The 115,343-nt window shown below is 70.8% G+C and carries 94 protein-coding genes, 2 tRNA genes and 1 riboswitch (1 of these 97 running past the window's edge); of the genes, 42 read left to right on the top strand and 54 right to left on the bottom strand.

Annotated features, from left to right (window positions below):
* Together GE115_RS11640 and GE115_RS11635 are read right to left on the bottom strand one after the other, a co-directional pair.
* Positions 1–496, bottom strand: partial view of a BMP family lipoprotein gene (locus tag GE115_RS11640; protein WP_153684963.1) — the 5' portion only. 575 nt of this gene lie to the left of the window's left edge; the window shows 496 of its 1,071 coding nt (coding positions 1–496); it begins with the start codon at positions 494–496; the stop codon falls past the left edge of the window.
* A 52-nt stretch (positions 497–548) separates the two neighbouring features.
* Positions 549–1,667 (bottom strand): mannose-1-phosphate guanylyltransferase, encoded by a 1,119-nt coding sequence (locus GE115_RS11635; protein ID WP_153684962.1) that lies wholly within the window; start codon positions 1,665–1,667, stop codon positions 549–551.
* 179 nt (positions 1,668–1,846) lie between these two features.
* On the opposite strand from GE115_RS11635, the gene sdhC reads away from it, so the two are divergent.
* From sdhC to GE115_RS11615, 4 genes are read left to right on the top strand one after another with little or no spacing between them, the layout of a single operon-like run.
* Positions 1,847–2,266, top strand: coding sequence for a succinate dehydrogenase, cytochrome b556 subunit (sdhC, locus tag GE115_RS11630; protein ID WP_153684961.1), 420 nt, complete (start codon positions 1,847–1,849; stop codon positions 2,264–2,266).
* A gap of 11 nt (positions 2,267–2,277) precedes the next feature.
* Positions 2,278–2,709 carry a succinate dehydrogenase hydrophobic membrane anchor subunit gene (locus GE115_RS11625; protein ID WP_153684960.1) on the top strand — a complete coding sequence of 144 codons (432 nt, stop codon included), beginning with the start codon at positions 2,278–2,280 and terminating at the stop codon, positions 2,707–2,709.
* Between the two features lie 7 nt (positions 2,710–2,716).
* On the top strand, positions 2,717–4,537 hold the full coding sequence (gene sdhA, locus GE115_RS11620) for a succinate dehydrogenase flavoprotein subunit (protein ID WP_312855103.1): 1,821 nt from the start codon (positions 2,717–2,719) through the stop codon (positions 4,535–4,537).
* A 1-nt stretch (position 4,538) separates the two neighbouring features.
* Positions 4,539–5,300 carry a succinate dehydrogenase iron-sulfur subunit gene (locus GE115_RS11615; protein WP_312855102.1) on the top strand — a complete coding sequence of 254 codons (762 nt, stop codon included), beginning with the start codon at positions 4,539–4,541 and terminating at the stop codon, positions 5,298–5,300.
* 165 nt (positions 5,301–5,465) lie between these two features.
* On the opposite strand, the gene GE115_RS11610 is transcribed toward GE115_RS11615, so the two are convergent.
* Positions 5,466–14,762, bottom strand: coding sequence for a VWA domain-containing protein (locus tag GE115_RS11610; protein WP_153684959.1), 9,297 nt, complete (start codon positions 14,760–14,762; stop codon positions 5,466–5,468).
* Positions 14,763–14,995: 233 nt separating this feature from the next.
* Here GE115_RS11610 and GE115_RS11605 point away from each other — a divergent pair, with 233 nt between their 5' ends.
* The 12 genes from GE115_RS11605 to GE115_RS11550 all read left to right on the top strand — a co-directional run bounded on the left by GE115_RS11605 (position 14,996) and on the right by GE115_RS11550 (position 26,659).
* Positions 14,996–16,261, top strand: a complete 1,266-nt coding sequence (locus tag GE115_RS11605) for a YihY/virulence factor BrkB family protein (RefSeq protein WP_312855101.1) — start codon at positions 14,996–14,998, stop codon at positions 16,259–16,261.
* 10 nt (positions 16,262–16,271) lie between these two features.
* A complete protein-coding gene (locus GE115_RS11600) occupies positions 16,272–17,108 on the top strand; it encodes an exodeoxyribonuclease III (RefSeq protein ID WP_153684957.1) in 837 nt (278 codons plus the stop codon).
* A 19-nt stretch (positions 17,109–17,127) separates the two neighbouring features.
* A complete protein-coding gene (trpS, locus tag GE115_RS11595) occupies positions 17,128–18,138 on the top strand; it encodes a tryptophan--tRNA ligase (protein ID WP_153684956.1) in 1,011 nt (336 codons plus the stop codon).
* 1 nt (position 18,139) lies between these two features.
* Positions 18,140–18,913 carry an HAD family hydrolase gene (locus GE115_RS11590; RefSeq protein WP_153684955.1) on the top strand — a complete coding sequence of 258 codons (774 nt, stop codon included), beginning with the start codon at positions 18,140–18,142 and terminating at the stop codon, positions 18,911–18,913.
* Positions 18,910–20,157: a hypothetical protein gene (locus GE115_RS11585; protein ID WP_153684954.1), complete on the top strand. Its 1,248-nt coding sequence runs from the start codon at positions 18,910–18,912 to the stop codon at positions 20,155–20,157. Before GE115_RS11590 ends, GE115_RS11585 begins: the two co-directional genes overlap by 4 nt.
* A gap of 81 nt (positions 20,158–20,238) precedes the next feature.
* A riboswitch (FMN riboswitch) is annotated at positions 20,239–20,384 on the top strand.
* Between the two features lie 70 nt (positions 20,385–20,454).
* Positions 20,455–21,525: a bifunctional diaminohydroxyphosphoribosylaminopyrimidine deaminase/5-amino-6-(5-phosphoribosylamino)uracil reductase RibD gene (gene ribD, locus GE115_RS11580; protein WP_246190727.1), complete on the top strand. Its 1,071-nt coding sequence runs from the start codon at positions 20,455–20,457 to the stop codon at positions 21,523–21,525.
* Entirely contained in the window at positions 21,526–22,167 is a 642-nt protein-coding gene (locus tag GE115_RS11575) for a riboflavin synthase (protein WP_153684953.1), read from the top strand.
* A complete protein-coding gene (ribA, locus tag GE115_RS11570; RefSeq protein ID WP_153684952.1) occupies positions 22,164–23,474 on the top strand; it encodes a GTP cyclohydrolase II in 1,311 nt (436 codons plus the stop codon). The genes GE115_RS11575 and ribA overlap by 4 nt, the downstream gene beginning before the upstream one ends.
* A complete protein-coding gene (gene ribH / locus GE115_RS11565) occupies positions 23,471–23,941 on the top strand; it encodes a 6,7-dimethyl-8-ribityllumazine synthase (protein ID WP_153684951.1) in 471 nt (156 codons plus the stop codon). Before ribA ends, ribH begins: the two co-directional genes overlap by 4 nt.
* A gap of 101 nt (positions 23,942–24,042) precedes the next feature.
* On the top strand, positions 24,043–24,396 hold the full coding sequence (locus GE115_RS11560; protein WP_153684950.1) for a Fe-S protein: 354 nt from the start codon (positions 24,043–24,045) through the stop codon (positions 24,394–24,396).
* 269 nt (positions 24,397–24,665) lie between these two features.
* Positions 24,666–26,042, top strand: coding sequence for an MFS transporter (locus tag GE115_RS11555; protein WP_153684949.1), 1,377 nt, complete (start codon positions 24,666–24,668; stop codon positions 26,040–26,042).
* 191 nt (positions 26,043–26,233) lie between these two features.
* The gene (locus tag GE115_RS11550) at positions 26,234–26,659 is read left to right on the top strand and encodes a four-helix bundle copper-binding protein (RefSeq protein WP_246190742.1); all 426 of its coding nucleotides are present in this window, start codon (positions 26,234–26,236) and stop codon (positions 26,657–26,659) included.
* Positions 26,660–26,664: 5 nt separating this feature from the next.
* On the opposite strand, the gene GE115_RS11545 is transcribed toward GE115_RS11550, so the two are convergent.
* A complete protein-coding gene (locus tag GE115_RS11545; RefSeq protein WP_246190726.1) occupies positions 26,665–27,015 on the bottom strand; it encodes a hypothetical protein in 351 nt (116 codons plus the stop codon).
* 133 nt (positions 27,016–27,148) lie between these two features.
* On the opposite strand from GE115_RS11545, the gene GE115_RS11540 reads away from it, so the two are divergent.
* From GE115_RS11540 to GE115_RS11520, 5 genes are all read left to right on the top strand, one after another.
* Positions 27,149–28,063, top strand: coding sequence for a pseudouridine-5'-phosphate glycosidase (locus GE115_RS11540; protein WP_153684948.1), 915 nt, complete (start codon positions 27,149–27,151; stop codon positions 28,061–28,063).
* Positions 28,047–28,967 (top strand): carbohydrate kinase family protein, encoded by a 921-nt coding sequence (locus GE115_RS11535; protein ID WP_312855100.1) that lies wholly within the window; start codon positions 28,047–28,049, stop codon positions 28,965–28,967. Before GE115_RS11540 ends, GE115_RS11535 begins: the two co-directional genes overlap by 17 nt.
* Before the next feature lie 32 nt (positions 28,968–28,999).
* On the top strand, positions 29,000–29,227 hold the full coding sequence (locus GE115_RS11530) for a hypothetical protein (RefSeq protein ID WP_153684947.1): 228 nt from the start codon (positions 29,000–29,002) through the stop codon (positions 29,225–29,227).
* 32 nt (positions 29,228–29,259) lie between these two features.
* Entirely contained in the window at positions 29,260–31,158 is a 1,899-nt protein-coding gene (locus GE115_RS11525) for an ABC transporter ATP-binding protein (RefSeq protein WP_153684946.1), read from the top strand.
* A 201-nt stretch (positions 31,159–31,359) separates the two neighbouring features.
* Positions 31,360–32,154 carry a hypothetical protein gene (locus GE115_RS11520; RefSeq protein WP_153684945.1) on the top strand — a complete coding sequence of 265 codons (795 nt, stop codon included), beginning with the start codon at positions 31,360–31,362 and terminating at the stop codon, positions 32,152–32,154.
* A gap of 124 nt (positions 32,155–32,278) precedes the next feature.
* Here GE115_RS11520 and GE115_RS11515 read toward each other — a convergent pair whose 3' ends face one another.
* Positions 32,279–32,653: a DUF1622 domain-containing protein gene (locus GE115_RS11515; RefSeq protein WP_153684944.1), complete on the bottom strand. Its 375-nt coding sequence runs from the start codon at positions 32,651–32,653 to the stop codon at positions 32,279–32,281.
* Positions 32,654–32,786: 133 nt separating this feature from the next.
* Positions 32,787–34,664: a phosphoenolpyruvate carboxykinase (GTP) gene (locus GE115_RS11510; RefSeq protein ID WP_153684943.1), complete on the bottom strand. Its 1,878-nt coding sequence runs from the start codon at positions 34,662–34,664 to the stop codon at positions 32,787–32,789.
* Positions 34,665–34,791: 127 nt separating this feature from the next.
* On the opposite strand from GE115_RS11510, the gene GE115_RS11505 reads away from it, so the two are divergent.
* The 4 genes from GE115_RS11505 (at position 34,792) to GE115_RS11490 (ending at position 38,756) form a co-directional block, all read left to right on the top strand.
* On the top strand, positions 34,792–36,234 hold the full coding sequence (locus GE115_RS11505; RefSeq protein WP_153684942.1) for a helix-turn-helix domain-containing protein: 1,443 nt from the start codon (positions 34,792–34,794) through the stop codon (positions 36,232–36,234).
* 160 nt (positions 36,235–36,394) lie between these two features.
* On the top strand, positions 36,395–36,736 hold the full coding sequence (locus GE115_RS11500) for a PadR family transcriptional regulator (RefSeq protein ID WP_153684941.1): 342 nt from the start codon (positions 36,395–36,397) through the stop codon (positions 36,734–36,736).
* The gene (locus GE115_RS11495; protein ID WP_153684940.1) at positions 36,733–37,728 is read left to right on the top strand and encodes a permease prefix domain 1-containing protein; all 996 of its coding nucleotides are present in this window, start codon (positions 36,733–36,735) and stop codon (positions 37,726–37,728) included. Before GE115_RS11500 ends, GE115_RS11495 begins: the two co-directional genes overlap by 4 nt.
* Before the next feature lie 11 nt (positions 37,729–37,739).
* Complete coding sequence (locus tag GE115_RS11490) at positions 37,740–38,756, top strand: hypothetical protein (RefSeq protein WP_153684939.1); 1,017 nt, start codon at positions 37,740–37,742, stop codon at positions 38,754–38,756.
* Here GE115_RS11490 and GE115_RS11485 read toward each other — a convergent pair.
* From GE115_RS11485 to GE115_RS18890, 7 genes are all read right to left on the bottom strand, one after another.
* Positions 38,737–39,525, bottom strand: a complete 789-nt coding sequence (locus tag GE115_RS11485; protein WP_153684938.1) for a 3-hydroxyacyl-CoA dehydrogenase — start codon at positions 39,523–39,525, stop codon at positions 38,737–38,739. The two genes, GE115_RS11490 and GE115_RS11485, sit on opposite strands and share 20 nt — an antisense overlap.
* Positions 39,526–39,668: 143 nt before the next feature.
* On the bottom strand, positions 39,669–40,844 hold the full coding sequence (locus GE115_RS11480; protein WP_153684937.1) for a thiolase family protein: 1,176 nt from the start codon (positions 40,842–40,844) through the stop codon (positions 39,669–39,671).
* A 20-nt stretch (positions 40,845–40,864) separates the two neighbouring features.
* Positions 40,865–43,087, bottom strand: a complete 2,223-nt coding sequence (locus GE115_RS11475) for an alpha-N-acetylglucosaminidase TIM-barrel domain-containing protein (protein ID WP_153684936.1) — start codon at positions 43,085–43,087, stop codon at positions 40,865–40,867.
* Positions 43,084–44,478, bottom strand: coding sequence for a Gfo/Idh/MocA family protein (locus tag GE115_RS11470; RefSeq protein WP_312855099.1), 1,395 nt, complete (start codon positions 44,476–44,478; stop codon positions 43,084–43,086). Before GE115_RS11470 ends, GE115_RS11475 begins: the two co-directional genes overlap by 4 nt.
* Positions 44,475–45,344, bottom strand: a complete 870-nt coding sequence (locus GE115_RS11465; RefSeq protein ID WP_153684935.1) for a carbohydrate ABC transporter permease — start codon at positions 45,342–45,344, stop codon at positions 44,475–44,477. The genes GE115_RS11470 and GE115_RS11465 overlap by 4 nt, the downstream gene beginning before the upstream one ends.
* Entirely contained in the window at positions 45,341–46,303 is a 963-nt protein-coding gene (locus tag GE115_RS18895; RefSeq protein WP_312855098.1) for a carbohydrate ABC transporter permease, read from the bottom strand. The genes GE115_RS11465 and GE115_RS18895 overlap by 4 nt, the downstream gene beginning before the upstream one ends.
* The gene (locus GE115_RS18890) at positions 46,300–47,685 is read right to left on the bottom strand and encodes an ABC transporter substrate-binding protein (protein ID WP_153684933.1); all 1,386 of its coding nucleotides are present in this window, start codon (positions 47,683–47,685) and stop codon (positions 46,300–46,302) included. Before GE115_RS18890 ends, GE115_RS18895 begins: the two co-directional genes overlap by 4 nt.
* A 171-nt stretch (positions 47,686–47,856) precedes the next feature.
* Between GE115_RS18890 and GE115_RS11450 the strand changes: the two genes are divergently transcribed.
* Positions 47,857–48,840, top strand: a complete 984-nt coding sequence (locus GE115_RS11450) for an Lrp/AsnC family transcriptional regulator (protein ID WP_172979866.1) — start codon at positions 47,857–47,859, stop codon at positions 48,838–48,840.
* Here GE115_RS11450 and GE115_RS11445 read toward each other — a convergent pair.
* On the bottom strand, positions 48,837–51,038 hold the full coding sequence (locus GE115_RS11445; RefSeq protein WP_172979864.1) for an outer membrane protein assembly factor BamB family protein: 2,202 nt from the start codon (positions 51,036–51,038) through the stop codon (positions 48,837–48,839). The genes GE115_RS11450 and GE115_RS11445 overlap by 4 nt on opposite strands.
* A 355-nt stretch (positions 51,039–51,393) precedes the next feature.
* Between GE115_RS11445 and GE115_RS11440 the strand changes: the two genes are divergently transcribed.
* Positions 51,394–52,689: an alkaline phosphatase family protein gene (locus GE115_RS11440; protein ID WP_153684930.1), complete on the top strand. Its 1,296-nt coding sequence runs from the start codon at positions 51,394–51,396 to the stop codon at positions 52,687–52,689.
* A gap of 62 nt (positions 52,690–52,751) precedes the next feature.
* On the opposite strand, the gene GE115_RS11435 is transcribed toward GE115_RS11440, so the two are convergent.
* Together GE115_RS11435 and GE115_RS11430 are read right to left on the bottom strand one after the other, a co-directional pair.
* The gene (locus GE115_RS11435) at positions 52,752–54,200 is read right to left on the bottom strand and encodes a glyceraldehyde-3-phosphate dehydrogenase (RefSeq protein WP_153685059.1); all 1,449 of its coding nucleotides are present in this window, start codon (positions 54,198–54,200) and stop codon (positions 52,752–52,754) included.
* 212 nt (positions 54,201–54,412) lie between these two features.
* Positions 54,413–54,715 carry a hypothetical protein gene (locus GE115_RS11430; RefSeq protein ID WP_312855096.1) on the bottom strand — a complete coding sequence of 101 codons (303 nt, stop codon included), beginning with the start codon at positions 54,713–54,715 and terminating at the stop codon, positions 54,413–54,415.
* Positions 54,716–54,868: 153 nt separating this feature from the next.
* On the opposite strand from GE115_RS11430, the gene GE115_RS11425 reads away from it, so the two are divergent.
* From GE115_RS11425 to hpaD, 7 genes are all read left to right on the top strand, one after another.
* Positions 54,869–56,530 (top strand): thiamine pyrophosphate-binding protein, encoded by a 1,662-nt coding sequence (locus GE115_RS11425; protein ID WP_153684928.1) that lies wholly within the window; start codon positions 54,869–54,871, stop codon positions 56,528–56,530.
* A gap of 144 nt (positions 56,531–56,674) precedes the next feature.
* Positions 56,675–57,460 carry a 2-oxo-hept-4-ene-1,7-dioate hydratase gene (hpaH, locus tag GE115_RS11420; protein ID WP_312855095.1) on the top strand — a complete coding sequence of 262 codons (786 nt, stop codon included), beginning with the start codon at positions 56,675–56,677 and terminating at the stop codon, positions 57,458–57,460.
* The gene (locus GE115_RS11415; RefSeq protein ID WP_153684926.1) at positions 57,445–58,263 is read left to right on the top strand and encodes an HpcH/HpaI aldolase family protein; all 819 of its coding nucleotides are present in this window, start codon (positions 57,445–57,447) and stop codon (positions 58,261–58,263) included. Before hpaH ends, GE115_RS11415 begins: the two co-directional genes overlap by 16 nt.
* A gap of 101 nt (positions 58,264–58,364) precedes the next feature.
* The gene (locus GE115_RS11410) at positions 58,365–59,930 is read left to right on the top strand and encodes a fumarylacetoacetate hydrolase family protein (protein ID WP_153684925.1); all 1,566 of its coding nucleotides are present in this window, start codon (positions 58,365–58,367) and stop codon (positions 59,928–59,930) included.
* A 4-nt stretch (positions 59,931–59,934) separates the two neighbouring features.
* Positions 59,935–60,624 (top strand): GntR family transcriptional regulator, encoded by a 690-nt coding sequence (locus GE115_RS11405; RefSeq protein ID WP_153684924.1) that lies wholly within the window; start codon positions 59,935–59,937, stop codon positions 60,622–60,624.
* Between the two features lie 8 nt (positions 60,625–60,632).
* Entirely contained in the window at positions 60,633–62,126 is a 1,494-nt protein-coding gene (hpaE, locus tag GE115_RS11400) for a 5-carboxymethyl-2-hydroxymuconate semialdehyde dehydrogenase (protein ID WP_153684923.1), read from the top strand.
* 86 nt (positions 62,127–62,212) lie between these two features.
* Complete coding sequence (gene hpaD / locus GE115_RS11395; protein ID WP_153684922.1) at positions 62,213–63,352, top strand: 3,4-dihydroxyphenylacetate 2,3-dioxygenase; 1,140 nt, start codon at positions 62,213–62,215, stop codon at positions 63,350–63,352.
* A gap of 75 nt (positions 63,353–63,427) precedes the next feature.
* Here the strand turns inward: hpaD and GE115_RS11390 are convergent, their stop codons facing one another.
* The 8 genes from GE115_RS11390 to topA all read right to left on the bottom strand — a co-directional run bounded on the left by GE115_RS11390 (position 63,428) and on the right by topA (position 73,345).
* The gene (locus GE115_RS11390; protein WP_153684921.1) at positions 63,428–64,036 is read right to left on the bottom strand and encodes an isochorismatase family protein; all 609 of its coding nucleotides are present in this window, start codon (positions 64,034–64,036) and stop codon (positions 63,428–63,430) included.
* An 85-nt stretch (positions 64,037–64,121) separates the two neighbouring features.
* Positions 64,122–65,651, bottom strand: a complete 1,530-nt coding sequence (locus GE115_RS11385; protein WP_153684920.1) for a D-alanyl-D-alanine carboxypeptidase/D-alanyl-D-alanine-endopeptidase — start codon at positions 65,649–65,651, stop codon at positions 64,122–64,124.
* A gap of 101 nt (positions 65,652–65,752) precedes the next feature.
* The gene (locus GE115_RS11380) at positions 65,753–66,745 is read right to left on the bottom strand and encodes a Gfo/Idh/MocA family protein (protein ID WP_153684919.1); all 993 of its coding nucleotides are present in this window, start codon (positions 66,743–66,745) and stop codon (positions 65,753–65,755) included.
* A gap of 128 nt (positions 66,746–66,873) precedes the next feature.
* Positions 66,874–66,946: transfer RNA gene (locus GE115_RS11375), tRNA-Thr, on the bottom strand.
* 127 nt (positions 66,947–67,073) lie between these two features.
* Positions 67,074–68,669 (bottom strand): alpha/beta hydrolase, encoded by a 1,596-nt coding sequence (locus GE115_RS11370; RefSeq protein ID WP_312855094.1) that lies wholly within the window; start codon positions 68,667–68,669, stop codon positions 67,074–67,076.
* A complete protein-coding gene (locus GE115_RS11365) occupies positions 68,666–69,856 on the bottom strand; it encodes a DNA polymerase III subunit delta' (RefSeq protein ID WP_312855093.1) in 1,191 nt (396 codons plus the stop codon). The genes GE115_RS11370 and GE115_RS11365 overlap by 4 nt, the downstream gene beginning before the upstream one ends.
* A 40-nt stretch (positions 69,857–69,896) precedes the next feature.
* Entirely contained in the window at positions 69,897–70,517 is a 621-nt protein-coding gene (gene tmk, locus GE115_RS18885; protein WP_312855092.1) for a dTMP kinase, read from the bottom strand.
* The gene (topA, locus tag GE115_RS18880) at positions 70,514–73,345 is read right to left on the bottom strand and encodes a type I DNA topoisomerase (RefSeq protein ID WP_312855091.1); all 2,832 of its coding nucleotides are present in this window, start codon (positions 73,343–73,345) and stop codon (positions 70,514–70,516) included. The genes tmk and topA overlap by 4 nt, the downstream gene beginning before the upstream one ends.
* Positions 73,346–73,538: 193 nt before the next feature.
* Between topA and GE115_RS11350 the strand changes: the two genes are divergently transcribed.
* Positions 73,539–73,775, top strand: a complete 237-nt coding sequence (locus tag GE115_RS11350; RefSeq protein WP_153684916.1) for a hypothetical protein — start codon at positions 73,539–73,541, stop codon at positions 73,773–73,775.
* On the opposite strand, the gene GE115_RS11345 is transcribed toward GE115_RS11350, so the two are convergent.
* The 5 genes from GE115_RS11345 to GE115_RS11325 form a co-directional block, all read right to left on the bottom strand.
* Entirely contained in the window at positions 73,753–74,124 is a 372-nt protein-coding gene (locus GE115_RS11345; RefSeq protein WP_153685057.1) for an Rv3654c family TadE-like protein, read from the bottom strand. The two genes, GE115_RS11350 and GE115_RS11345, sit on opposite strands and share 23 nt — an antisense overlap.
* Positions 74,124–74,468, bottom strand: a complete 345-nt coding sequence (locus GE115_RS11340; protein WP_153684915.1) for a TadE family protein — start codon at positions 74,466–74,468, stop codon at positions 74,124–74,126. Before GE115_RS11340 ends, GE115_RS11345 begins: the two co-directional genes overlap by 1 nt.
* Positions 74,449–74,685, bottom strand: a complete 237-nt coding sequence (locus GE115_RS11335) for a DUF4244 domain-containing protein (protein WP_153684914.1) — start codon at positions 74,683–74,685, stop codon at positions 74,449–74,451. The genes GE115_RS11340 and GE115_RS11335 overlap by 20 nt, the downstream gene beginning before the upstream one ends.
* 61 nt (positions 74,686–74,746) lie before the next feature.
* Positions 74,747–75,757 carry a type II secretion system F family protein gene (locus GE115_RS11330; protein ID WP_153684913.1) on the bottom strand — a complete coding sequence of 337 codons (1,011 nt, stop codon included), beginning with the start codon at positions 75,755–75,757 and terminating at the stop codon, positions 74,747–74,749.
* Positions 75,754–76,881, bottom strand: a complete 1,128-nt coding sequence (locus GE115_RS11325; protein WP_376765711.1) for a TadA family conjugal transfer-associated ATPase — start codon at positions 76,879–76,881, stop codon at positions 75,754–75,756. Before GE115_RS11325 ends, GE115_RS11330 begins: the two co-directional genes overlap by 4 nt.
* Before the next feature lie 475 nt (positions 76,882–77,356).
* On the opposite strand from GE115_RS11325, the gene acs reads away from it, so the two are divergent.
* Positions 77,357–79,312: an acetate--CoA ligase gene (gene acs, locus GE115_RS11320; protein WP_153684912.1), complete on the top strand. Its 1,956-nt coding sequence runs from the start codon at positions 77,357–77,359 to the stop codon at positions 79,310–79,312.
* A gap of 72 nt (positions 79,313–79,384) precedes the next feature.
* Here acs and GE115_RS11315 read toward each other — a convergent pair whose 3' ends face one another.
* Both GE115_RS11315 and sp36 read right to left on the bottom strand, forming a co-directional pair.
* Positions 79,385–79,855 (bottom strand): RidA family protein, encoded by a 471-nt coding sequence (locus GE115_RS11315; protein WP_153684911.1) that lies wholly within the window; start codon positions 79,853–79,855, stop codon positions 79,385–79,387.
* Positions 79,855–80,088 carry a Sp36 family protein gene (gene sp36 / locus GE115_RS11310; RefSeq protein WP_153684910.1) on the bottom strand — a complete coding sequence of 78 codons (234 nt, stop codon included), beginning with the start codon at positions 80,086–80,088 and terminating at the stop codon, positions 79,855–79,857. Before sp36 ends, GE115_RS11315 begins: the two co-directional genes overlap by 1 nt.
* A 160-nt stretch (positions 80,089–80,248) precedes the next feature.
* Here sp36 and GE115_RS11305 point away from each other — a divergent pair, with 160 nt between their 5' ends.
* The 3 genes from GE115_RS11305 to GE115_RS11295 all read left to right on the top strand — a co-directional run bounded on the left by GE115_RS11305 (position 80,249) and on the right by GE115_RS11295 (position 84,051).
* On the top strand, positions 80,249–82,855 hold the full coding sequence (locus GE115_RS11305) for a transglycosylase domain-containing protein (protein ID WP_172979862.1): 2,607 nt from the start codon (positions 80,249–80,251) through the stop codon (positions 82,853–82,855).
* Positions 82,852–83,826, top strand: coding sequence for a metallophosphoesterase (locus GE115_RS11300; RefSeq protein WP_153684908.1), 975 nt, complete (start codon positions 82,852–82,854; stop codon positions 83,824–83,826). The genes GE115_RS11305 and GE115_RS11300 overlap by 4 nt, the downstream gene beginning before the upstream one ends.
* A 148-nt stretch (positions 83,827–83,974) precedes the next feature.
* Positions 83,975–84,051, top strand: a tRNA-Pro gene (locus GE115_RS11295).
* 75 nt (positions 84,052–84,126) lie between these two features.
* On the opposite strand, the gene GE115_RS11290 is transcribed toward GE115_RS11295, so the two are convergent.
* The 3 genes from GE115_RS11290 to GE115_RS11280 all read right to left on the bottom strand — a co-directional run bounded on the left by GE115_RS11290 (position 84,127) and on the right by GE115_RS11280 (position 87,987).
* Positions 84,127–85,428 carry a UDP-glucose dehydrogenase family protein gene (locus GE115_RS11290; protein ID WP_153684907.1) on the bottom strand — a complete coding sequence of 434 codons (1,302 nt, stop codon included), beginning with the start codon at positions 85,426–85,428 and terminating at the stop codon, positions 84,127–84,129.
* Positions 85,429–85,524: 96 nt separating this feature from the next.
* Entirely contained in the window at positions 85,525–87,153 is a 1,629-nt protein-coding gene (locus tag GE115_RS11285; RefSeq protein ID WP_153684906.1) for a DUF4012 domain-containing protein, read from the bottom strand.
* A 159-nt stretch (positions 87,154–87,312) separates the two neighbouring features.
* The gene (locus GE115_RS11280) at positions 87,313–87,987 is read right to left on the bottom strand and encodes a cell wall protein (protein WP_312855090.1); all 675 of its coding nucleotides are present in this window, start codon (positions 87,985–87,987) and stop codon (positions 87,313–87,315) included.
* 159 nt (positions 87,988–88,146) lie between these two features.
* On the opposite strand from GE115_RS11280, the gene GE115_RS11275 reads away from it, so the two are divergent.
* Complete coding sequence (locus tag GE115_RS11275; protein WP_153684905.1) at positions 88,147–88,584, top strand: VanZ family protein; 438 nt, start codon at positions 88,147–88,149, stop codon at positions 88,582–88,584.
* Here the strand turns inward: GE115_RS11275 and GE115_RS11270 are convergent.
* The 7 genes from GE115_RS11270 to GE115_RS11240 form a co-directional block, all read right to left on the bottom strand.
* A complete protein-coding gene (locus tag GE115_RS11270; protein ID WP_153684904.1) occupies positions 88,529–89,701 on the bottom strand; it encodes a heparan-alpha-glucosaminide N-acetyltransferase domain-containing protein in 1,173 nt (390 codons plus the stop codon). The genes GE115_RS11275 and GE115_RS11270 overlap by 56 nt on opposite strands.
* A gap of 41 nt (positions 89,702–89,742) precedes the next feature.
* On the bottom strand, positions 89,743–90,594 hold the full coding sequence (locus GE115_RS11265; RefSeq protein WP_153684903.1) for a universal stress protein: 852 nt from the start codon (positions 90,592–90,594) through the stop codon (positions 89,743–89,745).
* A 180-nt stretch (positions 90,595–90,774) separates the two neighbouring features.
* Complete coding sequence (locus GE115_RS11260) at positions 90,775–91,281, bottom strand: hypothetical protein (protein ID WP_153684902.1); 507 nt, start codon at positions 91,279–91,281, stop codon at positions 90,775–90,777.
* Positions 91,282–91,362: 81 nt separating this feature from the next.
* On the bottom strand, positions 91,363–93,261 hold the full coding sequence (locus GE115_RS19245; RefSeq protein WP_153684901.1) for a DUF4012 domain-containing protein: 1,899 nt from the start codon (positions 93,259–93,261) through the stop codon (positions 91,363–91,365).
* A 302-nt stretch (positions 93,262–93,563) separates the two neighbouring features.
* Positions 93,564–95,675, bottom strand: coding sequence for a polysaccharide pyruvyl transferase family protein (locus GE115_RS11250; RefSeq protein WP_172979860.1), 2,112 nt, complete (start codon positions 95,673–95,675; stop codon positions 93,564–93,566).
* A gap of 146 nt (positions 95,676–95,821) precedes the next feature.
* The gene (locus GE115_RS11245; protein WP_153684899.1) at positions 95,822–97,309 is read right to left on the bottom strand and encodes a lipopolysaccharide biosynthesis protein; all 1,488 of its coding nucleotides are present in this window, start codon (positions 97,307–97,309) and stop codon (positions 95,822–95,824) included.
* Positions 97,302–98,471: a polysaccharide pyruvyl transferase family protein gene (locus GE115_RS11240; protein WP_172979859.1), complete on the bottom strand. Its 1,170-nt coding sequence runs from the start codon at positions 98,469–98,471 to the stop codon at positions 97,302–97,304. Before GE115_RS11240 ends, GE115_RS11245 begins: the two co-directional genes overlap by 8 nt.
* 294 nt (positions 98,472–98,765) lie before the next feature.
* Here GE115_RS11240 and GE115_RS11235 point away from each other — a divergent pair, with 294 nt between their 5' ends.
* Entirely contained in the window at positions 98,766–100,106 is a 1,341-nt protein-coding gene (locus GE115_RS11235; protein WP_172979857.1) for a Coenzyme F420 hydrogenase/dehydrogenase, beta subunit C-terminal domain, read from the top strand.
* Here GE115_RS11235 and GE115_RS11230 read toward each other — a convergent pair.
* Genes GE115_RS11230 through GE115_RS11190 form a run of 9 tightly spaced genes read right to left on the bottom strand, consistent with a single transcriptional unit; the run spans position 100,084 to position 109,770 of the window.
* The gene (locus GE115_RS11230; RefSeq protein ID WP_172979855.1) at positions 100,084–101,088 is read right to left on the bottom strand and encodes a glycosyltransferase; all 1,005 of its coding nucleotides are present in this window, start codon (positions 101,086–101,088) and stop codon (positions 100,084–100,086) included. The genes GE115_RS11235 and GE115_RS11230 overlap by 23 nt on opposite strands.
* Before the next feature lie 8 nt (positions 101,089–101,096).
* Positions 101,097–102,209, bottom strand: coding sequence for a polysaccharide pyruvyl transferase family protein (locus tag GE115_RS11225; protein ID WP_153684895.1), 1,113 nt, complete (start codon positions 102,207–102,209; stop codon positions 101,097–101,099).
* The gene (locus GE115_RS11220; RefSeq protein WP_153684894.1) at positions 102,206–103,555 is read right to left on the bottom strand and encodes a hypothetical protein; all 1,350 of its coding nucleotides are present in this window, start codon (positions 103,553–103,555) and stop codon (positions 102,206–102,208) included. The genes GE115_RS11225 and GE115_RS11220 overlap by 4 nt, the downstream gene beginning before the upstream one ends.
* Positions 103,556–103,581: 26 nt before the next feature.
* Complete coding sequence (locus GE115_RS11215) at positions 103,582–104,394, bottom strand: glycosyltransferase family 2 protein (RefSeq protein ID WP_153684893.1); 813 nt, start codon at positions 104,392–104,394, stop codon at positions 103,582–103,584.
* Positions 104,391–105,329, bottom strand: coding sequence for a glycosyltransferase family 2 protein (locus GE115_RS11210; RefSeq protein ID WP_153684892.1), 939 nt, complete (start codon positions 105,327–105,329; stop codon positions 104,391–104,393). The genes GE115_RS11215 and GE115_RS11210 overlap by 4 nt, the downstream gene beginning before the upstream one ends.
* Positions 105,326–106,801, bottom strand: coding sequence for a sugar transferase (locus tag GE115_RS11205; RefSeq protein WP_246190725.1), 1,476 nt, complete (start codon positions 106,799–106,801; stop codon positions 105,326–105,328). The genes GE115_RS11210 and GE115_RS11205 overlap by 4 nt, the downstream gene beginning before the upstream one ends.
* Entirely contained in the window at positions 106,795–107,775 is a 981-nt protein-coding gene (locus GE115_RS11200) for a beta propeller repeat protein (RefSeq protein ID WP_153684891.1), read from the bottom strand. Before GE115_RS11200 ends, GE115_RS11205 begins: the two co-directional genes overlap by 7 nt.
* Positions 107,762–108,358 carry an arsenate reductase/protein-tyrosine-phosphatase family protein gene (locus GE115_RS11195; RefSeq protein ID WP_153684890.1) on the bottom strand — a complete coding sequence of 199 codons (597 nt, stop codon included), beginning with the start codon at positions 108,356–108,358 and terminating at the stop codon, positions 107,762–107,764. Before GE115_RS11195 ends, GE115_RS11200 begins: the two co-directional genes overlap by 14 nt.
* A complete protein-coding gene (locus tag GE115_RS11190; RefSeq protein WP_312855089.1) occupies positions 108,358–109,770 on the bottom strand; it encodes a tyrosine-protein kinase domain-containing protein in 1,413 nt (470 codons plus the stop codon). The genes GE115_RS11195 and GE115_RS11190 overlap by 1 nt, the downstream gene beginning before the upstream one ends.
* A gap of 160 nt (positions 109,771–109,930) precedes the next feature.
* Here GE115_RS11190 and GE115_RS19240 point away from each other — a divergent pair, with 160 nt between their 5' ends.
* On the top strand, positions 109,931–110,695 hold the full coding sequence (locus GE115_RS19240; RefSeq protein ID WP_153684888.1) for a CPBP family intramembrane glutamic endopeptidase: 765 nt from the start codon (positions 109,931–109,933) through the stop codon (positions 110,693–110,695).
* Between the two features lie 23 nt (positions 110,696–110,718).
* Here the strand turns inward: GE115_RS19240 and GE115_RS11180 are convergent, their stop codons facing one another.
* The 4 genes from GE115_RS11180 to GE115_RS11165 form a co-directional block, all read right to left on the bottom strand.
* Entirely contained in the window at positions 110,719–111,357 is a 639-nt protein-coding gene (locus GE115_RS11180; protein WP_153684887.1) for a thymidine kinase, read from the bottom strand.
* A 60-nt stretch (positions 111,358–111,417) separates the two neighbouring features.
* Positions 111,418–112,566: a hypothetical protein gene (locus GE115_RS11175; RefSeq protein WP_153684886.1), complete on the bottom strand. Its 1,149-nt coding sequence runs from the start codon at positions 112,564–112,566 to the stop codon at positions 111,418–111,420.
* Positions 112,563–113,855, bottom strand: a complete 1,293-nt coding sequence (locus GE115_RS11170) for a hypothetical protein (protein WP_153684885.1) — start codon at positions 113,853–113,855, stop codon at positions 112,563–112,565. Before GE115_RS11170 ends, GE115_RS11175 begins: the two co-directional genes overlap by 4 nt.
* A gap of 155 nt (positions 113,856–114,010) precedes the next feature.
* The gene (locus GE115_RS11165) at positions 114,011–115,102 is read right to left on the bottom strand and encodes an Rv2578c family radical SAM protein (protein WP_153684884.1); all 1,092 of its coding nucleotides are present in this window, start codon (positions 115,100–115,102) and stop codon (positions 114,011–114,013) included.
* Positions 115,103–115,343 lie beyond the last annotated feature (241 nt).

The following is a 115,343-nucleotide window of genomic DNA, read 5'->3' as shown; positions in this document are numbered from 1 at the left end:
CGCCGAAGGTCGCGACCACGCCGGTCTTCGAGACCCCGGCGGCGAGGTATCCGGCCAGGAACGCCGCCTGCGCGGTGTCGAACACCACGGGCTTGACGTTGTCGGCCTCGACGCTCTCGTCGACGATCGCGAACGCGGTGTCGGGATGCGCCGCCGCCTGCTCGGCGGTCGCCTCGGCCAGCTCCCACCCGACGGTCACGACGAGTTCGCACCCGGAGTCGACGGCCTGCTGCACGTTCGGCGCGAGGTCGGTCTCACCGGTCGACACCAGCGCCTCGGCCTCGATGCCGTACTCGTCTTCGGCGAGCTGCAGACCCTCCCAGCTCGACTGGTTGAACGAGCGGTCCTCGAGGCCGCCCGAATTCGTGACCATGCGCGCGCAGATCTCGGCATCGGATGCCTCATCCCCCGCCTCGGGCGCGGGCTGGCAGGCCGCCAGCGACAGGGATGCCGCGACGGCGGCTCCGATCACGAGGAAACGCCGGGCTCGGGACATCCGCTGCTCCTTCTACTCAGTGCGTGCTCTGGTCTGCGTGGGATCCGGGCGATCAGAGCACGTCGCTCGAGCCGCCCAGACGAAGGGCGTCGACGACGGCCTTCACGCGCTGCGCGTGCTCGCTCGTGGTGACCAACAGCGCGTCGGGGGTATCGACGACGACGATGTCGTGCACGCCGATCAGGCTGATCACGCGGTTGGCGCGGCTCACGACGATGCCGCTCGAGGCATCCGACAGCACGCGGGCGTTCTCGCCGAGGATCGCGAGCTCACCCGACCGTCCGGCCGTGTTGAGCTTCGCCAGCGAGGCGAAGTCGCCGACGTCGTCCCACTGGAAGTGGCCGCGCACGACGGCGAGACGCCCGGCGGCCGCGGCCGGCTCGGCGACCGCGTAGTCGATCGCGATCTTCTCGAGCGTCGGCCAGATGCGGTCGACGGCGGGGCCGCGCGTGGTCGGGTCGTCCCAGGCTGCGGCGAGCTCGACGAGCCCCGCGTGCAGCTCGGGCTTGTTGCGCTCGATCTCGGCCAGCAGCTGGTCGGCCCGAGCGATGAACATGCCCGCGTTCCAGAGGTGGCGACCGCCCGAAAGGTAGGCCTTCGCGGTCTCGAGGTCGGGCTTCTCGACGAAACTGGCGACGGCCTCGACGTGCTCGGCGCCGGGGACCTCGAGATCCGGGCCGCACTCGATGTAGCCGAACCCGACGGCGGGCTCGGTCGGGGTGATGCCGATCGTCGCGATGTAGCCGGCATCGGCCGCGGCGACGGCGTCGGTGACGGCCTGGCGGAACAGCGCGTCGCCCGAGATCACGTGGTCGGCGGCGAACGAGCCGATGATCACCCCGGGCTCGCGGCGCTCGAGGATGGCCGCCGCGAGGCCGATCGCGGCCGTCGAGTCGCGCGGCTCGCTCTCGAGCACGATGTTGCGGTCCTCCAGGTCGGGCAGCTGCGCCTCGACCGCGGCGCGGTGCGCGCGTCCGGTGACGACCATGATGCGCCCGGCACCCGAGAGCGGCACCAGCCGGTCCCACGTGTCCTTCAGCAGCGTCTGCCCGGACCCGGTGAGGTCGTGCAGGAACTTCGGCGCGTCGGCGCGCGAGAGCGGCCACAGCCGGGAGCCCACGCCCCCCGCGGGGATCACGCTGGTGAAGCGGTCGAGCGGTGCATCGTGCATCCGCCCAGCGTATCGGCCGGGGTGACGGGCCGCATGGCGGTTCCGAGTTGTCTCGACGTCGAGACAGTTAGGGCGCCCTAAGCAGCGGCGCGACAGGCCTCCGAGTAGACTCCCGTCGGGCCTTCACGCCCATCGGCGCGCTCATTCGGGGCGTCTCACACAGCCATGGAGGGTTGTTCATGCCAGATTCTCAGGCACGAACCCTGACCGCACCCACCCCGGCCAAGGAGCGGCCGGGCGGCACGCTCTACCGCGGCCGCGAGGGCATGTGGTCGTGGGTCCTGCACCGCATCACCGGCGTCGCGATCTTCTTCTTCCTCCTCGTGCACATCCTCGACACCGCGCTCGTGCGGGTGAGCCCCGAGGCGTACAACGCGGTCATCGGCACCTACCAGACGCCCATCATGGGCCTCGGCGAGGTGGCCCTCGTCGGCGCCATCGTGTTCCACGCGTTCAACGGCATCCGGGTGATCCTGGTCGACTTCTGGGCCTGGGCGACGCGCCACCAGAAGCTGCTCTTCTGGATCGTCATCGGGCTGTGGGTCATCGTGATGCTCGGCTTCACCCCCCGCCACCTCATCAACGTCTTCAGCCACTAAGGAGCCGCCGGATGACTGCGATCCCATTCCCCGACGAACCCCGTCGCCGCGGCACCAACTGGGAGAAGTGGGGCTGGATCTACATGCGCATCTCGGGCGTCGTGCTCGTGGTGCTCGTGTTCGGCCACCTCTTCGTCAACCTCATGGTCGGCGAGGGCGTCAAGGCCATCGACTTCGGCTTCGTCGGCGGCAAGTGGGCCGACCCGTTCTGGCAGTGGTGGGACGTCACCATGCTCTGGCTCGCGCTCATCCACGGCGCGAACGGCATGCGCACGGTCGTCAACGACTACACGAAGCCGGGCACCGTCCAGCGGATCCTGAAGGGGGCCCTGCTGGCCTCCGTCGTGGTCCTGATCGTGCTCGGCACGCTCGTCGTCTTCACCTTCGAACCGTGCCCCGCCGGCTCCCCCGCCGACCTGCTGCCCTCGTTCTGCGCCGCATAGGAGACCTGTGACCACCGAGAACCACGTCGAGACCAAGGTCGTCGACGGCGTCCACTACCACCAGTACGACATCGTGATCGTCGGCGCCGGCGGCGCCGGCATGCGCGCGGCGATCGAGGCCGGCCCCGGCGCGAAGACCGCGGTCATCTCGAAGCTCTACCCGACGCGCTCCCACACGGGCGCGGCCCAGGGCGGCATGGCCGCGGCCCTCGCGAACGTCGAGGAGGACAGCTGGGAGTGGCACACCTTCGACACCGTGAAGGGCGGCGACTACCTCGTCGACCAGGACGCGGCGGAGATCCTCGCGAAGGAGGCCATCGACGCGGTCATCGATCTCGAGAACATGGGCCTGCCCTTCAACCGCACGCCCGAGGGCAAGATCGACCAGCGCCGGTTCGGCGGCCACACGCGCGACCACGGCAAGGCGCCGGTGCGCCGCGCCTGCTACGCGGCCGACCGCACGGGCCACATGATCCTGCAGACGCTGTTCCAGAACTGCGTGCGCCTCGGCATCGAGTTCTACAACGAGTACTACGCGCTCGACCTCGTGATGACCGAGGTCGACGCCGGCGATGGGACGATCAGCCGGAAGCCGTCGGGCATCGTCGCCTACGAGCTCGCCACGGGCGAGCTGCACGTCTTCCAGGCGAAGGCCGTGATCTTCGCGACCGGCGGCTTCGGCAAGATCTACAAGACCACGTCGAACGCGCACACGCTCACGGGCGACGGCGTCGGCATCATCTGGCGCAAGGGCCTGCCGCTGGAGGACATGGAGTTCTTCCAGTTCCACCCGACCGGTCTCGCGGGCCTCGGCATCCTGCTCACCGAGGGCGCCCGCGGTGAGGGCGCGATCCTGCGCAACGCCTCGGGCGAGCGGTTCATGGAGCGCTACGCCCCCACCATCAAAGACCTGGCGCCGCGCGACATCGTCGCCCGGTGCATGGTCCAAGAGGTCGCCGAGGGCCGGGGCGCAGGTCCGCACAAGGACTACGTGCTCCTCGACTGCACCCACCTCGGCGCCGAGGTGCTCGAGACGAAGCTGCCCGACATCACCGAGTTCGCCCGCACCTACCTCGGCGTCGACCCGGTCTACGAGCCGGTGCCCGTCATGCCGACCGCGCACTACGCGATGGGCGGCATCCCGACCAACGTGAGCGCCGAGGTGCTCTCCGACAACACGACCGTCGTGCCCGGCCTCTACGCCGCGGGCGAGTGCGCGTGCGTCTCCGTGCACGGCTCGAACCGGCTCGGCACCAACTCGCTGCTCGACATCAACGTCTTCGGCAAGCGCGCCGGCCGCAACGCGGTCGAGTACGTGAAGACGGTCGACTTCACTCCCCTGCCCGAGGATCCCGCCGCCTTCGTGCGCGGGATGCTCGACCAGCTGCGCGACTCCAACGGCACCGAGCGCATCGCCGCGATCCGCAAGGAGCTCCAGGACGAGATGGACAAGGGCGCGCAGGTGTTCCGCACCGACGAGTCGCTCGCCCACGTCACGAAGGTCATCGCGGGCCTGCGCGAGCGCTATCGCAACGTCGCCGTGCAAGACAAGGGCAAGCGGTTCAACACCGACCTGCTCGAGGCGGTCGAGCTGGGCTTCCTGCTCGACCTCGCCGAGGTCGTCGTCTACTCCGCCCGAAACCGCGAAGAGAGCCGCGGCGGGCACATGCGCGATGACTTCCCGAACCGCGACGACGAGAACTACATGCAGCACACGATGGCCTACCTGTCGGGCGACGCGCACTCGTCCGACGCGGCCGACCACATCCGGCTCGACTGGAAGCCGGTCACCGTGACGCGCTACCAGCCGATGGAGAGGAAGTACTGACGTGAGCACCGCCACGCTCGAGCAGCCGCCTGCAGAGGCCGCGCCCATCGAATCCTTCACCGTCACGTTCCTCATCCGCCGGTTCGACCCCGACGTCGACACCGAGCCGCGCTGGCAGGACTTCGACGTCGAGATGTACCCCACCGACCGCGTGCTCGATGCGCTGCACAAGATCAAGTGGGAGCAGGACGGCTCGCTCACGTTCCGCCGCTCGTGCGCACACGGCATCTGCGGGTCCGACGCGATGCGCATCAACGGCCGCAACCGGCTCGCGTGCAAGACGCTGATCAAGGACCTCGACATCTCGAAGCCGATCTACGTCGAGGCGATCAAGGGCCTGCCCCTCGAGAAGGACCTCATCGTCGACATGGAGCCGTTCTTCGCGAGCTACCGCGAGGTGCAGCCGTTCCTGCAGCCGAAGACGGCGGCCGCGCCCGGCAAGGAGCGCGTGCAGTCGGTCGCCGAGCGCGCCCGCTTCGACGACACCACGAAGTGCATCCTGTGCGCCGCGTGCACGTCGAGCTGCCCCGTGTTCTGGACCGACGGCCAGTACTTCGGCCCCGCCGCGATCGTGAACGCGCACCGCTTCATCTTCGACTCGCGCGACGACGAGGCGAAGGTCCGCCTCGACATCCTCAACGACAAGGAAGGCGTGTGGCGCTGCCGCACGACCTTCAACTGCACCGAGGCGTGCCCGCGCGGCATCGAGGTCACGAAGGCGATCGCCGAGGTCAAGCAGGCGGTCATGCGCGGCAAGCCCTGACGGGCGGATGCCACGCCGATCGGCGACGACCACGGCGAAGGGCCGGTGCCTCACGGCACCGGCCCTTCGTCATGTCGGGGAGACTTCCCTCCGACCGCCGGGCCCGCATTCAGGTGGGCCTCGGCGACCGGGTGGCGGCGGCCGTCCCGGCCGCCGCCCTCCCCGTCACCCGGTGACGTCCCCCCGACGTCGCCGGCTGATCGCGAGCACCACGGCGATGCCGCCGAGCAGCAGCAGGCTCGCACCCGCCCAGACCCACGGGCCACCGGCGAAGCCGGTCACCGCGGTCGGCTGCGGCACGGTGATCCTCACCGACGACTCGCCGCAGACGATGCCGTCGGCCTCATCGTCGGCATTGCCGTAGCAGACCTCACCGGTGTTGGTGATGCTCGTCGCCTTGGCCGTGGGCCGCAGCGTCACGTCGAGCGTCACCGGCGGTGCGGCCGTGATGTTCGGCCCGAGCACGCCGAGCAGGTCGCATCGGAGGCTGCCTCCGTAGCCCGAGGCGTCCTTGCCGGTGACCTGGCAGTTCTCCCAACGGGGGAACGCGGGCGCCGGTGCCGTCGTGATCGAGTCAACCCGGAGGTCGGCGGGGATCTCGTCGAACAGCGTCACCGGGTCGGCCGCGCCGATGCCGGTCGAGGTCACCTGGAGGGTGTACTCGAACGACGAGCCGGGCTTGGCGTTCGTCACGCTCGAGGTCTTCTCGATCTCCAGCAGCGGCGGACGGTCGATGCCGCAGGTGGGCAGCGCCTGCGGGTACGCCGCGAGCACCGTCTGCGACGGGTTCACCGAGAACTCGACCGAGAGCGGCACCTTCGTGACGATCCACGGGTTCTCGGGATCGCCCGACGGGGTGTAGGTCTCACCGCGCCACGGGAACGTCGGAGACGTCTCGTCGAGGATCAGGTCGAGGAACCGGAGCCCGGGAACCACCGAGCCGGGATCGGCGAGGTCGGCCTCGGTCACCGGACGCCAGCCCGGGAACTCGAACGGGATGCCGTTCTCGTCGACGGCGGCTCCGGGCCAGAGGAGGCGCCCCTCACGCTCCTCCCACGGGATCGTGTCGATCCGGGTGAGCGGCTCGAGCGGTCCGGCGCCGTCCGGGTCGGCCGAGGTCCAGGTGACGGTGATGTCACCGGGCTCGACGTTCTCCGTCGCCTGCACGTCGAAATACAGCCACGGGACGTCCGCGATGCATCGCACGTACGCGGCCGACTGGATGCGCTTGACGGGCACCTCCGCGTCGTCGCAGTCGTTGGACGGGTCGAGGTCCACCACCGGGAACGGTCCGCCCTCGCCCGGCAGCCCGCCGGTGATCTCGACGCACGCCTCGTTCGGGATCGGCTCGGTGTCGAGCGGCGGCAGCACGGGCGGCGGCGCGTTCGGGTCGACGGCCGGCGGTGTCTCGACGGGCGGCGGCACAAGCATCCGCACCGGAATCCGGATCGTCGTGACGGCGCCCTCGGGGTACGTCCCGGTGTACTCGGCCTCGAACGCGGAGTCGGTGTCACCCGAGACCTGCGTCCACGTGCCGTCCGGTTCGGCGGCGGGATCGAACGTCGCCGGCCCGGTCACCTCGAGCTGCGGGTCGATGAGGTCGGTCACCACGAGGCCGTCGACCGCGTCGCCGTGGTTGGTCACGGTGAGCACCCAGGTGAATTCGTCGCCGGCCTCGATGGCGCTCTCGCCCTCGGGCAGGTCCTCGAACGTCTTCACGATGCCGACGTCCACCGGCGGGATGTCGACGCAGCCCTCGAGCGGCGTCACGATCACTCCGGTGCTGAACTCGCCCGCGTTGTAGAAGCCCTTACCACTGGTTTCCTCGACGCAGCGGGCGTCGTCGATGGTCGTGAGCTCCGACACGTCGGCGATCAGCGTGATCGTCCACGTCTCGGTCGCGCCGGCGGCGATCAGCCGATCCGTCGCGAGCACCGTTCCATCGCCGGTTCCGGTCCAGCCCTCGACCGGGTCGCCGGCCGGGTCGGCCGCCGTGGCTGTGAACGTCACTCCGGCGGGCAGCGCCGGGGTGTCGCTCAGGTCGTAGTACGTCGCGTGGTCCTCCGCGCCGGTGACCGTGATCTCGTACTCCACCGTGTAGGTGTCGTCGTCGTTCAGGGTCGGGCCGCCGCTGACCGTCTTGACCGCGGTCGGGAAGTCCGGTTCGGCGCACACGCTGCGCTCGAGCGGCAGGCCGCCGACCGTGAGGATCGCGAGGTTGCGGAATCCACCCGGTTCGAACTCGCCGGGCGGGGTGCACTCGGTCTCCTCGTGCACGGGGGCCTCGACCTGGGGCTGTGCGATGACGGTCACGGTGTAGCTGTGGCTGTCGCCGGCACCGAGCACCTCGTTCGTCGCGAGCGTCTCCACCCGGTCGTCGGGCAGGCCGGTCCAGCTGCCGGACGCGGGCTCGACCCCCGCCGGTGCCGTCCATTCCGCGCTCTCGATCGAGATCGGCTCACCGAACAGGGCGAGCGAGTCCTCGAGCGTGTAGGTGACCGGCGAGACGGCACTCGTGTTCTCGACCGTCACATCGTAGACGATCCGCCAGTCGCCGCCGGGCAGCTGCTCGACGGAGGTCAGCGTCTTCTCGAACTCGTAGGTGGCCGGCCGCGCGGTGTTGACGATCTCGCACTCGACCTCCTGGCCGGGCTCGAGCGTCACCGCGCCGTCGACGAAGGTCGCCGGCACTGCCGGGGTCTCGCTCGTCACCAGGCAGACCCACTCGCCGGCCGCGAACTCATCGGAGCCCTCGAAGTCCGCGGACTCCGAGAGGTCGTACGGCGTGTTCGAGTCGACGGTGCCGGATGCCTCGCCGTCGCCGGTGAGCACCACGGTGTCGCCGTCGGCGGCCTCGAGCGTCCACAGGGTCGGCGGGAACTCCTCGGCGACCGCCTCGGGCTCGACGACCTTGATCAGGGTCAGCGTGGGTGCGAGGTCGGTGTTGGTGATCTCGCAGTCGACGGTCGCGCCGAGCTGGGTCACCGTGAGTGTCGCGCTCGTCGCACCGGGGCCGCTCACGAGCGTGAACGCGCCATCGCCCTGCTCGGACGTGCAGGTCCAGGTCTGGGAGACCTCGTACTCGACGCCGTCCTCCCAGATGGTCGAGACCTCGTTCAGGGTGTAGCCCACGCCGACCTCGACCGGTCCGCTCGCGGTGCCGGCACCGGTGATGATGCCGACGTCGCCGGCCGTCGCCGAGACCGTCCAGTCGGCCGGCACCGCGTCACCGCCGTACTGGTTGTCGACGATCTTCTCGAGGTTGACCGTCTGCGTGCAGTCGACCTCGTTCGTGATCGTGAACGAGTTGTGCGTCGCCACGAGCGTCTTCACACCCGTGCCGTTCCCGACGCCGTTCACCATCTCGCAGCCCGCGGGAACGGTGACGCCGGTCTCGCCGACCGCCACCTCGTCGCCGAGCTCGAACGGACCGTTGTCGACGCCCCAGTCGACGTTGGCGCCGTCGAGCGTGGCCTGCGCCGAGAAGCCGGGCGGCAGTGCCGGGCTGTCCCACGCGAGGGGTGCGCCGCCGTCGATCACCCAGACCTTGAGCAACTCGACGACCACGGGCACCTCGTGGCACGCGTCATCCGTCCAGCTGCCGCCGGAGACGACGGTCGCGGAGTTCAACAGGCCCTTGCCACCCTCGCCCTCGCACCGGAGCTCGGGCGAGTCATCCGCCGGAGCGACCGTGAACGTCACCGTCACGGTGAACGTGTGGGTCGCGCCACCGGGCAGCGCCTGGTCCTCGACCACCACGTTGTCCGTGGATTCCGCGCCGTTCCAGTCCGGGTTCACGGTGACGTCGGCGCTCTCGACCTCGCGGTCGGTGATCGTGACGTCGCCGGCGAAGTCGGGGGCGTCGATCAGGTCGTAGATGAGCTCCTGCGTGTCGCTGAGGTTCTCGACGGTGATCTCGTACGTCGCCTCCCACTCGTCGCCGACCTGGGTAACCGTGCCCGTCGGGCTCTTCACGATCTCGGGTCTCGCCGGCAGGCCGCAGCCGTCGTCGGACTGGGGCACGCCGTCGCTCGTGAGCGTCGCCGTGTTGAGGAAGCCCACGTTCGGGTCGGCCTCGGACGGGTCGCAGGTGAGCGTCGTCGGGTTGCTGAACGCGCCCTCGTCGACGTTCGCCGTGACCGTGACGGTGTACTCGTGCACCTCGTCGATGCCGATCACCTTCGGCGCCGGTCCGACGATCGTAGTCGTCGGGTTCGCCTCGGGGTCGGCCCACGTGCCGTCGTCGCCCTCGCCGCTCCACGACGCCGACTCGATGTCGATCGACGGGCCGAAGCGCAGGGTGTCGGTGAGCGTGTACGTCGAGATGAAGTCGGCGTTACCCGTCACGGTGAGGTCGTACTCGAGCGTCCACAGGCCGTCGGCGTCCTGCGTGACGGTCGGGTCGTCCTTGACGATCGTCGGGCGACCGCCCTCCTCGATCGGCGTGCAGTCCTCCGACTCGTCGACGATCTCGCCGCTGGTCAGCACGGCCGTGTTGAAGAACCCCGTTCCGGGCGTGCCGGGCTCGCACTCGCGCTCACCGGCGGGCAGGCCCGCGGGCACGGTCGCGTTGATCGTCACGCGGTACACGTGCGTCGCTCCCGTCGCGATCGACTCACCCGCGACCACCGGGATGCTCGCCGGAACCGGCGACACGTCGGTGGCGATCGGGCCGGCGACCGGCGAGACCTCCTCGACCGTGTACGAGTTCAGCGTCACGGATGCCGGGAAGCCGGGCTCGTCCACGAGCGTGTAGACGCTCGGCTTCGATCTGGGGACCGTGTTCGACACGGTCAGCGTGTAGCTGACGTCCCACGTGGCATCCGGCTGCTGCGTCGCGGTCGCGCCGCTCTTGACGATCGACGGTGCGCTGGGGCTGTCGCACGCGGTGTCGACGGTGTCGTCGCCGCCGACCGTCAGCGTGCCGGCGTTGTTGAACGCGCCGTCGCTCGCGTCCTGCGGGCAGGCCGTCTGAGCGGGCGTCAGTTCCGGGCCCTCGACCACGATGCCCGACACGAAGATGTTCCAGAGATCGGATGCTCCGCCGGCCAGGTAGCGGTCGACGACGAGATCACCGCTTCCGCTCCAGGCGAGCGGGGCCGCGCCGCCGTTGAGGGTCACCGAGTAGGTCGCACCCGAGAGGTCGATGCCGGCACCGAAGTGCAGCTCGTCCGAGAGCGAGTACGTACCACCGATGGTGTCCAGGTTGTCGACGTCGATCGCGTAGGTGATGCTCCATGTGCCGTCGGGAGCCTGCATCACCGAGCCGGGCACGACCGACTTGTCGTGCGTGATGTCGGGCGTGTCGATCGTGACGCAGCCCGTGGCATCCGTCTCCTGGTTGCCCGAGACGAGCGTGACGACGTTGTTGAGGCCGTTCTCGCTCGGGCAGGTGAAGGGGCCGTCGTCGGCGTCGAGTTCGACGACCACCTGGATCTGGTAGACGTGCTGGTCGACGCCGGCGGTGCCCGCGAGGGCGACGTCGTCGGCGAGCAGCGTGTTCGGCGCGGTGCCGGTCCACGTCGGCACCGTCGGCACCGGCGCGGAGACCACGCTGGCCGGTCCGGTCGCGGTGACGTCGGCGGGCAGGTCGAGCGTGTCGACCAGGTCGTACACGATCCCGGTCGTCGCCGACGGGTTCGTCACGGTGACCGTGTACGGCAGTGTCCACGTGCCGTCGCCGTTGTCGACGGCGGTGCCGCCGACCTTGGCGATCGTCGGGTTCACGGGCAGCACGCAGTCGGATGCCTGGTAGCCGCTCGGGCCGACGTACATGGTCGCCGTGTTCAGGAAGCCGACGGTGCCCGGATCGAGCTCGTCGCAGGCGGCCTGCGTCGAGCCGTCGAAGTCGGCGCCGTCATCGACGGTCGCGTTGACGGTCACCCGCCACGTGTGCGAGGTTCCCGGAGCGAGCACGGGTTCGCCGTCGAAGGCCTGCACCTGGCCGAAGGCCACGGTCCACGGGGTCGACGGGCCCTCCGGCAGCGGGGTGAGCCGCTGGTAGCTCGCGCTGTTCACCGTCGTCTCCGAACCGAAGTCGAGCTGGTCGGAGAGGATGTAGGTGATCGGCGAGAAGGCGCTCGGGTTGGACACCACGACGTCGTACGTGATCGTCCAGGTGCCGTCGGCGTTCGCGACCGGGATCGCGGCCGTCTTCGTGATGCTCGGCACGAACGGGTTCAGCGTGTTCGTGACCGTGCAGTCCATCTCGTCGCCCGCGGCGAGCGGTGCGACCGCCGGGCCCGGGATGTTCGGGCCGTCGTTGAGCGAGCAGACCCACTGGCCGGGGCCGAACTGGTCGGCGTTGGGCAGTGCGGTCGTCTCGGCGAGGGTCAGCGCCTGTCCGGCGGGAACCTCCACGAAGCCGGCCGTGCCGCCGGCGCCCGACGCGACCACCTGGGCCGTGTCGTTGCGCGTGGCGCTCAGCGTCCACGCCGTGGGCGGGGCCACGTCGCCGGTGACGACCTTGGTCAGCTGCAGCTTCGGCGGGATCGGCCGGTTCGTGACACGGCACTCGCCGGACTGGTTGGCGCTCACGGTCACGGTCGAGACCGTGGTCCAGGCGCCGTCCTGCGTGGTGCGGCACTCGATCGAGACCTGCTCCCAGCCGGCGGGTCCGCCCGCCTCGCTGATGTCGTAGACCTTGCCCGGGCGGACCGGGAAGGTTTCGCCGCTCGTCACGGTCTCGGCCTCGAGTCCGGGAATCTGCGGGTCCTGAGGCGTCGCGGTGAGGTCCCAGTCCGCCGGGTCGGCGGTCACGCCGGGCAGGGGCTGGAGCACCTTGGTGAGGGTGAGCTGCGCGGTCTGGTTCAGCGCGGTGCACTGCACCCAGTTGCCGAAGCCGACGATCACGCCGCCGTTGAGGCCGCCGGCGTTGCCGCCGGTCGGGTTGCCGTTCGCGTCGAGCGGCACGCACGCCCAGCTGCCGGTCGATCCGGGAACGGAGAGATCCGGGTTCCGGTTGTCGACCTGCACGTAGCGGGGGTCGCCGCCCGTCTCGGCGAGTCCGTAGACCGCGTCAGGCGCGACCTCACCGGTCACGCCGGTGCCCGAGTCGCTGCCGGCCGGGAAGTCGGTCGGACCGTTGACCGCGTCGAGCGTCCACAGGTTCGTCGCGACGCCGTCGCCGTCCACATCCTTGCGGAGCGTGAGCTTCGTCGGGCAGTTGACGGTGTTCGTGATCTCGACCGTGTTGGCGTCGGACGCGAGCAGCAGCTGGTACGGGCCGCCCGTGAGGTTGTGCGAGGCGGGCGTGCCGTTGACCTCGGTCACCTGCTGGCTGACGAGGGTACAGGTCGTCGGCAGGGTGCCGAGGGCCTCGGTGATCGGAATCGTCTGGCCGGCAGTGAAGCCCTCGTTGAGCGAGCCGAAGCCGACGATCGAGCCGTTGACGCTCGCGTTGCCCGTGAGCGCGGGGTTCACGCCGTGCGCGATGGGCGGAGCGCCGTTCACGACCCAGAACTTGTCGACGACGACCGTGGCCGCCGGGTTCGGCGCCTGGTTCGTGAACGTGCAACTGACCGCGGTGGTCGGACTCACCGGCACGTTCACGCCGGGCTGGCCGGGAACGGAGGTGTTGTTCGTGACCCCGGCGATCGGCGTGTTCGTGTTGAGGTCGCGACAGACGGCGTTGAGGCCGCCCTGCTGGATGATCGTGTGGCCCGGCTGCTGCGCCTCGCGGATCACGACCGTGCCCGAGCTGGTGCCGCCCGCGAAGTCGAGCGGGTAGCTGATCGAGCCCGTCACCGGGGCCGTCAGGCCGTCGGCGGGGTTCGGGGTGCCGACCGTGACGCCGGCCGAGGGCTCGGTCGCGGTGATGCCCCAGCCGCCGGCGGGAACCGCCTGCGCGATGGTGCCGCCCGGCGGCACGACCTGCTTGGTGACCGAGACGCCGCCCTGGCAGTTGCCGAGCGCGATCTGCTTGAGCGCCTCGCCGGCCGCGGCGTAGTTCGCGGTCTGGTAGTAGTCGGCGGCGGCCGCGTTGCTGCCGTTGAACGCGATGCCGCCCGAGATGGCGCGGAGGTTCAGCGCCGTCGACGGAGCGCTCACGCCCGAGCCGACGCCGAGGGCGATGACGCGCGTCGCCTCCGACTTGATCGCGTTGGCAGAGAAGATCGCGTTCTCGACCTCGCGCATGCGGGTGAAGCTGCCGGGTGCCGACTCGGTGCCGTACACCGTGGGGTTGCCGTCGGTGAGGATGATGGCCACGTCGTAGGGTGTCGCGGAGTTGGCGACCTGCCAGAGGCCGCGGTCCCAGTTCGTCGTGCCGTTCGTCGGCGCCGTGAGCCCGTTGATCCAGCCGTTGACGACGTTCGCGTTCGGCTGGGTCGACACCGAGCTGATGGGCCGGTTCTGGTTGTTGCTGTTGTTCGCGGGCGCCGCCTGGGCGAACGTGAACAGGCCGACGCGCGAGGGCGTGCCGACGAGCGAGTTGACGAGCGTGACGCCGGCCTGCCGGGCCTGCACGATCGACGGGTTCACCGAACCCGAGAGGTCCATGATCAGCGCGACGTCGAGGCCGCACTGCTGCGGGAGGGCCGGGTTGTTCCGCGAGGTCTGCCACACGCCGCCCGAGGCGTCGCGGTTCTCGTTGCCCGTGCTCACCATGAACTCGGCGGGCGGTGTGGTGGTGTACGTCTGGCCGGAACGGACCTGCCAGGTGCCGCCGCTCTGCAGACCGACCCGGAAGCTGTAGCTCGTCGACTGGTTGTCGCCGCCGAACGCGTCGCCGGTGCGGAGGGTCGGGTTGGTGAAGTACCCACCGGGTGCCGCGATCTGTCGGACCCACATCTCCCGGTCGCGGTTGACACCGCCCTCGCCGGTGTTCGGGATCACGAAGTTGCAGTCGCCGTCGGCGTCGGCCGTACAGGTGAACAGCTGCGTTCCGCCCGTGCGCGTGGTGAAGAGTCCGAGCTGCACGCCCGCGAGCGGGGAGATCGAGTTGGGGTCGGCGATGCTGCGCACGTCGCCCGTGCGGACGGTGATGACCGCTTCGCCGGCGCCCGGGTTCGGCACGGACATCGTGCCGATCCCGCCTTCGCCGGGGTCGGCGGCCGGGGCCTTCCTGAGCTGCGGCGCCTCGACCGGGGGCTCGTCGGCGGGCACCTCCTCGGCTGGCGCCTCCCCAGTGGGGGCCTCTTCCGCGGGGGTCTCCTCGGCGGGGGTCTCCTCGGCCGGCGCCTCTTCAGCGGGCGTCTCCTCGGCGGGGGCCTCTTCGGTGGGGGTCTCCTCCGTCGGCGTCACCTCGGTCGTCGCCTCGGACTCCGTCGACTCGGCCGACGTCGCCGCGGGATCCTCGATCGTCTCGCCGGCGAGCGCGACGGTGGGCAGGCCCAGCGCGAGCATCGCGGCGATCGTCGCCGATGCGATCGTCGCGGCGACTCCCCTGCGGCGCCGGTGTTCGCGCTCACGGCGCGAGCGTCGAGTGGGAAGGGCCTGCTCGGAGTTCGTTCGGGATCTCATCGTCCTCGTGCCTTCGCGACGTGTGCGCACACCACCCCCGGGCGCGCAATCGCGGTCAGTCAAGCAGGATGCGGAGAGACCCGACAGATCCTCAGCGACACCAAAAGGGGTGCCACCTGAACAGGGGCCCCCTGAACGGGTGCCACGCGCCGGGATGCCTCGGGCCGCGTCATTCGGGGCATGCGCGGCGCGCGGCATCCACTCGCCGACGCGGCCGTCGCTATCGTGATCATGTGGCCGATCGGACGGAAAGGGACGCCGCCGACGGCGGACCGCAGTGGCGCGAGCGATTCGATCCGCAGATCCAGCGCGTCACCACGATCACGAACCGCACGCTCGCGCTCTTCCCCGTGCGCGTCTGGCGGGCGTTCCTCGCGCGCAACGGATTCATCCTCTCGTCGGGCATGAGCTACCAGTCGTTGTTCGCGGTGTTCGCCGGCGTCTACGTGCTGTTCGCCATCGCGGGCATCTGGCTGGTGGGCAACGCGGCTGCCATGGATGCGTTCGCAGCGCTCGTCAATACCTTCGCGCCCGGGCTGATCGGTGACGACGGCGTCATCAGCCAGTCGACGCTCGACCAGATCGCGCAGGACAACAGCGGGGTCTTCGGCTGGACCGGCGCGATCGCGCTCGGCGGGTTCGTCTGGACCGCGATCGGGTTCGTCACCTACGCCCGCATCGGCGTGCGCAGCATGTTCGGGCTGCCCAAGGACACCCGCTCGTACGTGCTGCTGAAGGCCCGCGACCTCCTGGCCGCGATCTGCTTCGGGTTCGTGCTGCTGCTGGCGACCGCGCTGTCGATCGTCACGACGAACTTCGTCGACTGGGGGCTCGCGCTGCTCGGCTGGGACCTCACCTCCGGCTGGTCGACCTTCTTCGTGCAGGCGGGTGTCCTCGTCGTGGTGTTCGCGATCGACACCCTCGCCCTCGCGGCGCTGTTCCGGTTCCTCTCGGGCGCGGCCATGCCCTGGCGGCGGATGTGGGTCGGGTCGCTCCTCGGATCAGCCGGGCTGACGGTGCTGCAACTGTTCAGCTCGGTCGTGCTGGCCTTCACGAGCGACAACCCGTTGCTGGCGACCTTCGCCGTGTTCATCGGCCTCCTGCTCTGGTTCCGCATCACGAGCATCGTGATCCTCGTGGCCGCGGCCTGGGTCGCGGTGGAGGCCGAGGACGCGCACGAATCGCTGCGCGCGGTCACGGCCGAGGAGCTCGCGGCCGAGCGCGAGCTGCAGGAGTATCGCGCGCTCGTGACGGCCGCTCGCGTACGGGTGCGGATGTCGCAGCAGGAGTTCGACCGCTCGGGATGGTTCGGGCGGATCGGCGCGAAGCGCAACCTCGCGAGGGCCCAGGAGGAGCTCGCAACGCTCGAGGCCTCGCCGCCCTCAGCGGCGGCCGCAGCGGCGGTGTCGTCGGCGACCCTGCCGGGTGGTTCGCCGGCCCCGTCGCCGACACCTGCTCCGGGTCGTTCATCGACGGGCGATGTCGGCCGCCTCCCATAGGATTCAAGGCATGCCCTCGAAGCCCCTCCGTGTCGCGACCGCCAACGTCAACGGAGTGCGCGCCGCGTTCCGGCGCGGCATGGGCGAGTGGCTCAGCGGGCGCGAGATCGACATCCTCGCCCTGCAAGAGGTGCGGGCCTCGACCGACGACCTCACGGCCCTGCTCGGCGACGACTGGGACGTGCTGCACGACCCGGCGACCGCCAAGGGCCGCGCGGGCGTCGCGATCGCGAGCCGCCGCAAGGCGCACATCCACCGCGTCGAGTTCGGCACGACCGATTTCGACACCGCCGGCCGCTGGCTCGAGGCCGACTACGAGGTCGGCGACCGCATCGTCACCGTCGTGAGCGCGTACGTGCATACCGGCGAGGCCGACACCCCGAAGCAGGTCGAGAAGTTCCGGTTCCTCGACGCGATGGAGCAGCGCCTGCCGCGCCTCGCCGAGCACAGCGAACTCGCCGTCGTCATGGGCGACCTCAACGTCGGCCACCGCACGCTCGACATCAAGAACTGGAAGGGCAATCTCAAGAAGGCCGGGTTCCTCCCCGAGGAGCGGGCCTACTTCGATCGCTTCGTCGGCGCCGAGGGCGAGCCGGGCTACAACGACGGCGCCGGCCTCGGCTTCGTCGACATCGGCCGCAAGGCGGCGGGCGACGTCGCCGGCCCGTACACGTGGTGGTCGTGGCGGGGCAAGGCCTTCGACAACGACGCCGGCTGGCGCATCGACTACCAGCTCGCGACCAAGGCGCTCGCCGAGACGGTCGTCGACGTGCGGGTCGACCGGGCCGCGGCCTACGACGAGCGATGGTCCGACCACGCGCCCCTCGTCGTCGACTACGCCATCTGACTCCCAAGGACTTCCACGCATGAACACCGCACGCCCCATCGTCTTCTCCGGCATGCAGCCCTCGAGCGGCTCGCTGCACCTCGGCAACTACCTCGGTGCCCTGGTGAACTGGGTCGCGCTCCAAGACGAGGTCGACCCGATCTATTGCGTGGTCGACCTGCACGCCATCACGGTCGCCCAAGACCCGGCCGAGTTGCGCACCCAGACCCGGTTCACCGCAGCCCAGTACCTCGCCGCCGGCATCGACCCCGAGCGCTCGACGCTCTTCGTGCAGTCGCACGTGCCCGCGCACGCCGAGCTCGCGTGGGTGCTCAGCACCATCACCGGCTTCGGCGAGGCGAGCCGCATGACCCAGTTCAAAGACAAGTCGGCCAGGCACGGAGCCGAGGCGACGACCGTTGGCCTGTTCACCTACCCGGTGCTGATGGCCGCCGACATCCTCCTCTACGACACGAACCTCGTGCCCGTCGGCGACGACCAGCGGCAGCACCTCGAACTCACGCGCGACCTGGCCGGCCGGTTCAATTCGCGATTCGGCGAGACCTTCCGCGTGCCCGAGGCGTACATCCCCGAAGAGGCCGCGCGCATCTACGACCTGCAGGATCCGACGTCGAAGATGTCGAAGTCGGCGGCCTCCGACTCCGGGCTCGTGCGCCTGCTCGACGACCCGGCGGTCACGGCGAAGAAGTTCAAGAGCGCGGTCACCGACGCCGAGCGCGAGATCCGATACGACCCCGCGACCAAGCCCGGCATCTCCAACCTGCTCGACATCTACTCGACCGTGACCGGCACCCCCATCGCCGACCTCGAGCAGAGCTACGCCGGGCGCGGGTACGGCGACCTGAAGAAGGACCTGGCCGAAGTGGTCGTCGAGCGGCTCTCGCCGATCCGCGCTCGCACGCTCGAGCTCATGGAAGACCCGGCAGAGCTCGACCGTCTGCTCGCACACGGCGCCGACAAGGCGGCCGAGCGTGCCGAGCGCAAGCTCGCCGACGTGTACGACCGCGTCGGCTTCGTCCGCCGGCGCTGAGATGAACGAGCCGAGGGGCGACGTGCGCGTTCCCGCCCCGGTCGTGCTGTTCGACCTCGACGACACGCTCATGGCCCATCGCGAGGCCGTCGAGGCGGGCATCGTCCGCCATGCCGACGACCTCGGCTACGCGCCGGCGCCCGACGCCGAGGCGATGCAGCGGCTCTGGTACGAGCTCGAGGAGCGGCACTACCACTCGTACCTCGCGGGCGAGCTGACCTTCGAGGCCCAGCGCCGGGCCAGGGCCCGCGACTTCGCGGCGGCGCACGGCGTGGAGCTCGACGATGAAGCGGCGGGCACCTGGTTCTCGGCCTACTTCGAGCGCTACCGCGAGTCGTGGTCGTTGCACGCCGATGCCCTGCCGGCACTCGACGGCATCGAGCGGAGCGTGCCGGGGGTGCGCTTCGGCATCATCACGAATGGCGAGCTCGAGTTCCAGACCGCCAAGATCGTGCGACTCGAGCTGCCCGGCCGGTTCGCGCACGTCATCGCCTCGGGGGCGGTCGGCGTCACCAAGCCCGACGCCGCGATCTTCCGGCACGCGCTCGAGGTCTTCGGCGCCGACGCGCCCGTCACGGCCGCCGCGTACGTCGGCGACCGGCTCATCACCGACGCGGTCGGGGCGGCCCGGGCCGGACTCCTCGGCATCTGGCTCAACCGTCTCGGCGCGGTGCCCTCCGACGAGGAGGCCGCCGCGGCCGAGGCATCCGGCGTCGTGGAGATCGCCGGACTCGCCGAGCTGCCGACGTTGCTCGCCGAGCGGCTGCGCGCGTGAGCGCCCCGACCGGCGACCCGGCGGGTCCGGCGCCCGTGATCGCCCCCGACGCGACGCCCGCCCAACCCGACACACCGCCGGCGCCGCCCGCGACGCCCGCGACGCCGCGCCGACGCCGGCGCGGACTCGTGTGGACCGCTTCGACGCTCGCCGTCGTGCTCGGTGGGGGCTTCGCCCTGGCGGGGGTCGTCACCACCGACCTCATCGCCGCCCGATTCCACGAGCGCGCCTGGGCGGAATGGAGCGCCGCCGACGAACGTCACACCGAGGCCGTCTCCGCCGAGTCGCACGAACGCCGATTCGCTGAGGAGCTGATCGGGCGCACCGACGCGCTCCGCCCGGTGATGACCGCCGACCTCGTCGGCGAGGCCGAGCTCGCAGCACTGAACGCCGAGCTCGACGAGTTGCGCGTGCTGGCCGAGGCACCGGCGGGCGACGCCGCACCCGGCGTCGCCGAGCTGGAACCCCGGGCGCCCGCTCCCGTCTGGACGAGGTACGCCTCGGGCGCACGCCTGGGCGAGCTGACGCCGAAGCGCGAAGCCGACGCCGAGCAGCACGAGCACTCGGCCGAGGCTCTCGTCGCCGCACGCGACGAGGTCCACGCCGGAATGGACGACATCTCGACGAGCGCAGTCGCACTGGCCGAGGCCGTGCTCGCAGCCCATCCCTCGGCGACGCACCGCACCCGGCTCGACCTCGATGTCGCGCTCGATGCCATCGACGACATCGGCGCCCCGCCCGAAGCGGCCGATTTCACGGCCCTCGCGACGAGCCTCGCAGCCGTCCGTTCGGCGCACGCCGCCGAGGAGGCACGCAAGCTCGATCCCCGGTACCCCGTGCGCGCCGAGATCGAGGCCTACGCACGATCGATCGCGGCGGGCGTGCCGCTGGACTTCGCGTGGGCGTACGAGGTCGCCGGGCGGCCGAGCGACGGCTGGTTCGCGGGCACCGCCGAGTTCTTCGAGTACGGCGACGACTGGGGCCTCATCACCCTGACCGACTCGATCTCCGACTCGTGGCCCGATGCGAACGCACGCGCCGTGGTCGTGCACGAGGTCGGGCACACCCAGGTGGTGCGCGACGCGTGCGCCGCGATCTTCCGCTCCCCCGTCTTCGGCGGCGACCACGAGGTCTGGGCGACGGCCTGGGCGATCGGCATGGGCCACGACGTGCCGGGCGCCGGCATCGAGGCGTACGGCCGGCCGAGCGACGAGCAGATCGAGGCGTCGCGCGCCTGCCGCTGACGCGGCTGTGCACCCGCGTGACGTCGGACGTGACGCGGGAATAGGAGGCCCGCCAGCGCGTTGACCTAGAATCGACATGAGAAACGTGCTCCGGGGTCGGTGCAAGTCCGAACCGGCGGTGACAGTCCGCGAGCCGGGAGCGCGTGGCCGACAGGCCTCGCGCGAACGGTTGAACCGGTGGAATTCCGGTACCGACGGTGAAAGTCCGGATGGGAGGCGGCACGTGTGGGCGACGCTGCGCGTCGCCGACGTCCGGCATTCGTCGGCGCACCCCCGGAGCCTGAAGGCAGGACTGGGATGACGGCGAACGGATTCGGCACGGCCGATGTCGACGCCATGCGACGGGCTCTGGCGCTCGCCGCGCTCGGACCCGCGACGGGCGTGAACCCCCGCGTCGGCTGCGTCCTCCTCGCGCCCGACGGCTCGGTGCTCGCCGAGGGGTGGCATCGCGGCGCCGGCACCGCGCACGCCGAGGTCGACGCCCTCTCGAAGCTCCCGGCGGGCGCGGCCCGCGGCGCGACCGCGGTCGTGACCCTCGAGCCCTGCAACCACACCGGCCGCACCGGGCCGTGCTCCGAGGCGCTCATCGCGGCCGGCGTGGCCCGCGTGGTGTACGCCGCGACCGATCCCGGCGAACGCTCGTCGGGCGGGGCCGAGCGCCTGCGGTCAGCCGGCATCGCGGTGACGCCCGGCGTCCTCGCCGACGAGGTCGAGGCGTTCCTCGCCGACTGGCTCTTCGTCGCCCGGCACGGCCGCCCGCGCGTGACGGTGAAGTGGGCCTCGACGCTCGACGGGCGCGCCGCCGCGGCCGACGGCACGTCGCAGTGGATCACGGGTCCCGACGCGCGTGCCGACGTGCACCGCCGGCGTGCAGGCGCCGACGCGATCGGCGTGGGCACCGGCACCGTGCTCGCCGACGACCCGGCCCTCACCGCTCGCGACGATGACGGCGGACTCCTGGGCCGCCAGCCCGTGCCCGTCGTGTTCGGCCGGCGTCCGATTCCGCCCGCCGCCCGCGTCGCGAGGCATCCGCAGCCGCTCGTCGTACTCGAGGGGCGCGACCTCGCCGCCGATCTCGCCGACCTCGCGCGACGGGGCATCCGTTCGCTCTTCGTCGAGGGCGGGCCGACGCTCGCGAGCGCGTTCCTCGCCGCCGGGCTCGCCGACGACGTGCTCGTGTACCTCGCTCCGGCGCTCCTGGGCGGCCCTGGGCTCGCCATCGGCGACCTCGGCGTCGGCACCATCGCGGACGCGGTCCGCCTCGAACTCGCCGCCGTCGAGCGGCTCGGCGACGACCTCCTCATCGTCGCCCACCCGACCCCGGTCCGCGCCAGCCGCGAACCGGTCGCCACCCCTGGAGGGATCTGAATGTTCACCGGAATCATCGAGGAGCTCGGCCGCGTCACGCGCGTCGAGCGCACCGCCGACGCCGCACGGCTGACCGTGCACGGGCCGCTCGCGGTCGAGGGCGTCCGCCACGGCGACTCCATCTCGGTCTCGGGCGTGTGCCTGACGGTCGTCGATTCCGACGCCGAGTCCTTCACCGCCGACGTCATGGCCCAGACGCTCGCGATGTCGACGCTCGACGAGGCGCACGAGGGGCTCGCCGTCAACCTCGAGCGCGCCGCGAAGGTGGGCGACCGCATCGGCGGGCACATCGTGCAGGGCCACATCGACGGCACCGCACGCGTGCTGGCGGTGCGGCCGGGCGAGGCATGGCGGGTGCTCCGCTTCTCGCTCGACGCGGCGCACGCGCCGCTCGTCGTCGACAAGGGCTCGGTCGCGCTCGACGGCATCTCGCTCACGGTCAGCGCGATCGGCGACGAACCCGACGGTTCCTGGTTCGAGGTCTCCCTCATCCCCGAGACGCTCACCGCCACGACGCTCGGCGAACGACAGGTCGGCGACCTCGTGAACCTCGAGACCGACATCCTCGCGCGGCACGTCGAACGGATGCTCCGCCTCGATGCCCGACGAGCGGAGCCGGTGCCGGCGGGAGGGGTCGCATGAGCCTCGCGAGCATTCCCGAGGTCCTCGCCGCGCTGCGCGCGGGCAAGCCGGTCATCGTCGCCGATGACGAGGCCCGCGAGAACGAGGGCGACGCCATCATGGCGGCCGAGTTCGCGACCCAGGAGTGGATCGCGTGGATGGTTCGCCACACCAGCGGATACCTCTGCGCGCCGATGCCCTCGTCGCTCGCCGACCGGCTCGAGCTGCCGGTCATGGTGGAGCGCAGCGAAGACGTACGCGGCACGGCATACACCGTGTCGGTCGACGCCGCCGACCGGGTCTCCACGGGCATTTCCGCGAGCGACCGGGCGCGAACGCTGCGCACGCTGGCCGACCCCTCTTCGACGCCCGAGCGACTCATCCGGCCCGGCCACATCCTGCCGCTGCGCGCCGTCGACGGCGGCGTTCGCGAGCGCGCGGGCCACACCGAGGCCGCGGTCGACCTGATGCGGCTGGCCGGGCTCTCCCCCGTCGGCGTGATCGGCGAGCTCGTCGCCGACGACGGCGAGATGCTGCGCCTGCCGGGCCTCATCGAGCTGGGCGAGCGCGAGGGCCTCCCGGTCACGACCGTGGCCGCGCTGGTCGACTGGCTCCGCGCGCATCCGGGCGACGCCGCGCTCGAACAGGCCGCGGGGGTGCCGGCCGACCGCATCGCCGAGAGCCCGATCGTCGCGTTCGAGGTCGAGACGAGCCTGCCGACCGTGCACGGCACCTTCCGGGTGCGCGCCTACCGCGACCGCCGCACGGGCGCCGACCACGTCGCGATCATCGCGGGCGACCCGGCGGCCGACCCCGCCGGAGCCGTCGTGCGCGTGCACTCGGAGTGCCTCACGGGCGAGGCCTTCGGATCCCTGAAGTGCGAGTGCGGGCCGCAGCTCGATGCCGCACTCCAGGCGATCCGCGAGGCGGGCGGCGTCGTCGTATACCTCCGCGGACATGAAGGCCGCGGCATCGGGCTCATCAACAAGCTCCGCGCCTACCGGCTGCAGGAGGACGGCCTCGACACCCTCGACGCGAACGTCGCGCTCGGGCTGCCGATCGACGCCCGCGACTACTCGGCCGCGAGCGCGATCCTCGACGACCTCGGCATCGGGCGGGTGCGCCTGCTCACGAACAACCCCGAGAAGGTGCGCCAGCTCGGGCTCCACGGCATCGACGTCGCCGAGCGTCTTCCGCTCGTCGTCGGCGTGGGCGCCGGCAACCAGGGCTACCTGGTGACCAAGGCGCGGCGCATGGGCCACGCCATCGACGACGGCCAGCTGGCGGATGCCTCGGCCGAGACCCTCCTGGAAGGACACGCCACATGAGCGGCACCGGCTCCCCCACCCTCGACATCGACGGCACGGGCCTCGAGGTCGTGATCGTCGCCGGCAGCTGGCACGACGAGATCACCGACGGCCTCATCGCGGGCGCCACCCGCACGCTCGAGGCATCCGGCGCGTCGTTCTCGCTCGTGCGCGTACCGGGCAGTTTCGAGCTGCCCGTGGTGTCGAAGGCCGCACTCGAGGCCGGCGCCGACGCGGTGGTCGCCCTCGGCGTGATCATCCGTGGCGGCACACCGCACTTCGAGTACGTCTCCGCCGCAGCGACCGATGGCCTCACGCGTGTCGCGCTCGACACGGGCAAGCCGGTCGGCTTCGGCGTGCTCACGCTCGACGACGAGCGCCAGGGTCTCGATCGCGCCGGGCTCCCCGGCTCGAAGGAGGACAAGGGCCGCGAGGCCGCCGAGGCCGCCATCGCGACCGCACGCGCGTTGCGCGCGCTGCGGGCCTGACCGCACGCGCGCTGCGGGCACTGCGGGCGCTGCGGGCGCTGCGTGCGTGATCGCGCGAGTCGATTCGACTTCGACGATCGGTAGAACTTACACTCGGCTCCATGGAGACCCTGCGCCACATCGTCGTGCTCGTCCACCTGGTCGGCTTCGCGCTGCTCTTCGGCGCCTGGGCGGTCGAGGCGGTGAACCGCCGGTTCGAGGTGACCCGGCTCATGCACTGGGGCCTGCTCATCGCCGCGGTCGCCGGTCTCGTGCTGGCAGCGCCGTGGGGAATCGAGTACGACCTGAACTACGCGAAGCTCGGCGTCAAGCTCGTCGTGCTGGTCGCGATCGGCGCCCTGCTGGGCATCGGCGCCGCCCGCCAGCGCCGCAACGGTTCGGTGCCGCCCGCACTGTTCTGGTCGATCGGCGCTCTCACGCTCCTGAACGCGGGCATCGCCCTCATCTGGCGCTGACCCGCTCGCAGCGCGCCGCCGCCGACCGCTCGGCGCGGCAGCGCGCCGCCGCCGGCGACCGCTCAGCCCCTGACGACCGCTCGTCGCACCGCCGCCGCCGTTCGTCGCACCCGGCCCTGCCGCGACCCCTGTTCGCGGGGTGGCGGCTCGACGATGCCGTAATGTAAGCGGGTTGCCACAAGCGACGATTCCTCCGCCCACCGGCCCACGCGCCAGATCGACCCCGCGCCGGTGAGCCGTTCCGACGTTCCCCAGGAGTCCTCGCAGGCATGTCCTCTTCCTCGACGGCGGCACCCGCCGCCCCATCCTCCCCCTCGGCCGCACCGGCCAATCCGCGCAGCCGGGTCATCCTCGCCAGCCTCATCGGCACGACGATCGAGTTCTACGACTTCTACGTCTACGCCACGGCCGCGGTGCTCGTCTTCCCGCACCTGTTCTTCCCGGCCGGCGACGCGACCACCGCGCTGCTCTCGTCGTTCGCGGTGTTCGGCGCCGCCATGGTCGCCCGCCCGCTCGGCGCCGTCGTCTTCGGCCACCTCGGCGACAAGCACGGCCGCAAGGCTACGCTCGTCGGCGCACTGCTCACCATGGGCATCGCGACGTTCCTGATCGGCGTGCTGCCGACGTACGCGCTGGTCGGATGGCTCGCGCCGCTGCTGCTCGTCATCCTGCGCATCGCGCAGGGCTTCGCCCTCGGCGGCGAGTGGTCGGGCGCGGCGCTCGTCGCCACAGAGAACGCCCCGCAGGGCAAGCGGGCCTGGTACGGCACGTTCCCCCAGCTGGGTGCGCCCATCGGCTTCATCATCGCGAACGGCCTGTTCCTGATCATCGCGGCGGCGCTGCCCTCCGAGGACCCGTCCATGCCGTCGGAGGCGTTCCTCGAGTGGGGCTGGCGCATCCCGTTCCTGTTCTCGGTCGTGATGGTCGCGGTCGGCCTCTGGGTGCGGCTGCGCCTGGTCGAGTCCACGGCGTTCTCGAAGGCCTCGGAGCAGGGCAAGCTCAAGCGCCTCCCGCTGGCCGCCGTCTTCAAGGACTACTGGAAGCAGCTGATCCTCGGCACGTTCTTCATGCTCGCCACCTACGTGCTCTTCTACCTGATGACCACGTTCTCGCTGAGCTACGGCCGTGCGCCGGCCGAGCCCGCCGAGGGCGCCCTGCCGGGCCTCGGCTACTCGTACAACACGTTCGTGCTGATGCTCATCGGCGGCGTCGTGTTCTTCGGCATCTTCACGCTGCTGTCGGGCCCGTGGGCCGACCGCTGGGGCCGTCGCAAGACGCTCATCTGGGTCACCCTCGGCATCATCGTGTTCGGCCTCGCCTGGGTGCCGCTGCTCTCCGGCGGCTTCGCCGGCGTGATGGCGTGGCTCATCATCGGCTTCGCGCTGATGGGCATGACCTTCGGGCCGATGGGCGCCCTGCTGCCCGAACTCTTCCCGACCAACGTTCGCTACACGGGCTCGGGCATCTCGTACAACGTGTCGTCGATCCTCGGCGCCGCCGTGGCCCCGTTCATCGCGGTCGCGCTGTGGCAGGCCGGCGGCGGCAGCCCGTTCTGGGTCGGCGTCTACCTGTCGGTGATGGCCGTGCTCACGCTCATCGCGCTGATCGTGTCGAAGGAGACGAAGGACGTCGACATCGACCGCTAGTCGCGCGCTGACGAACGGATGCCTCGGGCCCGGCTCGAGGCATCCGTTCGCCGTTTCAGGGCGTTCACACGACCGCAACACGCACCCCCTTCTCGCCTCGGCAGGCCCGGCGTAGCATGGCCCGCACAGGGCAGCCGGGTTCCAGCCGGCACCGTCGTCGCCCGGCGCCCGGTTCGGAGCAGGTACGCGTGATGAACACGACGATGGACATGATGAAGGGCGCCATGTCGATGCAGGGCAGCCCGATGCAGGGCATGGACACCGCCCTCATGGAGGAGTGTCTCGAGGCCCTCTCCGCATGCGAGCAGGCGTGCGTGATGTGCGCCGACGCCGATGCGGGCGAGGGCATGGGCCGATGCGCCGGGATGTGCGCCAACTGCGCCGACCTGTGCGGCACCATGATGCGGATGATGCTCCGCACGAACGGCTGGGACCTGGCCGTGATGATGTCGGCCATGGAGACGACGATGGCGATGTGCCGGGCGTGCTCGGCGGAGTGCATGATGCACGCCGAGATGAGCGAGCACTGCCGCATGTGCGCGATGGCGTGCGACCAGGCGGCCATGGCGCTCGAGAAGATGCTCGGCTCGATGCGGGAGATGACGCCCGCGATGTGAGCGGGTTACGCGTCGGCGACGCTGAGGCGTTCGTCGCCGCGCGCGAGCACGCCGTACACCGCGTGCACGGCGACCGGCTCGCCGGGTGCGAGCGCGCCCGCGAGCGGCGCGTGATGCCACAGGCGACGGATGCCTCCGCCGAGATCGGCGACCGCGACGAACCCGTCGTCGTCGGCGCCCACGACGACCGCGTCGACCCACTTGCTCGGCGTCGCCTGCGCGAGCCTGGCCTGCAGCCGGTTGAGGCCGTGGCCGGGCCGGTCGCTCGAGCACTCGGCGTGCGCCTCGCAGCCGCGCATGCCCAGGACCCGGCCCGGCTGGGGCTGGGTGGCGGCGTGCGGCTCGCGGTACGACATGACGGCTCCTCGCGATCGGTGCGTGCCACGGTACGCCGCGGTCCGCCGGATGTCGCGGGCCGGTGTCATACGCGGCAACACGCATCGTGCGCGCCGGGTTCCGCGGGCGGGCGGCCCCTCATACGATGACCGGATGCAGACCTCCGCCGCCATCCGAGTCTCCGACGAGGTCCGGTCGGCCGTCGCCGACGGCCGCCCAGTGCTCGCCCTCGAGTCCACGATCCTGACCCACGGCCTGCCGCGGCCTCGCAACCTCGAGGTGGGGCTGGGCTCCGAACGGCAGGTGCGCGACGCCGGGGTCGTGCCCGCCACGATCGGGGTCATCGAGGGCGTTCCGGTCGTCGGCCTCTCGGCCGAGGAGATCGAGCGGCTGTGCACGACCGACGGCACCGTGAAGGCGAGCGTTCGCGACCTGCCGATCGCCCTCGCGAAGGGCCTCGACGCCGGAACGACGGTCGCGGCGACGGCGTGGCTCGCGCACCGCGCCGGCATCCGGGTGATGTCGACCGGCGGCCTCGGCGGGGTGCACCGCGGGGCGAGCGAGACGTTCGACGAGTCGGCCGACCTCGGCACGCTCGCCGAGACGCCGATCACGCTCGTGAGCGCGGGCGTCAAGTCGATCCTCGACATCGGCGCGACGCTCGAACGCCTCGAGACCCTGAACGTGCCCGTCGTGGGCTACCGCACGACGCGGTACCCGGGGTTCTACGTGGCCGACTCTGGCTTCGCCCTCGACTACCGCGTCGACTCCCCCGACGAGGTCGCGGCGCTCGCCCGCGCGCGGGACGAACTCGGCCAGGCCGCCGCGGTGCTGATTGCGAACCCGGTCGCCGACGACCGGCAGCTCGACCCCGACCTGCACGCGCGCATCCTCGCCGAGGCGCTCGCCGCGGCCGACGCGGCGGGTGTCTCGGGGCACGACACGACGCCGTTCCTGCTCGACCACGTGCAGCGCGCGACCGGCGGCCGGAGCCTCGAGGTCAACCTCGAGGTCTACCGCGGCAACGTCGCGCTCGGCGCGGAGATCGCGCGTGCCCTCGCGAGCTGACGGGCCGGCGCCGCGGCCGCTGCTCGCGGTGGTGGGCGACCTGGTCGAGGATGTCGTCGTGTGGGCGTCCGAGCCCGTGCGCCGCGGCACCGACACCGCCGCTCGCGTGTTCCGCACCCGCGGCGGCAGCGGCGCGAACGTCGCGGCCCTCGCTGCCGGGCTCACGCCGACGCGGTTCATCGGCTGCGTCGGCGAGGATGCCGCGGGCTCGGCCCTCGTCGCCGAACTCGAGCGCACGGGCGTCGAGGTGCGCGTGCAGCGGCGCGGTCGCACGGGTGCGGTCGTGCTGCTGGTCGACGTCGACGGCGAGCGCACGATGTTCCCCGATCGCGCCGCGGCGGCGATGCTCGATCGCGTCGACCCTGGCTGGATCGACGGGATCGGATGGGTGCACGCGCCCGCCTACGGCCTCGAGCGCGACCCGATGCGCGGCGCGCTGGTCGCCCTGCTGCGAACGGCCCGCGAACGAGGCATCCCGGTGTCGCTGGATGCCTCGTCGACGGGACTGCTCGCGGGCATCGGGCTCGACGGGTTCCGAGCCCTCGTGAGCACCATCGCCCCCGACGTGTGCTTCGCGAACGACGACGAGGCGCGGCTGCTCGGCATCGCGGAGGGCGGCGAAGCCGCGGGCGCTCTCGCGCCCGTCGTGGTGGTCAAGCACGGCCCGGCGCCGAGCGAGGTGTTCGAGGACGGCCGGCTCGTCGCGCGGGTGCCGGTCGAGCCGGTGCCCGGCATCCGGGACCTCACCGGGGCCGGCGACGCGTTCGCCGCTGGCTGGATCGCGGCCGCGATGCGGGGCGAGGACGCCGAGGCCGCGTGCCTCGCCGGCCATCGGCGCGCGGCATCCGTACTCGGTTCGCCGGGCACGTCGTCCATGCCGGCGATCGACGTCAACCAGAGTTGACGCACCCACGGTCGTCAACTACGGTTGACGACATGGACGACCACACGATCCGCACCGCCATCGCCGCGGCCGACGGCGATGATCCCTACCGGGCGCTGCGCGAGCTGCACCGCGCGCGCGTCGAGCTGACGCGCGAACTCGACCGCGCCGAGGCCGTCGCCGTGCGCCGCGCACGTGCCGCCGGCGCGAGCTGGCAGCTGATCGCCCTGGCCCTCGAGGTGAGCAAACAGGCCGTCCACAAGCGCTACGGGCGGGGGTGACGCTCGGGAGCGACGCGTAAGCTGCTAGGGCCATGACCCAGAGCGACCTCCCCACCGCCCTTCCCCCGACGCTCGCCCGACGCGGCCGCCGTGCCGCGCGCACGGGCCCCCGCGCGACCGTACGCCAGCTCATCCCCTACCTGGCCGAGCACAAGGTCGTGCTCTCGGTCGTCATCGCGCTGAGCCTGCTCCTCGCCGCGGCGAGCCTCGCCCAGCCGCTCGTCGTCGGGCAGGTCATCACGCTCGTCGAGGCCGGCGACCCGCTCGACGGGCTCGTGTGGCTGCTCGTCGCGCTCGTCATCGTGCAGGGCGTCGTCAGCGGCTACCAGCACTACCTGCTGCAGCGCACGGGCGAGGGCATCGTGCTCACGAGCCGCAAGAAGCTGATCGCGCGGATCCTGAAGCTGCCGATCGCCGAGTTCGACACGCGCCGCACGGGCGACCTCGTCTCCCGGGTCGGCAGCGACACGACGCTGCTGCGGGCGGTGCTCACCCAGGGCGGCGTCGAGGCCGTCGGCGGCATCGTCACGTTCGTCGGCGCGCTCATCGCGATGCTGATCCTCGACCCGCTGCTGCTCGGGCTCACGGTGCTCGTCGTCGCGGTGGCGATCGGCACCGCCGCGGCGCTCTCGCTCAAGATCCGCGAGGCATCCCGGCAGGCGCAGGAGAAGGTCGGCGCCCTCGCCTCGGCCGTCGAACGGTCGATCAGCTCGGTGCGCACGATCCGTGCCGCGGGCGCCACCGACCGCGAGATCGCATCCACGACGCAGGAGGCTGAGGGCGCCTGGCGCCTCGGCGTGCGGGTCGCCAGCATCTCGGCGCTCGTCGTGCCCGTCGCGGGCATCGCCCTCCAGGTGTCGTTCCTCGTGGTGCTCGGCGTCGGCGGCTTCCGCGTCGCGAGCGGCGCGATCACGGTCGCGAACCTCGTCACGTTCATCCTGTTCCTGTTCATGATGATCATGCCGCTCGGCCAGGTGCTCGGCGCCGTCATGGCGATCAACCAGGCGCTCGGTGCGCTCGGCCGCATCCAGGAGGTGCTCGACCTGCCCGATGAAGACGCGGGCGACCGCCGGCTCGCGCCGCTGGCCGTCATGGTGGGGCCCGCCAACGAGGGGCTGCTGCCGCACGCACCCGCGATCGAGTTCGAGCACGTCTCGTTCGCATACGCCCGCACGACCCCGAACGACCCGGCCGACCCCGGCAACGACTCGCCCGACGAGCACCGGCCCGAGCCCGACGTCACCGAACGCCAGCCGGTGCTTCGCGGCGTCTCGCTCCAGGTGCCGCGCGGGCAGCGCGTCGCCCTCGTCGGCCCATCGGGTGCCGGCAAGTCGACCATCCTCGCGCTCATCGAGCGGTTCTACGATCCGAGCGTCGGAACCGTGCGCATGGGCGGCCTCGACCTGCGCTCGCTCGACCGGCGCGAGCTGCGCGCCCAGATCGGCTATGTCGAGCAGGACGCCCCCGTGCTCGCCGGCACCATCCGCGACAACCTGCTGCTCGGCAGCCCCGACGCGACTGACCTCGAGTGCGAGCACGTGCTGCGCCAGGTGAACCTCGGCCACGTCCTCGACCGCGATCCGGCCGGGCTCGCCGCCCAGGTCGGCGAAGACGGCATCATGCTCTCGGGCGGCGAGCGCCAACGCCTCGCGATCGCGCGGGCCCTGCTCGCGGCGCCGCCGATCCTGCTGCTCGACGAGTCGACCTCGTCGCTCGACGGACTCAACGAACGCATGATGCGCGAGGCGATCGATGCGGTCTCGGCAGGTCGCACGCTCATCGTGATCGCGCACCGCCTCTCGACCGTGGTCGACTCCGACCGCATCATCGTGCTCGACGAGGGCCGGGTCATCGGCGAGGGCACGCACGACGAGCTCGTCGCGGCCGTGCCGCTGTATCGCGAGCTCGCGGAGCACCAGCTGCTCGTCTGAGCCGCGGGGCCCGGCGCCGGCGGCGCGCATCCGCGTCGGCGCCGGCGGCGCGCGTCCCGGCCGTCGCCGGCCGCGTGGCCGACTCAGGGCTGACCCGAGTGAACCTCAGGGTTGGTACGGATGCCGCGTCGCCGGCATGCTCCGTACGGTGTGGCATCCCCACTCCCCTGCCGGCGCCGCCGGCCGACCGGAAGACGTGCCATGACGATCATCGACGACAGCCGCCCCGCCCGCCTCGCCGAGCCGCCCTTCGACCGCATCGCGGCCCTCGGCGACCCCGGCGCCATCGACGCGACCGACACCCTGCCGGCCGAGGCCCTCGGCGACGGCTTCGACCCGGTGCACGCCCGCGTCCGCGACTGGCTGCGCAGCTGGGACCAGGTGCACCTGCCCGCGTTCGAGCCGGTCCGCGACGCGCACCCGGCCGACGAGCGCCGCAGCTCCCTGCGATCGCCGGCGACCCGCGCGGACGGCACCGTGCGGGTGACGGCGAGCCTCTACGACCCGCCGACCCGCGAGGGCGCGCCGTTCGCGTGGTCGCGCAACTGGGTGAGCGTCGTGGAGCTGCCGCGGGTGACGCAGGCCGGGCGACTGCACTACCGCTTCGGCGTCGGCAGCCGTCTCGTGCTCGACGGGCAGGCCGAGACGAGCCTCGTCTCGACCAGCCTGAACTTCGGCATCGTCGCGGATGCCGCGACCGCGAGCCCGTTCGACGCACCCGGGTTCGCGACGCCGATCGCGCGTCCGCTCGTGGCGGTGCAGTGCCGTGAGGACGCCGAGGCCGACGCCCGCCAGGCCTTCGAGGGCTCGATCGACGTGGAGGAGGGCGACACGCCGGCGATGGCGTTCGTGATCGGCACCGACGTCGTGTTCCGCGACGGGTGGGTGCGCATCCACGACGGGTCGAGCACCTGGGTCGGCGCCGCGGGCGCCGGCGGGAGCGGCACGGTCGAGGTGCGCCTCACACCCGCGCCCGTGCTCGCACTGTTCGGCTGACGGCGTACCGGGCGTCGGAGTTCCGCGCCGGCACGCCGCGACTCCGCGGCGCGTCGCCCCGGATCTCCGACGCGCGCGCGACACACCGACGCGCCGAGGCATCCGTCGACCCGCCGTTCGTGCGTCAGTCCGCCTCGCGCACCACTGCCGGCGTCTCTGCCGATGCGCCCTTCTGCCACGGCCAGCGCCCGGAGATCTCGAGTTCGAGCGACCAGCTGAGGAACGTGCGGATCAGCACGATGATCGCGAGCACCGCGACCGATTCGAGGGTCGGCGTGACCGCGACGGTCTTGATGATGTCGGCGGCGACGAGCAGTTCGAGGCCGAGCAGGATGGCTCGGCCGAGCACGCGCCGGAACCTCGTGTACACCGGGCCGACCCGCCGGAGCCCGCGCAGGGCCGCGTCGACGATGGCGTAGAGCACGCCGACCACGATCGCCACGACGCCGATGACGTCGACGGCCTCGCCGACTGCCGCGATCGTCTCCCCCAGCTCCATCGCGCACCCCCTCAGGATGCACGCTAGCCCCGAGGGCGGGGCGCCGTGCGCGCGACATCCCGCGGCGGAACGGATGCCCCGGCCCCACGCGTCTTCCCGTACGCGCGGGGCCGGGGCATCCCGTCAGGGGCGGCTACGCCACCTCGCGCTGGAGGTGGTAGCGCAGGCTCGCGAGCTCGGCGTTCAGCGCCGCGGGAACGCGGTCGCCGAACTGGGCGAAGTACTCCTCGGTCAGGTCGCACTCGGCCAGCCACGACTGCGGATCGACGTCGAAGAGGTGCGCGAGCGTCTCCTCGCTGAGGTCGAGGCCGTCGAGGTCGAGCGCATCATGGGCGGGCAGCAGGCCGATCGGCGTCTCGGCGGCCTCGGCCGTGCCCTCGAGCCGGCCGACGATCCACTCGAGGACGCGCGCGTTCTCACCGAATCCGGGCCAGAGGAACGAGCCGTCGGCGGCCTTGCGGAACCAGTTGACCTGGAAGATCTTCGGCGCGTGCTCGCCGAGCACGCGGCCCATCTTCACCCAGTGGCCCCAGTAGTCGGCCATGTTGTATCCGCAGAACGGGAGCATGGCGAACGGGTCGCGCCGCAGTTCGCCGACGGTGCCCTCGGCGGCGGCGGTCTTCTCCGACGAGATGGTCGCGCCCATGAACACGCCGTGCTTCCACGACCGCGCCTCGGCGACGAGCGGCACGTTCGTGGCCCGGCGCCCGCCGAACAGGATCGCGTCGATCGGCACGCCGTCGTGCGCGTCCCAGTCGTCGGAGATCTGCGGGCACTGGGCGGCGGCCACCGTGAACCGCGAGTTCGGATGCGCCGCGGGCCGGCCCGAGTCGGGCGTCCAGGGCTTGCCCTGCCAGTCGGTCAGGTGCGCGGGCGGCGTGTCGGTCAGCCCCTCCCACCAGACGTCGCCGTCTTCGCGAAGAGCGACGTTGGTGAAGATCGTGTTGCCCCACATCGTCGCGACGGCGGTCGGATTGGTCGTCTCGCCGGTGCCGGGCGCGACGCCGAAGAACCCGGCCTCGGGGTTGATGGCGTAGAGCCGGCCGTCGGCGCCCGGACGCATCCAGGCGATGTCGTCGCCGATCGTCTCGACCTTCCAGCCCGGGATCGTGGGCTGGAGCATCGCCAGGTTCGTCTTGCCGCACGCCGAGGGGAACGCCGCCGCGACGTGGTACGCCTTGCCCTCGGGCGAGGTGATCTTGATGAGCAGCATGTGCTCGGCGAGCCATCCCTCGTCGCGCGCCATGACGCTCGCGATGCGCAGCGCGAAGCACTTCTTCGCGAGCAGCGCGTTGCCGCCGTAGCCCGAGCCGTACGACCAGATCTCGCGCGAGTCGGGGAACTGCACGATGTACTTGGTCTCGTTGCAGGGCCAGTCGACCTCGGCACGGCGGTGCCCGACGCCGTCGACGAGCGGGTAGCCGACCGAGTGCACGGTGCGCACCCACGGCTCGCCGGCCTCGATGAGGCGCAGCACCTGCTCGCCCATGCGGGTCATGATGCCCATGCTGAGCACGACGTACGGCGAATCGGTCACCTCGACGCCGAGCTGCGAGATCGGGCCGCCGAGCGGGCCCATCGAGAACGGCACGACGTACATCGTTCGGCCCTTCATCGACCCGTCGAAGACGTCGACGAGCTCTTCGCGCATCTCGCGCGGGTCGCGCCAGTTGTTCGTGGGCCCAGCGTCCTCCTCGTAGGTCGAGCAGATGAAGGTGCGGTCCTCGACGCGGGCGACGTCGCCCGGGTCGGTGCGCGCGAGGTACGAGTTGGGACGCCACTCGGGGTTGAGCTTGATCAGCTTGCCCTCGGCGACGAGCCGCTTGGTCATCAGGTCGGCCTCGTGGCGAGAGCCATCGCACCAGACGATCTCGTCGGGCTTGGTGAGGGCCGCGAGTTCGGCGACCCAGGCGGCGAGCGCCGGGTCGGTGGTGCCGCGGCGGGCAGTCGAGGTGGCGTCGGCGCCGGTGGCGGATGCCTCGGCGCCGATGGGCGTCTGGGAGATGGTCATCGTCGTCCCTTCTGATGGGGTCCGGCGCGGCCGGAGTGGAGCTGTGTTTCCAGAATGCGTGGTTCCTCGCAGTTCCGGCGACGAAATGTGACGTTAAGAATCGTCGATCTTTCGATATGTTTAAGCCATGAAGGCAGGAACCCCCGACCTGGCGACGCTCGGCCACCGCATCCGCCACTTCCGCGGCGAGCGCGGGCTGACCCTCGACCAGCTCGGCGAGGCGATCGGGCTCGCGGGCAGCCAGCTCTCGCTCATCGAGAACGGCAAGCGCGAGCCCAAGCTCTCGACGCTCGACGCCCTCGCGGTCGCCCTCGGCGTCGAGCTCGGCGACCTGCTCGCGCGCGAGGCCCCGAGTCCGCGCGCGGCCCTCGAGCTCGAGCTCGCGCGGGCCCAGTCGAGCGCGCTCTACGCCAGCCTCGGCCTGCCGCCCGTGAAGCCGGGCCGCGGCATCTCCGACGAGACGCTCGAGGCGATCGTGGGCCTGCACCGCGAACTGCAGCGCCGGGCCAGCGAGGCCATCGCGACACCCGAGGAGGCGCGCCGCGCCAACACCGACCTGCGCGAGCGCATGCGCGCCCGTGCCAACTACCTGCCCGACATCGAGGACCTCGCCGAGCAGCAGGTGCGCGCCTCGGGCCACCGCACGGGGGCGCTCACGCACCGCGAGGTGAGCGTCATGGCCGAGCGACTCGGATTCCGGCTCATCTACGTCGACGACCTCCCCGACTCGACGCGTTCGATCACCGACCTCGCGAACGGGCGCATCTACCTGCCGCCGGCGTCCATCCCCGGCGGGCACGGCCTGCGCTCGATGGCCCTGCAGGCGATGGCCCACCGGCTGCTCGGCCACACGCCCCCCGCCAGCTACGACGAGTTCCTCCAGCAGCGGCTCGAGATCAACTACTTCGCGGCGGCCTGCCTGATGCCGCAGGAGGCATCCGTCGCGTTCCTGTCGCAGGCGAAGAAGGAGAAGCGGCTCGCGATCGAGGACTTCCGCGACGCCTTCGGCGTCACGCACGAGGCCGCCGCGCTGCGGTTCTCGAATCTCGCGACGAGCCACCTCGACATGACCCTGCACTTCCTGCGCGTCGCGGGCGACGGCGCCCTGCTGAAGGGCTACGAGAACGACGGGCTGCCCCTGCCGACCGATGTCACGGGCTCGATCGAGGGCCAGTGGGTGTGCAAGAAGTGGAGCGCGCGCACGGCCTTCGACCACACGAACCGCACGACCGAGAACTACCAGTACACCGATACGCCGACCGGCACCTACTGGTGCGCGACCCAGACGGGGCGCACCGATGCCGCGGAGTTCTCGATCACCGTCGGCGTGCCGTTCAACCAGGCCAAGTGGTTCCGCGGTCGCGAGACGACGGTGCGCGCCGTGTCGACCTGCCCCGACGACTCGTGCTGCCGTCGCGCGCCGGCGGGGCTCTCCGAGCGCTGGTCGGGTCGGGCCTGGCCGAGCGCGCGCCTGCACGCGCACGTGCTCTCGCCGCTGCCGTCGGGCACCTTCCCGGGCGTCGACGACGCCGAGGTGTACGCGTTCCTCGAGGCGCACGCCGACCAGTAGCCCGGCGACATTGCACTCGCGCCCCGGCGCGACACGCCCGCGCGCACCCGAAATCGGAACCCGTGGCGGGCGGATGCGTACGCGGATGCCTCAGCGAGAGGCATCCGTCACTTCATCGCGCCTGTTGCATTAGTGTGTTACGCACACTATCGTGTGACGCATGAGCACCGATGAGATCACGGCCGGCCACCTCCAGGAGTTGCGCCGCGGCACCGTCGTGCTGGCCTGCCTCGTGCGCCTGCGCACGCCCGACTACGGGTACGCGCTGCTCGAGTCGCTGAACGCGCTCGGCATCACCGTCGACGCGAACACGCTGTACCCGCTCCTGCGCCGTCTCGAGAAGCAGGGGCTCCTCACGAGCGAGTGGAACACCGACGAGGCGCGGCCCCGCAAGTTCTACCGCACGAGCGCCGAGGGCGAAGGCCTCGCCGCCGCGCTCACCGCCGACTGGCACCTGATCGACGAGGCGCTCACGCGCCTGACCACGGGAGACGAAGCATGACCACCACGACCACCCTCACCGACCGCTACGTGTGGGCCGCGATCCGCAGCGTGCCCGTCGCCCACCGAGCCGAGCTCGAACGCGAGCTGCGCGAGCGCATCGGTGATGAGATCGACGCCGCCATCGAGCACGGCGCCGGCCCTGCCGACGCCGAGCGCGCCGCCCTCACCGGGCTCGGCGACCCCGTCGCCCTGGCCGCCGGGTACGTCGATCGGCCGCTCCAGCTGATCGGGCCGCGGTACTACCTCGTGTGGTGGCGGCTGCTGAAGCTGCTGCTCGCGGTCTCGTTGCCCTTCGTGGCGCTGGGCGTCGCCATCGCGCAGGCCGTGGCCGGCACGAATGTCGGCGGCATCATCGGCGCCGCGATCGGCGTCACGATCTCCGCGGGCGTCCACATCTGCTTCTGGACGACGCTGGCCTTCGCGATCCTCGAGCGCACGCCCGCGCCGGCCGGCCGCCGCGGGGTCGACCTTCCGTGGTCGCTCGAGATGCTGCCCGCGCTCCCCGACCCCGCCAAGTCGTCACGACTGGCCGAGCTCATCACGTCGCTGGTGTTCCTGGTGGTCTTCGCCGTCGCGCTCGTCTGGCAGCAGTTCGGCGTGCCGTGGGTGCCCGAGCTGCAGGGCGTCCCGCTGCTCGACCCCGACCTCTGGTCGTTCTGGCTGCCGTACTTCCTCGGGCTGATCGGCCTCGAGATGCTGTTCGCGGTCGCCGTGTACGCCTGGGGCTGGAGCTGGGGGCTCGCCGCCGTGAACCTCGTGCTGGGCGTCGCGTTCACCGTTCCCGCGCTGTGGCTGCTGCTCACCGGGCAGCTCGTCTCCAACGAGGCGCTCGAGGCGATGCAGTGGCCGTGGGGCGACTCGGCGCCGATCATCCTGGCCATCGTGGTCGTCGTGACGATCGCGGGCGCCGTCTGGGATGTCGTCGACGGCGCGATCAAGGCGTACCGGGCGCGAGGCGCCCGCCTCACCGCGGCCGGCGCACCGGCGTGAAGGAGCACGAGATGACCATCGGCACGACCGACCTGACCGCCCGCTACGTCCTCGAGGCGTCGCGCAGCCTGCCCCGCCGGCAGGGCCGCGAATTCGCACGCGACCTCGACGAGCGCATCCGCGATGAGATCGACGCCCGCCTGGCGTCGGGAGCCTCCACGCCCGAGTCGGCCGAGTTCGACGCACTGGCGGCCCTCGGCGACCCGTCGCGGGTGGCCGCCCGCTACGCCGACCGGCCGCCGATGCTCATCGGCCCGCGCTGGTATGCATCCTGGAAGCGCGTCCTCATCATCACTGAGTGGAGCACCGTGCCCGCCGTGACGGGCGCGTACCTTCTCGCCCAGTTCATCGAGGGCGAGGTCGATCCCGGCATGATCGGGCGGACCTGGTTCGTGCTGCTGACCGTCGGCATCTACCTCGCGTTCTGGATGACGGTGGTGTTCGCCGTCATCGACCGGTACTCGCCCGAGCCCGGCGAGGAGAACGCGGTCGCCTGGTCGCCGGCGAACCTGCGCGACCCCGCGATCCCGAGTCGCACCGACCGCCGGGTGCGCCTCATCTCCACGCTCGCATGGCTCGCCGTGCTCCTCGCCGTCGTGCTCTGGCTGCAGTTCGGGCCGAGCCGGTGGGGTCACCTCGACGGCATCCTGCCCGTGCTCGATCCGGCGCTCTGGTCGTTCTGGCTGCCGTACTTCCTCGTGCTCGCGGCCCTCGAGGCCGCCATGGCGGTGTGGGTCTACCGGGCGGGCTTCACCTGGCCGTGGGCGGCGGCGAACATCGTGCTCGCGCTCGCGTGGGCGGTGCCCGCCGTCTGGCTGATCGTCACGGGCGCGATGTTCGCCCCTGGCTTCGTCGAGCTGTTCGAGGCGAACCTCGACGCCGATGGGCAGCAGGTGCTTCCCATCCTGCTGATCGCGGGCATCGTGGCAGGGGCGCTCGCCGATGCGATCCTCGGCGTCGTCCGTGCCGCGCGCACGGGCCGACGCGAATCGCTGGGGCTCGGGCGCGCTACTTCGGCTGCATCCTGATCGCTCCGTCGAGGCGGATGACCTCGCCGTTCAGCATCGGGTTCGCGATGATCGCCCGCACGAGGTCGGCGTACTCGGCGGGCGATCCGAGCCGCGACGGGTGCGGGATCTGCGCGGCGAGCGAGTCCTGCACCTCCTGCGGCATCCCGGCCATCATGGGCGTCTCGAAGATGCCGGGCGCGATGGTCATGACCCGGATCAGCAGCTTCGACAGGTCGCGGGCGATCGGCAGGGTCATGGCCGCCACGGCGCCCTTCGACGCCGAGTAGGCCGCCTGCCCGATCTGCCCGTCGTAGGCGGCGACCGAGGCGGTGTTGACGATGACGCCGCGCTCGGGCGTCGCCGGTCCCCCGGGAACGCCCGCCGACACCGGTTCGTTCGCCGCCATCGCGGCCGCGGCCAGGCGCGTCACGTTGAAGGTGCCGATGAGGTTCACCCGGATGGTCCGCTCGAACACGTCGAGCGGGGCGGGCCCATCGCGGCCGACCGTGCGGTTGCCGGTCGCGATGCCGGCGCAGTTCACGGCGACGCGCAGCGGCGCGAGTTCCTGCGCCGCGTCGACCGCCGCCTGCACGGATGCCTCGTCCGAGACATCCGCCGCGACGAACCGGGCGCGATCGCCGAGTTCGGCCGCGGCCTCCTCGCCGCGCGGACCCGGGAGGTCGACGAGCACGACGGACGCCCCGCCGTCGAGGAGGGCGCGAGCCGTGGCGCGCCCGAGTCCGGAAGCCGCTCCGGTGACGAGCGCCGAGGCGCCGTTCAGTTCCATCGGTCGGGTTGTCCTTCCCGTTCGTCGAGTGAGGTCGGTCTGCGTCGAGCGATGACGTTTCGCGGGGTCGCCGAGCCCGTTTCGTCATCATTCGGCGGGGGTAGGGGCGGGGTGGGCGAGGCCGGCGGGCGGGCCGGCATCCCTCAGACCCGCTCGATGATCATCGCGTTGGCCATGCCGCCGCCCTCGCACATCGTCTGGAGGCCGAGCCGTCCGCCGGTGGCCTCGAGCTGGTTGACGAGCGTCGTGAGCAGCCGTGTGCCGCTCGACCCGAGCGCGTGGCCGAGGGCGATGGCGCCGCCGCGCGGGTTGAGCTTCGCAGCATCCGCCCCCGTCTCGGCGAGCCACGCGAGCGGCACCGACGCGAACGCCTCGTTGACCTCGTAGGCGTCGATGTCGTCGTGCACGAGCCCGGCGCGCTCGAGCACGCGCTCGGTGGCGGGAACGACGCCGGTCAGCATGAGCATCGGGTCGCTGCCGACGACCGAGAACGCGCGGAACCTCGCGCGCGGCTCGAGCCCGAGCTGTTCGGCGGCCTCCGCGCTCATGATCAGGGCGGCCGACGCGCCGTCGGTCAGCGGCGACGAGTTGCCGGCCGTGACCCGCCAGTCGAGGTCGGGGAACCGCTCCGCGAGGGCGTCGGTGCGGAACGCGGGCGCGAGACCGGCGAGCTGCTCGACGGAGGTCGCGGGGCGGACGGTCTCGTCGGCGAGCGAGTCGACGCCCGGCACGGGTACGACCTCGGTCGCGAACGCGCCGGACTCCCCCGCCTCGGCGGCGAGCCGGTGGCTGCGCGCGGCGTACTCGTCGAGGTCGGTGCGCGAGAGCCCCCAGCGCTGCGCGATGAGCTCGGCGGAGACCCCCTGGTTGACGAGGCCGTCGGGATAGCGGGCCGCGAGGCGGCGACCGTACGGGTCGGCGCCCTGGGTCGACGATCCGAGCGGCACCCGGCTCATCGATTCGACGCCGCACGCGATCACGATGTCGGCCTGCCCCGAGAGCACGGCTTGCGCCGCGAAGGTCGCGGCCTGCTGACTCGACCCGCACTGCCGGTCGATGGTGGTCGCCGGCACCGTCTCGGGGAAGCCGGCGGCGAGTACGGCGTTGCGCGCGAGGTTGAACGACTGCTCGCCGACCTGGCTGACGCAGCCCGCGATCACGTCGTCGACGAGCCCCGGATCGAGGTCGCTGCGGTTGACGAGCGTGTCGAGCACGCCGGCGAGCAGGTCGACCGGGTGCACGCCCGAAAGTTGCCCGCCCGGCTTGCCTCGACCCACCGGGGTGCGTACGACGTCGACGATGACGGCTTCGGTGACCATGGGTCCAGCCTAGATCCCGATCAGCGCCCCAGGCCGGTCAGGATCTCGAGCGCGGCCTCCACGGGATCGCGGCGGGTCGCGTCGGCGGGCTGCGGCCCGGCGGCGTGGGCCGTGTCGGCATTCCGGTCGGATGCCTCGCCGCCCGAGGCATCCGCCCCGTTCCGCCAGCCCTCCTCGATCGCGACGATTCGCGCGCGCAGCGTCGCGACGTCGGGGTCCGCGCCACGGGATGCCGCGTCGGCCAGCCATTCGCCCCAGGCCTGCCACCGAGGCAGGTAGAGCCCGCGGACGAGCCCGGCCCAGTGCCGCCCCGAGTAGTCGTGGAGGCCGCTCGTCTGGTGCCCCCAGACCGAGACGAGGCTGCGGGCGTCGCGCTCCATGACTGCGGCCTCGTCGAGCGTCTCGGCCCAGGCGCGAGCCGCGTCGAGCCAGGTCGTCACGCGCGACGCGGGCATCGTGGCGGCGAGCTCGTCGAGCGCCAGCAGATCGGCCAGCAGCCGGTCCAGGTGCTCGCGCACGCCGGCGGCCTCGCCCTCGGCGGACGCGGCGAGGATGCCCCTGATGTGCCTGCGCGTCTGCTGGGCGAGCACGTGTCCGGTGAGTTCGACGACGTCGTGCTCGAGCACTCGTCGCATCGGCACCCGGTCGGCGATCGCGGCGAGCTCCCGCACGGCTCGGGCGATGCGGGGCAGGTCGCCGAGCACCGCGGGGTCGTTCTCGGCGTCGACGTTGGCCGACATGCGCACCGGCTCGGGCAATGCCTCGCCGGCGAGGCGCTGCGCGGCGAACGGCGCGGAGGCATCCCACGGGCGGGCGATCACGGGCGACGGGATGGAGCGCGTGCGACCGGGCGCGTAGAGGGTCTCGGCGAGGAGGCGCCAGGCCCGGCGCGCGTGCTCGTCGTCCAGGCCGTAGCGCTGCACGGCGAAGTCGTCGACCCAGGCGCGCGGCTCGATCGGGCCCCACACGAGGTCGGTGGCCGCCTCGTAGTACACGGTGTTGTTCTCGATCGCCTCAGGCGCGAGGCCGATGCCCTCGAGCCGCTCGGGACGTTCCGCGATGAGCTCGCCGACGTCGCGAGCGAGCCCGTCGAGGTCGCCGAACAGGGCGAACCGGCCGCCGAAGTTGTGCACGGCGGTCCAGAGCCACCGTCGCCCATGCATGCCGCCCCGCCACATCGGCGCGTGCTCGCCCCACAGGTCGATCAGCAGCAGGGACTCGAACGGCACCTCCGACAGGTAGGCGGCGATGCGCTCGGGCGTCCAGAACGCGCGGTGGTAGTGGAACGGCCAGCCCTGCAGCAGCCACGTGGCGTCCGGGGCGACGGCGGCGATCGCGCGATGCACGCCACCGCCGGCCGCGGCGAGCGCGGCGAGGTCGCCCGACGGCGGCAGGGACTCGATGTAGGGGTCGACCGCGTAGACGGGGCGGGGTCCGGGATCGCCGAGGAGCTCGCGCTGCACGCCGACGAAGGTGCGGACGAGTTCCGCGTAGGCCGGCGACGACGGCTCGAGGGCGGGCGTGCGCCAGCCCTGCCACTCGATCTCGGGGGCTTCCGGCCCGGCGAGGCTGCGCGGCACGTGCCCGCCGGTGAGCGGCAGGACCGGGGTCATGCCGAGCTCGCGGGCGCGGGCCAGGATCCGGCGTGCGAGATCCACCCGGCGCTCGCCCCAGCTCGCCGGCAAGGGCCCGCCGAAGTCGTGCATGCCGCCCATCGACATCCAGGGCACGTGCGGTGCGCCGCCCACCCAGGCGCGGGCCTCCGACCCGGGCACGTCCGAGCGGCGAAGGGTCTCCTCGAGCACGACCTCGTAGGCGGTGAGCACGAGCGGGTGGGTGACGCCGTGCAGCGCCATCCAGTCGAGCTCGCGCTCCCAGCGCTCCCACGGCCAGTACGGCGTCGAGTAGCCGTGGGTGACGACGTTCAGGTGGTAGCGGATCGCGAACGGCGTGCCGATCGGCGTGGGCGGGGCATCCGGCCAGCTCTCGAACGGCGGCTCGAGTCGCGGCGACTCCCACGTGATGCGGCGGCCGTTCGCGTGCAGGTACCGGGCGTACGCGCTCGCGGCGGCGACCGCGTCGGTGCCGCGGAGCGTGAGCCGGCCACCGGATGCCTCGAAGCCCCCGGCCGCGGCCTCGCCGGACGCAGCCTCCGTATGCTCGACCCGCACGCGCGCGGCGTCGCCGCCGGTGCGCGCGACGACGCCGAGCACGGCTTCGGCGAATCCCGGGGTTCCGGTCACGCGTCGGCCTCGGTGACGGCGTGGGCCGGGTGCGGGACATCCAGGCCGTCGACCCACTCGGCGAAGTCGACGCGACTGCCGGTCAGCCGGGACTCCTCGGCGGCGAACGCCATGAGGTGGCTGTCGAGTGCGGTGGCGAACGACAGTTCGCCGGTGCCGACCGTGCCGCGGCCGAGCGCGGCGACGAACTCGGCCATGAGTCCGGCGTCGCCGCCGGCGTGGCCGGCGTGGTCGCCGAGGTCCTCGCTCGGCATGGCCACTCGGATGCGGTGGCGAGCGTGCCCCATGGGCGGCTTCGCGGACTCCTCGTGCTCGGCGATCGGCAGGCCCTCGGGCAGCCTCGCGAGCGGCGAGAACAGGTCGACGACGAGCTCGCCGCTCTCCATGTGGCCCGTGAGCTGGCCCTCCGAGCCCGTGATCGCGACGTTGCGCGTGTTCTCGGCCGTGAATGCGGATGCGGTGAGCGTCGCCGTGAGCCCGCCCGGGAAGGCGATCGCGGTCTGCTGGTGGTCGGCGACGTCGTTGTCGCTGCGGTACACGCAGCGGCCGTAATCGCCCGTCCGCAGCGATTCGAGGCGCCCGGCGATCGACGTGTCGTCGCCGAGCAGATGCACGGGATGCCCGTGCACGTCGGCGAGCGCGTCGACGTAGTAGCGCGGCGCGAAGAACGGGCACCGGTCGGCCGCCGGGCACCCGTCGAGGCAGAACTCGGGCGCGCCCTTGGGCGCGTTCTCGGGCCGGAACCACGAGAGCTCGCCGATGCTGTAGATCGTCTCGGGCGCGCTGCCCGCGATCCATCGGATGAGGTCGAGGTCGTGCGAGGTCTTCGCGAGCACCATCGCGCTCGACAGGTCGGTCCGGCGCCAGTTGCCCCGCACGTACGAGTGGGCGAAGTGCCAGAACCCGATGTTCTCGCGCACCTCGATCGTCATCAGCCGGCCGATCGCGCCGGAGTCGACGATGCGCTTGACCGTTCGCCAGAACGGCGTGAAGCGCAGCACGTGGCCGATGGCCAGCCGCGCGGCGACCTTCCCGGCGTGGGTCGCGAGCCGTTCGAGCTCGGCGAGCGTCGGCGCGGCGGGCTTCTCGAGGAGGAACGGCACGCCGTGGTCCGCCACGGAGATGGCGACGTCGACGTGCAGCGCGTCGGGCACGGCGATGACCACGCCGTCGATCGCGAGGTCGCCGAGGTCGGCGACGAGCTCCGTCCAGTCGCCGTACTCCGCCGCTCCTCCGGCCGCCTGCGCCAGCGCGCCGCGGCGCACGGGGTCGACGTCGGCGACCGCGACGACGCGCGCCTCGTCGGGGTGCTCGATCGCCCAGCGCCCGTAGGCGTCGCGGCCGCGGCCGCCCGCTCCGATGATCGCGATGCGTTGCATGGTGGTGCTCACTTCTCCGCTCCCGCGGTGAGGCCGTCGACGAGGTAGCGCTGGGCGAGGAAGAACAGCAGGATCACCGGGATGGTGATCGCGATCGATCCGGCCAGCAGCACGGTCACCGGCACGTTGAAGTCGGCCAACTGGGCGATGCCGAGCGGCGCCGTCCACAGCGACCGGTCCTGGACGAGGAACAGCAGGGCGTAGAAGTACTCGTTCCAGGCGATCATGAACACGTAGATGGCCGTCGCGACCACGCCCGGCAGCGCGATCGGCAGCACGACACTCCGCAGCATCCGCGGCAGGGACGCGCCGTCGATGATGGCCGCCTCCTCGACGCTCTCGGGGAGCGCGAGGAAGTAGTTGCGCATCATGTAGATGGCGACCGGAACGGTCGCGGCGACGTACACGAAGAAGAGGCCGACGAGCGAGCCGGTGAGCCCCGCCCTCGCGAGCAGTACGAAGAGGGGCACGGAGAGCACGATGCCCGGGAACAGGTAGATGCCGAGGATGATCCCGTTCACCATGCCGCGGCCCCGGTACCGCAGCCGCGCCGCGGCGTACGCGCCGAGGATCGACACGACGATCGAGAGCACGACCGTGCCGAGCGCGACGAGCAGCGAGTTCAGCACGAATCGGCCGAGGCCGAACCCGCCCTGCGACTCGTCGAGCATCGCGCTGGTGTAGCCCGAGAAGTCCAGTTCGCCGAGGGCCGGCCAGACGTCGAGCGGGTTCTGCACGACGGCCGAGTACGGGCGGAGGGAGAGCAGGAACCCGTACAGAACGGGGCCGATCGCGATCACGAGCGCGACGGCGATCAGCACGAACCGGCCGACCTGCGCGGCGGGTCGGGGGGCGAGCGGGGAGCGCCTGCGGGTCATTCGACGTCCACCTTCCGGCGAGAGGCGGCCACGTACACCGCGAGCAGGGCGACGAGCACGACGGACATGAGCAGGCCGTAGGCGGCCGCGCTGCCGATGTCGGCTCGCGTGACGAGTTCGGTGTACACCTTGAGCGCCATCACCTGGGTGCCGCCGGCCCCCTCGGTGAGCAGGTAGATCTCGTTGAAGCTCTGGAAGGTCCAGATGAATCGCAGGAGGCACAGCAGCAGGATCACGCCCATGAGCTGCGGCATCACGATCCTCGTCGTGATCTGGAAGCCGTTGGCGCCGTCGAGGGCTGCGGCCTCCTCGATGCTCGGCGTCACGCCCTGCAGGCGCGCGGTGATGAACAGGAAGGACAGCGGCGCCGAGGTCCAGATCTCGAACAGCACGACGACCAGCAGCGACAGCGGGATGGGAACACCCCACACCTCGGTCGTCGTGGTGTTGAGGAACCCGACCGCCGACTCCCACCCGAGGAACTCGCGGCCGAACGCGTTGACGATGCCGTACTGCGGGTTGAGCATCGTCTGCCAGATGGTGACGGCGGCGATGATCGGCAGGACGTAGGGCACGAGCAGCAGCGCCCGGACGATGCCCCGGCCCCGGAACGGGCGACGCAGCGCCAGCGCGAGCACGAGCCCGACACCCACCGAGCCCACCATGGTCAGGGTCGAGTAGAGCAGCGTGGTGCCGAGCGCCTGCCAGAACGACGGGTTCGCGAGCGCCCGCCGGAAGTTGTCGAGCGTCCAGTCGATGGGCTCCGTGCCGAGGCGCGGGATGTCGACGAGCCGGATCTCGCTGAACGCGAAGACGATGACGAGCAGGAGCGGCAGGATCGAGGCGAGTAGGACGACGACGAGCGTCGGCGCGGTGAGGATGAGTCCGTTGCGGTTGTCCCGCCGGGAGCGGGTGGTGTGCCGCTCCCGGCGGGACGTGCGGTGGCTTGCGGTCGTCACAGGCCGGCCTGGACCTCCTCGACGGCCTGCTTCATCGAAGCGGTCACGTCGGCGGGGCTGGTGCCGTTGTAGAGCTGTTCGATCTGCCCGGCGAGGATGCCCTGGCTGGAGACGAGACCCGCGAGCTCGGCGTCGTCGCTGCCCATGCCCCAGAGGTACACGGCGTTGATGCCGTCGGCCATGCCCGAGACGAACTCGTCGCCGTACAGTTCGGCTGAGGTCTTCTCGTGCGCCGGGCCGATGCCCAGTTCACCCCAGGCGTCGAGGAACTCGCTCGGGTTGTCCGCCGTGCCGTTGCGCAGCGGAATCCGGCCCTCGGTCGCGGAGGCGAGGGTGTCGACGTAGCCGGTGCCGAGCACGTACTCGATGTACTGCTGGGCGGCCTCGACGTTGGCCCCGGTGGGGATGCCGTAGCTGAGGACCGCGCCGTACTGGGCGGGGTCGTCCTCGTTCAGGACGGTCACGAACTCGGTGTTGTCGGAGAGGAAGGTCGGCGAACTCGCGCACTCGGGGCACGTGGCCGGGTTCGCGGGGTCGAGCCCTGCGAGCTCATCGAGGATGTGCGTGGAGAAGAGCAGCATCGCGGCGTCGCCGTTCATGTAGGCGGCCCGAGCGCTCGTCACGTCGAAGTCGCCCGCGACGGACGAGTTGCGCAGCTCGAGGAAGTGCTCGGCCGCCTCGGTGCACTCGTCGGAGTCGATCGTGACCTCGCCGTCGGTGACGAGCTCGCAGCCGGCGCTCTGGAAGATGGACTGGATGCCCTCGGTGGCCGACGCGGTGCCGGCCTGCGTGCCGAAGGCGAGGCCCGTGATGCCGAGCTTCTCCTTGACCGTCGTGGCGGCCTCCGCGAGGTCGGCCACGCTCGCCGGGACGTCGACGCCGGCCTGCTCGAGCAGGTCGGCGCGATACGCGATGACGTGCGTCCAGCCATCGCTCGGGACCGCCGCGACCTGGCCCTCGAGCGTGACGGCCTCGAGCGCCCGCTCATTGAACGTGTCGGTGCCGAGCGCGTCGACGGTGGCGGCCGCGGCCTCGGTGTCGAGCAGGCCCTGCGAGTTCCAGGCGCCCGTCTGGGACGACGCGTGCAGGATCACGTCGGGGACGTCGCCTGACGCCGCGCCGGTCACCAGCGCCTGGTCCTGGTCGGCTCCGGCCATGGGCACGACCTCGACCTCGATGCCGGTCTCCTCCGTGAACGCGGCGGCGACGGCCTCCTGCGCCGCGAGGCGCTCCGGCGTGGTCTGGGGCGTCCAGAACGTGACCGACTGACCCGCCGCGTCGGTCTCCCGCGGCTCCGACTCGGCGGTGCAGCCGGCGAGCAGGGCGATGGCGGCGACCGCCGCGATGGATGCCGCGATGCGCGGCCTGGGCAGATGAGCCATGTTCGTCACTCCTCATTGTCGTGCGCGATGCGCCGTCTTCGGCCGGGTGGGATGCGACCACCTCGCGGTCCTGCGATCCTGCCTCCGGTCGAGTGGGATCGACGGCAGGCTAGGGTGGATTGCAAGAAACATGCCGAGATGAACGCTCAATTGAATGCAAGGCAACAGATCATGGACGATTTGGACCGGCGCATCGTCGGCGCCCTGCTCGCGAGCCCGCGAGCGAGCAACGCGCAGATCAGCGAGGTCGTCTTCACCTCGGAGGCGACCGTCTCCCGCCGGGTGGCGCGCCTGATCGCCCAGGGCACCGTGCGCGTGATCGGCGTGCTCGACGGCGAGGCCACCCGGCGCACGCGATCGCTGTTCGTGCGCCTGCGTTGCCGCCCGGGTGCCGCGCACCGCTCGGCTGAGCGGCTCGCGGCGTGGCCCGAGTGCGGGTCGGTCAAGCTCCTGACCGGCAGCGTCGAATGCGTCGCCGAGATCAACTACACCTCCAACGAGCACCTGCTCGCGATCACCCTCGAGCAGCTTCCGGCACTCGACGGCGTCCTCGCGGTGTGGAGCAATCAGGTGATCCGCCGGTTCGCGACGCCGCACAGCTGGCTCCCCGCCCTGCTGCCCGATGAGCTCGTCGAGCAGCTGCGGGCGCAGCGGCTCGATCCCTGGCACGACCCGCTGCCCGACCGCCCTGCCACGACCGATGCGCTCGACGAGCGCATCGCCGCGGCGCTCGCCCAGGACGGACGACTCGGGTGGCAGCGGCTGGCCGAACTCTGCGACGCCAGCCCGGTGACGGTTCGGCGCCATGCGGAGAGCCTCATGCTCTCGGGCGCGCTGCGGATGCGGACCGTGGTGGAGCCCGAGCGCATCGGGCTGCCGGTCAGCGCGTTCGTCTCCCTCAACGTGAATCCCACGCAGCTCGGCCGTGCCGGCGAGCTCATCGCGGAGCATCCGTCGGTGCTCATGATCTCGGCCACGACCGGCGACCGGAACCTCTGCGGCGAGGTCGCGCTGGAGTCGGATGCCGCGCTGTACGCGTTCATCTCCGACACGATCGGCGGCCTGCCCGGACTCCAGCACGCCGATGTCGCCGTGGCGTTGCAGTCCGTCAAGCGCGCCGGGCGCATCGTCGCCGCCGCGGCCCCCGCGACCTAGATGCGGATGCCGCGCAGCACGCCGTCCTGCGCGGCGACGACGAGCGTGTCGCCGACGATCACGGGTCGCGAGAAGGTGTTCGCCGTGAAGAGCTGACGCACGACCGTCACGGCGCCGCTCGCCGCGTCGAGACGGACCACGAGCCCGCCCGTGCCCACCAGCCAGAGCGCACCGGTCCGCTCGTCCCGCACCGGACCGGTGTTCACGAGCCGCGGCACGGCCTGCGAGCTCCACCGCTTGGCGCCGGTGGCCGGGTCGACGAGCTCGACCAGCCCCCACTCGGTCGCAAGGAGGAGGTTCGACTCGTCGAGCACGAGGCCCGGCGCGAGCAGGTACCCGCCTGCGAGCCGCCACAGCTCGGCACCGGTCGCCGGGGCGACCGCGATGGCGTCGGTCACCGTGCTGAACAGCACGGCCCCGGTCGGCAGCACCTGCGTCCAGTCGTCCCACGGGCCGTAGATGAGCTGCCGATAGGTATCGACGCGGGTGTTCGTGAGGATCGACCAGAGGTGCGCGCCGGTCGCGACGTCGTAGGCATGCCCGCGCCCGTCACCGCCGCCCGCATAGATGCGCTGGCCGTCGCACGCGGGCCGGCCGGCCGACTGGATCGGCACCTCGGACCGCCACAGGATCGCGCCCGTGGCATCCAGGTTGTGCAGTCGATTCCCCGCCGTGACCACGATGCGGTCCGCTCCGCCGAGGTCGAACACGGCCGGGGTCGACATGACCGGTCGGCCGAGATCGACGCTCCACCTCACGTGCCCGTCCCGAGCGTCGAGTGCCGTGAGCGTGTGGTCGGCGCTCGGTACGTAGACGGTGCGCCCGTCGGTGGAGAACGCGGCCCCGCGGTGGACCGGTCCGAGGTCTGCGGTCCATGCGGGCCGAGGACGGCCCGGTTCGTCGGCGCGGACGCCGACGACGCGGCCCGAGGTCGAACCGGCCACGACGGTGCCGCCCGCCTCCGCGAGGGCTCCCTGCAGTTGGCCGCCGACGGAGATCTCCCAGTCACCGGCATGCGAGCGCGCGGGATGCCGCTCGAACGTCGCGGTCTCGTACCGGGCGGCGCCCGACTCGTCGAAGGCCCGCACCTGGACGCGATGCGTGCCCGCGGCGAGCGCCGCGGCGTCGAGCGTGCCATGCCACGACCTGCCTCGCGGCTCGAGCGCCGTCCAGGCGCCCGCGTTCGCGGTGCCGAACAGCCCCTGCGGGTAGACCTGCGCCTCCGCGCGCACGGCGGCGGCGCCCGGGCGCGCCGTCACCTCGAGCGCGTCGCGCACCGAGTTCGCCTTCGGGTCGAGTTCGCCGAGGTCCTCACCCGGTGCGACGTCGAGGGGAACCTCGGCGAGCGGGTCGACGACGACGGGATCGGCGTCGGTCGCGCCGAGCGTGACCTGCTCGACCACGAGCACCCGCCCCGTCGCATCCCGCCGCTCGGTGACGCGCAGGTAGAAGGGGCCGAGCCGGCTCGAGATGGCGGCCACCTGCGTCAGCCCGTTGAACCGAGTGATCTCGTTGCGGTGGATGTGCCCGGCGAAGATGCCGCGAACGGGGAACGGGTCGATCGTGCGCAGGAACTCGTCGGCGTCGTTGACGTAGAAGTTCCGGTCGCCGAGCGGGAAGTGCAGGAACATGATCGTCGGCGCGTCGCCGGCTGCGGCGAGGTCGTCGCGGATCCACGCGAGATCGTCGGAGAAGAGCCCGGGCTCCTGCAGCGCCTGGGTGGGGTCGAGGGCGATGAAGTGCACCCCGCCCACGTCGAAGCTGTAGCTTGTCGGCCCGAACCAGCGCTCGTAGCGTTCGCGCGCGGTGATGTCCCACCGGATCTCGTGGTTGCCCGGGACGTGGCGGATGCGGTCCCACAGGGCCGCCGGGATGAGCGACCGATACGTCTCGAAGTCGGACTCGCGTCCGGCGTCGGTGATGTCGCCGCAGTGCAGCACGAAGTCAGGATCCTCCGCCTCGACGGCGGCGAACACCCGGGCGAGGTTTTCGAGCCGTGCGGTCTCCTCGAGGTTGGCGTGCGTGTCGGTGAACACGGCGAACCGCAGCGGCGCCGTCTCGTCGGCGCGGGCAGCGCCGACGGCTGCCCCGGGCCAGGGCCCCCAGCCTGCGCCGACCGCCCCGAGGCTGACGCCGAGAGCCCCGACGGTCAGGAATCCCCGCCTCGTCATGCCGGCCGCGGTCTCAGCTCCACTCATTCCGTGCGTCATCCTCGCGTTCCCTCCACCTCGTCGTGTCGTCTGCACCAGACGTCCTGCCTGCCTGCACCCAATCGGGGCCGTGCTCCCTCGGCCAAGGTCGCGCCGTCGATCTGCGAGGGATCGACACCGCGAACGGCGCTTCGCGCAAGAAACCGCCAGTCCGCGGTGACGCATTCCGTCAACCGCGTCGAGTGGATGTGCGGTTCCTTGCAGGCGGACGACTGCCGCTTGCCGGGCACGGCGGGCAACCGGGAGCGTCGGTCACGTCCGGCCGATCGGCCGTTCGCACCGTCCATCGCTCGTCCGCAGAGTTCGTTCACAGATATGCAGAGCTCGTCCACAGATAGGAGCAATGTTGCGCAGTTCGACCCGATCCAGATCCATTGCCGCGCTGTTCTCGGCCGGTGCCGTCGCCGCGTTCGGCTGCTTCGGCGCCACCGCCGCGAGCGCCACCGCGTCCCCGTCCCATCCCGCCGACCACGTGGTGCTCCTCGCACTCGACGGATTCGACATCGACTACCTCGGCCGCGCGCCGATGCCGAACCTCGAGCACCTGCTGAAGCGCGGGAGCGTCACCACCTCGACCGGAGTGATGACCTCCATCACCAACCCCTCGTGGGCTTCGATCGCGACGGGAGCGTGGCCCGAGCACCACCTCAACACCTCCTCCTGGTTCGACGAAGCCGCCGGTATCGCACGCGGGTCCAGCCGGGACATCGCGGTCCCCACCATCGCGGAGGCCATTCGCGATCAGGGCGGCACGGTGGCGTCCGCGCAGTGGTTCATCGTGCAAGACCACGGCACGAGCTACGGCGACCCCGGGGGCCTGTACACGCAGCCCGGCGGCACGTGCGAGCGACGCGTCGACGACGGCGTCGCGGTGCTGACCGGTAAACCGGTGCTGAGCCGGGGCGTGGAGGTCACCGTGCCGAAGATCCCCGACCTGACGGCGGTGTACTGCGACACGCTCGACGCGATCGGGCATGACGGCGGCGCCGAGGATGCCCGCATTCCCGGGGCGCTGGAGATGATCGACGCCCAGATCGGCCGCCTCGTGCAGGCTGCGAAGGACGCCGGGGTCTACGGTCGGACCACGTTCGTGATCACCGGCGACCACGGCATGACCTCGTTCACGAACGGGTTCAGCGCAGAGGTGCTCGCGGCGATCGCGGCCACCGGATACCAGCCGGAGATCCTCTCGGCGAACCAGGCGCCCGCCGCCGGGACCGACGTGGTGCTGACGCTGGGCGGCGTGGCCGACGTGCACCTCATCGGTGATGCCGCGAACGATCCGGATGCGGCGGCGCGCATCACGGCCGCGGTCGAGGGTCTGCCGTACATCCGGGCCGTCTACGACAAGCACGACCAGCGCGCGATGCACATGAGCCCGAAGCACGGCGAGCTCCTCATCGAGCCCGCGCCCGGCTGGTCCTGGTCCACGCCCTCGGATGGGATCTCCGGGCGCCACGGCTCGACCACGGAGATGGAGGTACCGCTGATCCTCGCCGGCGCCGGGGTCCGCCCGAACGCGCAGCCGGCCGACCCGCGCCACATCGACGTCGCGCCGACGATCGCGGCACTGCTCGGCTACGACGCCCCCGCGGGCGCCCAGGGGCGGGTGCTCAGCGAGGCGATCAGGGTGCGCTGACCGGGCGCCGCCCCATCACCGGATGCCGCGGGACGGCCTCGGCTCGCGGCATCCGCCTCGTCTCAGCCTGCGACCGGCGACCCGACCGGTTCGACGCGTACCCGCTCGATCGCGACCGGCTCGCGCTCGGGCAGCACCACGGGGTGGGTGCCGGCCATCGCCTCGATGACGCGCACGACCTGGCACGAGTACCCGTACTCGTTGTCGTACCAGACGTAGAGCACCACGTCGGTGTCGTCGGCGATGGTCGCGAGCCCGTCGACGATGCCGGCGCGGTTCGAGCCGACGAAGTCGGTCGAGACGACCTCGGGCGACTCGATGTAGTCGACCTGCTGGCGCAGCGGCGACGTGAGGGAGACCTGCCGCAGGTACCGGTTGAGCGCCTCCTTCGACGTCGGACGCTCGAGCTGGAGGTTCAGGATCGCGAGCGAGACATCCGGCGTGGGAACGCGGATGGCGCTCCCGGTGAGCCGTCCGGCGAGCTGCGGGAGCGCCTTGGCGACCGCCTTCGCGGCGCCCGTCTCGGCGATCACCATGTTCAGCACCGCCGAGCGGCCGCGGCGGTCGCCCTTGTGGAAGTTGTCGATCAGGTTCTGGTCGTTCGTGAACGAGTGCACCGTCTCAACGTGCCCGCGGACGACGCCGTACGCCTCGTCGATCGCGCCGAGCACGGGCGTGATCGCGTTGGTGGTGCAGCTCGCGGCCGAGAGGATGCGGTCATCGGGCGAGATCGCGTCGTGGTTGACGCCGTGCACGATGTTCTTGATGGCACCCTTGCCGGGCGCGGTCAGGAGCACCCTGGCGACCCCGGTCGAGCGCAGGTGCTGGGCGAGCCCCTCCTCGTCGCGCCAGCGGCCGGTGTTGTCGACGACGATCGCGTCGTGGATGCCGTACGCCGTGTAGTCGATCGAAGCCGGGTCGTCGGAGTAGATCACCTGGATGAGCGTGCCGTTCGCGAGGATCGTGTCGTGCTCCTCGTCGACCTCGATGGTGCCCTGGAAGGGTCCGTGCACCGAGTCGCGGCGCAGCAGGCTCGCACGCTTCTGCAGGTCGTTCTCGCCGCCGCGGCGCACGACGACCGCGCGCAGCCGCAGGCCCTGGCCGCCGCCCGTGTGCGCGATCAGGATGCGGGCGAGGAGCCGCCCGATGCGGCCGAAGCCGTAGAGCACGACGTCGGTTCCCTCGCCCGCGGGCTCAGCGCCCTCGACGAGCACGGGTGCGAGCTCGCTGCGCAGGAACGCGACGAGATCGGATGCCCCGCCGGCCGCGACCTGCTCCGTGTGGCGCTGCACGAGCCGGGCGAGGTCGATCGAAGCGGGAGCCGGCGCGACCTCGCGCAGCGCCTCGAGCATGCGGATCGTGTCGGCGGGGTCGAGTTCGACGTCGCCGGCCTGGCGCGCGAAGCGGTGCGCCTTCAGGAGGTCGACGGGTGAGCGGTTGATCAGCCGCCGGCCGTGGATCGAGGTCACCACCCCGTGGTCGCGGTACAGGCCGCCGATGAGCGGGATCATCCGCTCGGCCAGTTCCTCTCGGGCGATCCAGTCGCTGCGACGGGCGATGAACTCGTGACTCACGGGGGTCCTCTCCGGCCGAGCCGCCGGGTGGGCAGCGTCGACCACAACTCGAATCCGGGGGATGCCTCGATCCTATGAGGACGCGGCCGGGAGCCGGCTGTACAGCACGGCGTGCAGCCGCGGCAGCGCCCGCCGCAGCGGCAGAGCGGTTACGCCTCCGCGTCGTCCACGAAGCCGATGACCGACTTCGCGACCCGCTGCGGCACGCCGTCGAACGCCGAGGCGCGGGCATCCGACGCCATGTAGGCCTGTTCGAGCGCGAGGAACGCGTCGCGGTCGCCTTCGGCGCTGACCGCCCAGATGAACTCGTTGGATTCGGGCACGCCGTAGGCGAACTCGATCGCGAACCCGGCCTCGGGCCGCACGCGCGGCATCCACTGCTTCCACCACGCCATGAAGGCGTCGTACTCCCCGTCGACGAGCGTGTACCGGCGCAGCTGAATCGTCTTCACCCTCCGATCCTGCCGCATGCGCGCCTATACTCGTCACGTCCAGGCGCATCCGCTGCGCCGGTGCTCGAAAAATGGGCACGAAGCGTCGCCGACGACGGCGTCGGCCGCGAGACACATACGGAATCCATCCGTCCCGTCTCGAAAGGCTTCGCCATGCCCACCGTCTCCGCACACGTCGCCCGCACGCTCGCCACCCACCTCGACTACGTCTTCGGCGTGATGGGCAACGGCAACGCGTATTTCCTCGATGCCATCGAACGCGAGACGGATGCCACGTTCACCGCCGTGCGGCACGAGGCGGGCGGCGTGGTCGCGGCCGACGCCCACTATCGCGCGTCGAACCGCATCGCCGCGGCGACCGCGACCTACGGCGCGGGCTTCACCAACACCCTGACGGCGCTCGCCGAGGCCGCGCAGGCGCGCGTGCCGCTCGTGCTGGTCGTCGGCGACGAGCCGACGTCGGGGCCTCGACCCTGGGATGTCGACCAGATCGCGCTCGCCTCCGCGGTCGGCGCCCGCACGTACACGGTCGGGCGAACGGATGCCGCGGCCACGACCGCGATCGCCGTCGAGCACGCGCTCGCGTACCGGGTGCCCGCCGTGCTCGCCATCCCCTACGACGTCGCGTCGCTCGAGGCGGGCGAGGTGCCGGCGACACCCGGGCTCCGCCTGCCCGCGCCGCTGTCTCCGGCCGGGCCGTTCGCGGCGGGTGCGATCGCCGAGATCGCGCAGGCCCTCGCGGCCGCGAGCCGGCCGCTCCTGCTTGCGGGCCGGGGCGCGTGGCTCACCGGCGCGGGCGCGGCACTCGGCGAGCTCGCGGATGCCACGGGCGCGGTCACGGCCTCGACCGCGCTCGGCCGCGGCGTCTTTCCCGACGGGCGGTACGACCTCGGGGTGACCGGCGGTTTCGGCGCCGAGGGTGCGATGGCGCTCGTGCGCGAGGCTGACGTCGCCGTGGTCTTCGGCGCGTCACTGAACCAGTTCACGATGCGCTTCGGCGAGTTGTTCGCACCGGGCACGCGCGTGTTCCAGGTCGACACGGCGCCCGCGGCGACGCATCCCCACGTCGGCGGGTTCGTGCGCGGCGATGCGGCCCTCGTCGCCGATGCCCTCGTCGAGGAGCTCGACGCCATCGGGGCCGAACCCTCGGGATGGCGCGAGCAGGTCGACCTCGCGGCGCTGCGCGCCCAGCCGGCGCCCGATCGCATCGACGGGTTGGCCGACGACGAGTTGCTCGACCCGCGCGCGGTCGCGGCCCGCATCGGCGACCTGCTGCCCGAGGACCGCGTCGTCGTCTCCGACGGCGGGCACTTCATCGGCTGGGCGAACATGTACTGGCCCGTCGCGTCGCCCGACAGGATGATCATGGTCGGCACGGCGTACCAGTCGATCGGACTCGGGTTCCCGAGCGTGCCCGGCGCCGCGGCCGCGCGACCCGAGTCGACGATCGTGCTGACGACGGGCGACGGGGGCGGGCTCATGGCCCTCGCCGATCTCGAGTCCGCGGTGCGGACCGCGGGCGGGCGGGGCGTCGCCGTGGTGTGGAACGACGCCGCCTACGGCGCGGAGGTGCACGTCTACGGCCGGAAGGGCATCGCCGAGGAGCCCATGCGCATCCCCGTGACCGACTTCGCCGCGCTCGCGACGGCCGTGGGCGGCGAGGGCGTGGTCGTGCGCGAGCTCGACGACCTCGAACGGCTCGCCGAGTGGACGCGCGAGCCCGAGGCATCCCGCCGGTTCCTGCTGCTCGACTGCCGCATCTCGTCGACCGTCGTCGCCCCGTACCAGCACGAGATCATCAACGTGAACCGCTGACCCCACCTGTTCCGCTCCCACCCACCCACTCACCACCACCCACTGCCCGGTTCGTATACGATTTCAGATACCGCAGCCGCAGCGCGGCCCGATACGATCGGGGCCTGGCCCCTGAGACCCCGAACACGACGAAGTGGAGCGCGAGTGCTCGACCAGACCCACATCGACGCGATCGCCGACGAGCTCATCGTTGCCGACCGCGATCGCACGACCGTGCCGCTGCTGACCGCTCGCAACCCGGGCATGACCGTCGACGACGCGTATGCCGTGCAGCGCGTCTGGGCCGAGCGCCGCCAGGACGCGGGCGCCCGCCTCGTCGGACGCAAGATCGGCCTGACCTCGAAGGTCATGCAGGTCGCGACCGGCATCACCGAGCCCGACTACGGGGTCATCCTCGACGACATGGTCTTCGAGTCCGGCTCGGTGATCGACTTCGACCGGTTCTCGAACGTGCGCATCGAGGTCGAGCTCGCGTTCGTGCTCGGCGCTCCGCTCACGGGTCCGAGCACGACGATCTTCGACGTGCTGCGCGCGACCGACTACGTCGTGCCCGCGCTCGAGGTCCTGAACTCGCACATCGAGCTCGAGGGCCGCACCATCGTCGACACCATCAGCGACAACGCCGCGATGGGCGCGATGGTGATCGGCGGGCGACCGGTGAAGGCCGATGACGTCGACCTCCGCTGGGTCGGCGCCCTGCTCTCGCGCAACGAGACGATCGAGGAGTCGGGCGTCGCGGGTGCGGTGCTCGGCCACCCCGCGATGGGCGTCGCCTGGCTCGCGAACAAGCTCGCCCAGCACGACCAGTCGCTCGGCGCGGGCGAGATCGTCCTCGCGGGATCGTTCACCCGGCCCATGTGGGTCGAGCGCGGCGACACTGTGCACGCCGACTACCGCGACCTCGGGAGCATCGCATGCCGGTTCGAATGACCCTTCCGTCGACGTTCGGCGCTCGGCTCGAGGCATCCGCCCGTCCGCTGATCGGCATGTGGGTGTGCTCGGGCAGCCCGCTCGTGGCCGAGATCGCCGCCGGCAGCGGCCTCGACTGGGTGCTGATCGACGCCGAGCACTCCGCGAACGGACTCGAGTCCATCCAGGCGCAGCTGCAGGCGGTCGCCGCCTACCCGGTCGCGCCGGTCGTGCGCGTGCCGTTCGGCGACACCGTGGTCATCAAGCGATACCTCGACATCGGCGTGCAGAACCTGCTCGTGCCGATGGTCGACTCTGCCGAGCAGGCCGAAGGCCTCGTGCGGGCCGTGCGCTATCCGCCCGAGGGCGTGCGCGGGGTCGGCTCGTCGCTCGCACGAGCGTCGCGCTGGAACCGCGTCGAGCACTACCTGGCGGATGCCCCGTCGACCATCAGCCTCATCGTGCAGGTCGAGTCGGCCGCGGCCGTCGCCGACGTCGACCGGATCGCCGCGGTCGACGGCATCGACGCGCTCTTCGTCGGACCGGCCGACCTGGCCGCGTCGATGGGTCACCTCGGGCAGCCGGGGCATCCCGACGTCGTCGAGGCGGTGCTCTCGGCGATCCGGGCCGGCCGCGCGGCCGGCGTGCCGGTCGGCGTGAACGCGTTCGTCGCCGCCGACGCCGAGCGCTACCTCGAGGCGGGTGCGTCGTTCGTCGCCGTCGGAGCGGATGTCGCGCTGCTCGCGCGCGCCTCCGAGGCGCTCGCCGACCGCTTCATCGGGGATGCCGCGGGCGGCGACGCATCCGACCGGCCCAGTTACTGACCGGCGCCCCTACCCGCACATGACCACCCGGGGTTGGCATCGCGGCTTGGCCGACGCCTCGTAATCGTATATGATTTCAGATATCTGAGACGAGGGAGTCCATGACCGACATCGCCCGGCCCGGCAAGATCATCGCCGTCCACTTGAACTACCCGTCGCGCGCCGCGCAGCGCGGGCGCACGCCCGCGCAGCCGAGCTACTTCCTGAAGCCGCAGAGCTCGCTCGCCGGCACGGGCGGCACGATCGAACGCCCCGCCGCCACCGAACTGCTGGCCTTCGAGGGCGAGATCGCGATCATCATCGGCACGCCGGCGAGGCGCGTCTCCCCCGAGGCCGGATGGTCGCACGTCGCCGCCGTGACCGCGGCGAACGACTTCGGCCTGTACGACCTGCGCGCCGCCGACAAGGGCTCGAACCTGCGCTCGAAGGGCGGCGACGGGTTCACGCCGCTCGGTCCCGTCGCGATCCCGGTCGACGGCATCGGCGAGGGCGACTGGCGGGTGCGCACCTGGGTCAACGGCGCGCTCGTGCAGGAGGACACGTCCGACACGCTGCTGTTCCCGTTCGGCCGCCTCGTCGCCGACCTCTCGCAGCACGTCACGCTCGAGCCGGGCGACGTGATCCTCACCGGCACGCCTGCGGGCTCGTCGGTCGTCGTGCCCGGCGATGTCGTCGAGGTCGAGGTCGACGCGCCGGGCGCTCCGGGCAGCCCGACGACGGGCCGGCTCGTCACCAGGGTCACGCAGGGCGAGGTCGCCTTCGGCGACTTCGGCTCGAAGCCCGCCGCCGACGACCTGCAGCGCATCGAGGCGTGGGGGTCGGAGGCCGAGCACGCCTCGGCGGTCGAGGCCGGTCGGGCTTCGCCGCTCGAGGGCGCGGGTGGGTCTCGATACGGCGCTGGCGCGCCGACTCGACCGACGGAGAGCGCGGATGGCGCGCCCGACACCGTGCTCACCGACGAGGTTCGCGCCCTCCTGTCGCGCGCCGCCGTCGCCACCCTCTCGGTCGCGCTGCGCAAGCGCGGCTACCACGACGTCTTCATCGAGGGCGTGTTCGCGAACCATGCCGGCGACCGCATCGTCGGACGCGCCCGCACGCTGCGGTTCATCCCGTCGCGCCCCGACCTGTTCGATTCGCACGGCGGCGGTTACAACGCGCAGAAGCGCGCGTTCGACTCGGTCGGCGCGGGCGAGGTGCTCGTCGTCGATGCCCGCGGCGAGCGCGGCACCGGCACCGTCGGCGACGTGCTCGCCCTGCGCGCGAAGGTGCGCGGCGCCGCCGGCATCGTGACCGACGGCGGCGTGCGCGACTTCGACGCGGTCGCCGAGATCGGCATCCCCGTGTTCTCGCAGGGTCCGCACCCGAGCGTGCTCGGCCGCCGACACGTGCCGTGGGAGACCGACGTCGCCATCGCGTGCGGGGGCGCGGCGGTGCAGCCGGGCGATGTCATCGTGGGCGACGGCGACGGCGTCATCGTGATCCCGCCGCACCTGGTCGCCGAGGTCGCCGCCGAGGCCGTCGCCCAAGACGAGGCGGATGCCTGGGTCGCCGAGCGCGTGGCCGAGGGCGAGGCCGTCGACGGGCTCTTCCCCATGAACGCGCAGTGGCGGGCCCGGTACGAGGCCGAGCGCGAGGCATCCGTCGCCCGGCCGGCTCGGGAGGGGTGATGCGATGACCGTCGAGAGCAAGTCGCAGCGCGCGTACCGGTTCATCCGCGAGCGCATCGACGACGGACGCTACGTGCCTGGCTACCGGCTCGTGCTCGCGCAGATCGCGGGAGAGCTGGATGTCTCGGTCGTGCCGGTGCGCGAGGCGATCCGGCGTCTCGAGGCCGAGGGCCTCGTGACCTTCGAACGTAACGTCGGCGCACAGGTCGCGCTGATCAAGGAGACCGAGTACCTGCACACGATGCAGACGCTCGCGCTCGTCGAGGGGTATGCGACCGCGCTCGCGGCGCCGTACCTCACCGCCGACCACCTGCGGCGAGCGCGCGAGATCAACGAGCGGATGCGCCGGACCCTCGCCGACTTCGACCCGCATCGGTTCACCGAGCTGAACCTCGACTTCCACGCGGTGCTGTTCGAGGGCTGCCCCAACCCGCACGTGCTCGATCTCGTGCATCGCGGCTGGAACCGCATGCGCGTGCTCCGCGACTCGTCGTTCAGCTTCGTGCCGGGCCGCGCCCGCGCCTCGGTCGAGGAGCACGCCCGCATCGTCGACCTCATCGAGCAGGGGGCCGACCCCCTCGAGATCGAACTCGCCGCCCGCACGCATCGCACGGCCACGCTCGACGCCGTACTCGCCTACCAATCCGAACACCGTCCGTCGGCGCCCGTCGCCGCCGCCGCGACCACCGAGTGAGGAATCCCATGACGCACCACATCCCCGAGGGCCTGCCCGACCGCATCCGCCACTACATCGACGGCGCCTTCGTCGACTCGATCGGCGGCGAGACCTTCGACGTGCTCGATCCCGTCTCCAACGAGACGTACGTGCAGGCCGCCGCCGGCCAGCGGGCCGACATCGACCTCGCCGTCGCGGCCGCGCGGCGCGCGTTCACCGACGGCCCGTGGCCCAAGCTGCTGCCGCGCCAGCGCTCGCGCGTGCTCCACCGGATCGCCGACCTGGTCGAGGCGTCCGACGCCCGCCTCGCGGAGTTCGAGACGTTCGACACGGGCCTGCCCATCACGCAGGCGCTCGGGCAGGCCCAGCGCGCGGCCGAGAACTTCCGCTTCTTCGCCGACCTGATCGTCGCCCAGTCCGACGACACCTACAAGGTGCCGGGTCGACAGGTGAACTACGTGAACCGCAAGCCGATCGGCGTCGCCGGCCTCATCACGCCCTGGAACACGCCGTTCATGCTCGAGTCGTGGAAGCTCGCGCCCGCGCTCGCGACCGGCAACACGGTCGTGCTGAAGCCGGCCGAGTTCACGCCGCTGTCGGCGTCGCTCTGGGCTGCGATCTTCGAGGAGGCCGGCGTTCCGCAGGGCGTCTTCAACCTCGTCAACGGGCTCGGCGAGGAGGCGGGCGACGCGCTCGTGAAGCATCCCGACGTGCCGCTCATCTCGTTCACCGGCGAGAGCCGCACGGGGCAGGTCATCTTCGCGAACGCCGCGCCGTTCCTGAAGGGCCTCTCCATGGAACTCGGCGGCAAGAGCCCGGCCGTCGTGTTCGCCGACGCCGATCTCGAGTCGGCGCTCGATGCGACGGTCTTCGGCGTGTTCTCGCTGAACGGCGAGCGCTGCACCGCCGGCAGCCGCATCCTCGTCGAGCGCGCGATCTACGACGACTTCGTCGAGCAGTACGCCGAACGGGCGCGCAACATCGTCGTCGGCGACCCGCACGATCCGGCGACCGAGGTCGGCGCGCTCGTGCACCCCGAGCACTACGACAAGGTCATGTCCTACGTCGAGATCGGCAAGGGCGAGGGCCGGCTCGTCGCCGGCGGCGGCCGGCCGGAGGGGCTCGACCGGGGCAACTACGTCGCGCCCACCGTGTTCGCCGACGTCGCGCCCGACGCCCGCATCTTCCAGGAGGAGATCTTCGGTCCGGTGGTCGCGATCACGCCCTTCGATTCCGACGAGGAGGCGCTCGCCCTCGCGAACGACACGAAGTACGGCCTGGCCGCCTACATCTGGACGAACGACCTCAAGCGCGCCCACAACTTCTCGCAGGCTGTGGAGGCCGGCATGGTCTGGCTCAACTCGAACAACGTGCGCGACCTCCGCACGCCGTTCGGCGGCGTCAAGGCCTCGGGCCTCGGCCACGAGGGCGGCTACCGCTCGATCGACTTCTACACCGACCAGCAGGCGGTGCACATCACCCTGAACGAGTCGCACGCGCCGCGCTTCGGCCGCGGCTGAGGCATCCACACCCGGCGGTCGAGGAGGCGCCCCGGCGCCGTGTCGAGACGCCGCTCCCGAGGCATCCACTCAACGAAGAGGACATCATGACCCACCCGATCGCCCCCGACGCCCCCGAGCCCGTCGTCACGGCCGCCGACCCGATCCCCGCACCCGCGAACCGGATCCCGACGCCGTCCTCCCCCGCACCCGACATCGTGCGCTGCGCGTACATGGAGCTCGTCGTCACCGACCTCGCCGCGTCGCGCGCGTTCTACGTCGACGTGCTCGACCTCGTCGTCACCGAGGAGACCGACGACGCCGTGTACCTGCGCAGCTTCGAGGAGTTCATCCACCACAACCTCGTGCTCCGCCGGGGCCCGGTCGCGGCGGTCGCCGCGTTCAGCTACCGCGTGCGCACCCCGGAGGACCTCGATCGCGCCGTCGCGTTCTACGAGGAACTCGGATGCCGCGTCGAGCGCCGGCCTTCCGGATGGACGAAGGGCATCGGTGATTCGGTGCGGGTCGAGGACCCGCTCGGCTTCCCGATCGAGTTCTTCCACGAGGTCGAGCACGTCGAGCGGCTCGCGTGGCGCTACGACCTGCAGACGCCAGGATGCCTCGTGCGCCTCGACCACTTCAACCAGGTCACGCCCGACGTGCCGCGCGCCGTCGCCCACCTCGAGGACCTGGGCTTCCGGGTCACTGAGGACATCCAGGACGAGCAGGGCACCACCTACGCCGCGTGGATGCGCCGCAAGCCCACCGTGCACGACACCGCCATGACGGGCGGCGACGGGCCGCGAATGCACCACGTCGCGTTCGCGACGCACGAGAAGCACAACATCATCGCGATCTGCGACAAGCTCGGCGCGCTGCGTCGCTCCGACGCGATCGAGCGGGGTCCGGGCCGCCACGGTGTCTCGAACGCGTTCTACCTGTACCTGCGCGACCCCGACGGCCACCGCGTCGAGATCTACACGCAGGACTACTGGACGGGCGACCCCGACAACCCCGTCGTCACGTGGGATGTGCACGACAACCAGCGCCGCGACTGGTGGGGCAACCCCGTCGTGCCGTCGTGGTACACGGATGCCTCCCCCGTGCTCGATCTCGACGGCCGGCCGCAGCCCCTGGTCAGCCGCACCGACGAGAGCGAGATGGCGGTGACGATCGGCGCCGACGGCTTCTCGTACACGCGCAAGGGCGACGAGGAGCACGGGTTCAAGCTCGGCCACACGCTCTGAGCGACGGGCCGACCGGTGTCGGCCGTCTGCCGGCGCCGGGTCGGCTGGGCGACCGGTGTCGGCCGGTGCCTCGCGTCAGTCGCCCGCGGCGGCCGTGCCCACCGCGGATGACTCCGTGAGCGCGGCGCCGGCGTGCGCGAGCTCGGCGAGCGCCCGCTCGCTCGACTCGGGCGCGACGCCTGCGACGAGGTCGGTCAGCACGCGCACGTGCCGGCCGTGCTCGATCGCGTCGAGTCCGGTCGCGCGCACGCAGTAGTCGGTGGCGATGCCGACGACGTCGACCTCGGTCACGCCGTGCTCATCGAGGATCTGCGACACCGTGCGGTCGGTCTCGTCGATGCCCTCGAAGGCCGAATAGGCGGGCTTGCCCTGCCCCTTGCGGATATGCGCGTCGATGTGCGCCGTGTCGAGCGCCGGGTGGTACTCGGCGCCGTCGGTTCCGGCGACGCAGTGCTCGGGCCACGTCTCCACGAAGTCGGGATCCGCGCCGACCGCGAAGTGGCCGCCGTTGTCGTTGTCGGCATCGTGCCAGTCGCGCGAGGCGATGACGACGTCGTAGGCGTCGCGATGCTCGGCGAGGAGCCTCGTCACGCCCTCGGCGACGGCCGCCCCGCCATCGACGCCGAGCGCGCCGCCCTCGGTGAAGTCGTTCTGCACGTCCACGATGATGAGCGCCCTGGTCATGCCTCCATTGTCACCCCATCGGCGCACCGAGGCGAGGCGAGCGAGCGGGCCCGGCCCAGGCATCCGTTCGATCGGTTCTCGCGGATCAGGTGTTCGCGAGGTTGTCGCCGCAGAGGAAGAACCCCGTCGTCAATGTGTCGATCGCCTGCTTGGCCTCGTCGGTCACGTCGCCGAGCGCGTAGATGGCGAACGTGAGCGTCGAGCCGTCCTGCGCGTGGATGACACCCGAGAGCGTGTAGCCCGTCTCGATCCAACCGGTCTTGGCGAAGACCGCCCCGTCGGCGACCGAGTTGTCGCCCGCGAACCGGTCGCTGTACGAGAGGGACCCGCGCACGCCCGACACGGGCAGGCCGTCCATGATGACGCCGAGGTGTCCCTCGCGCGCGTTGATCTTGACGAACAGCTGCGTGAGGTACGACGGCGGCACGGCGTTGAAGTCCGAGAGGCCCGAGCCGTCGACGACCGTGATGCCGGCCGTGTCGACGCCGTAGGCCTGAAGCCCCTGCAGCACGCCGGCGTTGATCGCCTCGAACGTGTTGCCCGCGCCCGTCTCGATCGCGACGAGGCGTGCGAGCATCTCGGCGACGGTGTTGTCGGAGACGACGAGCGCCTTGTCGACGAGTTGCGCCACGGTCGGCGAAGACACTGCGCCGAGCTGGGCCGTGCCGCCGGGCGCCGTCCCGCGCTCGATGACCGAGATGCCGCCGAGCGCCGACGCGAACGCGTCGCCGGCACGGCCGATCGGTTCGGTGCTGCGCCACGAGGTGTTCGCGCCCGGGTCGTCGCGGTCGCCGTCGACCTGCAACGCGGTGATCTGCGACATGTAGCCGTACTCGCGCTCGACCGGGTCCCAGCTCGACTGCCATTCGGCACCGCCGAAGTAGCTGGAGTCGAGGATCAGCTTGGTCAACGGCGGATTCGACGGGTCGGCGTTCCACGCGGTTCGCACCTGCGCGGCGAGGTCGTCGAGGTGGGCGGCGCCGGGGTACACGGTCTCGGTGCCGCTCGGCGTGCGCGACAGCGTGACGTCGCCGCCGCCGACGAGCACGGCCGAACCAGGCTCGGCGCCCTTCACGACCGTTGTGGTCGCACGGTAGTCGGCGCCGAGCACGCTCAGCGCGGCAGCGGAGGTCAGCACCTTCATGACGCTCGCCGTGCGCGAGGGGGTCGTGCCGCCGCGGTCGTAGAGCACCTCGCCGGTGGCGGCGTTCACGACCTGCGCCTGCAGGTTCGCGAGGCGGCCGTCGGCGGCCCGGTCGGCGACCGAGCAGGTGCGGAAGCGAGACGCCGCCACGGCCGCGGCCGGCACCGGGCGCCCGGGCGCCTCGGTCGCCGTCGGCGTCGGAGTCGGCGTGACGCTCGCGCTCGTCGATGCGGCCGCCGTGGATGCCTCTGCGCCGTCGGCCGCGGCGAGTCCCGCGAACACGGCGCCGGTGCCGACGAGGCCGAACGCGAGTACGCCGCCCGCGATGGCGAGCGGCAGGCGGTGCCGCTTCGCGAAGCCGGTGATGCGGGTGAGGATGCCCCCGCGAGCGGATGCTTCGGCAGTGGGCCCGACAGCCGGTGAGGGGTCGCCGGGCACGGGCACGCGCGGGGCATCCGTCTCATCGGTCATCCCGGCATTGTATGAGCCGCTTCCGGGAGGTCCCCGAGGGTTCCTCGAATCAGAGCTGGGAGCCGAACGCGGACGCGGCGCTCGCGCGCTTGCTCGCGCGACTACTCGCCCGGGTAGCGCAGCCCGATCTCCTCGCGGATCGCGTCGAGCGTGCCCATGATCGCGACGGTCTCCTCGATCGGCAGCAGGTCGCCGCCCAGGTTGCCCTCGGCGACGAGGCGCTCGACCGCCTCGGCCTGGAAGTGCATGCCACGGCCGGTGAGTTCCGAACGGTACTCCTCGAGCACCGCGCCGTCGTGGCCGATCACGCGGAACGTCGTCGGCGCGTACCAGACCGCGTCGATCTCGATCCGCGCCTCGGTGCCGAGGATCGTCGCCCGGTTCGGTCCCTTCGCATCGCTCACCGACACCCCGAACGCGATGCGGTCGCCGCCGTAGCCGAACGTCGTGGCGATCTGGCCGTCGGCGCCGGTCGGCTTGAACGTCGCCGTCGACTGGATCGACAGCGGCGCGCCGAACAGGTCCCACGCGAACGAGACCGGGTAGATGCCGAGGTCGAGCAGCGCACCGCCGCCGAGCTCGAGCGCGTTCAGGCGGTGCGAGGGGTCGTCGCTGAGCTTCTGCGAGTGGTCGACGATGAGCGTTCGCACGTCGCCCAGGGTGCCCTCGGCGATGATCTCGCGGATGCGCGCCATGTGCGGCAGGTATCGCGTCCACATCGCCTCGAGCACGAGCACGCCCTCGGCCGCGGCCAGGTCGGCCACCCGGCGCGCCTGCACCGCGTTCAGGGCGAAGGGCTTCTCGACGAGCACGTGCTTGCCGGCCTCGATCGCCAGCGCGGCGTTCTCGGCGTGGAACGGGTGCGGCGTCGACACGTACACGACGTCGACCTCGGGGTCGGCGACGAGCTGCTCGTAGCTGCCGTACGCGGTCGGGATGCCGAACTCGGCCGCGAACGCGTCGGCGGCCTCCTGGCGGCGCGACCCCACTGCGCGCACGTCGAAGCCATTGAGCTTCAGGTCGTTCGTGAAGGCGTGGGCGATGCCGCCGGTCGCGAGGATGCCCCAGCGCAGGCGATCGGTCGGTTCGGTCATGCGCGAAAGCCTATCGGCGGCGGGGCCCGGGTGACGGTCGCGTGACGGGCCGCGACGTGTCGGCTCACGGCGGAGGAGCCCCGGGAACGGACGAAGCCCCCGGCGCGGGGCCGGGGGCTTCTGGTCGGAGCCGCCTGTGGGAATCGAACCCACGACCTTCTCATTACGAGTGAGACGCTCTGCCGACTGAGCTAAGGCGGCGTGACGACGCTGCGCGAACGCACCGTGGCACGAGCATCAATAGTAGCGGGTTTTCGGAGCGGTCATGACCACCGGTGCGCTCAGCCGCGACCATCGACACGGGTGGCGTCGCGGCCACCGGCCCGGCTCAGCACTTCGGGTCGGCCTCGGGCACGATCCCGTCGATGAGATAGCGCTCGACCGCCTCGTCGACGCAGTCGTTGGACTTGTTGTAGGCCGTGTGGCCCTCGCCGTCGTAGGTGACCAGCACGCCGCTCTCGAGCTGGTCGGCGAGGGAGACCGCCCATTGGTAGGGGGTGGCCGGGTCACCGGTGGTGCCGACGACGAGGATGGGCGCGGCACCCTCGGCGTGGATCGGCTGGCGGTCGGCCTTGCTCGGCGCGGGCCAGCCGGTGCAGCCAGGGCTGCCGAAGTACGGCCCGATGAGCGGGGCGGCCGCCGCGATCTCCGCGGCGTCGGTGCGCACCTGCTCGATCGACTCGGTCTGCGCGTAGTCGAGGCAGTTGATGGCGAAGAACGCCTCGCTCGAGTTGTCGAGGTACGTGCCGTCTTCGCCGCGACCGTTGTAGGCGTCGGCGAGCGCGAGCGCGAAGTCGGCGTCGCCGAACTGCACCGAGGTGAACAGGTCGTCGAGGTAGCTCCACACGTCGGGGCTGTAGAGCGGGTAGATGATCGCGGTGATGAAGGTGCTGCCGCCGACGAGGCGCCCGTCGCTCCCGCGCAGCGGGCTCGCGTCGACCGACGCGATGAGGTCGCCGATCTCCTCCATGGCATCGTCGACGCTGCCGGTGAACGGGCACTCGGCGCCGCCGAGGCAGCTCTCGAGGTAGGCGCGCAGGGCCTGCTCGAAGCCGACCGCCTGCGCCGACGAGACCTCGACGAGGCTCGCGGCAGGGTCGAGTGCGCCGTCGAGCACGAGCCGGCCGACCTTGTCGGGGTACAGTCCGGCGTAGGTCGCGCCGAGGTAGGTGCCGTAGGAGAACCCCAGGTAATTCAGCTGCTCATCGCCGAGCACCGCTCGCAGCAGGTCGAGGTCTCGTGCGGCGCTCGCGGTGTCGACCTCGGCGAGCAGTTCGCCGGTGTTCGCCTCGCACTCGGCGCCGAACTCCGCCTGAGCCTGCCCGACCTCCTCGATCCAGGCGTCCGTGCCGCGCGGGTTCTCGGGAATGCCGTAGAGGAACTCGTCCATGCCTGCGGCGTCATAGCAGGTGACCGCCGACGACCGGCCGACGCCGCGCGGGTCGAAGCCCACGACGTCGAACCGCTGCTGCAGCGGCTCACCCACCGCGTAGTCGAGCGTGTCGTGGACGAAGTCGTAGCCCGATCCGCCAGGCCCGCCCGGGTTCACGAGCAGCGACCCGAGGCGCTCCCCGGTCGCGCTGTGGCGCGACAGGGCCAGCTCGATCTCGCCGGCCGCAGGTTCGTCCCAATCGAGCGGCGCGGTCGCGGTCGTGCAGGTGAGCCCGTCGCCGCACGATTCCCACTCGAGCACCTGCGCGTAGAACGGCTCGAGTTCCGCCGAGACCTTCTCACCGGTCGGGGTCGACGTCGGCGCGGGAGCCGGCGCGAACCACGTCGCGCACCCGGCGAGCACGAGCGCCGCGACGGCCGCGACGGCCGTCGCCACCGCGCCGCGCCGGACCGCTCGGCTGCGCGTCGATCGGCCTCGGCCTCGCTGGAGGTTCGTCGGCCGGCTCGGCCCGGTGCTCGTCGGTCGGCTCACGCGGCTCCTCGTTCGTTCGTCGGTCGGCGGATGGCGGACACGAGCATCGCCTCGAGGGCGAGCACGGGCTGCACGTTGCCTTCGATGCGCGTGCGCGCCTCTTGGATGGCGTCGAGCGTCGCGAGCGTGCGAACCGGCGATGCGGATGCCCCGGCCTCGCGCAGCTCGCGTTCGAGCTCGCGGTTGACGAGCGGCACCTCGGCTCCGAGCTGCAACACGAGCAGGTCGCGGTAGAGCGACGCGAGGTCGACGAGGATGCGGTCGATGCCGTCGCGGAGGCTGCGCGTCGCGCGGCGCTTCTGGTCGTCTTCGAGGGCCTTGATCTGCGCGCGCAGCGCGGGCGGGATCGCCTGCCCGGGGTTCAGCCCGAGCGAGCGCAGCGCGTGCTCGCGCTCCTCGGCGTCGCGGATCTCGGTGATCGCCTTCGCGTCGTCGCCGGCGATCTCGAGCAGGCGGGCTGCCGTGCGGACCGCGCCCGACGCCGAACGCACGCCGAGCGCGAGCCGCAGCGTCTCTTCACGGCGCGAGCGCGCCTCTTCGCTCGTCGCGAGCCGGTGCGCCATGCCGATGTGGCTCTGCGCCTCGCGGGCCGCGCGCTCGGCGATGACCGGGTCGACGCCGTCGCGGCGCACGAGCAGCGCGGCGACGTCGTCGATCGACGGCACCTGCAGGCGCACCGTGCGCACGCGCGACCGGATCGTGGGAATGAGATCGGCGTCGCTCGGCGCGCAGAGCAGCCACACCGTGCGCTCGGGCGGTTCCTCGAGCTCCTTCAGCAGCACGTTCGAGGTGTGCTCGGTCATGCGGTCGGCGTCTTCGACGATGATGACGCGGTGGCGCCCGACCGACGGCGCGTAGTGCGAGCGGCGCACGATCTCGCGCACGTCGTGCACGCGGATGATGACACCCTCGGTCGACAGCACGTGCAGGTCGGGGTGGCTGCGCGCGTCGACCTGGATGCGAGTCGGCTCATCGCCGTCGGCGTCGCCCGCGATCAGTGCGGTGGCGAACGCGAACGCGAGGTTCGAGCGCCCCGAGCCCGGAGGCCCCGTGATGAGCCACGAGTGCGTCATGTGCCGCCCGGCGCCGGATGCGGCATCCGCACCGCCGCCCGCCGCCGACGCGGCGGCCTGGCGGAACACCGCGATCGCGGCGTCCTGCCCGGTCAGCTCGCTCCATACGCTCACGCGTCCACGCTACCCGGCGCCGCCGACCCCACCGGATGCCTCACAGCAGGCCGCGCACCCGCTCGCGGATCGACGCGGCGATCTCCTCGACGGGGCGCGTGGCATCGACGACGAGGAAGCGCTCGGGCTCGGCCGCCGCCAGGTCGAGGAACGCCCGGCGCACGCGATCGTGGAACTCGGATGCCTCGGCCTCGAGCCGGTCGTAGCGCGTGCGCGCGACGTCGAGCCGCGCCCGGGCGGCGTGCGGGTCGAGGTCGAGCAGCACCGTGAGGTCGGGCAGCAGGCCGCCCGTCGCCCACTCCGACAGCGAGCGGACCTCGGCCGGATCGAGGACGCGGCCTGCACCCTGGTAGGCGACCGACGAGTCGAGGTAGCGGTCCTGCACGACGACCTCGCCGCGCGCGAGCGCCGGCCTCACGAGGGTGGCCACGTGGTGCGCGCGATCGGCCGCGTAGAGCAGCGCCTCGGCGCGGGGGTCGATGTCGCCGCGGTGGTGCAGCACCAGCTCGCGGATCTCGACCCCCACCTCGGTGCCGCCCGGCTCGCGTGTGCGCACGACGGTGCGACCCTCGGCGGTCAGCCACTGCTCCAGCAGCGCCGCCTGCGTCGACTTGCCGGAGCCGTCGCCGCCCTCGAGGGTGATGAAGCGGCCGCGGCTCACGCCTGGCTCTTCTTCGGCGGTGCCTTCCGGGTGGTCGTCTTCGCGGCCGTCGTCTTCGCGGCCGTCGTCTTCGCGGCGGGCTTCTTGGCGGCGGGCTTCTTCGCGGCGGGCTTCTTGGCACGCGGTGCCGCCGGCCCCTTGTCGCGCTTGATCTGCAGCAGCTCGACGGCCCGCTCGAACGAGAGGTCCTCGACGCTCTCGCCGCGCGGGATCGTCGCGTTGGTCACGCCGTCGGTGACGTACGGCCCGAACCGGCCGTCCTTCACCTTCACGGGCTTGCCGCTCACGGGGTCGGCGTCGAACTCCTTGAGGGCGCTCGACGCGCGACGTGCGCCGTACTTGGGCTGCGCATAGAGCTCGAGCGCCCCGGCGAGGTCGATCTCGAAGATCGCGTCCTCGCTCGGCAGCGTTCGCGTGTCGGTGCCCTTCTTCAGGTAGGGACCGTAGCGGCCGTTCTGCGCGGTGATCTCGTCGCCCGACTCGGGGTCGAGGCCGACGACCCGCGGCAGGTCGAGGAGCTTGAGCGCCGTCGGAAGGTCCACCTCCTCGATCTGCATCGACTTGAACAGCGACGCCGTGCGCGGCTTCGGCGCGGCGGCCTTCTTCGCGCCGCGCTTCGGCTTTGCGGACTCGGTCACCTCGCCGGTCGCCGGGTCGACGGATGCCTCCGCCCCCTCGGGCTCGGGCTCGAGTTCGGTGACGTAAGGACCGAACCGGCCGTCCTTCACGACGACCTGCTTGCCGTTCTCGGGGTTGAGGCCCAGCACGCGATCGCTCTGCACTGGCGCGTCGATGAGCTCGCGCGCCTTCTCGGCGGTCAGCTCGTCGGGCGCGAGGCCCTCGGGTAGGTTGACCCGGCGGGGCGGAGCGTCGGCCGCGGCATCCGGATCGGGGGTCTCGAGATAGGGACCGTACTTGCCGATGCGCAGCGTGATGTCGGGCGCGATCCGCACCGAGTTGATCTCGCGGGCGTCGATCTCGCCGAGGTTGTCGACGATCTGGCGCAACCCCCGGTGCTTGTCGCCGCCGAAGTAGAAGCCGCTCAGCCAGTCGACCCGGTCGGCCTCGCCCGACGCGATGCGGTCGAGGTCGTCCTCCATCTCGGCGGTGAAGTCGTACTCGACGAGGTCGCCGAAATGCTCCTCGAGCAGCCGCACGACCGAGAACGCGGTCCAGCTCGGAACCAGCGCCTGGCCGCGCTGGGTCACGTAGCCGCGGTCGAGGATGGTGGAGATGATCGAGGCGAAGGTCGAGGGGCGCCCGATGCCGAGCTCTTCGAGCCGCTTGACGAGGCTCGCCTCGGTGTAGCGCGGCGGCGGCGAGGTCTCGTGGCCCTTGGCGTCGAGCTCGTCGAGTGCGACGGTCTGGCCCTCCTCGAGCGGCGGCAGCTTCGCCTCGCCGGGCGAGTCCTCGGCGTTGCGCTCCTCGTCGCGGCCCTCCTCGTACGCGGCCAGGAAGCCGCGGAACGTGATGACAGTGCCGCTCGCGGTGAACTCGGCGATCGTGTCGGCGACCGGGGCCGTCGCACCATCGGGGGTCGCGGCGTCGGCGGCAGTCGGGCCGACGGCGATCGTGACGGTCGCGGTGTGCCCCTTCGCGTCGGCCATCTGCGACGCGACGGTGCGCTTCCAGATCAGGTCGTAGAGCTTGAACTCGCTTCCGCGCAACTGCCCCTCGACCTCGGACGGCGTGCGGAACACCTCGCCCGACGGGCGGATGGCCTCATGCGCCTCCTGCGCGTTCTTCGACTTGCCCGCGTAGACGCGCGGCTTGTCGGGCACGGAGTCGGCGCCGTAGAGCTTGGTCGCCTGCGTGCGCGCAGCCTGGATCGCCTGCTGCGACAGCGACGACGAGTCGGTGCGCATATAGGTGATGTAGCCGTTCTCGTAGAGCGACTGCGCGACCCTCATGGTGTCGCGCGCCGAGAGCCGGAGCTTGCGCGCGGCCTCCTGCTGCAGCGTCGAGGTCGTGAACGGCGCTGCCGGGCGACGCGAGTACGGCTTGGACTCCACCTTCGAGACGCGCCGCGCCACCGTGTCGTCGCGCAGCGCCGACGCGAGCGCCGAGGCGGTCGCCTCGTCGAGCACGACGGCCTTGCCGGTCAGCTTTCCGGAGTCGTCGAAGTCGCGACCGGTGGCGACGCGGGAGCCGGCGAGGCGCACCAATCGCGCCTCGAACGACGAGCCCGCGCCCGAGAACCGCGCGATGAGGTCCCAATAGGATGCCGCGACGAACGCGAGCCGCTCGCGCTCGCGGTCGACCACGAGCCGGGTCGCTGCCGACTGCACGCGGCCCGCCGAGAGGCCGGGCCCCACCTTGCGCCAGAGCACGGGCGAGACCTCGTAGCCGTAGAGGCGGTCGAGGATGCGACGGGTCTCCTGTGCGTCGACGAGCGACGTGTCGAGGTCGCGAGTCTGGTCCTTCGCCGCGAGGATCGCGTCCTTCGTGATCTCGTGGAACACCATTCGGCGCACCGGGACCTTCGGCTTCAGCTCCTGCAGCAGGTGCCACGCGATGGCCTCGCCCTCGCGGTCCTCATCGGTGGCGAGCAGGAGTTCGTCCGCGTCCTTCAGAGCCCGCTTGAGCTCGGCGACCGTCTTCTTCTTGGAGTCCGAGACGACGTAGTACGGCTCGAAGCCGTTGTCGACGTCGACGGAGAACTTGCCGAGGGAGCCCTTCTTGAGCTCGGCGGGGAGGTTCTTCGGCTCGATCAGGTCGCGGATGTGGCCGACCGATGACAGCACCTGGTATCCGTCGCCCAGGTATTGGGCGATGGACTTCATCTTGGTCGGCGACTCGACGATGACCAATTTCTTCGCGCCTGACACAGACTCCTCTGATTCCATTCGAAAGCGAGAACGCACTGATTGCCGCGCCCCCGAGCGGTGTGCCGTTGATCGGCGAAGACCCGCCGTTCAGGCACACCATACACATTGCAGCCGGGAGTGCACCTCTCGACGGCCCGTGACGACCCGCCGGACAACCCCTTGCGGCGCCCCGCCCGCGGAGGACAATGGCGACATGGACACGTCAACCGCGGGTTCGTACACCGCCAAGCTGATCGACGGCCCCCTCGAGGGCAAGACCGTCGCGACCGCCTTCGCCGACTCCGGCGACCCGAGAGCCCGGCTCGAACTCCCGGGCGATTCCGGCAAGCGATACGTCTACTCGCGAGGCGGTGGCCTCGAGTTCTCGGCAGAGGACGATTCCCGGCCCACGGCCGTCGAGTACCGGTTCATCGAGACCCTCTTCGACTGAGCTCGGGCGGCGGCCCGGCACGCGCTCGCGCCGACACCTCGAGCCCCAGCACGCCGACGGCCACGGAGACGGATGCCACGCCGCCCTCGGCCTCCTCGCACGATGCGAGTCGCGCTCCGTTGCGCCGGGCGACCTGGTCGGCGAGCGCGCACGGCTCGCCCGCGACGGCGCCCGAGATCGCATCGGCGGCCGCGAGGGCCGCGGCGTCGGCCGCGTTCGCGGCGCGCTGCGAGTGCACGTGGACGGCGAGGACCGGCACCAGCCCGACCGTGAGCGCGACCACGCCGCCCACGATCGCGAGGGCGAGCACCGAACCGGCCCCGCGTTCGTCGTCGAGTCCTGCGCGCATCATCCGCCGCCGGCGACGGCGCACGAATCGGCCCGCAGCACGATGGCGTCGAGCAGGCCGCCCGCCCTCGCCGTCAGCGTCGCGCACACGAGCGGCGGCTCCTCCGACGTGCCGAGGTCGACGGGTCCGCCGGCGACCCGCTCGGCGATCGCGCGCGCGTCGCCGGCCCCGTCGCCGCGACCCAGCGACCGGGCGGCGTCGGCCGCGGCATCCGTGAGCCGGACCTGACGACCGATCACCTGGACCGCGCCGAGGCACAGCGCGAGCACGAGCACGACGGCGGGCAGCGCGACCGCGAGCTCCGCGGTCGCGCCACCGCGCTCGTCACCCCACCGTGAGGGCATTCCGCACGAGGTCGGTGAGGATGGTGCGCACCTCGTCGCCGCGCAGGATGATGACGAGCATTCCGGCGAAGCCGACTGCCGCCATCGTCGCCACGGCGTATTCGGCGGTCGCCGCGCCGCGCTCGCCCGCGAGTCGTCGCAGCGCGCGCCTGGCCGCGGATCGCGCGCGCTGGCCGCGTCGACTCGCGGTGCGGGTGGATTCGATGAGGTCGGACATGGTGATTCCTTTCGTCGGAGGCCGAGGGTCGGCCGGATGGCGGCACGAGCGGGGTCGGCGATCACGCGGCACCGCCGAGGGTGCCGGTGACGACCGAGATCATGAGGGGCGCGACGCCCAGCAGCACGAAGGCGGGCAGGATGCACGCGCCCAGCGGCAGCATGAGGCGCACGCCGAGGGATGCCGCGCGCATGGCGCCGTCGGTCCGAGCCGTGCGGCGGCGGCGGTACGCCTCGGCGCGGAGGAGGTCGGCCACCGGCGCACCGGCTTCGGTCGCGAGCCGGATGGTCGAGGCGATGTCGGCGGACGCCCGGGGCGCGGCCGGGAGGTGGGCGCGCATCGCACGCCCGGTGGCGGCACGAGCGGCCTCGAGCGAGGCGCCGCTCGACATCGCGATGGCGAGGAGGTCGAGTTCGAGTCCTGGCGCCGAGCCGGGCGGTGCCGCGCGGGCAGCGAGCGCCCGATTCCATCGCGCTCCTGCCCACAGCAGCGCCGAACCCCCGGCGAGCAGCGCCCAGCCGATCGGGCCCCCGACGAGCACGCGCATCGTGTCGAAGCCGAGAACGATGCCGAAGGCGACGGCGATGCCCGGCAGTGCGGTGACCAGCCGGGCGCTCGCACGCGGTCCCGCGAGCACGGCCCGCACCTCGCGGCGCAGCTGCGCGTCGTCGCGGAGCGCACCCGCGAGGTCGCGCAGGGCGCCGGCCATCGGGGCCCCGGTGTCGCTGGCGACGGCCCACGCGGCAGCGACCGACGACCACGCGGCCGCTCCGATCCCCTGATCGCCGATCGCCCGCGAGATCGCCGGTGCCACCGGGTCGCCGTCGCCGGCGGCCGTCGCCGCGGCTTCGAGTACGACGTCGGAGGGATCATCCGCCCCGAGGTGTCGCCAAGCGGCAGGAGCGGGAACGCCGGCGGTCATGAGCACCGCCAGCCGCTCCGCCGCGGCCGCGACCCGGTCGACGGCCGATGCGTCGTCTTCGCGGCGCAGCGTACGGCGAAGCTCGCGGAGCCGTTCGACGCCGCCCCCGACGCCGCGCCGGACCGTGCGATGCCTGCGCGGCCCGCTCACCTCGCCTCCACCGCGAGCCGCCCGTCGTCGCCGAGCCGGAACCGCCCGACGCCGCCGAGCCGGCGAGCGCCCGACCGTCGCTCGAGGTGCACGACCAGGTCGAAGGCGCTGACCGCCTGCCGCGCGACCGCATCGGGCGACATGCCCGCGAGCGAGCCGAGCGCCTCGAGCCGGGCGGGCACATCGGACACGGAATTGGCGTGCAGCGTGCCCGCACCGCCGTCGTGGCCGGTGTTCAAGGCGGCGAGCAGCTCGCGCAACTCGGCGCCCCGGCACTCCCCAACGATGAGGCGGTCGGGTCGCATGCGCAACGCCTCGCGGAGCAGGGCGTCGAGGCCGATCCGCCCGGACCCCTCGAGGTTCGCCTGCCGCGCCTCGAGCACCACCGCGTGCGGATGGCAGATCTGTAACTCGGCGACATCCTCGATCACCACGAGGCGCTCACGCGCGGGCGCCTCGGAGAGGAGGGCGGCGAGCAGCGTGGTCTTGCCCGTGCCGCCGGCGCCGGTGACGAGGAGGTTCTTGCGCGCGGCGACCGCGTCGCGCAGCATCCGCTCCTCGTCGGGCGCGAGCATGCCGGCCCGCGCGAGCGCGGCGAGCGAGAAGCCGCCGGGTCGCGGAACGCGGACCGAGAGCAGCGTGCCGACGGCGGACACCGGCGGGAGCACGGCATGGACGCGGATGCCCGCCCCCACGCGCACGTCGACCGCGGGCGTCGCCTCGTCGATGTGCCGGCCGCCCTTCGCGATCAGTTTGACGGCGAGCGCCCGTACCTCGGCCTCGCTCGCCGACCACGCCGGCTCGTGCTCGGGACCGGCGCCGCGATCGATCCAGAGCCCGCGCTCCCCGTTGACGAAGAGGTCGGTGACCGGCCCGTCGGCCGCGAACGCGGCGAGCGGCCCGAGCATCTCGAGGCCGTCGGCCTCGCCGCCGGCGCCGGCGACGACCGGAAGCATCGCGGCGGCTGCGGCGACGGATCGAGCCGGCTCGACGACGGGCCCGACCACGCCGACGGCCGGCCGAACCGCAGGGGCGACCGCCGTGGCATCCACCCGACCGGGTCGGGAAGCGTGCGGATCACCGGGCTGTTCCCAGGACGGCGTGGCGACGAACGGAATCGACATGCCCGCGAGCGTAGGATCGGCATCGAGGTCGCCGACACGCGACCGCCGCCTCGAACGGAAAGAGCCTCCCCCACGCCATTGTGGAGGAGGACTCGTTTCATTCGGCCGGCCTGTGCGCGAGCGCGATACCGGCATTAAATGAAGGGGGCGGCACCCATTGGGGGGAACAGGTGCCGCCTCGGCAGCGCGGGGATTGGGGGGAATCACATCGCGCTGCAGGCCTCGAAACGATGTCCGGGCGGTAATCAGTGTACGGGTTCCGAATGCATGCGCAAGTACTTTTTGTCCTCATTTGTGCGGACACACAGTTTTCTCGGCGAAAAGGCACAGAATCACTGATCGAGAGCGCTCTCCCGCGCGGCCTCGCACCCGCCGATTCACGCCCGAATCGGCGCTGCGGCGATCCGGCGCTACAGTGCTAGCGGGGCAGGCGAACCCACCGATCAATGATTCGCGAAGGAGCGACCGGAGAACCATGACCGTTCAGATCGACCACGCCCTCGAGGAGATCCGGCGATTCCGCCCGAGCCCCGAGTTCGCCGCCCAGGCCGTCGCCGACGCCGGGCTCTACGAAGCCGCGGCCGCCGACCGACTCGGCTTCTGGGCCGACCAGGCCCGCTCGCTCCTCACCTGGCAGAAGCCCTTCACGCAGACCCTCGACTGGTCGAACCCGCCGTTCGCCCGCTGGTTCGCCGACGGCGAGCTCAACGTCGCCGTCAACTGCCTCGACCGGCACGTCGACGCCGGCAACGGCGACCGCGTCGCGATCCACTGGGAGGGCGAGCCCGGAGACAGCCGTTCCATCACCTACGCCGAACTGACCCAAGAGGTCAAGCGCGCCGCGAACACGCTGACCGAGCTCGGCATCGGTCGCGGCGACCGGGTGGCCATCTACCTGCCGATGATCCCCGAAGCCGTCGTGGCGATGCTCGCGGTCGCGCGCATCGGCGCCATCCACTCGGTCGTGTTCGGCGGCTTCAGCGCCGACAGCCTGGCCTCCCGCATCGACGACGCCGAGGCATCCCTCGTCATCACCGCCGACGGCGGCTGGCGCAAGGGCAAGGTCTTCCCGTTGAAGCCCGTCGTCGACGAGGCGCTCGCGAAGGCCGAGGGCGGCAGCGTGCGCAACGTGCTCGTCGTCCGGCGCGGTGAGAACGACGTCGAGTGGACGGAGGGCCGCGACCTCTGGTGGCACGACACCGTCGCGAAGGCCTCGCCCGAGCACGAGGCTCAGGCGTTCGACGCCGAGAACCCGCTGTTCATCCTCTACACGTCGGGAACGACGGGCAAGCCGAAGGGCATCCTGCACACCTCGGGCGGATACCTCACGCAGACCGCGTTCACGCACCGCAACGTGTTCGACCTCCACCCCGAGACCGACGTCTACTGGTGCACGGCCGACGTCGGATGGATCACCGGTCACTCCTACGTCGTCTACGGACCGCTCGCCAACGGCGCCACGCAGGTGCTGTACGAGGGCACGCCCGACACGCCGCACCCCGGCCGCTGGTGGGAGATCGTCGAGAAGTACCAGGTCTCCATCCTCTACACCGCCCCGACGGCGATCCGCTCCTTCATGAAGCTCGGCCGGCAGATCCCGCACGACTTCAACCTGCGGAGCCTGCGCCTGCTCGGCTCGGTCGGCGAGCCGATCAACCCCGAGGCCTGGATCTGGTACCGCCACGTCATCGGCGGCGGCTCGATCCCCGTGGTCGACACCTGGTGGCAGACCGAGACCGGCGCGATCATGATCTCCGCCCTGCCCGGCGTCACCGACCTCAAGCCCGGCAGCGCGCAGGTGCCCATCCCCGGCATCACCGTCGACATCCTCAGCGACGACGGCGAGAAGGTCGAGGGCGAAGGCGGCGGCCTGCTGGTCATCACGGACCCGTGGCCGTCGATGCTCCGCGGCATCTGGGGCGACCCCGAGCGCTTCAAGGAGACCTACTGGGAGAAGTTCGGCGACAAGTACTTCGCCGGCGACGGAGCCCGTCGCGACGAGGACGGCGATATCTGGCTCCTCGGCCGCGTCGACGACGTCATGAACGTCTCGGGCCACCGACTCTCGACGGCCGAGATCGAGTCCTCGCTCGTCGCGCACCCCTGGACCGCCGAGGCCGCCGTCGTCGGGGCATCCGATGAGACGACCGGTCAAGCGGTCGTCGCGTTCGTCATCCTGAAGGCCAGCCAGGCCGAGCGGGTGACGGATGTCGCCGAGGCCGCCGACGAACTCCGCCGCCACGTCGCGTCGCAGATCGGCGCCATCGCGCGGCCGCGCCAGGTGTTCATCGTGAACGAGCTGCCGAAGACTCGCTCGGGCAAGATCATGCGGCGTCTGCTGCGCGATCTCGCCGAGGGGCGCCAGGTCGGCGACACGACCACGCTTGCCGACACGTCGGTGATGACCGCGATCACCGAGCAGGTGCGATAGCAGCACGCGTTCAGAGACACGGATGCCGCGGCGGGAAGCCTCCCGCCGCGGCATCCGTTTTCGCTACCGGGGCTACGCGAACTCGACCACCAGCTCCAGCTCGACGGGCGAGTCGAGCGGCAGCACCGCGACGCCGACGGCGGAGCGGGCGTGGCGCCCGGCGTCGCCGAAGATCTCGCCGAGCAGCTCCGACGCACCGTTGATGACGCCCGGCTGGCCGGTGAACGCGGCATCGGATGCCACGAATCCGACGAGCTTCACGATGCGGGTGACCCGGTCGAGCGACCCGATCTCGGCCCTGACCGCGGCGAGTGCATTGAGCACGGCCGTGCGGGCGTAGGCCTTCGCGTCGTCGGCGGGCACGAGCCCGTGCCCGTCGCCGACCTTGCCGGTGGCGGGCAGCGCGCCCGCGACGAAGGGCAACTGGCCCGACGTGTAGACGAGCGAGCCGGTCGCGACCGTCGGCACGTACGCGGCGACGGGCGGCGCGACGTCGGGCAGTTCGATGCCCAGCTCGGCGAGGCGCGCCTCGAAGCCCGCCATCAGGCGTGCCCCTCGCCCTCGAACTGCTTCGACGCCTGGGCCGCGGCGGCAGCGCCTGCGGCGGCGGCCGTCGACGACTCATCGCCGACCGGCCGCTTGAGGTAGGCCACGAGCCCGCCCTCGGGGCCCTGCACGATCTGCACGAGCTCCCAGCCCTCGGACCCCCAGTTGTTCAGGATCGCTGCGGTGTTGTGGATCAGCAGCGGGGTGGTGATGTACTCCCAGGCGGGCATGGGCGGCTCCTCGTCTCAGCGTGCGGCACGGGATCGGGGCATCCGACCGGATCCCCGCGGAGTCGGCGTGTCGGCGCCGGTTTCCGGCACACAGCCCGCATAGCGGGTTTCCCCAGCCTTCTCCGTTAAGCTCCACTATATGTCTGCCCAAAATCGATCGATGAGTGGCGCCGCCACGGGCCTGCTCGCCTTCCTCGGCTTGAGCGCGCTGACCGGTGTCCTCGTCACCGCGACCGTGACCCCGGCGATCGCGGTGACCGGCATGGCCGCGAGCAGCGGCATCAACATGTTCGAGAACATCCCGGACTACCTCGACATCAACGAGCTCTCCGAGAAGACTGACATCTACGCCACCCAGCCCGACGGATCCCAGGCGCTCCTGGCGTCGTTCTTCAGCGAGAACCGTGAAGAGGTGCCGCTCGACCGCATCAGCCAGTTCGTGAAGGACGCGGCGGTGGCGGGCGAAGACCCGCGCTTCTTCGAGCACGGCGGCATCGACGTCCAGGGCACGACGCGTGCGGTGCTGAACGAGTTCGTGCTCGGCGGCGACACGCAGGGCGGCTCGTCGATCACGCAGCAGTACGTGAAGAACGTGATCATCAACAACGGCGTCCGCGAGGCGAAGACCGAAGAGGAGAAGGAAGCCGCCTACGAGGCCGCGACCGCCTCCGACGGCAACGCCGGCATCACCCGCAAGCTCCAGGAGATGCGGTACGCGATCGCCCTCGAGAAGAAGTACGACAAGAACGAGATCCTCAAGGGCTACCTCAACATCGCCCACTTCGGCGGCCGCGTCTACGGCATCGAGTCCGCGGCGCAGTACTACTTCGCGAAGTCGGCGGCGGATGTCTCGCTCGCCGAGGCCGCGAGCCTCGTGGCGATCGTGAACCACCCCGAGAAGTTCCGCCTCGACTATCCCGACGATCCCGAGAACGGCGTCGCCTCCGTCGACGAGGCGGGTGTGCCCACTCCCTACGCCGCGAACAAGCAGCGTCGCGACTACATCCTCGGCGAGATGCTGAAGTACGGCAAGATCACCCAGCCCGACCACGATGCCGCGGTCGCGACTCCGGTCACACCGATGATCCAGGAGCCGAGCACCGGGTGCCAGACAGCCGCGGGTAGCGCCTACTTCTGCGACTACGTCAAGAACGTGATCCTCAACCACTACGACGACCCCGCGACGACCGATGTCAACGAGGGCCGGGTGATGCTCGAGGAGGGCGGCCTGCAGGTCCACACGACGCTCGACCTCGAGCTGCAGAACAAGGCCGAGACCGCCGTGCGAGAGAACGTCCCGTACACCGACCCCCGTTTCGACGTCGGTTCGGTCGCGGTCACGGTTCAGCCGAACACTGGCAAGATCCTCGCGATGACCCAGAACAAGAACTACTCGCAAGACGAGACGGTGCTCGCAGCCGACCCGTCGTACTCCGCGATCAACCTCAGCACCGACTATGCGTACGGCGGATCGAGCGGCCTGCAGCCGGGCTCGACCTTCAAGGTGTTCACCCTCGCGGAATGGTTGAACCAGGGCCATTCGCTTCGCGAGACCTTCAACGGCGCTCGTCGCGCGTTCACGTCGTTCACCGACAGTTGCGAAGGCAACTGGAGCGGCAACTTCAACCCGCGCAACGATGACTCCACGAACGCGAACAACGCCGTGGACGCGACCAAGTACTCGGTGAACTCGTCGTTCATGGCGATGGCCCAGCAGCTCGACCTCTGCAAGATCAAGAACACCGCCGCGGCGTTCGGCGTGCACCGGGCCGATGGCGCGCCGCTCGGCGAGGGCGTCAACGCCGAGGGCGACCGCATCGCCTTCGGTCCGAGTGCGGTGCTCGGCACCGAAGAGGTCGCGCCGGTGACCATGGCGGCTGCGTTCGCGGGCATCGCGAACGACGGGCTCACGTGCACGCCGATCGCGATCGAGTCGATCACGAAGCAGGATGGCACACCGGTCGAGCCGCCGAAGTCGACGTGCACGCAGTCCGTGACCCCCGAAGTCGCGAGGGCTATGCAGTACGCGATGCAGCAGACCTTCAGCGGCACGGCCTCAGCGTCGAACACCGGCACGGGCATCGCCCACATCGGCAAGACCGGTACCACCGACGATGCGTTCGACACGTGGATGAGCGGTTCGAGCAAGACGGCCGCGACCGCGGTCTGGGTGGGTAACATCACGGGCGGCGACGACCGCCAGAACCTACGCAACGTGAGCTTCGACAGCGGCGCGGCCGCCACCGCGCGACACCGAATCTGGTCGTCGATCATGGAGCTGGCCGACAACAAGTACGGCGGCGACGACTTCACCGAGCCCGACCAGTCGGCGTTCAAGCAGGTGCTGGTCGACATCCCGCAGGTCGCCGGGCTCGCATTCGACGCCGCCAAGCAGGCCCTCGAGGCTGCCGGGTTCGTGGTCGAAGACGGCGGACAGCAGGACTCGAACCTGCCGGCTGGGCAGGTCTCCGGGACCGACCCGTCGGGCCAGGCCGGGCGCGGCACGACCATCCGCGTGTTCACGAGCAACGGCCAGGGCACCACGGTTCCCGACCTCACGGGCATGACGCAGCAGCAGGCGAAGGCCGCGCTCGACCAAGCGGGCCTGCGCATGCAGGGCGGCGGTGGTGGCGGCGGCCAGAACGCGACCGTCACGAGCCAGAACCCCGCACCGAACACCGCCATCAAGCGCGGCGAGACGGTGACCGTGCAGTTCGGCGTCCCGAGCACCGGCGGGCCGACGCTGCCCGGCGGCGGCGACGATTGAGCCGGCGCCGCTCTCCCGTCGCGCAGATCGCGCTCGCGATCGGCGCGGCGGGAGTCGCCGCGTTCGCGTGGGGCTCGCTCGTCGAACGCACGCGCTGGACGCTCCGACGTGTCGAGATTCCAGCTCTCCCGGCCGGCGCTGAGCCGATCCGGGTGCTGCACCTCTCCGACCTGCACATGGCGCCGTGGCAGACCGGCAAGCAGGAGTGGGTGCGCTCGCTGGCCGACCTGCAGCCCGACCTCATCGTCGACACGGGTGACAACCTCGGCCACGAGCGCGGACTCGAGGGCATCCGTCGCGCCTTCGAGCGGTTCTCGGGCATCCCGGGCGTCTTCGTCAACGGGTCGAACGACTACTTCGGCCCGGTGCTGAAGAACCCGTTCCTGTACTTCGGCGGCCCCTCGGGCAACGTCCCCCGCTCGAAGGTGCTCGACATCGACGCGCTGCACGCCTACTTCGGCGAGCTCGGCTGGACCGACCTCGACAACGCCGCCGCGGCGCTCGAGATCAACGGAACCCGGCTCGAGTTCTTCGGCGTCGACGACCCGCACAAGGGCTACGACCGGCTCGACCTGATCACCGGCGCGATCGACGACCTGCGGGCCGACGACCCGCTCGCCGACGAGACGTGGCCCGACGAGGCATCCGTCGCCGAGAAACGACCCACCGTGACCATCGGCGTGACGCACGCGCCGTACCGGCGCGTGCTCGACTCGTTCGTGAACCACGGCGCGCAGGTGATGCTCGCCGGGCACACGCACGGCGGCCAGGTCTGCGTGCCGGGCTACGGCGCGCTCGTCACCAACTGCGACATCCCGCGCAAGCAGGCCAAGGGCCTGAGCATCTGGCGGCACGGACTGCGCAGCGCGTTCCTGAACGTCTCGGCGGGGCTCGGCACGTCGATCTTCGCGCCGGTTCGCTTCGCCTGCCCGCCCGAGGCGACGCTCATCACGCTCACGCCGGCCGACTGACGACGCTCGGCCGGCGAACCTGCCGAGCGTGCCGCGATGCCAGGTCCCCACCGACACTCGCACCCCTGCCTCGCGACCTCCGGAGGACTCGTCGCGTGGTCTGGCCCGGCCCGAATATGGGCTATCCTTGTGGAGGCCCTCGGGCCACCGGGGTGTGGCGCAGCTTGGTAGCGCGCTTCGTTCGGGACGAAGAGGTCGCAGGTTCAAATCCTGTCACCCCGACCACGTGAACGGCCCCTCCTTCGGGAGGGGCCGTTCGTCGTTCAGGGCGGAGGCGCCGCTGTCGGCGCGCTCGCGGGGTCAGGGCCGCCCGAGCCCGTGGTACTCCCAGCCGGCCGCGCGCCAGGCGACGGGATCGAGCACGTTGCGTCCGTCGATGATCCGCGGCGCGGCGACCTGTACGGCGACGGCCGCCGGATCCAGCGCGCGGTACTGCCTCCATTCGGTGACGAGCACGACAAGGTCGGCACCGGCGAGGGCCTCGTCGAGCGAGGTCGTGTACGTCAGTTGCGGATGCCTTCCCCGGGCGTTCTCGACGCCCGCAGGGTCGGTGGCGATCACGTCGGCGCCGAGCCCCTTGAGGTGCACCGCGACGTCGAGCGCCGGTGAATCGCGCACGTCGTCGGACTCGGGCTTGAACGTGACCCCGAGCACCGCGATGCGCTTGCGGAACACCGACCCGCCGAGCGTCGCGACCGCGAGGTCGACGACCCGCTGCCGCTGCCTGAGGTTGATCTCGTCGACCTCCTTGAGGAATGCGACCGAGGCGCCGACGCCGAGTTCGTCGGCACGTGCGGCGAACGCTCGGATGTCCTTCGGAAGGCATCCGCCGCCGAAGCCGACGCCGGCGTTGAGGAACCGGCGCCCGATGCGGGCGTCGTGGCCGAGCGCGTCGGCGAGCGCGGTGACGTCGGCGCCCGTGGCATCCGCGATCTCGCTCATCGCATTGATGAAGCTGATCTTGGTCGCGAGGAACGCGTTCGCCGCGACCTTGACGAGCTCGGCGGTCGCGAAGTCGGTGACGATGCGCGGCGTGCCGGCGTCGATGGCGCGCCGGTAGACGTCGTCGAGCGTGGATGCCGCGTCGGCGCTCTCGACGCCGTAGACGAACCGGTCGGGTTCGAGCGTGTCCTTGACGGCGTAGCCCTCACGGAGGAACTCGGGGTTCCACGCGAGGCGCGCATGCGCTGCGGCCTCGGCCAGACGCCCGGCGAGGCGCGCTGCGGTGCCGACGGGCACCGTGCTCTTGCCGACGATGAGCGCGTCGTCGGCGAGGTGCGGCAACAGGGCTTCGAACGCGGCATCGACGAACCTGAGGTCGGCGGTCGGGCGGCCAGCCTGCTGGGGCGTGCCAACGGCGAGGAAGTGCACCTCGGCGTCCGCGGCATCTGCGATGTCGGTGCTGAAGCGCAGGCGGCCGCTCGCGACGCCGCTCGCGAGGATCTCGGGCAGGCCGGGCTCGAAGAACGGCGGCTGCGCCTGGCCGAGCTGCGCGATCTTGCGTTCGTCGACGTCGATGCCGACGACCTCGTGGCCGAGCTCGGCCATCGCCGAGGCGTGGACGGCGCCGAGGTAACCGCACCCGATGACGGAGATGCGCATGTGGGATCCCTTCAGGGGTCGTTTGCGATGCGGGCCTCCATTCTGTCAGCCGGCGCTTCGTCGATGGAGTCGCCCTCGCCGGCGCGCTCCCGCCCCTCAGCGATCGCCGAGGACGAGTCCCGGCGTGACCTGCACCGACGGCGCTGCCGCACCGTCCGTCGGAATGAACCGGAATCGGAGGGTCGCACGCTCACCGGGGGCCAGGTCGATCCCGACGTTCTGCACGAGTCGGCCGTCGTCGAGCGCGACCGCTTGGTGCCCGGTCGGCCGGTCATCCCGCACGACGCCTCCATCGAGCGTGCCCGGCGGCGAGTACACCGACACGTTCCCCGCGATCACGCCCGGGGCGATGCCGAACCGTCCCTCGTTCGTCACGCGCGACGGCAGGGCGTCGACGTCGCCCACCGTGAGCCGGTTCTGCAGCGAGACGACCACCTCGACCCGGGGAGCCGAGCCATCGTCGGCAATGCTCACGGCCTCGACGGAAACGTCCAGGTACGGTCCGAGCTTTCCGCCGGATCGATCGTTGAGGTAGACCGCGTATCCGGCGTCGCCGAGCGCGCGCTGGCGGGCGTCCGGGCCGCCCAGTGTCGTGTCGGCGAAGATCGCCTGCTCGTCGGCGTGCCTGCTCCACACCGAGATCCGGCCTTCTTCGGCGGCGTCCGTGAGCGCGGTCAACAGGTCGGGCACCGACACATCGTCTCCGGTGAGCGCATCGAACATCGTCGACGCGACGCTCTGGAAGTAGGCGTTCTGCTCGTCATCCGTCGAGAATCGCCGGTATGCGTCGACCATCAGTCGCTCGGCGACCGTGCTCGCGCTCAGCTCTTCGCCGTCGGCGTGCGCTATCGGGCCTGTGGCACGCAGCACGGCGGCGAGGACCATGGGATCGATGGCGACGACGGCGTCGATCCGCTCACCCCGGTGCTGCCGCCACATCTCTGCAGCGAGCCGCCCGCTCAATTCGAAATCGGGTGTCGCGGTGGCGTTCTGGATGAATCGTCCGAGCTGCGGCCCGTACAGCGTCGTGTCGGCCGCGGGAAGTGGGAGGACGGGTTCCGCCGCCGGTCGCACGTCCGTGGCCGTCACCGGCTCGAAGGTCAGGCGTCCATCGTCGACGTGCAGCACTCCCGCCGCTCCCACGATGCCGCCCCCGGTACGCAATTCCGCGTTGTTCTGGAAGAGCGCCAGGATCGTGCGAGGGCCATCGGCACCGAGCATCGGCGGCAGCAGGCGACTCGCTTGTTCGAGCGTGTCGAGCATCGGGGATGCCTCGTGGAGGACCGAACGCAGTTCGCCGGTCGCTTCGGCGAGCGGCCCGACGAGCCCCTCGTCGTCGATCGAGTCGACGCTTCTCCTCGCATCGCGCACCGCAGCCGCGGCGTGCGTCGCGACGCCCTCCAGTTCGCTGAGGGACGACAGGTCGACGGCGCCGTCGCGGACGCCGAACTCGAGCAGGCGGTCACCGGCCGCGCTGAGCGGCACGACCGCTTCGGAGGCGACCTCGGCGACCGCCTCGGCCAGCGTGTGCGCGGCCGCGAGGTCGTCCCCGAGCCACGGGAGCGCGGACACGCCGCCCCAGACCGGGTCGCCGGTCAGCCGCTCGGCTTCGCGGGCCGACTCGGCCAGCGCGCCGGCGGCCGCGGAAGCGGCCGGCAGGTCGCGTGAGGAGATCGCCGAGGCGAGATCCGCGGCCGCCGACTTGGCGTCCTGCAACTCGTTCACCGCGAGAGACCCGTGAACCCCGACCCAGGCGCCCGCGGCGAGCATCGCACCGAGCGCGATTCCGATCGACCATCCGACCCCGCGACGCCACCTTCGGCGGAGCGGCCTCGCTGCTCCGTCATGGGGCGGTCTCGCGTCCCCATCGCGGGGCGGCACCGGCTATCTCCGGACGGCGTGCCGGACCGCGAGGAGCGCGCCGCCCGCGATGGCGAGGAACAGCGCACCCCACCCGAACGCGATGGTCAGTTCCGACACACCGGTCGCGCTGAGCGCCGCCGCCGACGAGCCGGCCGGCTCGGAGCCGCCAGGGGCAGGCGGCTCCTCACCGGGGGGCGAGGTGGCGCAGTCGGGGCTCGACGGCGGGTACGACAGCGCGACCGGCAGCGTGGGGTTCACCGAGATGACGGCGCTCGTGACGTTCCGGGTCCAGGCGAAGTTGCCGTCGGTCTCGACCCAGGAGCCGTTCACGAACGCCCAACCGGGCCAACCGCTCGGGGCACCGGAGCCGTCGACCGAGGCCCCCGGCCAGAGCACCCGGCCGGTCAGCTGGCCCCCGACCAGGGTTCCGAGCACGAGGGTCGTGCTGTTGGATCCGCTCGACAAGATCAGGGTCGCCGTGTCGCCCGTCGACTGCGCGTCGGGGTCGGTAAGGCGGATCGAGTAGTTGATGTACGGCACGTCGCCGTCGCACTCGGGCGTGACCAGCGAACCGGCGAGCGTCGGGTCCGCGGGCGGCGAAGGGGGCGGGTAGTCGTATTCCTCGACGGCCGAGGCCGCGGTCGGCGCCAGCACGATGGCCGCGACGGCGAGCGCGGTGCAGAGAGTCCGGAGCACGATGGCCTCCGATGTTTCGGGTTCTCGGGTAATGGGTTGGCTGGAGTCTACGAGCACGCCGCGCGCGCTTCACCCCCCGCTTCGGGGTACACCTGCGCGCTCGACGGAAGCGCCAGCGAGGGTGCACGCGCCGGCCGAGCGCACGGCTAACCTGTTCGGATGACCGCCGCCCGGTTGCTCCTCGTTCCCTACCTCGTCGTGCTCGGCCTCTTCGTGTTCACCCCGGGCGACGACGCGCAGCCGGTGGGCAGCGCCCTGGTCATCGCCGCCGAACTCGTCGCCGCGCTCGGCGTGCCGTTCGACGCGGCGTACACGGTCATCGAGTTCGGCGCGAACATCGCGCTGTTCGTGCCGCTCGGCCTCCTGCTCGTCCTCGCGGTGCGCGGCATGCCGGTGTGGGGTGCGGCGCTGATCGGCGCACTGACGACGTGCGTGATCGAGGTCGTGCAGCTCGCGATCCCCGGCCGGTTCTCGACGCTCTCCGACGTGATCGCCAACACGCTCGGCACTGTGCTCGGCGCGGCGATCGCGTGGGCGGCGCTCAGGCGGCGGAGCCGCGCCGGGGCCATCCGGCCCGACCGCTCGCGAACCGCATGAACTCCTCGAGGGGCCCGCGGCCGACCCATCGGCGCCAGCACCACGCGAAGACCATCGACCCGACGACGAGCGCGATGGCCAGCGGCCACGAGTCGTCGGTGCGGAATCCGTTCTCGACGCGGATGGACGCGGCCAGCACGACCAGGTGCACCGTGTAGATCGTGAGCGGCATCGCTCCCATCGCCGCGATCGGCGACAGCACGGCGGATGCCACCCGCCGGACCGGCTCGACGCCCATCACCCCGCGTGCCGTCAGCACCACGGCGGCCACCACCACGAGCACCCCGACGCCCACGTTGCCGACGACCTGCAGCGACTCCCCGACGGCGAAGGCGCGAACCGAGTCGCCGGCCGCCGCACCCTCGGCCACGAGCGACGACCCCACCCGCAGCAGCGCCACTCCGGCTGGCAGGCACGCGACGGTCGCCACGGCGCCCCCGGCGGCCATCCACGCGAGTACCCGGCGACGCGTGATGCCGAATCGGGCGAGCGCGATGCCGATGAGCATGACGGGCACCCATTCGATCACGGGGTAGGCGCCGGCGATGAACCAGTCGACGGGCAGCCCCCAGCCGGCGACCCGGGCCTCCGCGACCCAGGGCATGCGGCTGAGCGCCAGCGCGACGCCGGGCGCCACGGCGACACCGGCGATGCCGACCACGAGGGCGATCCACCGCGGCAGGAACAGCAGCGGGATCAGCACCAGGAACGCGACACCGTAGACGTCGAGGATGACGAACACGAGCGGTTTCAGCGTCGCGATGATGAGCAGCCCGAGGGCGATCAGGATGACGGCGCGGATCGCGACCTGCAGGCGCAGGCGGGCGCGGTCGCGTCCGCCGGCGAAGCCGGGTGCGGCGGGAACGGGCCGGATGCCTCCGCTGATGAGCCCGAGGGCGATGCCCGCGGTGAGGGCGAACAGCAGGCGCGGTCGCTCGTCGGCGATGGCGAGCAGGTCGGCGGCGGTGCCGGGTGCCGCGGCAGGTGCGACGTGGGCGATGAACATCCCGATGAGCGCGAGCCCGCGGGCGATGTCGACGCCGTCGATGCGGCCGGCGGCGTCAGCGAGGGCGACGCCGTCGGAGCGCGCGCGACCGCGGCGCGAGGCATCCGCCATCGAGTCGGATGCCTCGGCGCCGGTCCCGTCGGCCCGCCCGGTCAGCGCACCACGACCGTCGGGCCCTCGAGGTGCGCGAGCACCCCGTGACTGACCGAGCCGAGGAGGAACCTCGCGAGCGCGCCGCGCCCGTGGCTGCCGACGACGAGCAGCGACGCGGCGGCGGACTCGTCGACGAGTGCGGTGACGGGGTCGCCGGCAACGACTCGGCGGTCGATCTCGAGGTCGGGTTGCTCGGCCACGATCGGCGCGAGCGCGTCGTCGAGCACCTCGGCCGCGGCACTGCTGAGTTCGTCGGTGCCGACCATCGCGACGCCGTAGCCGTACTCGCCGCCGACCATCACGGCGATGTCCCAGGCGTGCACCGCGATGAGCGGCTCGCCGAGGCTCCGGGCCTCGACGACGGCGAAGTCGAGGGCGCGGCGACCCTGCTCGGAGCCGTCGACGCCGACGACGACGCCGCGACGCGCGCTGGTGTCGATGTCGGGGATCACGGCGACGGGCGCGTGGCTCGCGGCCGCGATGCGCAGGCTGTGCACGCCCCGCCGGCTGGGGCGCTTGCCGCCGTGCCAGTCGCTGCCGACGACGAGCAGGTCGGCCTGCCGCGAGAGCCGTTCGAACACCTCGACGGCCTGCCCCTGCTCGAGGTCGGCGGTGATCGAGATGGCAGGTGCCGCCCGCTCGGCGGTCTCGCGCGCGGTCGCGAGGCTGTCGCCCGCGGCGGTGTGCGCGGCGAGCAGCAGTTCGGCGTCGCCGGTCGCCTCGATCGCGCTGTCGACGACGTGGACGAGCCGCAATGGAAGCGACCGCGCCGCGGCCCGCTCGGCCGCCCAGCGCACGGTGCGTTCGCAGGCGTCTCCCCCGGTGCTCACTCCGACGACGATTTCCGACATGACGCCCCTCCCCGCGGTGGTACGCCCATCATCACGCGAATCGGCGGCGGTTTCCAGCGTTCGTCGGCGCGCCGACGCCGGCGGCTCGGCGATACGGATGCCGCGGCGTGGAGCGCCCCGAGCGCGCTGACGCCCCGGGCCGCGAGGCCCGGGGCGTCAGTGATCGCCTGGGAGTCGGGTTCAGGATTCGGCGCGGGAGCGACGCACGGTGGTCAGCACGACCACGAGTGCGGCGCCGAGGATGAGCGCACCACCGCCGATCCAGAGCCAGAGCACGGGCACGTCGTACCCGGTCGCAGAGAGCCCACTGCCGGCAGCGGCGGCCTTATCGGCCGGGACGACGGTGAGCGTACCCGTCGCCACGTACTGCCCGGCGGTCGCGGTGACGGTGTACGTGCCGGGCGTGTTCGACGACACCTGGTACGACACGGTGCCCGTGGCATCCGTGGGCTTGGAAGCGGTGGCCGCCTTGATCACCGCGATGGTGACGGCGTCGTCGACGGTCGCCGTCGACGGCGTGCTGGGCGCGAGCCCGCTGAAGGTCATCGTGCCGGTCTCGCCGACGGTGAGTGTCAAGTTCGTGCCCTGACCGGTGTACCCGGCCGGTTCGGCGGCATTCGCCGCAGCCGGAACGGTCAACAGCGCCGCAGCCGCGATGGCCGCAGTCGCAAGGATTTTCCGAATCATGAGTGCCTATACCCCTCGTAAGTGCGTCATGGTTCCCGAAGGAACTTTCGGCGTCGCCCTACCCCCAGGACAACACGCGACCTACCATACGGCAGATTCACAGGAAAGCGCGACCCCCAATATTTCCGGCGCATCAACAAGTGGCGTCGATTCGATGACGGGCTGCTTCTGGACCGGCTCGCCGCCGAGGAACCCGAATCGGTAGGTCGCGCTCTCGCCAGGCGCGAGCTGCGAGACCACCTTGCTGAGGGTGTAGCCGGTGTCGGACGTCGGGTGATAGCCGACGGGTTGGTCGTTCAGCAGCACGCCGAGGTTGTAGCTGCCGAGTTCGCCGTAGACGTGCACCGAGGTGGTGATGCTGCCGGGCGGCGTGCCGTAGTCGCCGCCGCCCGTGACGTACGACGAGAGGCTGGTCGCGGCATCCGCCGGCGCGGTGTTCGTGAGCGTGACGTGCACCTCGTAGAGCGGCAGACGGTCGTTGCGGCAGGTGACGGCGTCGGCTCCGAACTGCACGTCGAGGTACGGGTCCATCTTGGAGCCGGTCATGTCGTTGAAGTAGAGACCGAAGGCCTGTTCGGTCTCGCTGCCTGCGGGCAGTTCGCCGGCGAGCGTCGTGCCGCTGAGCACGGCCTGTTCCTCGACGTCGGCGTTCCAGACGAGGATGCGCCGCTCGGAGCCCGCCTTCGCGAGCGCCTCGACGAGGGCGCGCGGGTCGGCGCCGCCTGCCGTGAGGGCACCGAAGGCCTTGGCCGCGGCATCCGCGAAGATGGCGTCCTGCTGGGCGACCGGGTACCTGGCGTACACGTCGACGAGCAGGAACTGCACGGCGTTGTCGGCGGAGATCACATCGTCCGTGTCGAGCGTCACCGGCCCGGTCGCGGCGAGCAGGTAACTCAGCATCACCGGGTCGACCGCGACGACCGACTGCACCTCGGTGCCGAACCGCTGCTTCCACATCTCGCGCGCGATGGTCGCGGCGAGCGGGAACTGCGGGGTGAAGTTCACGTCCTGGATGTACCGCGCCGTGTTGTCGCCCCAGAGCGCTCGCGTCTCGATCGGCAGCGCGACGACCGGGTCGCGGAACCTGCCGATGTCGCCCGAATCGGCCTGCTGCGTCATGCTGAGCGCTCCGCCCTCGGCGTGCACGAGCGCGAGTGCGCTCGAGACGCCGCCGAGCGAGCGCAGCTCGGCGTTGTTCTGGAAGAGCAGCAGGATGTCGCGCGGCCCCTCTGCGCCCAGCATCGACGGCAGGAGCGTGACGGCCCGGTCGGCCGCGTCGACGGTGTCGCGTGCCTCGGTGACGAGCGCGAGGTATTCGTCGCGGGCGTCTGCGAGGGGCGCGATGACCTCGGCGTCGGCCACGCCCGGGCGCTCGACCATCGCGGTCGCCGCGTCGAAAGCCCCGGCCGCGCGACCCATCGGCTCCTGCAGGTCGATCATGGGCTGCAGGTCGATGCGCCCGCCGGCCGGCGCGAACGCGGCGACATCCACGCCGCCGGCCGCTTCCGCGAGCGGCAGCACCGCTCCTTGCGCGACGCGATCGACGGATGCCGCGAGCGAACGCAGCACCTCGAGGTTCGGTCCGAGCAGCGGAAGGCGTTCGTACAGCCACCAGATCGGGTCACCGGTCAGCGAGACAGCGGATGCCGCGTGCCCCGCGAACTCGTCGGCGGTGGCCTTCGCCTGCTCGGCGTCGCCGGCGAGGATCGTGTCTTGCGCTCGGCTCGCGAGCGGCACCGCTGCTTGGAGTTCGTTCGTCGCGAGCACCGCGCGGATGCCGACCCACGCGGCCGAGAGGACGAGGGCGGCGGCGACGCCGACGATCGTCCAGGTGATGATGCGTTTGCGGCGCTGGCGGCGGCGGGTCTTGCTCGAGCGGTGGTGGTGGTGGGAGCGGGTGCGCGATTCACCGTGCCGGTCGGATGCCCCATCCCCATGGTTCCGACTCGACGATTCCGAACCCCCAGAAATCGGCGTCACGATGGGTAGCGTAGCCCGCGACCGTCCCCCGGTTCATCGACACTCTGTGCAAGCCGTGCTGCGATGGTCACCATCGCTCCGCGAGCACCACGCGAGGGCAGCCTGGGCACGCGAGTGAGTCAGCGCCCGCCTACCGAAGTCCTCGGCGATACGACGGCACGTGATTCCTCGATCTCAGGCACTATCTCTGCACTGCGGAGACATGCCCGGTCTCACTGGTCACCTCCTCGTACCCGTGACGACGACACATCGGCATGACACGGCAGCACACTCGCCGCGCCTATTCAGGGCACGACCGAGTGTCAGTTCTCGTTGAGCATCTCGAAGTTGCGCTCTGCCAGTCGGATCACGTCCGGCAAGGCGCGCCGCAGCGATCCGGAGTACGACTCGAGTTGCGCTAGCGCCCGCTCGACTGACTCCACCAGGCGCCCATCCAGCTCGCCCTGTGGCACACGGAGGTCCGCGATGTCGAGGAGTCGGTAGAGTCCCTCGAATTTCCCTTGGTAGTCCAGGCCGACCGTCGGGACGCCTGCAACTGCCGAAAGGATCGCGAGGTGCATTCTGCCGCTGATGGTCAGGCTGGCGTACTGCGCCAGCCGCACGACCTCGCCCGGCTCGAGCGTCTCCGGGAGTGACAACACGTGCGGAGAGGGCCGTATCTCATCCGCGAGACGCCTCAGGTGGGCGATCTCGGAGCCTCGGCCCAGATCTCGAGAGTCATGCGGGAGCAGCACGCAAGATTCGCCCCGCGCGACCAGGCATCGGACGAGATAGCAATATTCAGCCATCTGATCTGGGAAGCTTCCTGCCAAGCGCGGGTTCGAATTGACGATGACAATGCGACGCCCTCGCTGACCTCGGAGCCACGCCTCGATCGTGCTTGGCAGGTCGGCGGAAGGCTTGGTGAGAAACGCGAGATCGGCTGCCGCTCTCACGTTGCTCGCACCAGACCGAATCAGCCGCTCCGCTGAGATCGGGTCCCTAGCGAGGAGCCTTACCGCCGGAGGAACCTTGCGAACTGCCCGAAGCGCCGCCGGATCAGGGGCCTCGTTCCAACTGAATCCGAGAATCTGGGCGGGGATGCCCATGCGGGCCGCCACTCCAGCGGTCCGAAATCGCCGCACCGACGCCTTCGGATTGTACTTTCCATCGACCACATCAGCGCCGACGACCGAGACCGATGAGGCCGACTCGAGCATGCGCCGGAAGTCCGCGAGCGCCCTCATGCGCGAGATAACACCCCCGTAGAGCAAATTGGGCAACGGCGAGAAACGCGCCCGCAGTTCCGCGGGCGGCCGCGCGAGATCATTGGCATTTCGGGCGATGACGCTGACGGGCAGCGGTGAATTCAAGAGGAACGACTGATACATAGCCTCGTCGCCGATGCTCCCAGCCCCCGGGCCCACAATCAGCAGCGCCCGGTCACCTGAATCGACGACGCGACGTCGCCACGCCCTTCCCCGCAATGCCAGGCGTTCCAACACACCCTCGATCGGGATCGTCAACCGGTCGAGGGTCAGCCTGAGAGCGCCCCGGCGGCTCCGCAACGCACGCTTCGTCTTGACAGCCGACTTGTATGCCCGGAAGCCCAGATCGCGCGGCAGATTGATCAGCGCCCTGGGACCGATCGCCGACCACCAGGTTTGCGCGCGCGATCTCGACGGTGCAATCGCGTATTCGCGGAGCAATCGTCGCGAGTACGGTCGAGCCAGCCCTCGGATCGTGATACGGGAGTGATTCTCGCCTGTATCGACGTGGTGTACCGCGCCGCGGATGGGGAGCTTTTCAATGACGTGACCTCGCGCTGCCAGCCACTCGACGAGGTGCAGATGGGAACCGATGATTTCGAGGAGGCGATCTCCGAATGCATCCGCAAGCTGTTCCTGAGTGTCATTCACACTCGCATGTGCGGGCACGGCGTATACGGCGAACGGCAGTATGTACGACGTCCCACATTCATCATTGAATCCGCGAAGAGGCCGATAGGCATTCGTCGCCCGGGAGTATCGCCATCCATCGCTGATGTACCAACCCGGCCGGCCAGGGTTCGCGTCCGCGAACTTGACGACGTCACGGTGGATAAAGTCATCGGAGTCGAAGATCATCACGTACTCCGGGTCGTACCCCGCCGCTGCGATCAGTCCCACCGCGAGCTTCGTGCCCTTGTCCCAGAGCACCGCTTCGCGAGCGGTGTGCCGTCCGCCATTCGGCGCAGGCGATGGGAAATCGACCTCGACGAAATGGACGCGTTCAGGGAGCTCGAACGACGGCACTTGATTGGCGACGACGAAGACGAGGTACTCCCCCGAAGTCTGGTTGGCGATCGACCTCAAGGTCCACTGCAGGAGAAGCTCGACCCGCCCATAGTCCGAAGAATTCTGCGGGTGACGCAGCGAGGTGATGAACGCGAGCATTGATTCTCCATTGGGGCCGGGTCGGCGTGACACGGGTGTGGAGGGGCGTCGAGTGCCGGCATCTCCCCCTGACGCCCGCACATCGCCGAGCGTAATGCAGGACATTCGGCCGTTGCGAGAAGCGCTCGCGCCGAGTCGTCCGCCATTCAGGAATCGTTGCGACGCTTGCGGGCTCGCCGCAGGATCGGCGCGAGCGATCGCCGAATCAGCACGCGATTGTCGTCGCCGGCGATCAACCAGAGCAGCCCGGCGTAGGTCACCAGCCCGATCACCGCCAAGGGGAGCGCAAACGCCCAGAACGCGTGTGGCCCTTCGGCCCATGGCGTGAGCTGGAGCAATCCGACGCCGCACACCACTGGAACGACCGCGGCAGCCGCGCGAGCGACTTGGAGCAGATAGTGCCCAACGGGGAGCTGGATATAACGATGAAGCAACCCGAGACGCACAGGCCAGAGCAGGAGGCGCGCCCAGCGTGACAACGCCACCCCTAGGATTCCGAATGGCAGAAGCACGAACGCAAGAAGCACCCCAAGAACGTTCTGGCCGAACGCGAGCAGAAGCGCGGCTTTCTCGTGCCCGGTTGCGATCATGACGGACCGGTCGAACGACATCACCGCGAACAAGGCGGAGTTCGGAGCGAAGATCCAGAAGATCGGGATCGACTGTTCCCAGCCTTCGCCGAAGACGAGCGGGAACAGCTGTGGAGCGAGGACCGCGACGAGCCCGAACACCGGGATCGCCACGGCGCCCGCCACGAAAGTCAACTGGCGGAAGATCCGGTTGAGCCTGGGCAGATCGTCCTGCACGCGCGAGTACGTGGTCAGCGAGATCCGGGCGAGCACGGACGTCACCAAATCCGTCAGGATGGCCGCTGCGCGCTGTGCGATGAAGTAAAACCCGAGGACGTCCGCGCTGAAGAAAGCGCCGATGATGATCTTGTCGACATTCGCGTACACCGCGTCGAGCAGGCCGATGCCGAGGATGCTGATACCGACACCCCAAAGGCTTCGCAGCGAGTCGAGCGAGAACTCGAAACGGGGTCGCCACGGCGTCGATGCCCACATCGTCACCACCGAGATGAGTGCTGCGGCCAGGAACTGCACGACGAGTGCCCATACCCCCCCGCCCAGGACGGCCACGGGGATGGCGAGCAGTGAACCCCCCACAGTACCGACGAGTTGACGCACCGAGAGCACGCCGAACTTGAAGTCGCGCTCCAATAGCGCGGCGGGCGTGGCCGACAACGCGGTCAAGGGAAGGCCGGCACCCATCACGCGCAACACCAGCACGAGTGCGGGCTGATCAAACAGTTGAGCGATCAACGGCGCCGCGAGGAACAACGCCGCGTAGAGGACGAACGCCAAGCCGAGCGATGTCCAGAACGCGGTGGACGCGTCCTTCTCAGCAAGCTCCTTGCGCTGTATCAACGCCTTGCTCAGCCCCGAGTCGACGAAGACTTGCAGGACCACTACGAACGCGGTGGCAAGTGAGACGAGTCCGAATTCGGCGGGGGTGAGCAATCGCGTGAGCACAGCGAATACCACCAACGTGAGTACCCGAGAGCTCCACCTTTCGGCGATGACCCAGGTGATGGAGCGCACTGCCTTGCGCCCGAGATCGTCTCCCTCAGGCATCGACGAAGGTGGTCTGAGACGACGAGCCTGACGCGTTCAAGAGCGACGAGAGATACTCACGACCGCGGCGCCTTTCGATATCGACCCGTGCGTTCACGTCGCCCCAGTCGATGACATGGTCGAAAGCCCTGTTCAACTCGTCGGCGCGCCCGTCGTAGACGAGCCGATCCGACAGGCCGAGCAAGCCCAACAACGACGTGAACCGAGCCACCCCCCGGAAGCTGTTGGCCAGCGTGATGAAGGGCTTTCGGTTCAGCACAGCGAACACGGTGCCATGGAAGGAATCCGTGATGACGAACGACGAGTCCGCGAACGCGCCCAGCCACTGCTCCACGGTTGGGATCCCAGGTGCGCGCCGGCCAAGTTCCCTGGCGCGCTGAGGCCATCGGGGCAGGAGATCTCGATGGGCGATGCCGAGTGCCGCGGTGACGTGAGAGACGGCGGCGGACATCGTGGACGTCTGGTCGAGGAGAAAAGACAAGAGGTACGGTCGGCCACTGTGATCATCTTCACTCGTTTGCGCGAAATCTCGATAGTGTTCCGCCGTCAGCAGCATCGTGGGATCGACATGCTGGACGGCGTCCACTCCCCAACGCTCCTGGCAGATGCGGATTGCGTCGGCCTCCCGAACTGAAATGGCAGCGAAGCGCTGCGCGAGCGTTCGCGACTCCTCGAGCACCCGGGGTGAGTAGCCGTCCAGATCGGACCGCCCGAAGGATGCGGCATACGAGGCCAGCGTCGCGCCCGAAGGGGCGAAGTCGAAGAGGTACGAAAGGACGTCGCCGTAGCCTGGCCGCCAGACCTGATCGCTCCCGGCGAGGAAGACGTCGGTGCCGGCAAGGGCAGCGGGATTCACCCGCCCGCGCTGGTAGATCGCGGTCATGGCGATCCGCTGGTCGACGAACGGACGGAGCGGCTTGGCGCGCTCCCGCTTGATCACCTCTCGATGCCAGGCAGGCGGCGCGATCCGGTCGGCCCCCGGCATCCGGCAGAAGCCGCTCTTGATCCCGTACTTGGTGCTCGCACGGATACCGTCCGGGCGATCGGCCCGGCTCACGTCCGTCACGGGCGACGCTCCGAGCTGACGCAGCACTTCCTGCAACGCATAGGCCTGCAGCACCCCGCCGAAGTTCCCGCTGGGAGGCAGGGTGCGGATGAGCACGCGTGGCGTCGAAGTCATCGAAGTGCGACCGACTCGGAGCCTCGCTGCTGCCGGCCGCGATGGGTCTTTCCATCCAGGCGTTCGACCACTCGCCCCCACCTTCCCCCTCAGGCCCGCGACGGACGATCAGGCTAGCAGAGTCCTCTTACACGCGAGCGCGGCGCACGCGGGCCGACTAGAGTCGGTCGAAGTGGACTTTGGGGGCGGGGAATCACTGTGCATGGAATCGAAGAGACCATTGCGCGCGGCATGTGCATCGGATGTGGCGCTTGCTCGGCTGCAACCTCGGGGGCCGTGCGCGTCACGCTGAACACCAATCGCCTGTACACAGCGTCATTGGGCGACGCGACGAGCGATCAGATACGAGCAGCCAGTCGGGTATGTCCGTTCTCCGACGACGCCGTCGACGAAGATGCGCTCGGGGCGCCGCACCCGTCGGTCGGCGCACGCACCGACCGACGGATCGGCACATACACCCGCACCCTCGTGGGCTCGGTCGCCAGCGAGACCGAAAGAGTGAAGAGCAGTTCAGGGGGCATGACCTCCTGGATGCTCGCGAAGCTCATCGATGAGGGCCTCGTCGATGCGATCGTCCACGTAGGAAGGACGGCTAGCGCACCGGAACTCTTCGAGTTCACGGTCTCCCGTTCGGAGCGGGAGATCGAGGAACGACGCAAGTCGCAGTATTACGCGACCACGTTCGCAGAGGTATTTCAGACGATCCTCGGCGAGGACATCCGCGTGGCGGTGGTAGGCATCCCCTGCTTCATCAAGGCTGCTCGTCTCCTGTGCCGAGAAGACGAGCGATTCGCGACGAGAATCACCATGTTCGTGGGGTTGGTCTGCGGGCACCTGAAAAGCCAATTCTTCGCCGAAGCGCTCGCGTGGCAAGCCGGCGTCGCGCCCTCGGAACTCTCGCGCGTCGACTTCCGGGTCAAGAACTCCGAACGATCGGCTGGCGACTACGACTTCGGCGCATGGCGCGAGAATGACGCGGAGCCGTCTCGTCAGCGGACGCGTTCGCTCATCGGCGGAATGTGGGGCCACTGCGCATTCCAGCCCGAGGCCTGCAACTTCTGCGACGACATATTCGCTGAGACCGCAGACATCGTGTTCGGCGACGCCTGGCTCCCCGAATACTCAGCCGACTGGCGGGGGACGAACGTGATCGTCTCGAGAAACGAGGCTCTGGACGCCATCCTGGAGGCGGGCATGAGCAGCGGGGAGATTCTCGTCGAAGACGTCGGCCCCGACAAGGTGGCGCATTCGCAGGCGGGGAATTTCCGCCATCGTCGCGACGGGCTCGCCGTCCGGTTGGCTGATGACATCGCCGCCGGAAAAACGGTGCCCAAGAAGCGCGTCGAACCTGACGCGCACCGCGTGGATCGTCGTCGACGAAGGCTCATCCGCCAGCGCCGTCGAATGGCGGCCCTGAGCTTCACGTGGTTCGCGGAGGCGCGAAGCTCAGGGGACCTGAGTCGCTTCGTCGCACCGATGCGGCGCGAGATCGCAAAGTACGACCGAATCGCCGTGCCACCGTGGAAGACGCTCGCCGGTGCTCCGGCCAAGCTCTTCGCTCGATTCGCACGCTTGGTCTCCGCACGTCAGGCGGTCATGCGCGAGCGTCGCGATTGATCGCGGCGCGATTCGGTTGGTCCGGGACCAACGCGAGGCGATACACCTCGCCATGGAGTTCTCCGACGCGCGCCCAGTCCCGTCCCGAGAGGTCAGGTCGGCCGGGACGGTGGCTGGCAGCTGCCACCCGGGCCGCAGCCAGGGTTTTCGCATCGAGCGGACCGTCGTAGCGTAGGACCCAGCTCTCGCCAACCTCTTCGGCCAGCGAATCGGTTGAACTCGAACGCGGAACGAGCACCGGTCTATCCAACGACAGCGCGACGAGCACCGCTCCGGAATTGTGCATTTCCGTGTAGGGCAGCACAACGAGTTCCGCCTGTCGTATCTCATCGATGAGCGCTGCGTCCGGAACGAACTCCAGTCGGAGGGAGACCCGTCGATCTCTCTCGGCACGGCGTCTCAGGGCAGCCTCGAAGTCCGCCGAGTGCGGCCTCCCGACGATACGGAGTTGCCCCCGGGGATCGTCTAGCTCAGCGAACGCGGCAATCAGCGCCTCCACTCCTTTGTAGGGACGAAGCAGTCCGAATTGCAGCATGCGCCCGCGGACGGCTGCCACCTCGCTCTGGAACACCCCGCGATAATGACCATGGCGGATGACCATCGAACGCGCCTCGTTCGGACTCGGCGTACCTGGCTGCAAGAGGATCCAGAAGTCCGTGCGGCGGTCGATCCGGCCGAGCACGCGAGCCTCCGCCGAATCCCCCGGCTCGTGCGGCGCAACGTTATGAATCGTTCGCACGATCGGTGTTCGAGTGAGCCTCAGTCTCGCGAGGAGCATCTCCAGAAGCATCCGCTTGGCCGCTCGCCCGGCCAGCCTCGGGTGTCGAACAAGGGATTCCGGCCAGTGCACGTGAAGGACGTCGTAGCGGCCGAAGATGGCGCGTCCCCAGGTGAACGTCATGATCCGCACACCCGGGGGCGCGGCGCCGATCATATGGTCGACATAGCGCGTGGTCCCATCGGGCGCCTGGAGCGTGTGCATGACCCTGATCATGCGTCCACCACGACTCGGCGTACCAGACTGTCGGCAGCCTCGCGGAGTTCGGCACGAGCCCGCGCCACTGCGGACAGCGTTTCGATACGCATCGTCTCCAGCGCATCGGGCGTGAGCGCGTCGAGGGCTTCCGTTGGTCCATCTCCGGGAGGACGCAACCAATCAGCGTCGATGAGTTCGAAATGACGCGAGACCTTATCGGTCGCTGTCTCGCACCAGCCGAGGGGAACTGCACCTTCAGTCGCGCCCATGATCAGGGCATGGAGCCTGTCCGAGATCACCGCGCGGCATCGCCCATATTCTGCACGGACACGAGCTTCCTGCTGGCGATGATCGACAGACGGATTCCAGCGAATGATCCGGCAATCGAGTCTGGCGCCCAGCGCCTCCGCCGCCGCGCGATCGCGTTCGACCTGAACGACCACGACGACCTTCGTGTTCGTCCTCGCAGCGAGTCGTTCGACGGCAGCGACCCAACTGTCGCTCGGAGGCCGACGATCACCCCTCAGAACGACGGCGATGTAGTCGCGCGGCGTGTTCGCACCGGCCGGTTCGATCGGGGCACCGACGACGAGTGCTCCACCGGTGCCCAGCGCGAAGCCCCAATCGGGCATCGTCTTCCCCATCCCAACGATCCGGGTCGACTCGACATCTCTGAAGCGCAGTGGGTCACTCCATCGCGCCAGGAGCCGAAAGGGATGCATCAGAAGACGATGCCCTCGGCGGACCCCGGCACCCATCCACACGATCCGGCCGCCTCGCAGGCGATGGAGCGCAATCACGGGGAGCATGAAAATGAGACCCGCCACGTACTTCTTGGTCGGAACAAACTCGCCGGCATTGAATGCGAATACGGCGGATCCGGACCAAGCTGAGCGAGCGAACCGGCCGACCCATCTGAAGTATCCACTGTTCATCGAGTCACGCGAGAGACCGAGACCGGACGCGTATCCCGAGTCTGGGTTGCCGACCCAGGCCTCTACCCTTCCGCAGGCCGCGAGGGCTTGCGCGTACGCGCGACGCAGCATCGAATCACCGATGTTGTCCGCCTGCCCGCTGAGCCAGGCGAACACGGCCGGTTCGTTCGGATGATTCACCGGGTCGCTCATTCATCCCCCATCGCGGTCGCGGAACCCCGCCTGGTTCGCGATCGGTGAGCCCTTTGCCCGACGCTCCCGGCATTCTCTCGCCCGGCCCGGCTTGGCGCGACTGAGGGCGTCGTCGCCATCGCGATGACCGCCGTCCATGCCACCGCGAAATAGAGCTCGGTCTGGCTCGAGTAGAACACCGTGGCAACGAAGAACGACACCAGGAACAGTGCGAGCACGGTCTCACCGCGCCGCAGGAGGGCCCAGAGCGCCCATGCCGCGAGCACGAGGTAGCCCGCTGCGACCCAGATCGGGAACTCGAGCAGGATCGAGCCGAGGCTGGAATGCATCGGGGCAATTCCTTCGAGTACCTTTTCGTAGCCCGGCGGGTCGATGGCCGCGAACGACGATATATCAATGTCGCTACGCGCCAGAACAGAAGCGAATCCGCCTGGCGTGACACCGAATAGGAAAGAGCCCGGATCCGCGATCTTGAGGCGCGCGGCGTATTCCAGGAGAAGGAGGTGCGCCTGGGTCGAAGCATCCGTCCGCTCCCCAGCTTGGAACACTCGGCCAAACGATGCGAACAAGCCCGCGGCGCGGGCCGCGAGCAAAACCGGCGTCAGGACCACGCCCGCCATGAGGAGATGGACGACATAGACGTCGAGTGGGGTCTTCGCCTCCGCGCGAACTCGGCGATACTCGCCGAGGAATGCCACGAAGTACAGAGGAGCGAAGATGAACGGAAGCCTCGAGATCGTGAGGAACGCGATGACGAAGAAAACCAAGGAGACGACGAGCCGAGCCCGACCTCGAAGGAAACGGAGCGATGCGAACGCCAGGAAGCAGCAGTAGATCGATGCGTGGGACTTGTCGTCGAAGCCGAGACGTCGCCGATCGGCGCCACCTTGCAAGTCCAGTCCGAGTTGGGCGACGATGACCAGCAATGCGATGGGGATCGCGACTGCGAATCCGTGCGCGATCGCCTCTTGGGCGCCGAGCCGCCGACACGCCCCGTGGCACCAGAAGAGCCAGAGCGCCATCAACGTGTAGAACGCCAGGTACTCGAGCGCGAGCCCATAGCCATAGATGTTGCTCACTGCGAGGCCCCCTGCGAGGACACCGCCAAGGCTCAGCAATACGAGCACGACATCGCGAGCTCGCAGAGCGCGCGGAACCGACACCATCAAGATGGCGAGTCCGACGATCTGGGCGATATTCGATACCGCGAATCTCCCGCCGAGTTTGTAACTGATGAGCGCTCCGACGACGACGACGACGACCGAGACCGTGACTCCGCGTGCTGCTCGGGCGCTGAGCCCGAGCCCGACTTCAGGGTGAGAGAGACCGACGGCCCCCTGGAGCATGGGCTCCATCGCTGGTGGAACCGAGGTCATACCGGCTCTTTCCGAGACTCGCTGCGGGGTCTGCTCGGAGCGGTGTGCTTCGACGTCACGCCGGGTCGCAGGTAGGCACGGACGAGCAGCCTGCCCAATGCCTTCGGGTGCCTGAGGAAGAGCGCCCGGTTGGTCCGCAGAATGCGGCGGAGGCTCTGCGAACGGATGCGCGTGCTTCCCTCGGAGATGCTGTCGCCAAGTCGGTAGATCTCCGCCCCGATGACGGGGCGATGCACGAATTGGACGCCGCCCGTGCTGATCATGGACAGCCACAACGACCAGTCCTGGAACCGCGCCAGGTGCTCGTCGAAAGGGTGCGATTGCAGAAGCCGGCGAGGAATCAACGCGGTCTGGGTTGAAATGATGCTGTGGGTGAGCAGCCGGCGAGCGACATCATCGACCCGTTCTGCCGGAACAACGTCGATCGTTCCATCGCGGTAGTGCACACGGTGCGACGCGAACGCGACGATATCGTTACGATCCCCCACCCGCGGGAACAGTTCTGCGAGGAAGTCGGGGGTCCATTCGTCGTCGCTGTCTTGGAAGGCGATTAACGAGCCGTTCGCTTCGGCCACACCTCGATTGCGTGCTGCGGCAGCCCCTCGGTGATCGGCCAGTATGAGCCGAACGCGGCCGTCCTGCTCCGCAAGGCGCTGAACGAGCTGTACCGAGCCATCGGTCGAGCCGTCGTCGACAACGATCACCTCGAGCACAGGGTGCTGCTGGGAGAGCACGCTCCGAATCGCTCGTTCCAAGGTCGTCTCACGGTTGTAGGTCGGGATGACAACCGAAATTGATCGATCGCTCACGCTCGCTCCCGCTCATACTTCCGCACAGCGCGAGTCATCCCGTTCAAGAGGGATGTGAGCGCGAATCGGCTCCAGATTCCAGCAATGGCGACACCATCGATCATCGGGTTGCCACTCCGGCTGTGCTGTCGGTAGAAGACCGCCATGCTGCGGTGGAAGTGATAGTTGAGCCGAAGCCGTCGTGGGCCGTCAGAGCTGCCTCCCTTCAGGTGGTGAGCGATGACAGACCCGTCGTACACGACCCTCCATCCGGCCGCCCGAAATCGCACACACCAGTCGAGATCCTCGGCATACATCCAATACGTCTCATCGAGCAGCCCGACCTCACCGAGCGCAGCGCCCCGCACGAGCATGAACGCCCCGTTGATGGCGTCGACGTCGGCGAAGTCTTCATCCCCGACCTCGGGAGCGAGATACGCCGACCCGCTCCGTCCGACCGCACGCAAGGCGAAGTACGCGATCGCAGATCGGATCGTGGGGATGCTCCGCTTAGCCGCGTGGTCCATCCCGCCGTCGGCGGTGAGGAGCCGGCAACCGATCATGCCGATGTCCGGATTGTCCTCCATGACCGCGATGAGATGATCGAGGGTGCCGGGCTCCATCCGCGTGTCTGGATTGAGGAGGAGCACGAACTTCGCGGTGGAGTCGCGGAGCACCGCGTTGTTGGCCACGGCGAAGCCGTCATTCGTCGGCCGACGCCTCAGTTCGACCCAGGGGAATTCACGCCCGACAACGTCAGGCGTGTCGTCTGGCGACGCATTGTCCACCACCATCACGGTCATCGGCGTCGCTGGACGAGCGGCCTGAAGCGAGCTCAGGCATTCCCGAACGAGGTCGCTGCGGCCGTAGGTCACGACGACGACATCGAGCGTCGTCATCACAGGAGCGGCGACTGCTTCGGGCACGACCCGCTCCGGAAGCCGGTCCCCGGTCATATCGCGCTCCCTGCTGGCAGGAACACCGCGCGCGCCGTCCGCAGCATGATCATCAGGTCCCCCGTCAGCGACCAGTTCTCGACATAGAACAAATCGATCCGGATGGCGTCCTCCCAGCTGAGCATCGATCGACCGCTGACCTGCCAGAGCCCGGTCATGCCGGGCTGCACGAGCAGGCGGCGGTGCGCGCCGCGATCGTAGAGTTCGACCTCGGCCGGCACCTGCGGCCGGGGTCCGACGAGGCTCATCGAGCCGCCGAGCACGTTGAAGAGCTGCGGCAGTTCGTCGAGCGAGTACTTCCTGATGAAGCGCCCGATGGGCGTGATCCGCGGATCGTTCGCGACCTTGAACAGGGGCACTTCGCCGGTGCCCTGCTCCGCGAGCAACTGAGCCAGCTGCGCATCGGCGCCCACCACCATCGACCGGAACTTGTACATCTCGAACGGCTTCCCGTTCTTGCCGATCCGCTGTTGCCGGAACAGCACGGGCCCCGGCGACGACAGCTTCACCGTGATGGCGACCACGGCGAGCAGCGGAGACAGCACCGCGACGATGCCGAAGCCGACGACGAGGTCGAAGATCCGCTTCGCGACGAGCTTGCGCCCTTCGAACTTCGGCGTCTCCACGTGCATGAGCGGCAGCCCGGCGACCGGCCGGGTGCGGATGCGCGGACCGCCGATGTCGATGAGGCTCGGCGCGACGACCAGGTGCTCGGCGCCCGGTGTGAGTCCCCAGCTCAGCCGCTTCACCTGCTCCGGCCCGAGTTCGTCCGAGCTGGTGATGACCACCGTGTCGGCACCGAAATCGCGCATGACCGCGAGCGAGTTCGCGAGGCCGTGCACGACGGGGATCCGCGTGCCCGGCAACACGTCACCGGCCCCTGCGGGAACGCAAGCGCCGACGACGCGGTAACCGGCCTCCGGCATCCGCGCGAACTCGCGGGCGATCGTCGTGACGGTCGCCTCCGACCCCACGAGCAGCACGCGCGACGCCAACTGCCCGCGCCGCCGCATCATGCCGAGCCACTGCCGCCACGTCCACCGCGACAGCAGCAGCACGAGCACCCCGAGCGGAAACGCGATCAGGATGTATCCGCGCGCGACGTCGATCTTGAAGAGGAACGCGACGATCGCGACCAGCCCGAACAGCCGCACCGCCCCGTCGGCGATGCCCCGGTATTCCTGCGTGCCGACGCCGAGCACGCGCGGCGAGCGCGTGTCGAACAGCTCGAGCGCGAGCATCCATGCGGCGACGATGACCAGCGAGACGACGGTGTAGCTGATCGTGATGTCGCCGCGCGAGCCGCTGAATCCACTCGCCGTTCGGTCGAGGCCCACCCAGCCGATCTGCACGCCGAAGACGACCCAGAGCAGCACGAGCAGGTCGGTGATGCGCACTCGCGCGGCAAGCTGCGACGCCCACTCGGTCGTCGATGTCGCCCTCGCGATGGGCCCGGTCGCGCGCATCACCATGTCGCACCACCGTCGCCCGAGCGCGCGATCACGTCTCCCGACCACACCCAGATCGTGCCGTCACCCGCGACGTCGACGGCCGTCTCCCCCGGCACGACCTCGGCGGCGAGGCATCCGATCGACGACGCCTCACCACCGCCGACGGGAATGACGCGAAGACCCTCGCAACCGTCGCTGCCGGCGACGGCGACCAGGTACCGATCGGATGCCGCCGCGACCGCGACCGCGCCCTCCACGGGCGGCGCGGCCGACCAGGTCGCCCCGGCGTCCGACGTCGTCACCAACGAACCATCGGCGCAGAGCGCAACGGCCTCGGCCGTGCCGCGCCCGGCGACATCGGCGACGCCACTCCCGTCGTCGCCGCATGGCGTCGACGGCTGCCCTGCCGGCGAGGTCACGGTGGCGGCATCCGCCGTCCACGGCGATTGGTACTCGCCCGCGGGCTCCCAATCGTCCCCGTCGACGAAGCTCCAGAACGCGCCCAGACCGCAGGTCGCGGCATCCCTCGCGATCACGACGATCACGTCGGCGTCGGCCTGCGCGATCGCGCGCACGTCGGCGAACTCCACCGGCGAGGGCGTCCACGTCGCTCCCCCGTCGGTGGTCGACTCGAAGGTCGTTCCGGGGCCGGGGCAGCCGCCGCGCACGCCCCGGTGGGCCGTCGACGGGTCGACCGCGTACAGGTACCTCGAGCTCGTCGCGGCGCGACTGCCGCCAGGGGCGCCCGCGGCGGCCGTCGGCTCCGGCGCCGCGGCCGGCGCCGATGACGGTGCAGGCGTACCACCGGCGGTCGGCGACGCCGCCCCGGGCAGCGTCGGCATCGGCCCCTCGGAGGCCGACGCAGCACCATCGGATCGCACCGACGCGAACGCCCACCACACGAGTGCCGCGTCGACCAGCACGAAGACGACGAGCGCGACGACCGTCAGCGGTGCGGTGCGCAGTTCGACCCGGGTGCCCTCACGCGCCACCACGACCACCCGGCCCGATCGGAGCGAGGAGGGCTTCGGTGAGCGCCGCGACCGCGAGGTCGATGCGCTCACCCGCCTCGACGTAGACCTCGGGTGGCCGCCGGTACGGATCGACGACGTCGTCGTCGTCGGGGTTCGCGGGGGGTGCCGCGAAGCCGCGCTGGGTGGGCGCGGCGGCGACCAGGCTCCGCAGGAGCCCGGTCGGGTCGGTTGCGTCTGCGTCGGGGCGGTCGAGGCTGACGACGGATGCCACGCGCGCGAACTCGTGCAGCGTGTACGCCCGCCTCGCGGCGGCCGGCACCATCGAGGCGACCTCGGCGCGGTGCGCGCGCGTCGCGGTCAGGATGAGCTCGGACCCGCGGACCAGCCCCTCGGTGAGCTGTCGGGCGGCGTGGCCGGCGGGTTCGACGCCGAAACCGGCGAGCACGTCGATCGCCTCGGGCGTCATCGGCGAGCCGACCAGCGCGCGGGTGCCGGCGCTCGTCACGTCGGCCTCGATGCCGAGCCGCGCGAGCCGGGCGCCGAGCAGCTGCGCGGCGATCGGCGATCGGCACACGTTGCCGGTGCACACGACGAGCACCTCCACTAGCCCACCGTCTCCCGCGGCGCGTAGCCGTATCCGTACCCCTGCCCGTAGCCGTAGCGCCCGTAGCCGTAGGCGTCGGGGCCCTTGGTCGGCAGCATCGTCAGCACGATGCCTGCGGCCGGGGCATCCACGTTGTCGAGCACGTCGATCGCGCCCTTGAGCTGGCCCTTGTGCGCACGCCCTGCCGCGACGACGATGATCGCCGCGCCGACCGCGCGGGTGAGCACCGCGGCATCCGTCACCGGCAGCAGCGGAGGTGCGTCGAACAGCACGACGTCGAACGCGCGGTTCAGCTCGCGCACCGTCTCGAGCATCGCGGTCGAGCCGAGCAGCTCCGACGGGTTGGGCGGCACCTGACCGGCCGGCAGCACGAACATCTGGTCGCGCCCCCACGGCTGGATCACGTCGGCGAGCGTCGCACGCCCGATCAGCAGGTCGGTGAGGCCGACGGCGCCCTCGATGCCGAGGTAGCTCGCGACCTTCGGCCGGCGCAGGTCGGCGTCGACGAGCAGCACCCGCGCGCCCGCGTCGGCGAGCGCGATCGACAGGTTCGCGGCCGTCGTCGACTTGCCCTCGGCCTCGACCGACGACGTCACGACGAACGCACGGTCGGCTCGATCGAGATCGAGGAACTGCAGGTTCGTGCGCAGCGATCGGAACGATTCCGCACGCGGCGAGTGCGGATCGGCGTGCACGATCAGCGGGCGCTCCTTCGCCTTGGGATCGAAGACGATGCCGCCGATGACCGGGGTATCGGTGATGAGCTCGACGTCGCGCTCACTGCGGATGCGCGTGTCGAGCGTTGCGCGCAGCACGGCGATGCCGATGCCGAGGGCGAGCCCGATGAACGCGCCGAGCACGATGTTCAGCGGCACGTTCGGGCTGATCGGCTTCTGCGGCACCGCGGCGTGCTGCACGAGCGTGAGGCTCACCGGCGATGCGGAGGTCGTCTCGCCCGCGGCATCCGTCGTCTGCGTCGTCTCGATCGACGCGACCACCTTGGTGAGGCTCTCGGAGACGGCCGTCGCGATCTCGGCGGCGAGCGCGGGATCGGGATCGGTCACCGTGATCTCGATCAGGGTCGTGTCGGGCAGGGCCGCCGCGCTCACCTTGCGCGTGAGCTCCTCACCGGTCAGGTCGAGTTGGAGGTCGCCGACGACCGGGAGCAGCACGATCGGTGTGCCCACGAGATCGGCGTACGTCGTCACGCGCTGCTGCGTGAACGTGCTGCCCTGGGTCAGCTCGCCGATGGTGCCGCCGTTCGACGTCGACACGAACACCTTCGCCGATGAGCTGTACAGCGGCGTCTGCGTGAGCGAGTAGACCGCGCCCGCCCCGATGCCGAGCAGCACGCAGGCCACGATGATCACCCAGTTCTGCCGCAAGATGCGGATGTAGTCACGCAGCTCCACAAGCCCCCGCTTCGTCAGTCCCCACTGATGGTGTCGCTGGGTTCATGCTCCCACATGCACTGCGTCCTGGCGCAAGAACGGTGACGGAAAACGCCGCGGGATCGCGCGCGCCGCCCTGCGACCGCTCATCGCGAGTCGTCACGCCGCTACGCTCGCGTACGTGGGTGGGCACGGGGCGAATGCCGGGCTGCGGGATGCCGCGATCGGAATCCTGCTCGCGCTCGCGGGGATCCTGGTCTGGGCGCAGGTCGTGCGCACGGTCGTGCTGCCCCCGGTCGCGCAGGCGATCGGCGCCTACCTCGTCGTCTGGCTGCCGCTCGCGATCGCGACGCTGGTCGCGTGGCGGCGGGCGGGGATGCCACGGGCGGGAACGTTGCCCGCCGACACGTTGCCCGCCGAGACGCGATCGGATGCCTCGGCCGACAGCCGGCCGGCGCTCGTGCCCCTGGCGTTCCGGCCCATCGACCTGCTGTGGGGCGTCGGCGTCGCGCTCGTCCTGCGCGGAGTCGCCGCGGCGATCGAGATCGCCGTGCTCGGCCGGATGTCGGGCAGCGGCGTGCAGCTCGAGGTCGACCCGGCCACGGCCTGGCTCGCGCTCGTCGTGGCGCCGATCCTCGTCGGGCCGTTCGTCGAGGAGTGGTTCTTCCGCGGACTCGTCGTGCCGGCCGTGCGCGACAGCGCTGTGGCGTCGGGCGCCGGGAGCCGCACGGCCGCCGCGATCGGGGTCGTCGTCAGCGCGGTGTTGTTCGGGCTGCTGCACACCGTCGAGGCTCCGACCCCCGCGACGGCGCTCGTGACCGGGGCATCCGCGTTCGCGTTCGGCCTGGCGGCCGGCGCGCTCGCGGTGCTCACCGGACGCCTCGGCGGCGCGATCATCGCGCACGCGGTCTACAACGGGCTGCTCGTGGCGCTGCTGGTCGGGTGAGTTCGTCGGCGCCCCGTCGGTCGCTACTCGACCGACGAGCCGGCCGGCGCGGGGTGCCCGTCGAGCACGCCGCCCGACTCCTGGAGGTAGCAGACGCCGCAGAGCGACTCGTAGGCGACCTCGGCGCCGTCGATCGCGACCTGGTCGCCGTCGAACACGAAGCGGCCGTCGATGGTGCGCCCGTTGAAGATCGCCTTGCGGCCGCAGCGGCAGATCGTCTTCAGCTCCTCGAGGCTGTGCGCGACCTCCAGCAGGCGCCGACTGCCCGGGAACGCGACCGTCTGGAAGTCGGTGCGGATGCCGTACGCGAGCACCGGGATCGCGTCGAGCAACGCGATGCGCAGCAGGTCGTCGACCTGGCGCGTGGTGAGGAACTGCGCCTCGTCGACGAGCAGGCAGCTCACGTCGCGCCCGGTCTGCTCGATCACCCGCGTGCGGTGGTGCTGGAACGCGTCGAGCACGCCCTCGCCGGGCGAGATCGTGAAGTCGACCTCTCGTGTCATGCCGAGCCGCGAGACGATGTTGCGATCGCCCTTCGTGTCGACCGACGGCTTCGCGAGCAGCACCTCGTGGCCGCGCTCCTCGTAGTTGAAGGCCGCCTGCAGCAGCGCCGTCGACTTGCCCGAGTTCATCGCGCCGTAGCGGAAGTAGAGCTTGGCCATCGCAACGATCGTACCCGGCCGCGACCCGACGGCGTCACGCCGCCGCGATCGGGCGCCGTCTCACTCCGCCGCGTACGCGAGCTCGACCCGCACGCGGTCATCGGCGAAGTCCGTCTTCGTGCCAAGTCCGACCGACCGCGCGACGGCCGCGAACCGTTCGAACTCGCGCCGCGAGATCGACTCGCGCCCGCGTTCGGCCTCGACGACGAGCCGGCCACCGGCGTCGCCCGTGTCGCGCTCGGTGCGCACGGTGATCGATGACGCCCGGTCGCCACCGGCGAGCCAGCTCAGCAGGGCGGTGACCGCCGTGCGCTGGTCGTCGATGAAGTGTCGCGCGTCGGCTCCCGGGTCGATGACCTGCACGGATGCTCCGCCGGGAGCGACGAGGCTCGCGGCGAGGTCGTCGAGCCACGTCGAGTCGATGCCGGCCCGCAGCGCACGGCGCAACTCCTCGGCGAGCTCGCGCGCCCGGTCGGCGTCCTGCACCGAGATCCGGTCGGACGTCATGACCTGGGCGAGGAACGGCAGCACCTCGCGGCGCAGCATCGACACGCGCGACATGGGCGAGCGCGCGTCGACGCCCGCGTCGCGTTCGCGGTCGCGCCGCAGCGCCTCGCGATTCGCCTCGCGCTGCCAAGCGAGGATGCCGCCCACCACGGTGACCGAGTAGGCGACGGCCGCGGCGGTGAAGGCGAGCACGCCCGCGGCGTTCACGATGAGGTACGCCGGCAGCGGTGCCGAGGTCGCGGTCGAACGGGCGACGCCGAGCACCAGCACCGAGAGCACCCCCGACGAGAACACGCCCGCCGCCGCGAGGGACACCCACGTGCAGAAGGGTGCGAGCGAGAGCAGCAGGATGCCGATGATCGCCGGCCCGTAGTCGTCGTAGACGAAGCGGTTGCGTCCGGCCGTCGAGACGTACTCCGCGATCGCCGCGACGAGCGCGAGCGTCGTCACGAGCGCGAGCCGTTCGGAGGTGAACGGCGCCCGGCTCGGCGCCACGCCCGCCGCCGCGGCGACGCTCGCCATGATCGCGAACACGACCCCGACGACGGATGCCGCGGGGTTGACCATCTCGTCGGCATGAGCGATCGCCGTGACGATCGGGATCACCCCCGCGAGACCCGCGCCGATCCACGTGATGCCCATGGACGTGATCGCGCCGAGCGGATCGATCGCCTGCTGGCTGAGGCGGAGCACCCTCGTCATGATCGCCCCTCCATCGGCAGCGTGAGCACGACCGTCGTGCCGATGCCCGCCGTCGACCAGAGGCGCACCGTGCCGCCGAATTGCTCGAGCCGCGCCTGGATCGAGATGCGGATGCCGATTCGATCGGCGGGCACGCCGGCGGGATCGAAGCCGTCGCCCTCGTCGATCACGGCGATCGTCACCTCGCCCCCACCGCTGCCGGCGACGATCTCGGCGATGCCGACGCCGGCGTGCCGCCCCACGTTCACGAGGCACTGCGCCACAGCGCCGTCGAGGGCGTCGCGGCGCTCGGGCGTGAGGTGCGCGACGACGCCGAGGTCGCCCGTGACCTGCACGGTCACGCCCGCGGTCGCCGCGGCCTCGAAGGCTTCGGGAAGGAGGTCGGCCGGCTCGGTGCCGGGCAGGGCGTCGGATGCGGCATCCGATGCTCCGCCGAAGGCGCGGGGATCCGGGCGACTCAGGGTACTCGTCGTCGTGCCGGGCGCCTCGCCGTCGGGCGCCGCGAACGTGTGGGCCTCGCGCGAATGGTCGATCGCCCAGTCGCGGCCGACGATGAGGCTGAGGTCGCGGCGGATGCCGGCGCGAAGGCGCTCGTCGACCTGGCCCGAGCCCGATGCCGCGATCTCGACGAGGTGGCTGAGCGCGATGTCGTTGAGCCGGGCGGTGGCGCGCAACTCGAAGTCGTGGCGCAGGCTCAGGTCGCGCGCGCGCTGGCTCGCCTGGTGCAGACCGGTGCGCCGACGGGGCTGGCCGCGGCGGGTGAGGCCGTCGTACGCCCGCACGATCAGCACGATCACGAGCGCGAACGTCGGCACCAGGCTCGGCGCCCACGGATGGCCGAGCGTCAAGCCGCCCGCGAAGACCGCGGCCTCGCCCGCGAGGTAGGCGACGAGGGTCCAGGCGACCGCGGTCCACGTCCCGGCGCCCGGACCGCCGACGAGCACCATCGCGGCGAGCGGCAGTCCGATGAGCGGGTTGTTCACGTCGGGGAACATCGAATCCGGAGTGAGCACCAGCGTCGTGGCCATGAAGACCACCCCGGCGCCGGCTGCGAGGAACGCGATCACCGTGAGCACCGACGGCAGGAAGGCCACGAGCGCCAGCAGTCCCGCCATCGCCAGGCAGCCGAGGACTACCCACCAGCGTTCGGGGTACTCGCCCGTCAGCGCACTCGTGATCGCGACGCCGATCGCGGCGAGCAGGCACACCAGCGCGGCAGCCTGCGCCGCGCGGTTGAGCCCGTGGCTGAGCGTGTCGCGCGCCAGATGCTCGGGTAGCCCCAGCGCCATGATCCCTCCGGGTCGCGTTCTCGTGCGAGACGGCGGTATCGCGTCTCCTGCGGATTATCGCACCGGGAGCGCTCTCGCCACGGGAAATGAACGTTCCGCGAACGGAATGTTGCGCTGGGCGGCGGCGAGCGGGCAGGAGAGCCGACGTGCGGCCGTCAGAAGAGCGCCGACGGATCCGGCGGCGGCGCGAAGTCCGGCACCGGCTGCCGGCTCGTCGCCGTCGCTGCGCCCGCCCGCGGCACTGTACCGCGGAGCGCACTCGAGCGGACTCCGCCCGTCGTCGGATCGGGCGCGCGCGTACCCATGCCGCGCGCACGCAGGATGGGCCGCATGCGTTCACCGAGCCACGCGCGGTACTCCTTCGGCGCGTATGCGTTGCGTCCGTAGTACATCGACCGGTACTTCGGCACCAGGTCGGGATGCTCCCGCTCGAGCCACTGCATGAACCACGGCTTCACCGAACCGCGCAGGTGCAGGGCCGCCCAGGTGACGTGCGTGGCGCCCGCCTCCTTCGCCTGCCGGATGGCGTCGTCGAGGTGCGCCCGGGTGTCGGTGAGGTACGGGAGGATCGGCATCAGGAACACGCCGCAGTCGAACCCCGCGTCGCGTACGGCGGTGACGGTCTGCAGCCTCGCCTTGGTCGACGGGGTACCTGGCTCGACGGACTGCTGCAGGTCGTGGTCGTACACCGCGATCGACATCGCGAGGTCGACCGGCGCGTGGGCCGAGGCATCCTTCAGCAGCGGGAGGTCGCGACGCAGCAGCGTGCCCTTCGTGAGGATGCTGAGCGGCGTGCCGCTCGTCGCGAGCGCCTCGATGATGTCGGGCATGAGCGAGTACCGGCCCTCGGCGCGCTGGTACGGATCGGTGTTCGTGCCGAGCGCGACGTGCTCGTGCCGCCACGACGGCCGGGCCAGCTCTTTACGGAGCACGTCGCCGACGTTGACCTTGACGATGATCTGCCGGTCGAAGTCGTCGCCCGCGTCGAGGTCGAGGTACTCGTGGGTTGGGCGGGCGAAGCAGTATGAGCAAGCATGGCTGCAGCCCCGGAAGGGGTTGATGGTCCACGCGAAGGGCATCGCGGAGGCGCCCGGAACGTGGTTGAGCGCCGACTTCGCGAGCACCTCGTGGAAGGTCACACCCGCGAACTCGGGTGTCTGCACCGAGCGCACGAGGTTGTTGAGCTTCGCGAGCCCGGGCAGTGCGTCGGCGTTCGCGACGCCCAACTCCTGCCCGCTCCACCTCATGGACCTATTCGAACATACGTTCGATGCCGATGCAAGCGGCTCGCCGCACCGGCTGGTGTCGCCCGCGCCCGGTCGGCGATTCAGGAACTCCGTGGCGACGCGCCGCGCCGCAGCATCCCACACGCCGGGTGAGACCGAATTCTTCCTGAATCGCCGACGCGCGTCGGGGGCGCGCGGCGGGGGCGCACGGCGGGGGCGCACGGCGGGGGCGCGCGGCGGGGACGCACGGCGGGGGCGCGCG

Origin of the sequence: Agromyces agglutinans (assembly GCF_009647605.1) — a bacterium.
Classification (GTDB): domain Bacteria; phylum Actinomycetota; class Actinomycetes; order Actinomycetales; family Microbacteriaceae; genus Agromyces; species Agromyces agglutinans.
Note: the sequence above shows the minus strand (reverse complement) of the source record. Positions and strands in the feature narration are given on the sequence as shown.

Bases quoted from the DNA above. Each gene is read 5' to 3' on its own strand.
- GE115_RS11175 (WP_153684886.1), bottom strand. From the start codon at position 112,566: ATGACGAGGGTGCTCCGCCTCAGCCAGCAGGCGATCGATCCGCTCGGC.
- GE115_RS11225 (WP_153684895.1), bottom strand. From the start codon at position 102,209: ATGAGCGACCCGGTGAATCATCCGAACGAACCGGCCGTGTTCGCCTGG.
- GE115_RS11440 (WP_153684930.1), top strand. From the start codon at position 51,394: ATGTTGCGCAGTTCGACCCGATCCAGATCCATTGCCGCGCTGTTCTCG.
- GE115_RS11555 (WP_153684949.1), top strand. From the start codon at position 24,666: ATGTCCTCTTCCTCGACGGCGGCACCCGCCGCCCCATCCTCCCCCTCG.
- GE115_RS11410 (WP_153684925.1), top strand. From the start codon at position 58,365: ATGACCGACATCGCCCGGCCCGGCAAGATCATCGCCGTCCACTTGAAC.
- GE115_RS11465 (WP_153684935.1), bottom strand. From the start codon at position 45,344: ATGACCCGCAGGCGCTCCCCGCTCGCCCCCCGACCCGCCGCGCAGGTC.
- ribA (WP_153684952.1), top strand. From the start codon at position 22,164: ATGAGCCTCGCGAGCATTCCCGAGGTCCTCGCCGCGCTGCGCGCGGGC.
- GE115_RS11230 (WP_172979855.1), bottom strand. From the start codon at position 101,088: ATGCACACGCTCCAGGCGCCCGATGGGACCACGCGCTATGTCGACCAT.
- GE115_RS11335 (WP_153684914.1), bottom strand. From the start codon at position 74,685: ATGTCCGACCTCATCGAATCCACCCGCACCGCGAGTCGACGCGGCCAG.
- GE115_RS11305 (WP_172979862.1), top strand. From the start codon at position 80,249: ATGAGTGGCGCCGCCACGGGCCTGCTCGCCTTCCTCGGCTTGAGCGCG.
- GE115_RS11390 (WP_153684921.1), bottom strand. From the start codon at position 64,036: ATGACCAGGGCGCTCATCATCGTGGACGTGCAGAACGACTTCACCGAG.
- GE115_RS11315 (WP_153684911.1), bottom strand. From the start codon at position 79,855: ATGGCGGGCTTCGAGGCGCGCCTCGCCGAGCTGGGCATCGAACTGCCC.
- GE115_RS11340 (WP_153684915.1), bottom strand. From the start codon at position 74,468: ATGCCCTCACGGTGGGGTGACGAGCGCGGTGGCGCGACCGCGGAGCTC.
- GE115_RS11505 (WP_153684942.1), top strand. From the start codon at position 34,792: ATGAAGGCAGGAACCCCCGACCTGGCGACGCTCGGCCACCGCATCCGC.
- GE115_RS11515 (WP_153684944.1), bottom strand. From the start codon at position 32,653: ATGGAGCTGGGGGAGACGATCGCGGCAGTCGGCGAGGCCGTCGACGTC.
- GE115_RS11415 (WP_153684926.1), top strand. From the start codon at position 57,445: ATGCCGGTTCGAATGACCCTTCCGTCGACGTTCGGCGCTCGGCTCGAG.
- sp36 (WP_153684910.1), bottom strand. From the start codon at position 80,088: ATGCCCGCCTGGGAGTACATCACCACCCCGCTGCTGATCCACAACACC.
- GE115_RS11480 (WP_153684937.1), bottom strand. From the start codon at position 40,844: ATGGTCACCGAAGCCGTCATCGTCGACGTCGTACGCACCCCGGTGGGT.
- GE115_RS11550 (WP_246190742.1), top strand. From the start codon at position 26,234: ATGAACACGACGATGGACATGATGAAGGGCGCCATGTCGATGCAGGGC.
- GE115_RS11380 (WP_153684919.1), bottom strand. From the start codon at position 66,745: ATGACCGAACCGACCGATCGCCTGCGCTGGGGCATCCTCGCGACCGGC.
- GE115_RS11490 (WP_153684939.1), top strand. From the start codon at position 37,740: ATGACCATCGGCACGACCGACCTGACCGCCCGCTACGTCCTCGAGGCG.
- GE115_RS11425 (WP_153684928.1), top strand. From the start codon at position 54,869: ATGCCCACCGTCTCCGCACACGTCGCCCGCACGCTCGCCACCCACCTC.
- GE115_RS11405 (WP_153684924.1), top strand. From the start codon at position 59,935: ATGACCGTCGAGAGCAAGTCGCAGCGCGCGTACCGGTTCATCCGCGAG.
- sdhC (WP_153684961.1), top strand. From the start codon at position 1,847: ATGCCAGATTCTCAGGCACGAACCCTGACCGCACCCACCCCGGCCAAG.
- GE115_RS11220 (WP_153684894.1), bottom strand. From the start codon at position 103,555: ATGCTCCAGGGGGCCGTCGGTCTCTCTCACCCTGAAGTCGGGCTCGGG.
- GE115_RS11385 (WP_153684920.1), bottom strand. From the start codon at position 65,651: ATGACCGATGAGACGGATGCCCCGCGCGTGCCCGTGCCCGGCGACCCC.
- GE115_RS11635 (WP_153684962.1), bottom strand. From the start codon at position 1,667: ATGCACGATGCACCGCTCGACCGCTTCACCAGCGTGATCCCCGCGGGG.
- GE115_RS11165 (WP_153684884.1), bottom strand. From the start codon at position 115,102: ATGAGGTGGAGCGGGCAGGAGTTGGGCGTCGCGAACGCCGACGCACTG.
- GE115_RS11250 (WP_172979860.1), bottom strand. From the start codon at position 95,675: ATGCTCGCGTTCATCACCTCGCTGCGTCACCCGCAGAATTCTTCGGAC.
- GE115_RS11260 (WP_153684902.1), bottom strand. From the start codon at position 91,281: ATGATTCGGAAAATCCTTGCGACTGCGGCCATCGCGGCTGCGGCGCTG.
- ribD (WP_246190727.1), top strand. From the start codon at position 20,455: ATGACGGCGAACGGATTCGGCACGGCCGATGTCGACGCCATGCGACGG.
- GE115_RS11520 (WP_153684945.1), top strand. From the start codon at position 31,360: ATGACGATCATCGACGACAGCCGCCCCGCCCGCCTCGCCGAGCCGCCC.
- GE115_RS11525 (WP_153684946.1), top strand. From the start codon at position 29,260: ATGACCCAGAGCGACCTCCCCACCGCCCTTCCCCCGACGCTCGCCCGA.
- GE115_RS11545 (WP_246190726.1), bottom strand. From the start codon at position 27,015: ATGTCGTACCGCGAGCCGCACGCCGCCACCCAGCCCCAGCCGGGCCGG.
- GE115_RS11345 (WP_153685057.1), bottom strand. From the start codon at position 74,124: ATGCGCGCAGGACTCGACGACGAACGCGGGGCCGGTTCGGTGCTCGCC.
- GE115_RS11575 (WP_153684953.1), top strand. From the start codon at position 21,526: ATGTTCACCGGAATCATCGAGGAGCTCGGCCGCGTCACGCGCGTCGAG.
- GE115_RS18890 (WP_153684933.1), bottom strand. From the start codon at position 47,685: ATGGCTCATCTGCCCAGGCCGCGCATCGCGGCATCCATCGCGGCGGTC.
- GE115_RS11560 (WP_153684950.1), top strand. From the start codon at position 24,043: ATGGAGACCCTGCGCCACATCGTCGTGCTCGTCCACCTGGTCGGCTTC.
- hpaE (WP_153684923.1), top strand. From the start codon at position 60,633: ATGACGCACCACATCCCCGAGGGCCTGCCCGACCGCATCCGCCACTAC.
- GE115_RS11500 (WP_153684941.1), top strand. From the start codon at position 36,395: ATGAGCACCGATGAGATCACGGCCGGCCACCTCCAGGAGTTGCGCCGC.
- trpS (WP_153684956.1), top strand. From the start codon at position 17,128: ATGAACACCGCACGCCCCATCGTCTTCTCCGGCATGCAGCCCTCGAGC.
- GE115_RS11290 (WP_153684907.1), bottom strand. From the start codon at position 85,428: ATGCGCATCTCCGTCATCGGGTGCGGTTACCTCGGCGCCGTCCACGCC.
- GE115_RS11170 (WP_153684885.1), bottom strand. From the start codon at position 113,855: ATGGCGCTGGGGCTACCCGAGCATCTGGCGCGCGACACGCTCAGCCAC.
- GE115_RS11245 (WP_153684899.1), bottom strand. From the start codon at position 97,309: ATGCCTGAGGGAGACGATCTCGGGCGCAAGGCAGTGCGCTCCATCACC.
- GE115_RS11435 (WP_153685059.1), bottom strand. From the start codon at position 54,200: ATGATCCCGCTCATCGGCGGCCTGTACCGCGACCACGGGGTGGTGACC.
- GE115_RS11625 (WP_153684960.1), top strand. From the start codon at position 2,278: ATGACTGCGATCCCATTCCCCGACGAACCCCGTCGCCGCGGCACCAAC.
- GE115_RS11180 (WP_153684887.1), bottom strand. From the start codon at position 111,357: ATGGCCAAGCTCTACTTCCGCTACGGCGCGATGAACTCGGGCAAGTCG.
- ribH (WP_153684951.1), top strand. From the start codon at position 23,471: ATGAGCGGCACCGGCTCCCCCACCCTCGACATCGACGGCACGGGCCTC.
- GE115_RS11445 (WP_172979864.1), bottom strand. From the start codon at position 51,038: ATGAGTGGAGCTGAGACCGCGGCCGGCATGACGAGGCGGGGATTCCTG.
- GE115_RS11590 (WP_153684955.1), top strand. From the start codon at position 18,140: ATGAACGAGCCGAGGGGCGACGTGCGCGTTCCCGCCCCGGTCGTGCTG.
- GE115_RS11205 (WP_246190725.1), bottom strand. From the start codon at position 106,801: ATGGTGATGCGCGCGACCGGGCCCATCGCGAGGGCGACATCGACGACC.
- acs (WP_153684912.1), top strand. From the start codon at position 77,357: ATGACCGTTCAGATCGACCACGCCCTCGAGGAGATCCGGCGATTCCGC.
- GE115_RS11275 (WP_153684905.1), top strand. From the start codon at position 88,147: ATGACCGCCGCCCGGTTGCTCCTCGTTCCCTACCTCGTCGTGCTCGGC.
- GE115_RS11325 (WP_376765711.1), bottom strand. From the start codon at position 76,881: ATGTCGATTCCGTTCGTCGCCACGCCGTCCTGGGAACAGCCCGGTGAT.
- GE115_RS11210 (WP_153684892.1), bottom strand. From the start codon at position 105,329: ATGACCGGGGACCGGCTTCCGGAGCGGGTCGTGCCCGAAGCAGTCGCC.
- GE115_RS11540 (WP_153684948.1), top strand. From the start codon at position 27,149: ATGCAGACCTCCGCCGCCATCCGAGTCTCCGACGAGGTCCGGTCGGCC.
- GE115_RS11600 (WP_153684957.1), top strand. From the start codon at position 16,272: ATGCCCTCGAAGCCCCTCCGTGTCGCGACCGCCAACGTCAACGGAGTG.
- GE115_RS11530 (WP_153684947.1), top strand. From the start codon at position 29,000: ATGGACGACCACACGATCCGCACCGCCATCGCCGCGGCCGACGGCGAT.
- GE115_RS11495 (WP_153684940.1), top strand. From the start codon at position 36,733: ATGACCACCACGACCACCCTCACCGACCGCTACGTGTGGGCCGCGATC.
- GE115_RS11485 (WP_153684938.1), bottom strand. From the start codon at position 39,525: ATGGAACTGAACGGCGCCTCGGCGCTCGTCACCGGAGCGGCTTCCGGA.
- GE115_RS11610 (WP_153684959.1), bottom strand. From the start codon at position 14,762: ATGAGATCCCGAACGAACTCCGAGCAGGCCCTTCCCACTCGACGCTCG.
- hpaD (WP_153684922.1), top strand. From the start codon at position 62,213: ATGACCCACCCGATCGCCCCCGACGCCCCCGAGCCCGTCGTCACGGCC.
- GE115_RS11350 (WP_153684916.1), top strand. From the start codon at position 73,539: ATGGACACGTCAACCGCGGGTTCGTACACCGCCAAGCTGATCGACGGC.
- GE115_RS11265 (WP_153684903.1), bottom strand. From the start codon at position 90,594: ATGTCGGAAATCGTCGTCGGAGTGAGCACCGGGGGAGACGCCTGCGAA.
- GE115_RS11510 (WP_153684943.1), bottom strand. From the start codon at position 34,664: ATGACCATCTCCCAGACGCCCATCGGCGCCGAGGCATCCGCCACCGGC.
- GE115_RS11450 (WP_172979866.1), top strand. From the start codon at position 47,857: ATGGACGATTTGGACCGGCGCATCGTCGGCGCCCTGCTCGCGAGCCCG.
- GE115_RS11270 (WP_153684904.1), bottom strand. From the start codon at position 89,701: ATGGCGGATGCCTCGCGCCGCGGTCGCGCGCGCTCCGACGGCGTCGCC.